This window comes from Deltaproteobacteria bacterium (genome assembly GCA_015233135.1).
Lineage (GTDB): Bacteria > UBA10199 > UBA10199 > JADFYH01 > JADFYH01 > JADFYH01.
Genome location: JADFYH010000001.1, coordinates 1 through 115343, shown reverse-complemented (window position 1 = coordinate 115343; position 115343 = coordinate 1). Strand labels below are relative to the sequence as shown.

The following is a 115343-nucleotide window of genomic DNA, read 5'->3' as shown; positions in this document are numbered from 1 at the left end:
CTTCAATGACCTGGTGGATTTGAATGTCTATGTGGTCAATAATTTAGCCGATTCCGTGGCCTTTGGTAATCCTATTGCGGGAGGAACCACCGTGAATCCTGGGGGCTTGGCAAGTTACAGCGCCATTCCTTCTTATGGGATGAGACTAGGATTCAACTGGGGCAAGGACAACACCAAAAGCACCGTCGGCTTTTCTTATGCCGGTGGGCCGGAACGCTTCGGTTGCAACGGAGGCGGATCCTCTTGTAACAAGCACCTCACCAATCTGGCCGATCTGGATTTCGCGGTTAAATTTACGCCGGAGTTTTTATTGGCAGGCGAATTGGTTTACCGTCAGGACAACTCCAACATCTTGGGTATCAAGAACGACAAGGTCTGGGGTGGATTTGTTGTGGCCAATTACGATTTGAATGAGGCCTGGAGAGTTTTCTTCCGTTATGGTTTTTTACAGGATCGAAGTGGCTATTACACGGCAACAAACCAGAACATGCATGATTTCGCGCTGGGCCTGGGTTACCAAATCACGGATGGAGCAAAACTGAAGTTGGAATACAGTCCGACTATTTTTGATCCTCGTGGCACGGGTGCCAAGACTTCATGGAGTCATGGATTTGCCGCAGAACTGGCTTATAACTTTTAGTTTTCTTCCCCTCCTAATAAGTGCAGCCTCGCTTTTGTTATAAGCGGGGCTGCTTTTTTTTTTGCATTCTTGACAAGTTTGTCCTCCTTATCCATAGCTGCTACATGGCCCTATTTATTACTTTTGAGGGGATCGAAGGCTGCGGAAAATCGACTCAAATCGATTTGCTGGCGGGGCATTTTTTAAAAAATAAAATCCCCTTTATTAAAACCCGAGAACCCGGCGGAACCCTGCTGGGAGAAAAAATCCGGCCTCTTCTATTAGATCGTCATTCCAATCCTGTCCCTATGGCAGAATTACTTTTATATTCGGCAGATCGTGCCCAGCACTGTGCTGAAAAAATTCTTCCTGCCCTAAAAGAAGGTAAAATGGTTCTCTGCGATCGCTTCATCGATTCTACCCTGGCCTACCAGCATGGAGGTCGAAAAATCGATTTGGATCTTATTGAACAACTGATCCATATTTCGACGAATGGCCTAAGGCCTCACTTAACCCTGCTGTTTGACTGTCCGGTAGAACTGGGGCTGGGCCGAGCCAAGGGAAGAAATCAAAAAGAGAATGATGTTCAGGATCGTTTTGAAAATCTGGATTTGTCTTTTCATCAAGCGGTGAGAGACGAATATTTGAGGCTGGCCAAAAAGGATACAAAACGATTTTGTGTGCTGGATGCCAGTTTGTCGATTGCAGAAATTTTTGAGCGAGTATTAAAAGCTGTGAACTCCCTCTCCCTAACCCTCCCCCGTCAAAGGGGGAGGGAGGAATAAAATGAATATCCTAGGCCACGAAAAAACTTTAAAGCATCTCCTTCAGCTTGCAGCTTCCAATAAGCTTCCTCACGCCTTACTCTTCTGCGGTCCGGAAGGCATTGGGAAATCTTTGGTGGCTTTGCACTTTGTGCAAAAAATGTTCTGTGCTGGTTCAGAACCTTGTCAAAAATGCCCCACCTGTTTGCGAGTGCAGGAAAAAAATCATCCCGATTTGCTTTGGATCGAACCCGAAAAAGAGGTGATTAAAATCGAGAAGGTTCGGCAGATGAAGCAATGGCTCTCTCTAAAACCGTTGGAAGCTTGCAGAAAAATTATTATTTTAAGGGATGCGCATGCCTTGCCTCCTGCGGCGGCCAATGCTCTGTTGAAGATCTTGGAGGAGCCACCCTCCGATGTTTTGATTATTCTGATTACAGCTTTTCCCAATGCCTTGCTTAAGACTATCTTGTCCCGTGCGCAAAAGATCTATTTTCAACCCTTAAGCCCAAATCAAACCGCGCAGGTTTTGGCGCTCAAAAACCATGTCCCCAATTCGGAGCTGCTGCGTACGCACGCTCTTTCTCCCGGGCAGTGGCTGTCCCTAAAAAGCGAAGCGCTCGAATTGATAGAAAAACAAATTTTACCGGCGCTCAATTCCAAACCGAGGCAATTGTTGCAGCTTTTGAATGTGGCGCAGGAAATTTCAGGAGATGCGGAAACGGAAAAGTCGGTCTTAACTCTTTTATTATGGGAATGGCGCAAAAGGATCTTGCAAAATCCCTGTGCAGAAAACCTGGAGAAATTTCAATGCATCGGCCTTTCATTAAAACGCCTCGACCGTTACGCAAATGCCTTGTTGACCTTCGAAAATCTCTTCCTTAAATTGTGCCTCTAATTATGCCTAAATTTTACCTCACGACTGCCATCGATTATGTCAATTCCATCCCTCACATTGGCACGGCCTATGAAAAAATTGGAGCCGATGTGCTCGTACGTTACCGGCGCCTCAAAGGAGACGAGGTTCGTTTTCAGATGGGCAACGATGAACATTCGGCCAATGTGCAAAAGGCGGCCATTGCCCAGGGTCTGAGCCCCAAAGTTTACTGCGATGGGATGCGTGAGAAGTTTACCCAAATTTGGAGCAAACTTCGCATCAGCTATGACGATTTTATTCAAACCTCAGAGCCGCGTCATCACGCGGCTTCCAAAAAATTTTTCCAAGTTGTTTTTGAAAAAGGGGATATCTACGAAGGGGAATATGAAGGATGGTATTGTGAATCCTGTGAGGCTTATCAAACCGAAAAAGATTTAGTGGAAGGTCTTTGTCCTAACCATAAAACAAAACCCCGCTGGTTGGTGGAAAAAAATTATTTTTTTAAACTCTCCAAATATCGCGAGGCCTTAATTGCTCATATCGAAAAAAATCCAAAATTTATTTTACCGGATATTCGCCGAAACGAAATTTTGAGTCTGCTGCAAAAAGAAGGGCTGCAGGATATTTCCATCTCCCGCTCGACCTTCGATTGGGGCATTCCGGTGCCCGCAAATCCCAAGCATGTTTTGTATGTCTGGTTTGACGCACTCCTCAATTACATCACGGCCGTCGGCTATGGCCAAGACGAGGCAAAATTCAGGCAGTGGTGGCCCGCGCAACTTCATATTGTGGGAAAAGATATCACCCGTTTTCACTGTGTCATTTGGCCAGCGATGTTGATGAGTGCCGGCTTGGAACTGCCCCAACATGTTTTTGGGCATGGATTTGTCTACTTAAAAGGCGAGAAGATGAGCAAGAGCCTGGGCAATGTGGTGACTCCCCTGGACATCGTCGAAAAGTTCGATGCCGATGTCCTGCGCTATTATCTGATGCGTTCCTCCAGTTTTGGGTCGGACGGAAATTTTAGCTGGGAGGATTTCATTACCCGCTATAACAGCGATCTTGCTAACGATATAGGAAACTTGCTCAGCCGTACCTTGGGGATGGCCAAGAAATATTTTGAAGGAAAAATTGAAGCGGGTCAAAGAGCGGAAGAAGAAAATTGGCTGCTACAAACCTTTGAAAATTCTAAAAAGAAATATCATGAGTCTCTGGATTATTTGAATGGAGATCTGGAATTTCATCAGGCCTTGAGTGCGATTTGGGAACTCATGAGCGCCTGTGATAAATACATCGATGTCTCGGCCCCCTGGACCTTAAAGAAAAATAATCAGGACGATCGACTGAAAGAGGTGCTCTTCAATTTGGTAAATGCCCTGCGAATTATTGGTCTCTGGATTTCTCCCTTCATGCCCGAAACGAGTAGAAAGATCTATCAGCAATTGAACCTGCCCCTTCCTCAGGTCTTCCAGCAAAATGAGGATTGGTCTGCTTTTCGGGGCCCTCATCAACTGGGTGAATCTTTTCAGCTCTTTCCCCGCTTTGAAAACAAATAAAAATCCGCATACAGAAAAGACGGTGTGTGAAATGAAGTATCAAAGTAACCCCGTGGGGACCAAAGTGATTTCTGAAATGGAACAAAAGCTTGCGCGCTCAAAATTTCCTAAAAACTACAGCATCGAAAAAATTCTCATCTCAAACTAAAAGGCTACGATTGCTTTGGAAGAAAGCGATTATTTTCATCAAATTTTTTCTATTCAGAAATTGTGGGAGAAATAATTTCTAATTCCATCTTGGATTTAACTTGAGTAGCAGCCCGGTGACAGACGTCCGCAAACCAACCCAGCCTATTTGAAAGCGTTTGAATTTTGGACTTTTATTTTGAAGATACTTTTACACATTTTAGTATTAATAAGAGCTTATGCTTCTCTTTAGCTTGGCCTCAACCTTGCTGTCTCTTTAGAGATGCGTATTCCTCGACTTCTCCTTTCTTCATCCATTTCTTACTTTTTCCCGCCGCTCTGTGTGCTTTGTAAAAGTTTGGAGCTTGATTCAAAGTTTGCTCTTTGCGAATCCTGTCAGAGCAAGCTTGAAGAAGTGAGTGGGCCGATTTGTCCCCGTTGCGGAGATCCCAATTCCACAAATCAGCTGAAGGCTCACAGCTGTCAGGATTGTTTGAAGGCCAAGCTTCCTTTTGAAATTTGTCGTTCGATTTTTAGTCTCAAAAAACCTTTTTCAGATCTTTTGTATCTTTTTAAATTTAAAAATTCCGAGCTCTGTTTAGATTTTTTTACACAAAAATTAGCGGATAAAATCCCTGGCTTTTTGCAATCTGCCGATTATCTGCTTCCCGTGCCTTCGCACTGGTTTACCTTGATTCGTCGCGGCTACAATCCTTCATTAATTTTGGCAAAGGCGCTTTCCCGCAAAATAAAAGTTCCAGTGGAGTTTTCGGCTTTAAAACGAGTCAAGTTGGGTTCGGCACAAAAAACGTTGAATCGACAGCAGCGCTTGAAAAATATTCGTAATGTCTTTAGGCTGGCAAAAAAGCATCCCTTTAAAAATAAAAAGGTGCTGCTGATTGATGATGTGTATACAACAGGCGCAACCCTGATCGAGTGTGCCAAGCTTTTAAAGAACGCCGGCGCAGAGGTTTATGGTTTGACCCTGGCCAGAACCCCATTGGAGTTTTCATGAAATCATTTTTTGAAGTAGCCAAACAAGCCGCCCTGGCTTCTGGTCAGCTACAGTTAGATAATCTGCTGAAAGAAAAGCAGATTGAATTCAAGGGGGAGATCAATCTGGTGACCCACGTGGATAAACTTTGCGAAAAAGAAATTATCGCGATTATCCAGGGGGCCTTTCCCAGTCATGATATTCTGGCTGAAGAAGGTGGAGGAAACCGGCAGCATTCCGATTATCGCTGGGTGATTGACCCTATTGATGGAACCACCAATTATGCGCATGCCTATCCCTTGTTTTCCACGTCGATCGGTTTGGAATATAAAGGAGAGATTATTTTGGGTGTGGTTTACGAGCCTAATTTGAAAGAAATGTTTATCGCTGAAAAGGGTTCCGGGGCCTTTTGTAATGGGCAAAAAATAGCGGTATCTTCCACAAAAATATTAAAACAGTCGCTTCTGGTGACCGGTTTTGCTTATAATCTTTCGGAGACGGGTGAAAACAACATCGTCCAGTTTGAAAAATTTTTGATGAACGCCCAGGCGGTGCGTCGAGACGGCGTGGCCTCTACCGATTTGTGTGATGTGGCCATGGGACGCTACGATGGTTTTTGGGAACTGGCCCTTCAGCCCTGGGACGTGGCCGCGGGATTATTGATCGTCGAAGAGGCCGGTGGGCGGGTGAGCAATTATCAGGGAAAGCGTTTTAGTATTTATGAAAAACAAATGTTGGCGTCGAATAGTTTACTGCACGACGCCATGTTAAAAATTTTGAATTCTTAAGTCAGCGAGGACCGGATGCAAAGTTTAACTCACGAAAATCTCCAAAAGGCCCTGATCGATTTGCAAAAGAAAAACTGGGAAAGTGCGGCGGAAAACCTGAACAAGCTGCTGGAAGACGCCCATCAGAAAAAAAACCTGCTTCTCCAAACTACCGCTTATTCCTGTTTAGGTCTGCTCGCCCAACTCAAAAAAGAATGGAAAGAATCGTGGCGTTACTATGAAAAAGCCGAAAGGTTGGATCCTCAAAATGGCTATTACAAACTTTTAGTGGCACGCCTTCTTTTGCGTTTGTTTGGCCAAAACGATACCGCCATCAAAAAATGCGAGAAGATCATTATGCAAGAGGACATTACGCCGGCCTTGCGCCATCAGGCCTTCATCACCATTGGATCTGCCTATCTCAAAAAGAGCGACCGCAAGCGCGCGGCAAAGTCTTTGTTGCAATCGATCGGGGAGCATTTCTCGGGGATTCAAAAGCTATCGGATTTGGACATGACCTTGCTCGAGGGCCTGATCCGAAGAAACACGGGGACTGAAGAATGTAAATATTTTTTGGAGGAAGCAAAGATGCTGGCCCTGTCGCTGAAAGATTTGACCGCGGCCGATCAGTTGACGAAACTTTTGATTAGTTTTCCGAATTAAAGAATCCCCTCATCCTTCGGAGGCGCCTCTAACTCGGGAGATTCCTGTTCTATCTCCTGTTCCTGTTTTTTCAAAAAACGCCAAAAGGCCATAATTAAAAGGCCAATGCCCATTCCTACCACTAAGATCAGCACACGCTCCACGCGTTTCATCCAGAATAAAAGTTGATCCAGTTGATTGCCAAAAAAATAACCCAGGCAAGTGACAAAACTAACCGATATAGAAGCCGCCATACCGTTCATCAAAAGTACTTTTTTAAAGTGAACTTTGAAGGCCCCCGAGCTCAGGAAGATAGTGGAACGCAGACCCACTAAAAATCGGGCAAAAAAGAAGGTCCGGTTTCCGTAACGATGAAAATAATAATTGATGGCCTTGATTCGTTTCGCGCTGAAAAATCTTTTCAGTTTTTTGTGGCTGATAATATCCTGTCCAAAGCGACGCCCAATCCAGTACAGACAAAAATCACCGCAGATGGCTCCCACATATAATGTAAGCAGGGTGGGAATAAACTCGGTGTCTCCCCGATGAGCCAGATAACCCCCAATCACAATCACGACATCTTCGGGAATAGGCAGACCCATGCCGCAGAGGAGCAAGAGGATAAAAAAGGCAATGTATTTGAAGTGGCTGAGGTAAGGTAAGTAGTGTTCCATAAGTGAGTTAGATAATCTTTTAGAAGTCTTGAGGTAGAAAAACAATAAAAGATTGATAGTGCTGCAATTTCTCTCTATCAGGGATAATAAATGCTTTTGAAAGATTTTTCCTTCTCCTATCCTCCTGAGCTGGTAGCTCAAGAACCTGCGAACCCTCGCGATAGTTCGCGTCTTTTGGTTTTGGATAGAAGCACACAAGGTATTTCGCACTCTCTATTTCGAGATCTTCCCTCGTTTTTCAAAAAAGGAGATCTGCTCATTCTGAACAACACCAAGGTCTTGCCCGCTCGACTTTGGGCCCAAAAAGAGACAGGCGGAAAATTAGAGGTCTTGATCGTGGCTGAAAATCAAAGGGGCCTTTGCTCGGCGATGATCTTCCCTTCCAAAAATATAAAAGCCGGGCAGAAGATTTTTTTTGAATCGAAATTGGGAAAGATCGAAGCCGAAATTATCCAACCCGAAGGAAAAGTAAAACAGCTTCTTTTTTCTTCTTCCGTTTCGGTGCGTGAGTTAATGCTCGAACAAGGGGCCGCACCTTTGCCCCCTTACATCAAGCGCGCGCATCCGAAAGCCGAAGATCTGCATCGCTATCAAACGATCTTTGCCCAAAAAGAAGGCGCCATCGCCGCACCCACTGCCAGTCTGCATTTTACAGAAGCGGTATTGAAGGAGTTAAGAGAAAAAGGAGTAGAAATCCATTTCATTACCCTGCATGTGGGGATGGGAACCTTTGAGCCGGTTCGGGTAGAAAAGATTGAAGAGCATCAAATGCAGACGGAATATTACGAAGTACCAGATTCGGTTGCTGCAGCCATCCAGAACGCTAAACAGGAAGGTCGGCCCATCACGGCGGTGGGCACGACGGTGGTGAGGAGTCTGGAATCCTATTATAGAAATCCCTCGCCCCTTGAGGGAGAGGGGTCAATGCAAGCTACCTCTCTCTACATCACCCCCGGCTACAAATTCCAAGTCATCGATCGTTTCCTGACAAACTTTCATCAACCCGAATCCACTCCCTTACTACTCACCTCTGCTTTTGCGGGAGCTGAGTTTTTGAAAAAGGCCTATGCCGAAGCGATAGCCCAAAAATACCGTCTTTTTAGTTATGGGGATTGCATGTGGATTGGCTAATTTTCGAGGAAACATACCTTGACCCCTCCTCGGACTTGTAGTCTTAAGTGGGCCAATTTTTTTTTGGTTTACTTATGTCCTTTTCTTTCAAACTTCTCAAAAGTTCCGCAAACACTAAAGCCCGTTTGGGTGAAATTCAGACGCCTCGGGGACTCATCCCTACACCCGTATTTATGCCCGTCGGTACTTACGCGACGGTGAAGGCGATTCGTCCGGATCAATTGGCGAACGAACTGAAACCTCCTATCATTTTGGGAAATACCTATCACCTCTATCTCCGGCCCGGGCATAAGCTTGTTCAAAAACTGGGTGGTCTTCATCATTTCATGCAATGGCCGGGGCCTATTTTGACGGACAGCGGGGGCTTTCAGGTGTTTTCTTTAGCAAAGTTCCGGAAACTCAAAAAAGAGGGGGTGGAGTTTCAGTCGCATCTGGATGGATCGACGCATCTCTTAAGTCCGGAGTTAGCCATCGAAATTCAAGAATCCTTGGGCTCCAACATCATGATGGTATTGGATGAATGCCTGGGCTTTCCGGTCACCGAGGAACAGGCCCAGAAATCTTTGGATCTTACGGTGGATTGGGCTGCGCGTTGCTTGATGGCGAGAAAATCGGATTCTGCGTTGTTCGCAATCCTTCAAGGAGGGATGTATCCGCATCTCAGAAGACAATGTTTTGATCGGCTGCAGGAGCTGTCAGAAAACGCCTCACACCTCACACCTCACACCTCACGCCCTTTCGACGGCTACGCCATTGGCGGCGTTTCGGTGGGCGAACCCATGGAACTTGCTTACAAAATTGCAGAGAGCTGCACTGAATATCTTCCTCCCGATAAACCTCGTTACCTGATGGGAGTAGGGATGCCCGAAGATATCGTGGAATGCATCGACCGTGGCATCGACATGTTTGACTGCATCATCCCCACGCGCAATGCTCGAAATGGGATGTTGTTTACGCCCGAAGGATCACTCTATATCAGCAATGCCGAGCATAAGGAAGATCCTCGTCCCATCGACGAAAATTGCAAGTGCTATACCTGCCAGAATTTCAGTCGGGCTTACTTGAGACATTTAATGATGGGGAAGGAAATTCTCTCCTCCATACTAAATTCAATTCACAATTTACATTACTATCTCAATCTGTTAGTCGAAATCCGCCTCGCGATAGCCGAGGAGAGATTTCCAGAATTTAAGAAAGATTTTTTTAGAAAAATGATCCCCTCTCCCCTTGAGGGAGAGGGTTAGGGAGGGGGGTCCAATCATAAATCCAATTTATGATCACCCTCTCTCTGACTCTCTCCCCTCAAGGGAGAGAGGGCTAGACATGATACAAGAGTGACTTATGAATCCATTTATTTCTACCGCCTGGGCCCAAGGTGCAGGCGCATCACCCACCGCCAGCCTTAGTTTTTTTGCCCCGCTAGGCATAGTGTTTTTGATTTTTTATTTTCTGGTGATTCGTCCCCAGCAAAAACAGCAGAAAGACAGGCAGGCAATGATTACTGCCTTACAAAAAGGGGATTCTGTGGTGACCACCTCCGGAATTTACGCAAAAATTGTGGAGACCAGCGACAAAATAATCACTTTGGAAATTGCCCCCAATGTGAAAATTAAATGTGATCGTGACGCGGTATCTAAAAAAACTGAGTAAAAATAATTTCGAGTTCAATTATGACTTCTTCCTGGCGTAATAAAATTTATCTGGTTTTAGCCCTTATCCTTCTTTCTCTCTATGCCCTCATGCCCAGTATTTTAGGCCTGCAATCCCGCCTTGAAGAGGCAGAGGCCAAAGGTCGTGTCCTTAAAACCTGGGAAAAAACCTTGGCCTGGATCTTACCTCAAAAAGAACTCAACCTGGGTCTGGATCTTCGGGGAGGAATCTATCTGGAACTCGAGGTCTCGGTTCAAGAGGCCGTTTCTAATCGACTGGACCTGATAGCCAGTCAGACTCAGCGTTACCTGAGCTCCGAAAAAATCCCCAATGTCATTATAGAGCGCGTTCCCAAGACCGATCGTATTCGTGCCCTGCTTCCGAACGAAGTGGCGCTTAAAAAATTATCCGAATACCTTTCTAAAAATTATTCGAACTCTTTAGTTCTACAAAAGGAAAGTAACGAACTTACTTATCAAAGCGAACAAAAAGACGAAGCCAGTCTGCAGGCTCTAGTGGGCAGCTTAAATGAAAAATTAGCCCCCCTGGGAGCGCTCGAGATTGAAAGAAGCACAGGTTCCGATACTTTTCGGGTGGTCTTACCCAATGAGGCCAAACGAGAAGAAATAAAACAAAAAATTGCCAGCGATTTTAAAGATCTGAAAGAAAAGAATGAGCCTGGCAAAGTGGTTTATAAACCCAGTGACGCCTATTTGAATACGCTGCACCAAGATTCCGTGAAGCAGGCCGTGGAAACCATTCGAAACCGTATCGATCGTTATGGAGTTGCAGAGCCTTCTATCCGAAAGCTGGGGACCAATCGCATTGCCGTAGAATTGCCGGGGGTGAGCGATCCCGCTCGAGCCATTAGTATTGTCAAACAATCGGGTAAACTTGAATTTAAACTGGTGGATGATTCCAAAATGACTTCCCCTCAACATCCACGCGCAAACAATGAAATACAAGATCTGATTGCCAAGGCAAGGGTAGAGAAAAAAATTCCTGAAGGTTTTAGCGCTGAAAGTGTTAACCAGATTAATGAGGCCCTCAAAGGAAAAATTTCCTCCGATTCCGAGATTGCCTTTGAACTTCAAACCGATCCCATCAAAAAGAAGGTGGTTGCTGGAACCCCGTATGTCTTGAAACGAAAAGCCGAGGTGACAGGAGACATGCTACGCGGAGCACAAGTCAGTGTGGGAAACGAAGGGCCTTATGTCTCGCTGTCTTTTAATCCCATCGGTGCAAAACTGTTTGGGGAACTCACTGCAGCCAATGCCCAGAAAGGTTTTTTGGCGATTATCCTCGATGGGAATGTCATGTCCGCTCCCTTCATCAAGGTAGCTATTCCCAATGGAGAAGCACAAATTACCCTGGGGGCTGGCGATTATAATACCCAATTGCAGGAGGCCGAAAACCTTTCGCTGGTTTTAAGAGAAGGCGCCCTTCCGGCCTCGCTCAAAGAAATCACCAAAACGATTATCGGACCGAGTTTGGGTAAAAACGCGATTCACGAAGGTTTAAGGGCTGCGCTCATTGCGGCTTTGGTGGTCGTCGCCTTTATGATCCTCTATTATAAGGCCTCCGGACTCATTGCCGATGTCGTGCTGGGAGTGAACGTCCTGCTCATTATGGGAGTGCTCGCCATGTTCCAGGCCACGCTTACTCTGCCTGGTATTGCAGGAATTGCCCTTACGATGGCGATGGCCCTGGATGCGAACATTATTATTTTTGAACGTATTCGAGAGGAAATCAAATCGGGCAAACCTATTAAAATAGCCGTGAATGCAGGTTTTTCGAATGCCTTAACCGCCGTCATCGATACCCATCTGACCACCTTTCTATCAGGAATTGTACTCTATCAGTTCGGAACCGGCCCTATTCGTGGCTTTGCGGTGACCCTGATGATTGGAGTGGTGACGACTTTACTCACTGCTTATTGGGTGACGCATCTTATTTATGAATATTGGATTCAAAAAAAGAATCCTGAGACTTTGAGCATATAAATCCCAGTCCACTCCCCCTTGAGGGGGGAGGGTCAGGGAGAGGGTGACAGTGGATGTAAATGGAATCCAACCCCTCACCCTAACCCTCTCCCCCAAGGGGAGAGGGGATGCCAGTATGGAAATTTTTTCTTATGAAAATCGTCGAAAAAGAAATTCCCTTTATTCAAAACCAGTCTTTTCTTTTGATCTTATCCTTAATTCTGACCATGGGTTCTCTCTTGTTGATGGTTTATCATGGCTTTAATTTAGGTATCGATTTCAAAGGGGGTATCAAACTTCAATACAAATTAAGTCAAAGTATTGAATCGGGCAAAATTCAGGAGGCCTTAACAAAAGGCACGGGCGAAAAAATATTGGTGCAGCAGGTGGGTCAGCCGAGTGAAAATTTATACGCCTTTGAACTGCAAACCCCCAAAGAAAATATCGATACTTTTTCCACCAAAGTGACAGAGGTGTTGAAAAAGGAATTCCAGTTGGAAACGGTTACCTTGATTAAAGAAGAAGCCGTCGGAGCCAAGGCAGGATCCGAGATCTTTAAAAAAGGACAGGTGTCGGTAATCGTCGCCTGGATTTTGATCTTGATTTATATCGGGTTCCGTTTCGATTTTTATTTTTCTCCCGGAGCCATTGTGGCCTTGCTGCATGACCTGCTGATCGTTTTGGGCGGCTTTGCCATTACAGGCAGAGAGATCAACCTCACTGTGCTTGCAGCATTTCTGACCATCCTCGGTTATTCGGTCAACGACACCATCATCGTCTATGACCGTGTTCGAGAAAATGCCAAAAAGTTTAAATCTCTTCCCATCGAAGACCTGGTGAATCAAAGCATCAACGAAACCCTTTCTCGTACCATTGTGACTTCGCTGACCATGTTCTTCGTGGTGCTGGTCCTTTTCATCATGGGTAGCGGAGATATTAAAGATTTCGCTTTTGCGATGATCATCGGCGTCGTCACCGGGACTTATTCCTCCATCTTTATTGCCTCACCCATTTATATTTTCCTAAAGAAGCATGGACACCGTTTTGGGATGAGTGCGTGAATCCACGAAAACGTTGGATCTTTACTCCACAAGATCCAAAACTCATCCAACAACTTTCTTTGGATTTAAAGCTTTCTCCTTTACTCATTCAGATTCTGCTCAATCGCGGCTTGTCTACGGCAGAAGACATCCAGAATTATTTGAATCCAGAACTCTCAAAACTCGCGGATCCTTTTTTGATGAAAGACATGGCCAAGGCCGTGCAGCACATCGAAGATGCCCTGGAGCAGAAATTAAAAATAACGGTTTATGGCGATTACGATGTGGATGGAACCACCGGCGCCACTTTGCTCTATCTTTTACTCAAAGATTTAGGAGCAAACGTAGATGTTTATATTCCCCACCGGGTGCAAGAAGGTTATGGCCTCAATTTTAAGGCCCTTGAAAATTTGAGAGATCAAAAAACAGATCTGGTGATCACCGTCGACAACGGCATCAGCTCGGTAGAAGAGGCCAAAAGGGCTCAGGAGCTGGGATTAAAACTCATCATCATCGATCATCATCAGGTTCCCCCGCAAATCCCCATGGCCATGGCGGTGCTGAATCCCAAGCAAAGCGATTGCCAGTATCCTTACAAAGAGCTGTCGGGCGTGGGTGTGGCTTTTCAGTTGGCAATAGCGCTGCGGGCCCATCTGAGAAAAAAATCTTTTTTTGCATTCAGAACCGAACCGAATCTTAAAAAATTTCTGGCCTTGGTCGCGCTGGGAACCATTGCCGATGTGGTCCCTCTGACAGGACAGAATAGAATTTTGGTGAAGGCAGGACTTGAAGTGCTGAGCCGAAGCGAGGAGCCCGGCATTGTCGCCCTCAAAGAAGTGTCTCAGGTAAAAGGCAAGGTGAGCCCCGTCCACGTGGGCTACCGCTTGGGACCCAGACTGAATGCGGTGGGGCGTTTAGAATCCGCAAAATTGGGTTTCGATTTGTTGGTGTGTCAAGACAGGGATGAAGCACAAAAACTTGCTCAAGCTCTGGATGCTGCCAACCGCGAACGCCAACAAATCGAAGAACAAATACTGGAAGAAGCCATCCTAAAAGTGCAGAAAGAGCTTCTTCCGCAAAAACGAAAAGCGATTTTGGTTTTTGAACCCCATTGGCATATTGGAGTGGTGGGCATTGTGGCGAGTCGACTGGCGGAAAAATTCTGCTTACCTGCGCTTGTCGGCTGCATCGAGGGAGATACGGTACGTTGCTCGGCACGTTCTATCGCAAGCCTGAATTTGTTTGAGGCACTCGGCGCCTGTAAAGATCAGCTACTCAAGTTTGGCGGACATCATCATGCAGCAGGCCTCACTTTTAAAGTGCAACAGGCGACGGCCTTACAAGATAATCTGGATCTCTTCATTAATGAAAAATTAGGTGAAGAAGATTTTATCCCACGGCTTAAAATGGATGCAAAATTACAGCTGAGTGATATTGATGAAGCGTTGATGGAGCAACTCAGTTTATTGGAACCCTTTGGGGCGGGAAATCCAGAACCTCTTTTTCAATTGGACGAAGCCTGCGTGAGTTCTGCTCAAATCCTGCAAGAGAAACACCTTAAAATTTTACTGAAAGATGGGCTTCGTCTGGTTGAGAGCATTGGTTTTGGAATGTTCCAGGCTTATGCCGACCTCCCACAAAAAATCAGTTTGGCCTTTCAAGCCCAGTGGAATGAATGGAATGGAAGCCGTCGGATTCAGCTAAAATTAGGGGATTTTCCGCGTTGAATGAACGCCCTTCAAGTTTGAATACTAAAAAGACAAAAAAAATGTTTTGAGATTGACAGCGCTTGACGCGTTGTGTTACCAAAATCGTCTGTCGAACTTCGATTAATTTTTAGGGGGAACTTATGGCGAGTAAGAAACAGAAAAAAAATCAGTCCAAATCAAAAGATTTCCTTAATTTTCGAATCAAGGAAATTAATTCCATTATGAGTCGACTTGAACAGGAAGTGGAGGACATCTTCAAAAAGCTTGTTCAAAAAGGAGAGAAGTCCAGCAAGGGTCTCCGTAAGAATTTTGATGATATTTTAGGTAAGGTAAAGAAGCTTGGAATTTATACAAAGGCCCAAGAAAAAACTGAGGACTTTGAAAAAGAGATTCGCCGTTTGGCAGATGACATCGTGGAGAAGGTGAAAGGCCTGGAAATTAAGCCGGGTAACTTCAATGCAAAGCGTATTATTAAAGACGCCAGAAAAGGGATAGAAGGATTTGTTCAAGTGGTTGAAAAAAGTGACTTGGTTTCCGTGGCCCGTCATAAAGCCCAGGATACCAAAAATGGGATCCTTTCCGTGTTAAAAATTCCTTCTCAAAAAGAAGTGGAAAAATTAGAAGGCCGAATTAAAAATTTGGAGAGAAGAATTCAGAACCTTTCTCAAAAAGCAGCGTAGAACAGGCTTACCTCCCTCGAAAAGGGCTAGCTCCTTCAATGGAGCGGCCCTTTTTGTTTTTTAAAATCTTCCATAAATTGTTTTATGCTTGCTTTACTACTTACTCTTATGAAGACACTCACTGCTATCAGCATTCTTTCCGGAGGACTCGATTCTTCGGTCGCCACACTTCTTGCTCTGCAACAATGCGATATTGCCTTGGCCCTCACCTTTAATTATGGTCAGAGGGCTTTTTTGTCGGAAAAAAAGGCCTCTGCTTTACTCTGTAGACATTACAAAATCCCTCATCAAATTGTAGATCTCACTTGGCTGGCCTCCATCTCTCAAAGTGCACTGAATCAAAAAGAGAAAAGCCTGGAACTCCTTTCCTTTGAAAATTTAGACCATCTGCAAAAAGCACAGGATTCCGCAAAAGCAGTTTGGGTACCCAATCGCAACGGCCTTTTTATCAATGCTGCGGCCTGTTTTGCCGAGGCGATGGATGCAAAATATTTAATCACGGGTTTTAATTTGGAAGAAGCCGCAACATTTCCGGACAACTCCATGGCATTTGTAGAAGGCATCAATGTTTCGCTATCCTTTTCTACACTCAAGCAAATTCAAGTACGGGCCCCTTTAGCCCATTTGACCAAGAAAGAAATTGTACAAAAGGCCATCGAATTGGAACTTTCTTTAGACTCTGTGTGGAGCTGTTATGAATCGGGGGAGAAGATGTGTGGAATCTGCGAGTCTTGTTTGCGTTCAAAAAGAGCTTATCTTGAAAGTGGGTTAAAAGATAAAGTGGGGGAATTTTTTAAATAATATGCAAAGTCTTCAAACAAGATATGTGAAAAAAGAAATCAAATACGATGGATCTCAACTGTGTTCCCATTATATTTATGATCAGTATAATCTCATGGGCGATGCCATGCTTGTCTTCGTAGGCCCCTGTGATGTGGCTTTGCAGGATATGGTCGATTTGCAGGATGTGAAGTTGGACAGTCCCATTTACTCAAAAAGCATGTTGCATTTTATCATCGAGCATTTTGGAGTAAGCCTTGAGAATCTTGTTTTAAGACAACGCTTGCTGATGGCGATTATTCAGCAGGAGCTTTTGAAGAAAGTGCCTCAAAAGAAAATCCTGCGTTGGGGAGATGACCTCTACGAAAATGATTCCAAGCTTTCGGTGTCTATTGCCACCCTCAGCCCCATTTCAGGCCTTATTCATGCGGGGGTGAATGTGATCAGCAAGGGGACACCGGTTAAAACAAAAGGCTTGGGAGATTATGAGGTGAATCCCGAAGAGTTGGGCAGACGAGTAATGGAGGAATACAAAGAAGAACTGAAATCCATTTATTTGGCGACTTGCAAGGTGAGGGCAGTGTCTTGAGTGAAGCTCAACTGATAGAAATATTTTCTTCCATTCAAGGCGAAGGTCTACGTCTGGGAGAAATGCAGACCTTCGTTCGCTTTCAAGGTTGTTCTTTGCGTTGTCGCTGGTGTGACACCCCAGAAAATTTCAATCCAAAGAAAAATTATCGTGTGGAAGACCTTCCTTTTTCTGGAACTTGGAGTGAACATCCCAATTCCATTTCTGCAGAAAAACTGCTTCAATTCTTAAGTCATTTCAAAAATACTTGGGTCAGTTTCACCGGCGGAGAGCCTCTGGAACAGGCCGATTTTTTAGAAGAGTGTTTAAAAATTGCTCCGAAGCATTTCCGGTTTTTGCTGGAAACCGGCGGATTTTTACCTGGTGAGCTCGAAAGAATAATTTCTTACCTTCACTGCGTAAGCATGGATATTAAATTGCCCAGCTCCACCCAAACGGGAGAGTATTGGATTCAACACGGCGAGTTTTTAAAGGTTGCCCAGAGGGCCCCACAGTTTTACGTTAAAATGGTGCTGACTGAAAAGACAGTGGAAGAAGAGCTGCAGCGGGCTTTACACTTGATTGCCTCGATCAATGAAAAGACCCCCGTGATCTTGCAGCCTGTATCGGCGATAAAGGGTTTTTCAGAATGGGTGAGCATAAAAAAAATTGCTCATTTTTATCAGTTAAGTTCTCAGTTTAAAATGCCTCTCAAGATTATTCCCCAGGTACATAAGGGGATGGGGGTAAATTAATAACTTGAGTTCCGCAGATTTTAGTAAGAAGCCACTCTGAAAAGTCCTCTCTCCCTTGAGGGGAGAGAGATTTTTTTGACGAGCATGACTTGGAAGAATTTTCTAGTGTGAAAGAAGTGAAGGAAAAATTTAAATTACCCAAAAAAAATATATTGGCTTAGAAGAGGGATTGTTTCATAAAATAGAAAAGCTGGCCCAAAAGGCACACTTAACTACAGAAGAGTGGATTAAGAGAAGTTTGAAGAAGAATATTGTAACTAACTAGTGTGTTTTTTTGTACTTTTCTATCTCATTGATTTTCATTGGAAGTTCCCTCTCCCTTGAGGGGAGAGGGTTGGGGAGAGGGTGATTTTTGATTCAAATTGAAACCGATATCACCCAAAACTGCTTGAAAAATTGGCTACTCAAGTTGGAGAGTCGTTCTGATGCGTGGAATTACTGGGCTTTGGCAGGTGAGCGGGAGAAATGATACGGAGTATGACAATCGGGTGCAATTGGATAAAGAGTATTCTGCTAGGCAATCTATTGGGTTTGATGCTTGGATTATTTTGAAAACTATTCCCGTAATTTTGTTTAGAAAGGGTGCTTATTAGAATTTGTCGAAAAACTTCCATACTTTTTATCTACAATCGAAAAGGCGGAAATCAGTAGCTTGAAAGAAAGGTTGAAATTAACATGAATAGCCAAATATCCATAGATGTTCCTCAGGAAATTTTATTAGGGGTGCATGTCAATGCAGAGGAGTTTGCAAAAATTATGAAATGGAAAGTTGCAATTTCCTTGTTTGACGAAGGTAAAATTGCATCGGGTATGGCGGCACAGTGGTTGAATGTTTCGAGGTTACATTTTTTATCAAAAGCAATGGAAAGCGGAGCTTGTTTGCTAGAAGATAGTCAGGATGATTTTAGGAGAGAAACCTCATTGTTATGAAAGTATTTACCAATACAACACCACTCATTGCTCTTTCGTCAGTTTCTCAATTGAATTTGTTGCAGTTACTTTTTACAAAAATTTATACCGTCGAATCTGTTCGGGAAGAGTGTGAAGAGGGTGGTAAAGTAGTAGTGCCACCTTTTGCAAACTTGGAGTGGTTGGAGGTGTTGCCCAGAAGATCCGAAATTTCTCAAAATATTCCACCCTTGTTAGCAGAATTAGGCAAGGGTGAGCGGGATACAATATGGATGTCGCTGCAAGAAAAGGCAGATCTGGTGATTATTGATGATCTCCCGCTCCCATTTAATCAGTAAACGTATTTTTGATGTTACCTTTGCCGTCTTCCTACTTCCGTTATTTAACATTTTACAAGGGGCAATGAGTTTTGTAGGGTTTAGGCCCAGTGGTTTGAGAGGTGGTAGACGTATTGAAAAGATGCTATTTGTCTTCTAAGGAGTCTTATGAGCCATAAAATTTTAGAAGCAGTTCTAGAAAACGGACAAATTAAACAAGTGCTTGGTAAGTTTCCACAAGGTACTTTTAAAGTTCATATCGTTTATGACGTACCGGAATCAAATTTCACTCAAGATGTTTTGAATGTACTTCAAAAAACGTCGGGGCTGTATTCGGAGATTGATGCTGAGGGGGAGTCCAGAAAAATAAGAAAGGAATGGGATCGCAATGAACCCCGCTAATTTCACTAAAAGTAGAAAAAAATATGGGAATTGCCGATGCAGTCATTGCTGCAACTGCCGTGGTAAATGACCTCACTTTAGTGACCCGTAACGTAAGTGATTTTTCATTTGTTCAAGGTCTTGATATTATTAACCCGATTGATGATTGATTCAAAGTAAATGCTGATTACCATATTCTGAATTCTGAATCTTATTTCTGAATCCTGACTTCTAATACTATTTATGGAACTAGCCAAAAAAATGAGTATATCTTCACCTCTAACTCCTCACGCCTCACGCCTGACGCCTGACGCTCCTCTTCCTGCGTCTAACATCTCACATCTTACATCTCCCAAGATCTCCCGCTCCTATTTGATCAGTAAACGTGTTTTTGATGTTACGTTTGCCGTTTTACTTCTCCCGTTTCTTTCAATAAATTCGAAGGGGCCGGTGTTTTTTGGGCATGAAAGAATTGGCTACCAGGGCGAAGATTTTAAGCTAAAAAATGATCCGCGTATTACAAAAATAGGAAAGTTTTTGAGAAAGACTAGCTTGGATGAATTGCCTCAAATTTTAATGGAAAGGGTTTATTTATCATGGCTTCATTGAAACAAATATTAATTGAAGAAATTCAAGCCACACCTCCGGACTTGATTCCGAAAATTTACAAAATTTTTCATTTCCTTAAAGATGAATTTTCAGAAGAACTTCCTTCTTCTGAAAAGAGAGGGTCTGTGAAAGGAATTTGGAAAGACAGTTTGATAGACGATTCACTTTACGAAGAGGCAAAAAAATCCCTGTTTCCTTATGAAAAAAATTAATACTTTCATGAATTATGTAACAGACACTCATTCGCTGGTTTGGTATTTGACAGAAGATGATCGTTTGAGCAAGCAGGCTCTACGTGCCTTTGAAGCTACAGTCCAAGCTGGAACTATTTATATTCCAGCTCTTGTTTTGGCAGAAATTCAGTTCATTTCGAAGAAGGGTAAGATTGTGCTGTCTTTTGAAGAAACGCTTGAAAGAGTTTTGAATTTAAAAAATTTTAAATTTGTTCCTCTTGAGCTTTCCATTCTTAGAATTGCAAATCAAATTAAACCCAATCTTGAAATGCATGATAAGCTTATTGTTGCTACCGCCATTCAATTAGAGGCCACATTGATTACAAAGGATGAAGATATCACTCTATCAAATGCAGTAAGTGTTGTATGGTAACATTTGGTGTGAAGCGTAAAAAGTGATGAAAGTGATGGGTGAGGCGAAAGGGGTTAAGGATGTGAGGAGAAAACATCATGAATTGGAAACTCAAATGATTATTTCGAAAGAAGTGGGATATATTCAGGAGAAGGATATACCCAAAGAAAAAATAGATAAAATTTTTGCCCTTCTTGGTGGCTTGATTAACTCCATTAAAAGTAGGAGCAAGAAATGAGCTCCTCCTCACGTCTAACTCCTCACTCCTCACCCCTTACCCCTAACGCCTCCCCCCTAACTTCCCCCACCCCCAGCCGCGCTTATTTGCTGAGTAAACGTGTTTTTGATATCCTGTTCGCTGTTTTCCTACTCCCGTTTCTTTCAATAAATTCGAAGGGGTCGGTGTTTTATAATCATGCAGATGTTGTAAAAAAGGAGTTTTGTTATGTATAAAACTGTAGAGGCAGTCCTTAGCCCCGGTGGAGTGGTAAAATTCAAAGAGCCTATACACTTTGAGGTTACACAGAGAATCCTTATTACCTTATTGGATGATGACTCTGTGTCGAAGACTAAAGAAAATGCTATTTCATTGAAGTTCGATTGGAGGGGTGGTCTGAAAGATTTAAACAATCAGTTTGATTCTGTAAAACTACAACATGAAATTTTTAAAGAATGGAAATAAAATGTATCTTGCTGACACCAATATTTTTCTTGAAGTTTTACTCAACCAGCAAAGGTCGGATGATGTGGTTGAACTTTTTTCAAAGACACCCCTAGAAAAAATATTTATCTCAGAGTTTTCTTTTTATTCAATAGGTTTGTTTCTACTCAATCGAAAAAAATCAGACTTGTTTCTCAAATTCATAGACGATTTGTTTCTAAATGGGCAATTACAGGTTCTTAAACTGGAGCCTCTTCACATGAAACAACTGATTGAGAATTCTAAACAGTTTAGCTTAGACTTTGATGATGCTTATCAATATACCATTATCCAAGTATACAGCCTTGTTTTGATAAGCTTTGATAAAGACTTTGATCGCACTATGGCAGGAAGAAAAACTCCGAAGGAAATATGTGGTTAAAAAGAATTCAAAATTCAGTAGGTCAGCAATTCTTCATTCTGTGTTCTCACATTCTGACACCTGACTTCTAATACTATTTATGGAACTAGCCAAAAAAATGAGTATATCCTCACCTCTAACTCCTCACGCCTCACGCCTGACGCCTGACGCTCCTCTTCCTGCGTCTAACATCTCACGTCTTACATCTCCCAAGATCTCCCGCTCCTATTTAATCAGCAAGCGTGTTTTTGATATTACGTTTGCCATTTTACTGCTTCCCTTCCTCCTACCCCTCATGGCAGTGATTGGGGTTTTGATAAAGCTAGATTCGAAGGGGCCGGTGTTTTTTAGGCATGAAAGAATTGGCTATCAGGGCGAAGCCTTTAAATGCTTTAAATTTCGCACAATGATGCAAGGTGCTCAAAAGATTCTAAAGGATGTCTTAAAACAAGACCCTCAATCTTTAGAAGAATGGAATAAAGATTTTAAGCTAAAAAATGATCCGCGTATTACAAAAATAGGAAAGTTTTTGAGAAAGACTAGCTTGGACGAATTGCCTCAAATCTTAAATGTTATCAAAGGTGAGATGAGTTTCGTGGGGCCTAGGCCCATCATAAAAGATGAAATTAAAATGTATGGGGTTGATTTTGAGTTTTATAAAAATTTAAAACCTGGAATTACTGGGCTTTGGCAGGTTAGTGGGAGAAATAATGTGGAATACCAGAGTCGTGTTTCTTTGGATAAACAATACTTTTTTGAGCAATCTCTTGGCTTAGATATTCTGATTCTTATCAAAACAATACCTGAGGTTTTGAAGAGTCGTGGGGCTTACTAATTTTGTCGTTTGGTTCGATATAATGGTAAAGTTTAGGTATGGTAGAATTTTATAGTATTTCGCCAAAACGTAAAAGATCTAGTTCTCTCCAAAGGAAGCTTGATTTCTATTTGGGTATTCCAATTCTCATTATTTTGGGGTTTGTTAAGAGATTGCTCAAGTCCAAAAAAAATAAAAGTATTAATAAAATAGGAATATATAAAGAAGTTGGGATTGGAGATTTGATTCTTGCAACAGCCGCCATAAAAGCGCTAAGAAGTTTTTATCCTAATGCTGAAATAGTATTGTTTTGCAACCCGTCTAACTTTGTGGTTTCAGGGTTTATTCCTTGGGTAAGTAAGGTCGTTGTTGTTCAACCTAGTAATCCAGTTGGAATTATCGGGGCGTTTAGAAAAGAAAAATTGGATGTTTTGTTTGATATGGGTGCTTGGCCTCGAATAAATGCTATATGCTCTGTGTTGTCGGGTGCTAAACGAGTAGTGGGTTTTAAAACTCCTGGGCAGTATAGGCATTATGCTTATGACTTGAAAGTTCCTCACAGCACTAACATTCATGAATATGAAAATTATTTAAGTTTAGTTTCTTGTTTTGTGGAAAGATTAAATGATTTTAAACCTAGTTTAGAAGTTAAAATAAATACAAATATTCCAGAAAGAATTACTAGTAAGAAATACATTGTTTTTCATATTAAGTCAGGGGGATTCGTGGGGCATTTTAGAGAATGGCCCATTGATTACTGGAAGTCACTAGCAAAATATTTTGTTTCTCTCGGTCTAAGTATAATTTTGACAGGCTCGGAACAGGATAAATATCATAACGAATTGGTCATCGAAAAAATAGATGGTGTTATCAATCAAAATATAATTAATGCAGCTGGTGTCTTTAGTTTTGAGGAATTAGCTTCTGTGCTTTATTATTCACAAGTTGTGATTACTGTTGATACAGGGATATTGCATTATGCTGCAGTAATTGGTGCAAAGGTAATTTCTTTGCATGGTCCATCAAATCCTAAAAGATGGGGAGGAGTTGGACCAAATGTTTATCCTTTAGTGCCAAGCAAAGAAGGTTGTTGTTTTTTAAATTATGGGTTTGAATTTAAAAATAGAGCAACAGATTGTATGAATTATATTACTGTTGAAAATGTTGTTTCTGAATTCAATAAGATAAATGTAAGCGGTTGAGGCAGCTCTACTTCTTGTTAGAATTTAATTTTGCAAGTGGCTCATGAAGTAATTATATTTTTGAGACGTCTATTATTAAAATCTGTAGTTGAAAGGAGTTCTAATGCCCAGTGTCAAGAAAGAAAAGGTATCAAAAACTAAGGTACGCCATCACTACTCATCCGAAGATAAACAAAAAATTCTTGCTGAAGCAGAAAAAGACGGTGAGACCATTTCTTCCATTGCCCGCAAACACGATATATCAGCAAGTCAGTTGTTTTTATGGAAAAAGCAGTTGAATGGAAAGTCTAAAAAGACTTCTGTCCTACCCCCGGAATCCTCCCCCCTAACTCAAAACAATTATCAAGAATACATTGCCGAACTAGAAAGAGTGTTGGGTAAAAAAACGGTAGAGGTTGAGCAGTTGAAGGAAAAGCTTGGGAGTTTTGCGTGAAAGTAGTAATTTTAGCGGGGGGGTTGGGTACTCGTATATCAGAGGAGACGCACTTAAAGCCCAAGCCTATGATAGAAGTTGGTGCTAAGCCAATATTATGGCATATACTTAAGTTATATTCTGCATATGGGGCTAATGATTTTATAATTTGTTGTGGTTATAAAGGTTATGTAATTAAAGAATATTTTGCCAACTATTTTTTGTATAACTCAGATGTTACTTTCGATATGAGTAGTAACAAAATGGAAGTACATCAAAATAGCTCTGAACCATGGAAGATAACATTAGTAGATACAGGTGAAAACACAATGACGGGTGGGCGTTTGAAGAGAGTTCAAAATTATCTGGGGGACGAAGATTTTTGTTTCACTTACGGGGATGGCTTATCAAGTGTGAATATATCTAGTTTGATTGATTTTCACAAAAAACAAAAAACTCTTGCAACCCTGACTGCCACTCAGCCTCCAGGTAGATTTGGTTCCATTAAGATTTTAGAAAATAAGATTGAAAGTTTTGAAGAAAAACCCCAAGGCGACGGGGCTTGGATTAATGGAGGTTTTTTTGTGCTTTCTCCGAAGGTTTTTGGATATATAAAAGGGGATGAGTCAATTTGGGAAAGGGAACCTTTAGAAAAGTTAGTTGAAGAAGGCCAGCTTTCAGCTTTCAAGCACCAAGGTTTTTGGCAGCCTATGGATACATTGAGAGATAAAAACCACTTAGAAGAGCTCTGGGCCTCGGGTAAGGCACCATGGAAAGTTTGGTAAATGGATTTAGATTTTTGGAAAAATAAAAAAGTTTTAATTACCGGAAATACCGGTTTTAAAGGAAGTTGGCTTTGTTTGTTTTTGCAAAATTTGAATGTTAATATTGTGGGATATTCTCTACCCCCTCCAACAGAGCCTTCTCTTTTTAAATTAGCTGCTTTAGATAAAAGCGTAAAAACATTCTACGAAGATGTTCGCGATTTTGAAAAGCTTAAGAAAGTTTTGTTAGAAGAAAAACCTGAAATTGTCATTCATATGGCAGCTCAGCCATTGGTACGATATTCTTATAAAAATCCTATTGAAACTTATTCGACTAATGTGATGGGCACAGTCAATGTACTTGAAGCAGCCCGTTATTGTGATTCACTTAGGGCTATTGTAGTTGTGACAAGTGACAAGTGCTACGAAAACAAAGAATGGATTTGGTCTTATCGAGAAAATGAACCCATGGGAGGATATGATCCCTACAGCAATAGTAAAGGTTGTGCGGAGTTAGTTGTTTCTGCTTATCGGAACTCTTTTTTTAATTTAAATGATTATCAAAAACATGGCGTCGCTTTAGCCTCGGCTCGCGCAGGTAATGTAATTGGTGGTGGTGATTGGTCCGAAGATCGTTTAATCCCAGATATAATGAAGTCTTTATTGCAAAATGAAAAACCCATCATACGCAACCCTGAGGCTATTCGACCTTGGCAGCATGTTCTGGAACCCTTATGTGGATACCTCTTGCTTGCTCAAAAACTTTATGAAAGTAAGGGAAAGTTTGCAGAAGCTTTTAATTTTGGTCCAGTGGATGAAGATGCAAAGCCAGTATCTTGGATAGTGGATAAGTTATGTAAAATGTGGGGGGCAAATATTGAGTGGGTGGTGGATGGTGCTGATCAAGCGCATGAGGCAGCTTATTTAAAGTTAGATTCATCCAAATCCCGATCTGTTTTGGGTTGGAAGTCAAGGTTGAATTTAGAGATTACATTAAACTGGATAGTGGCTTGGTATAAAAAATTGGCTATAGGTGAAGATATAAGGTTTTTTTCTCTAGAACAAGTCAAAATATATCAGGAGTTCAAATATGTCACAGAAAAAAACTAAGGGAAGACATGGGTTTTAACATGAAAATTAATATTCAAAAGAACGAACGTTGTCGAATTTGTAATTCTTCATCCCTCAAGAATTTTTTAACTTTTGATGATATGCCTTTTACCGATCAAATCATAACACCTGCTAAAGTTGGAACGGAATTTTCATATCCAATTGACCTGTTTTTTTGTGAAGAGTGCAAAGTTACACAAACATTACATGATGTGGAAGTACAAGAATACTATCGGGACTATAAATACACTTCTTCAAGCTCGGAGTTTACAAGAAGTTTTATGAAAATGTTGTCTGATAATACTTTTAATAAATTTGAATTGCGCGAAGGCGATCATGTTATTGAAATTGGATCAGGCGATGGCGAGCAATTAAAATATTTTAAGCAAAAAAAAATGAAAGTGTTGGGTATTGAACCTTCTGCAGAACTTACAAATTTGTCCAAAGAACGAGATGTGCCTACAATTCAAACTTTGTTTAATGCAGAAACAATTGATCAAATTCCAAAAGAGTTTTTACCTGCTCAAGTGGTGTTACTCACCTATACCTTCGATCATTTACCTCAACCTAAACAATTCCTTGAATCAGTAAAAAGAATTTTGGATCCAAATAAAGGGGTTCTCATTATAGAGATACATGACTTATCTAAAATTATTGCTCGATGTGAAACTTGTCTGTTTGAACATGAGCATTCTATTTACATGACTCCCTTAACAATTAAAGAAACCTTAGAACGATTTGGATTTAAACTTCTTAGCACAGATCTGGTTCCTGAAAAACTTAGAAGAGGAAATTCTCTTCTAGTGGCTGCAGCCCTCAATAATTCTTCTCACAAATCCGATGAAAGTGTTTCTTTCTGCGCTGATTTTACTTATCTTAAGCAATATAAAATCTATGAAGAATTTGCTCAAAAAGTTGCAAAATCTTATTCCAAGATGAGATCTTATGTACAAAGTAAAATATCTGACGGATTTAAATTTGCTGGCTATGGTGGGGGGGGGCGGGGTGTTATGACTTTAGCCATGTCGGGCCTCACTCATAAAGAGATTAATTTTTTATGTGATAAAAATGCTAGCTTTCATGGTTTTCTTACGCCAAATACTCATGTTCCCATAGTTTCACCTGAATATTTATTACAAAATTTTGTGGATGAGGTGATTGTATTTTCGTTTGGATATTTAGATGAAATAAAAAGAGAGCTTAAAGACTATCTGCAAAAGGGTGGTAAGCTTGTATCTATGTTGGAGCTTTTGGCATGAGAATGTTGATCACTGGCGGAACAGGATTCATTGGTTCATATTTGGTAAAATTACTCTGCAAAAATAAACATGAGTTATTATTAGTAGCTGGTCCGAATTCTGATTTTTGGAGAATTGGTGCGTGTTTAGATAAAATTAAAGTACTCACTTGTGATTACTTCTCTATAGAAAATCTTGAACAAGAAATTTTTAAATTTAAACCAGAAGTGTTATTTCATCTAGGTTGGTCAGGTGTTGCCAATAATTCAAGAAATGACTTTGCTCAAGTAACTTCAAATCTAAAGAGTACTTTCGACTTACTCTCTATTTGTCATAAAGCAGATTGTAAAAGATGGGTTATTTTAGGTTCTCAAGCAGAATATGGTCCTTTAAATAGAATAGCAAAAGAAGAGGATTTGACCTCCCCTACAACTCTGTATGGTACAGTTAAATTATCTGTTCAGTTAATTGCTTCTCAATTATCTAAATTGTGTAATTCAAAACTAGTATGGGTCAGAGTGTTTTCAACTTATGGTCCTATGGATCATGAGTATTGGATGTTGCCTTCAGTTATAAATCAGCTTTTAAATAAAAAAATTCCTAAGCTTACTTTGGGTGAACAGCTGTGGGATTATTTGTATGTTGAAGATGCTGTTGAGGCAATTTATCAATTAGGTATTAATCAAAAAGCTGAAGGTGTTTTTAATTTGGGTTCAGGTAAAGTGCAGAGTATAAAAAATATTGTCGAAATGATTTCGGTATATATTGATAAAAATATAAAGCTTAAATTTGGAGAAGTTCCCTATCGTGAAGATCAAGTAATGCATCTGCAAGCAGATATTACAAAAATAAAATCAACCATTAATTGGTATCCAAAAACAAAATTAGAATATGGTATAAAAAAGACGGTGGATTGGTATAGAGGAAAGCTTAATGCTAACTAATAATTCGTTAATCTTATCTAAAAAAATAAGAAAAAAAACTCTTGAAATGGTTCATAAATCAAAGGCTTCTCATGTGGGAAGTTGTTTCTCTATGGCTGATATTATTTCAGTGTTGTACACTACAGTTCTTAGAATCTCGCCTGCTGATATAAAAAATAAAAATCGTGATAGATTTATTTTAAGTAAAGGACATGCTGCAGCAATTATGTATGCCTTGCTTGGTGAGTTAGATTTCTTTCCAAAAGAGGAGCTTGATACTTACTGTGAAGATGGCTCTAGGTTAATGGGTCATATCAGCCACTATGTGCCTGGAGTAGAGGTCTCAACTGGCTCATTAGGTCATGGATTACCTATTGCGTGTGGTATGGCTCTAGCTGGAAAGGCAGATTCTTTAGATTATCGTGTTTTCACTTTAGTCAGTGATGGAGAGTTGGACGAAGGATCAAATTGGGAAGCTATTCTTTTTGCTCCTCATCAAAAGTTGGATAACCTCATTTTAATTGTTGATTATAATAAGATACAAAGCTTTGGTACTGTGAAAGACGTCTTAGACTTAGAGCCATTAAAATCCAAGTTTGAGTCTTTTGGTTGGGTAGTGAAAGAAATTGATGGTCATTCTCATAAAGAAATTGAAGATGTTTTTAAGTTAATTCCCTTTAATAAAGGTAAGCCCAGCGTAGTAATTGCTCATACAGTTAAAGGTAAAGGAGTTAGTTTCATGGAGGATAAGCTGGAGTGGCATTATAAATCACCTAATATTGAGCAATTAGAAAAAGCATTAAAGGAGCTAGATTTGCAGTGAGAAACACTTTTGTAAAAACATTGTGTGAGTTGGCCGAGCATGATGAAAACATATTCTTGTTATGCGGTGATTTAGGTTTTTCTGTTTTGGAACCATTTATAGAGAAGTTTCCAAGTCGTTTTATTAACGTAGGGGTTGCGGAACAGAATATGACTGGAGTCGCGGCAGGCTTGGCATTGTCTGGTAAAACTGTATTTACTTATTCGATTGCAAATTTTCCTGTAGTTAGATGTTTAGAGCAAATTAGAAATGATGTTTGCTATCATAATGCTAACGTAAAAATAGTCTCGGTAGGAGGTGGTTTTACATATAGCACACAAGGGTATACGCACCATGGAATAGAAGATTTAGCGTTAATGCGTGTATTACCAAATATGACAGTGATTGCTCCGGGTGATCCTGTTGAAACTCAGCTTGCTACTGAAGCAATGGTAAAATGGAATGGCCCGTGTTACTTGCGTTTAGGTAAAGCTGGCGAGCCAATTGTTTATCAAGATATTCCAGACTTTCAAATTGGTAAAATTATAAGAGTAAAAAAAGGAACGGATGTTACATTTATTACTACAGGCGGAGTTCTTGATCTAGCCATGCAAGCTGTACAACACCTTGAAAGTAGAAAAATTTCAGTTGAGGTGCTTAGTGCCCATACTATTTCCCCTCTAGATGTTGATAGTATTTTGCAGTCAATTATTAAAACAAAAAAAATTATAACTATCGAAGAACATGGGGAAGGTGGGTTAGCTTCAGTGGTATCTGAAGTTTTGATGCAGGAGAGCTTTTACGTGCGTTTTATGCCCATTAAATTGGATAGGAAAGTTCAAACAATAGCAGCATCGCAGATGGCCCTTCGATCTTTGTATGGTTTATCAATAGAAAATATCATTAAAGTGGCTACTTCTATTTTGTGATTTTTTTCATAAGAAAAATTTTAAAGTTTTTCGAAGTTGATTATACTCTTGTAATTTATCTTTCCTCCAGAATTTGGTCTGTTTTTTCTGGTCCTCTTACCATATTTTTCATATACAAGTATTTAGAGCCTAAATTGCAGGGCTTTTACTATACTTTTAGTAGCTTGGTAGGGCTTCAAATTTTTTTTGAACTCGCATTCAGTACTGTCATCATTCAATTTGCTAGTCATGAATGGTCTAACCTTAACTTTGATGATCAAGGATATATTATTGGAGAAAAAACAAACTTATCGAGGTTGAAAAGTTTATTTCAGTTAACTGTAAGATGGTATCTCGTGGTCTCTATTTTATTCTTAGCAATAGTAAGCATTATAGGAGTTTTATTTTTTTCTAAATCGCATTACGAGGGATTAAATATTTGGTTATTTCCGTGGTTGGTTTTAGTCGCTCTCTCTGCCCTGCAGTTATTTTTGCTACCAATAATTTCTATTCTCGAAGGTTGTAATCAACTAAAAACTTTATATAAATATAGGTTTATCCAGGGAGTTTTAGGCAGTATTGCCTTTTGTATATTACTAGGATTAAAGGCAAAATTATGGGCATCCTTAGCACAACCAGTTTTTTTACTTTTATGTAATCTAGCTTTATTAATTAAGTATAAAAATTTTATTAAATCTATATATAGAACTAAGCAAACCGATGTAATAAATTGGAAAGAAGAAGTTCTACCAATGCAATCAAGGCTTGCGTTGGCGGGCTTAGTAAATTACTTTTCATTTTCATTATTCAATCCAGTAATGTTTCATTATTATGGGCCTGTTGTAGCTGGGCAAATGGGTTTAACTTGGCAAATAGTTGGTGCTATTCAAAATATTGGAATAGCTTGGATTCAAATAAAAATACCAAGCTTTGGAATTTTGATAGCAAAGAAAGAATATAAATCTTTGGATAAAATTTGGTTTAGAAATTCTATAAAATCATTTTTTGTGCTTATGTTTGTGGTGTCCTTATTTAGTTCATTACTAATAATTTTAAAACTAAATCACATAAAAATTTTAGATAGATTGTTGCCTATCAAAGAGGTTGTCGTGTTTTCACTAGCGACTATATTTTTTCATATCACTCTTTGTGAAGCAGCATATTTAAGAGCCCATAAAAAAGAGGTTCTAACCGGAATGTCTGTTGTTGGTAGCTTATTGATTGGATTGTGTGTGTGGTTTTATGGAAGTAAGTTTGGTCCTATTGGAGCTGTAAGTTCGTATTTAATTATCAATGCAATAGTAATTATGCCGTGGACAACAAGTATCTTTTATGAATATAGGAGAGAATGGCATGCTGAAGCTTAGGAGGGGTTATGGGGTTGTTATATCCTAGTTTAAGAATGATATTACGAGAGTATAAAAAGAGACCTTTTGAGAGTGTGCTTACATTAGGTAGGCAAAATATATATGTTTCAACTTCTGAAGTGTTGAAAGCTTTTCAAAAAGAGTCTTTAAGTCCTATTTTTGGTGATAATTCAATTTTATTCAGAAAGCCTATAGGCTGTGAAACTGCTCAGCTTGATGAGAGGTATTTTTTTGATTTATTAGGGGTAAAAAACGTAATGTCTATGGATGTGAGTGATATGGAAGGTGCAGAGTTGATTCAAGATTTGAATTTTCCTGTTCCGCCTAACTTATATAATAAGTTTGATTTAATAATTGATGGAGGTACTTCGGAGCATGTTTTTAATATTAGAGAAGTATTTAAAAGTATAAGTTTGATGTTAAAGAATGGTGGTAGAGTGTTACATTTTTCACCTACTAACAACATGGTTCAGCATGGTTTTTATCAATTTAGCCCAACTTTGTTTTATGATTTTTATGGCGAAAATAAGTTTATAAATATGCAGGCATTATTATTTGAGCATAGTAAATACGATCCAGATACAAAATGGACTTTTTATGAAATGCCCTGGGAATACTATACAGTAATAGCTTCTAATAACTCTCTGGGGACTTTTTTTGTTGCCGAGAAAATTACAGACTCCTCTTCTGATAAAATACCTACACAAAAATTCTACACAACAGCATTTACAGGAGAGATTCAAAGTTCAGCAAAAGGGCGTATATTAAAAAAAATGAAGAGTAGCACTCCTAAATTTTTAAAATTAGCATTGAAAAATGTATTTCCATTTCTATCACCTAAAATAAACAAGCCTTGGGGTTTGAAAAAACGCGAGGTTATGTAATTTTATTTAAAATAAATGAACTCTAATCCAGAAATTTTGTTGTCTATATGTATCCCTACCTACAATAGAGCATTTATGTTAAGGGAATGTTTAGATAGTGTAATAGAATCTATAAAAGACTTTGAATCGGAAATAGAAATCATTATTTCCGATAATGCTAGTATGGATGGAACAGATAAAATGGTAAGGGCTTATTTAATTTCATTTCCTTTCATTACTTACTACAGGAATGAAGAAAATATAGGTGCCGAAAGAAATGTACGCTCTCTAACAAAAAGAGTTGCAGGTAAATATATTTGGATTTTAGGGGATGATGATAAAGTTACCAAAAACGCCATTGGCATAATTATGCAATATATAAAACTCAATTATGATCTAGTGATAAATAACTATTCTGTTTGGTCAAAAGATTTTTCGAAATTAATAAAGAATTTTTTTTTTAGGATACAATCTGAGGAAACGTTCAGCAATCCTAACGATATTTTATCAAAATTTGGTATACATTTAGGTTATGTGTCTTCACTTGTTTTTAAAAAGTCTTGTTTTATTAAGCGCCCAGATAAAGAGTACGATTTTTTTCTGGACTATGGATATCCACAGGTTTATGCGGCTTACTATGGTCTCTTTCCAAAATGTAATGTGATTTATAATCCTATTCCTGTGGTTTGCAATAGAGGGAACAACTCAGGGGGGTACGATTGGTATAAATACAATGTAATAGGAATGTCGCTGATTCTAAATAAGCTTAAATATATAGGATATACCTTAAAAGCAGTTAATAAAGCTCAATGTAGAATTATTAAAGAGTTTGTTGTTCACGATATTCTCGTAAAAATAAGAGATAACAAGAGCACTAATGGATTATTTGTACTTATGTTTCCTTATTATAAAAAATATTTTATTTTTTGGGGAGTTTGCGTGCCTTTATTATTAATCCCAAAGGCTCCAATAAGCTTTATTTATAAGTTTATTAAATCTCGTGTTGTGAAGATTAAATAATATGATCCAAAATACATCTAAAATAATTGATAATGAGAGATTTTTCAAAAAGTATACTTCGACTGCAATGTTGGTTGATACTAATGAAGAGTCGTTAACTGAGTGGAGTCGGGGATATTTTGAAAAGTTTCTTCTACCTCATTTGCCTCATGATAAGAAATCCAAAATTATAGAGATAGGCTGTGGATACGGGAGGTATTTAAAGGCATTAAAGGAAAATGGGTTTACCGAATTGTTAGGTATAGATATAAGTGAAGAGCAAGTTGTATATGCTAAGGAGAAGTTAGGATTGGACGATATTTTTTTAGCGGATGCTTTTTCATTTTTAGAAGATAAAACGTCTGTTTACGATACAATTATTGCTTGTGATATTCTCGAACATATAGATCTGGAGGATTCAATAAATCTATTACGTGCTTGTTTTGTAGCGTTGAAAACCGGAGGAGTGCTGCTGATACAGGTTCCGAATGCTATATGTCCTATATCAGTACATACCTATGGTGATATTACCCATAAGCGTGCGTATACACTGTCTAGTTTAAGACAAAGTTTGTTGTTATCAGGATTTAGTCCCAATTTTTCATTTTTTGAGTTGCCCCCATATGTTCATGGACCAATCAGTATGATAAGAAGACTGTTGTGGAATTTTTTGGTTAAGCCGTGCATTAAAGCCTATATGTTGATTGCCAACGGAGATAGTATGGGGGGGATATACTCAGCTAATTTACTTTGTGTGGTAAAGAAATGATAGGTAGTCGAAAAACATCTCCTTTAAGTGGGAAGTTTTTAGTAAGAAACCGTATTCTTTATTTCCTCCTTATTTTTACTAATTATCTTTTTAAAATTAAAATCCTAAAAAAGTCAAAGCAAAGCCCAAGGTTAAATTATTTTAACGCTGCTCTTATCTGTAATATTTCTCATCTTGGTGATGTTGTTATTGCCACTTCTATTATTCCAATAATTAAAAAAAACTATCCTAATGCAAAGATAGGTTTTCTAGTAGGAAGCTGGGCTAAACAAATAATCGAGCATAATCCTCAAGTCGATTGGATTCATACTTTTGATCATTGGAAGCTAAATCGATCCTCAAAGAATTTATTTGAAAAAATAAAACAATATTATTTTAGTCGTAAAAAAGCTCTGAGTGAAATTCGGTCAATTCATTATGATGTCGCAATTGATCTGTATTATTATTTCCCAAATTCAATCCCTCTAATTTGGAAAGCAAATATTCCTATTCGCACAGGATACTCGAGTGGAGGATTTAAAAACCTTCTTACTCACTCCCTCGACTGGAAAGAAAAAAATCAGCCTGTCGCACAATATCATATTGATTTATTAGAATTCACTTTTTCAAAAAAACTGGATGTTGAAAAATTAAGGCCTTCTCTAAAAGTAAGCTATGAAGATTTAAATTATTTGTTAAAAAAACTAAAGGTATGTGGATTTGAGGCAAATGCCTATATAGTTTTTCATATTGGTTCTGGTGCAAGTATTAAAGAGTGGCCACTGACAAAATGGAGTCAGTTGATAAATCTTTTTAAAGATCAGAAATATACCATTCTTTTTACAGGGGCTGGAGCGAGAGAAAATATCAATATTCAGAAAGCAATTGAGGGTTTTTCTAATTGTTTAAACCTGTGCAATCAATTCAATTGGCAAGAGTTTGTTTCAGCGGTTTATCTTGCAGACCTTGTGATTTGTGCTGATTCTGTAATAGCCCATATAGCTTCGGCTTTTGATAAGCCATGTGTGATTATTGGTCATGGTATTACTAATGTTTTTCAATGGAGACCCCCTTCCGATAAAAATATGTTCATTTCTTATCCTACACCTTGCAGCCCTTGCTATCTAAGTAAAGGATGTCTTGAGATGGAATGTGTTCAAAATATTGATGTTTATAAGGTCTATGAAGCTTCTTTAAATCTGCTTTAATGGGCAATTTTTATGCTTGATCCTAGTTGGTAAACTAGGTACAGGCCCTAAAAGATTTTATACCTGAAAAAGCCTTCTCAATTGTCGGAGTTTTTGATGAGCAATGAAGAAAAAAATATTGTTATCGCCTCAGACCATAATGGTATTGAGCTAAAAAAAATAATCCATTCTTATCTTAAAGAAAAATCATACAATTGCATCGATTTAGGTCCTTACGACATTAATAAAAAAGTAGATTATACGGATTACGCCAGTCAACTTGGTCAAATTGTCAATAAAAGGGATGTGAGTAAAGGGATACTTGTTTGTGGTACCGGGGTTGGGATGAGTATAATGGCAAATCGTTTCCCTAATGTAAGAGCTGCTCTCATCCATAATTTGGAAAGTGCTCCCAAGTGTAGAGAACATAATGATTCGAATGTGTTGTGTCTAGGTGCTTGGATTACTTCGCTGGAAGTTACAACTCAGATTGTGGATATGTGGTTAGATACACCCTTTGGTGAAGGTCGCCATGTAAAAAGGGTAGAGAGAATAAGTTATCACAGACCTGGTAAAATTGTATTTACCAATGGTGTGTTTGACGTTCTTCATACGGGACATATAGAGCTAATAAAATTTGCAAAAAGCTTAGGGTCAAAATTAATTGTGGGTATAAATTCCGATAGAGCAGTGAAGGAGTTGAAGGGACCAAGTCGACCTATTAATTCTGAAGGAGATAGAAAAAAGCTTCTGGAGTCTATTCAAGAAGTAGATGAGGTTATTATTTTTGATGATGTTAAAACAAAAAATATTATCGAACAAATATTGCCTGATGTAGTGGTAAAAGGTGGAGAGTGGACTGCTCAGGAAGTGAAAATAAGAGATGCGATTCCCGAACAGGTTGAAGTAAAAATTTTCCCTTTTATTGAGGGATATTCTACTACTCAGACTCTGAAAAAAATTAAAGAAAAAGAGACATGGGAAAAGTTATAAATAAAAATATTTTGTCTCAAATAGTCAAAGAATTTGGTAATAAAAAAGTTTTAGTAATAGGCGATTCTATACTAGATATATATGTATATGGTCATGCTATCGGTAAATCTGCTGAAACGCCTACTATTGTTGCTCGAGAAGAAAAAACTGAGTGTTCCTTTGGTGGCGCTAGTTGTGTGGTGACAAATCTTCTGGAGCTGGGTGCTCAGGTAACGTTTGTGTCTGTTATAGGTGAAGATCTTGCTGGTAAATATTATGACGAGTGGTCTCATCCTAAATTAAATTTCCATAAAATTAAAATTGCAAATAAATGTACGACAGTTAAAAAAAGATTTTGGGTAGATGGTTATAAGCTTTTGCAGTTTGATCAAATTGATAATACTGAAATTGAATCTCAAGTTGAAAAAGAAATTATAGCTTATATAGAAAAAAACATTTCAAGTTTCGATTTGTTGCTTCTGGTGGATTATCGTCATGGAATGATAAGTAATTTTCTTGCAAAGAGTATTAATGATTTGTCTTTTAAGTTTAAAGTACCTGTATTCGCAAGCTCTCAAGTGTCTCAACGGGAATCTAACCACTTGAACTATGCCGGTTCGGATTATATTTGTTTAAATTTAAAAGAGGCTAATCAAGTTTTGCAGAATTTTAATCCACAACAAGATTTAACTAAGCTGAGTGCGTTACTAAACTCTAGTATTTGTCTTACGTTGGGTAATCAAGGTGCGTTCTTAAAAGAAAAAAATCGAGAAACATTCTTTGTCTCTTCCATAAAGGTTGAAGAGGTTGATCCTTGTAGCGCTGGAGATTCATTCCTTGCATCGTTTTCTTTGAGTAATCCTTTATCGTATCCTGAAGAGTCGCTTTTTTTAGCTAATTGTTGGGCGGGTTTGTCAGTAACTAAAAAAGGAACTAAGCCTCCTTTAAAATCTGAATTAAACGAGTATATTTCAAATCTTAAATAATGATTTTTCTATGTCTATTATAAATGAAGTTGTAAGAATTAACCAAGAGCTTATTCAATCCGGTTTAGTTGTTTTAACTTGGGGAAATGCAAGCGCAATTGAACCAGATAGAAAACATATCTACATTAAGCCCTCTGGTGTATCTTTTAAAGATCTTACTCCAGAAAAAATTGTAAAAGTAAATTTGGAAGGTGGTTTTGTTGGTCAGTATAAGCCTTCTGTGGATACACCCACTCATTTGGAGTTGTATAAAGGTTCCAATGAAATTGGAGCCGTTATTCATACTCATTCGCCTTATGCTACTGCATTTGCTCAGGCGAAAATGCCTATTCCAATTTTAGGTACAACTCATGCGGATTATTTTAAAAGTGATGTTCCAGTGATTGGAAATTTTACTGATAATGAGATTAATGAAAATTATGAGGTAAGTATTGGTCAGAGAATTATAGCTTATTTTCAGGAAAAAAAAGTAAATATGCTTGAAATCCCTGCTGCCCTCATTGAAAGTCATGGGGTATTTGCTTGGGGAAAGAATATACAACAAGCTTATGAAAACTCGTATATAGTAGAGCAAGTAGCTCGTTTGGCATTTAAGACGCTGTTACTAAGTAAGGGCGAAAGTAAGCCCAATTCTCAACTGTTTATAAAACACTTTGAAAGAAAGCATGGAAAATCAAAATATTATGGCCAATCCAATGTCTGAATATGGATTAAGTTTTGATTCAATTAATAGAGTGTTGACAGCCTCTAAGCAATTAACGCCCTCTGGTTATGAATTGGATATTGTGTCTGAGTCAGAGTTTTGCTTGAGACAATTAAACTTAATTCCACATAAATCTACTCAATTAAAATTATACAGAAGTGTAAACGGGGCTATTTTTGTAGAAGAAGGTTTGGTAGTTTTAAAAATTATAGAAAAAGATGGAAATACCAAGTGGCATCTTCTCAAGAAAGGAGATGTATTTCAGATACCAAAGATGATTGCCCATAGTCTTTATTCTTTTGAAAAAAGTGTAGTTTATTTTTTTGGAGATTCAGCAAGTAAAGAAGATGTTTATTGTCTTGAACCAGCGCCTTCTTCTGTAAAACTTCAAGTAGAAGATTTTTCTGAAAAAAAAACCGAAGTTAATATTAAACATACTTTTGATTATAGAGAAAAGTATTGGGGCTCTATAGAGAGTATTTTAAGCGATGATTATGCAGCTAAACGAATAGTTCTAAAGGCGGGCAGTCGGGGCAGTATGGAATTTCATTGTAAGAAAAAAGAGGCTTATTTTTTACAGTCTGGTTTGGTGAAGGTGGGTGTCAGAGTAGGAAGGGCTGAGAATAAATCTCTTATCTTGAATCCTGGTGATGCCTTTGTGATACCTGTCGGTTTAATGCATTGTAGAATGGGTTTAGAAGATTCAGTCATTATAGAAGTTTCTACAAAAGATGACGACAAAGATTCTCATCTTGTAGAAGATGGTAATACTTATCAACATGTAGATTCTTAAGAAAGGTAACCTATGAAATTATTTATCGATACAGCAAATCTTAGTGAAATTGAGGATTCTTTAAAAAAAGGGATCGTGTCGGGTATTACAACTAATCCATCTATTATTTCAAAAGAACCTAAGTCTGATTTTTTAGGGCATATTAAAAAAATAATCTCTCTCACAAAAAAATATAATGATGGTTTACCTATTAGTGTTGAAGTGTTTGCTACCAAGCCTTCTGAAATGATATCACAAGGGTTAGAATTTTATGAAAAGCTGGACTACAAAAATATTGCTATCAAAGTTCCTATTGGCTGGGATGAACTTGAAGTAATATCAGAGCTATCAAAAAAAGGGATTCCAGTAAATTGCACTTGTTGCTTCTCGGAATCTCAAATGATGCTGGCTGCATTGGCGGGAGCAAAATATGTATCTTTGTTTTATAATCGTCTGCTCGATGTAAGTGGGTACCCTTTGAATGTGATAGAAAAGGTGGCAACTTTTTTAAATCAATCTAAATTAAATTGTGAAATCATTGTGGGAAGTATACGAAGGGAAGAAGATATCGTAAGTTCTTGGAATAAAGGCGCGCACATAGTTACGGCCGGTTACAAAATTGTTTCTAAAATGTGTGCACATCCCCAAACAACCGCCTCGGTAAACCAATTTATTTCTGATTTTCAATCATGGCTCAGTTAAAGACATTCCTATTTGATATTGATGGCACAATATGTTCTCAATGTGAGGGGGATTACGAAAATTTGACTCCTTTTAAAGACGCTATTGAGTTAATCAATAAACTTTATGAGAAAGGTCATAAAATAAATTTCTATACATCGCGATTTATGGGTAGAAATAATAATGATATTATAAAGGTGTATAAAGAGGGGTATAGTTTAACTTTAAATCAATTAAAAGCTTGGGGTGTTAAATTTCATGAATTATATATGGGAAAACCTCGATGCGATATTATGATTGATGATAAGGCTTTGTTTTTTTCTAAAAATTGGAAGGCCCAATTAGAGTAATCCTATTAATAATTCAAACATCTTAATGATATGTCCTCCAAAACTAGAAATATAAATTATTATATATTTATCTTTTTATGTGTTCTAACTTCTATTGCAGTGAGTCGTGGAAAATGTGGAGGAGATGAAGGTGCTGTCTGTCTTTCAGTTCAACAATTTAAAATATATAATTATTCTTGGTCAAATTTCACTCTCAATTCTTCACTAGATGGATGGTTTACACATCGTTTATTTTGGTTTTTTATGCAGAGTGGTTATTCGTATATACTAGATGTGATTAGCAAGGCTATCCCTTTCTTGAAGAACGATATGGTTCGAGAGTGGGCTATGAGTTATTTGCAGGTGGGGGTTATTTTTTTTGCTTTAGTGATTTCTTTTAATTATCTTTTTCAAAGAAGTAAAAGTATTTCTGTATCACTGTCGGTTCTATTATTAATTTGGGTAGGGAGCTATGGTATAAGTTTTTTGACAGGTGGTTTTATAGAAAATACTCTCTGTTTGTTGCTAGTAATTCGATTATTTTATACCGATAGTTCATTTAATCTTTTGTCTAAATTTGATCCATTTAGCATTGCTGTCCTAGATTTTTTAATGGTTTCTATCAAGACATACTCCATTATTTTTTGTTTAATTACTCTAACAGAACTCATAATTAAAATGCCCCCATCTGTTCGAAAAAGTTTTATATCTAAGTATTTTACAGTTTTTCTTTCTCTATTAAGTATGTGGTTTTATTTTAAACATTCTGTCAATTTTGGACATTTGGAATTTTACACAGATCAGATGGAAAACTCTGGAAATATAATGTTTGTTACTGCGATAAGTAATTTATTTAAAGCCTTATTTAGTTTTTCTTATGGAATTCTGTGGACTTTTCCTTTGATAGCTCTCCCAATTATGTTTAGATCCATATTTAAAAAAGCTATTTATAAATATACCGCTATTATTTTTCTTTTTATGTTTTTTGGTTTTTTCCCATTTTGGCATGGGGCAAATGGGATAGCGGGTAACAGGCTTATTTTTCCATTCCTACTATCATTGATTCCAGAAATTTCAGATTGTTTGTTTATTCTGTATCAAAAAAATAAAAAAAGATTTATTTGTGCAATGTTGTTTTTAATCATATTATTTTTTCCTACAATAAATTATAGGCACAATCTTATTGTATCAAACTATCTTTTACCTCCCTCTCAAGTAACTCCATCTACCGTTAATTATAATACCTTGCCATACTGGCAGCCTCAATTTTATCCTCCATTCTTTGCGTGGGGAGTATTATTAACTAAAATTAATGGTAATCAGATTTTTAGAATAAGATTAAATAATGAACAGATAAATGTTCTTTCAAAACAAATTTTTCCGATGACCGGTTTGTCTAGGATGATTTTTTTATCTACTGAATCTTCAGGTGAGTTAAATGATAAATATTCAAAGAAATTACCAAATCCAGAAAAAATAAAGTTTTTGTGTGTATCGCTTATCTCTATATGGATTTTATGGATTTCTGCAGTTTATTTTAAAGATACCAAACTTAAAATCGGAGACACCTGATGCAGACATCAAATGAATCAAATTTAGAATTATCGATTGTGTTGCCTTGTTTGAACGAGGTCATGACTCTGGCTCCTTGTATAGAAAAGGCCAAAATTGCTTTACAAAAAAATAAAATTCAAGGTGAAATTATCATTGCAGACAATGGTAGTACTGATGGGTCTCAAAAACTCGCCAGACAATTAGGTGCAAAAGTTGTTGATGTTAAACAAAAAGGGTATGGCGCAGCACTTATGGGTGGTATCGCTGTTGCCAATGGATCTTTAATTATCATGGGAGATGCGGATGACAGTTATGATTTTAGTTCTATCTACCCTATCGTGGAAGAGTTAAGAAAAGGGAATCAGTTGGTAATGGGGTGTCGTATGCCAAGAGGCGGTGGAAAAATAATGCCGGGTGCTATGCCTTGGAAACACAGATGGATTGGAAATCCTATTTTGAGTACAATTGGTAGAATTTTTTTCAAATCTAATGTTGTCGATTTTCATTGTGGGCTTAGAGGTTTTCATAAATCTGCATTTGATGAAATGAATTTAAAAACAACAGGTATGGAATTTGCTTCTGAAATGGTTATTAAAGCTACTCTTTTAAAAATGAAAATCTCTCAAACTCCAATTACTTTGTATAAGGATGGTAGAGATAGACCCCCTCATCTTAGAAGTTGGAGAGATGGGTGGAGGCATTTAAGATTTATGTTACTTTTCAGTCCGAAGTGGCTTTTTTTAACTCCAGGAATTTTACTTGTTATTATAGGGCTGTTTTTAACATTATTGTTATTAAAGAGCCCAATACATTTAGGTGAAGTTGTTTTGGATACTAATACTCTTCTCTTTTCATCTATCTCTATGATTATCGGTTTTCAACTTATCTATTTTTCATTTTTTACAAAAATTTTTACTAAATCTGTCGGCCTACTGCCTAATGAAGTTAATACTAAATATATCGATATTTTTTCAAATCTTGAAATAGGAATTTTAACTGGATTGTCTTTTGTGGTAATTGGATTTGCACTGTTAGTTAAAAGTATACTTTATTGGAAGCATTATAAGTTTGGGATTATTTCATATCCAGACAGTCTTCGAATGGTAATTCCTGCGGCAATGATGTTGGCACTCGGTTTTCAAATTATATTTGGTAGTTTCTTTATTAATGTATTAAAATTGCCGCATAAATAAGTTTGACTCGTGATATTATTATAAATTTGATGATTCTATAGCAATTCGGTGTGCATTTGCCATTACCGAAAAGGTGATTGTAGTTGCTGGAATAGAAGGGAGTACCGATGAATCAACGATGTGCGTTCTTTTATACTCGTGCGGTCTGCCATAAATGTCACTTTCGTTAAGATTGAGAGTTATTTCTTTCATTGGGAAAGTGGAGCCAGTGTGCCAACCTTGCCCAGGAAGACCAATGCTTAACAGTGTTTGGATTGGATTAAAGCCTAACATAACTTTATTTTGTTTAACTTTGTAAATAAGTTTCTTAATAACTTTTTTAGGGTTAGGTGAAATGAAACCATTTATATACAAATTTGTTAATTTATGATGTTTTTTTAAAGATACCTCAATATGAGACGAGTCATCTGAGTGTAAATAACCTTGTATAATCCCAATTCTGGAGATTAATATTTCTTTAATAGATTTTAGCCACCTAGAAAAAGGAACTTTCTTTTCAAAAAAATCAGATATTAAATCGTTATAAGAATAAAGTTGTAGGTGTATGTTATGTGGGCTAATTTTCGAATCGTATAATTCAATGAATAATTGAGCTAGAGTATACAATTCTTCATTATGAACATTTCTTATAATTTTTGAAAATGTAATAGGTAATAGAAAATATTGTGAATCTTTCATTATTATTGGTTCATTAACTCTCCCTTGTGATGTAAGGATAACTTTAGCCGTTGCTAAAGGGCCGCAGGCTAAATAAACTCGTTCTGCGGATAATTCTTTTATCTTTCCTTCTTCTGTTAAAGCCGAAATTACGACTTGATTATTATTCTCTATTATTGATTGGACGCATAGTCCTTTTAAAAATTTAAAGTTTTTATTTTTCTTTAAAATCTCAATAGTTGAAAAGGAATTATAAATATATCCGTAGGGACATCCATGTAGGCATAAACCACAATAAATGCATCCATTTTTAGAATCACTACTTACTTTAGTAGCTAATGTAGCTTTAGAGAATATAATCCCCGTATCTAAAAGTTGTTTTTTATATTTATTTAAACAATCTACGCAACACTGCGCTTGTTGACTTAGTTTTAGGCTGGATTCAGATTTTTGAAATTTAAAATCAAACATATCCAGAAAATTATCACCTTCATGAGAGTAATCTATATAAGATAGTAATGAATTATAGTGTGGGTTTAATCTAGAGATATGAAATGGCCAACTCTGAGTGTCTCGAGAAGTGTATGGTAATATTGCCCCTCCCCAAACATTACTTAAGCCCCCCTCAGCATTAGAAATATAACCAGTGGCGTTTTTAAATATTGTGTTATTTAAAGAAGAGTTTAATCGGTAAGGAAAATCTGACCCATATACATTTTTTTTATTTATTCCTTTAATACTGGTTTTTTGTTTTTCTTTAAAAGAATCTAACCATTCAGGTTGCCATGCATTTTTATTTAAAGATGACATTTTCTTAACCAATGTTTTTTTTTCATTTTCTAAAGAAATACCCACGTCAATCATTAGTACATTTTTATTCATTTCTAATAAGCCTAAGGCGCAAGCAACTCCAGACGGACCAGAGCCCACAATTATAAACATAAGTTTCCCCTGTTAATTAATTTTTAAAAATAATTTTTAAGCCTTTTTCGAAAGACAAAGGTTTTACGTTTAAATCTGTTAAAATAGGCTGTATGTCAAATGATCGAATATTTTTAGAACATAAACCAAGTGTGTTACTTACGGTAACGGCAGGAGAAGGTGAAAATATATTCATTAAACGGGCGGCATAATAGCCTAAAAACCAAGGGATATGAACTTTTATCTTAGATAAGCAAAGATGTGCTTGTAGCTTATCAATAATTTCATCATAGGTGAAAGGTGTGGCGCTACCAACCTCATAGTAATTTTTTAAGGGCCCATGAATCATACAAGATAAAATTACTTTTGATATATCTTCAACATATATGGGTTGGAAAATAGTCTTCCCATTCCCAAGAATAGGAATAAAAGGTAGACTTGATATTTGTTTAATGAGTTTTAAGAATACTCCAGTTTTATCTGAGCCATAAACAAGACTTGGATATAGAGTAACAACATTTAAACCAGATGCTTCGAATAACTTATCAGCTTGTAACTTTGTTTCACCATAAATGCCTCTCTTTTTAAAAAGAGCAGATTGAGTGCTAACATTAATAATTTTTTGAACACCATTTATTTTACAAGCTTTTATTAAGTTTTTAGCACCCTCAACATTTACGTTATAACTTTCTTTTTCATCTGCCTTACAAGCTGCTAAATGAATAACTATATCTACGCCGTTAAGAGAGTTCTGTAATTCATCAAAATTACGAATATCACCATACGTATATTCAATATTATTATGTAATAATTTTATATTTGAAGATTTTCTTACTAATGCTTTTACATTATAGCACTGTTGTTCTTTTAAAAGTTGTAGAAGTGACAATCCAATAAAGCCTGAAGCACCAGTTATAAAAATATTTTTTTCTATGTTGGTTTGAGGAATGGTACCCATTTATTGTTAAATTCTTTCTAACAGAACTTTAAATTATTGCAATAATCTGTCAATCACTTGGCACGTTTCTTTTAAGGTTTGTTCCCAAGTGAACTTTTTTGCTTGTTCCAAACCTTTTGCACGCATTACTTCCTGAAGCTTTTTGTCATTTAATAAATTAATGATTAGATCTGCCAACTCTTTAAAGTTATAAGGGTTAAAGTATAAAGCTGCATCAGAGCAAATTTCAGGTAATGAAGCAACTTTAGAAACTATAACAGGACAAGAAGTAGCCATAGCTTCAAGTGGTGTAAAGCCAAACCCTTCATACAGTGATGGATGAACCATTATGCTTGCATGAGCATAATATTGTTTTAACAAATTGTCATCAATTTGACCTGTAAAAAAAATTCTGTCTCCCAATAGCCTTGTTTCTTGAATTATATTTTTATCATTAGTAATAAAGCCATCTTTTTTACCAACAATGACTAAATCATGGGGGATTGAATCCATTATTAAGGTAAATGCTTTTATGAGGCATGCTAAATTTTTATGTGGCTTAACATTACCTACATATAATAAGAAAGGATTATTGTGCGGGTTGTTTTTTTTATAAACTGATAAAAATGGTTTCGAAATACCTAAATAAGTAATGCAAGTTTTTCCTCTGTTTTTTTTCATTAAACGCGACCATTCATTAGAAGTAAAATTGGAATTGAAAATTATAGTGTCTGCTTTTTTACTTACGGCATTTAACATGAATTTTGCGTATAATTTTTTATCCAGTCCAGAAACAAATTGAGGCATTGCTAAATGAAAAACATCATGTACCGTTACCATTAATTTACCTTTAAAAAATAGTGGTATATTGTAGTGCGGTGACCAAAAGAGAGATGCTTTTTCCGGAGTTTTTTTAAAAAACTCAAATTGTTCGATAATAGAGTATATAGGCGATTTGAAATTAACTACATTGACGTTTTTTAATTTTTGATATTTTTCTAATTTTTCTTTGTTGCCAAGGAGATAAAAAATTATCTTTGGATAATTGGAAATGACTAATGGGATTAGGTTTTGTAAATAAGTGCCAATACCGGATGAATTGATCATCCGAACGTCAATAGCGATAGATTGCATAACATGTCTCTTGGTGTATAATAAGGCAAAAGTGAAATAATTCAACAATAATAAAAAATGAGATATATCGTATTTATAACCATATTTATTTATCTGAGCATTGGAAATTTGCCAAGAATAGTTAACCTTTCGTTGACTAATTTGCATAGTAATAATCTGTTATTCACAGAAGTCCTATTATATGCAGTATTATTTTTCTATTCGTTTTATACAAGACTAATTATTAAGATAGTGAAAAGCTGGTTATTAATATTATTTATTTTGTCCATTTCTTATTTGTATGGGACTTCTGCTTATGGTTTTTCCATTACATCCTTATTATATTATCTAAGGGTTGTATCTATTCTTCTATCGGGTACAATTGCAGGGTATTTCTTTTTTAAAACTTACAAATGTAACTCGGTCGAGTTTTGTAACTTAATTATATGTGCGTATATCGTATTGTTTTTTGTCAGTCTTGTTATATATATATATTTTCCGGATTCTGCAGAGTTTTGGTTGTTTTTAAATGCCCATGGAATTGCCTTTGAAGGCGATCCCCATAGTGCAAGATTTATTTCTGCTTATTTTGATCCAAATTATTACGCTTCAATAGCATGTATTCCTGTTTTGATAGGTAAATATTTATATAAATTAACAAATAAAATTATTTATCTATTAATTGTATATATATTCTTAATTACTATCCTATTGACTGGATCGAGAAGTGGCATTGGAACTCTCTTTTTAATTTTAATTCCTTTTTTTCTAAAAAAAATATCCCCTTATAGTTTATTTAAATTTAAAAAAGGTAACATTATTATTGCGGGAACAGCTCTATTGGTTTTAATTTTTTCTGCATTGGTATTTCCTGAGAAATTGGTTTATTTTTCAGGAAAGCTAGAGAATATGGATAGTGATGGTTCGGCTTTGGCTAGGCTGAATTCCGCTCAATTTGGGTTTAATCTGTTTTTTGAACACCCAGTGCTTGGAATTGGTTTTGATGCTTTCTCATTACCAATCGACTCATCTGTATTACTTACATTTGTAAGTTTTGGGTTAATTTTTTCTTTAGTTTTTTTTACATTTTTCAGTTTTTTTTATTTTAAAATTAAAAGGCAATTATCGAGTAAAGGTATTATTTTAAGAGAAATAATAACTGACTTTTTAAATTATATTATTATAATAGTTTTATTTTCTAGCTTGTTTAATAACATTATATATTATCAATTTTGGTTGTTCCCAATCACAGCTATTATTACTTATTTTAAACTAAATATTTATGGTAAATTAACAGATTCAAGATTATTAATTGCTTCACTCCCAATAAGCGATTTAGAATATAATAATACTTCATCAATGCTCCCGGTGAAAGAACTAGGAGAAGTTCCAGTGAATGAACGTTCTCCAATGACTATAGGCCCGGTGGACGGGGATGTTCTCACGAATGGTGCATCCACTATGTGATTTCCTGTCAGAGAATTGTTTTTATATAAAGAAATTGTTCTTGTGACATGGTTATATGTGCCAATGAGAGTGTAAAGTTCAGATCGTATTATACCACCAGATATTTCAGCATCTTCCGATGGACCATCTGATTTTATTCTAAACTCCACTTGCATTGGAAAAGAACTTCCAGAAAATCTTAAATTGTATCCATACCCCCCAAACCTTTTATCAATTACTCCTTCTTCGCCCATTGTAGGCAATATAACCCTAGTATTAGATTGTATGGAAAATGAGATAGGGTTTAACTGTGTAGAATTATCCACCGTCACTTTATCATCCACCCCATCAAACTGCAAAGCCCCACCCAAAACCCCCGCCATACCTCCCGTCACGGGAGGCAACCACACCGGGCTTCCATGAGGAACCCCATGATTTCCCTTCCCTGAATAATCACATACCGTTTCACCCACATCACCGCCGAGCGCAGTAACTCCGCCTAGGCCGGCTGGGCAAACAGGTCCTGTCGGGCTTTCATCAAATCTCCACCAACCCACCACGCTATCATCTGTGTTAAATTGTCTTACTTCACTGCAGCTTCTCAAATTATGGTTATTTACTGAACAGATTTTCCAGGCGTACGCGCGACTCGTCATGCCTGTGTCTGGCGCTTGTAAATAAATCGGGCGTGTACCACCTGAGGTCATGCTGCAGGTTAAACCAGCAGGTGCAGTCATATCGGGCACATACGTGGCTCTTCCATCGGTGCTGGCTTGGATGATGAAGTTGGTGGTGCTTGTGCTGACGCGTTTGTAGGGGCAGGCATCGCTGGGTACGGTTGTGCCTTCGACGAAGTACACGTCGTAGCCTGTAATGCTATCACCCGGGTCTATATCGGTGGAAGCGGTCCAGCTTAAGTAGAGTCTTGTGGGTGCCCAGGTGACGCCGTTTGCGGGTTGGGCGGCGAGTCCGGGGGCACTCGGTGGGTTCAAATCGTTCACATGAAAATCTCTTCTCATGTCCGATTCGATTCTCATCGCTGTCGAATCTCTTGCCACTACCCACCAGCGATAATCGTGACTGCCGAGTAATCCTGTGATTGCGGCGCTGTTTCCGCTGAGGCCTGTTTGTCGGGCGAAGGGGGTGCTGCTGCCGCTTGTTGTGATGTCATCTACAAACACATCGTAGACCAGGCCGGGTCTGGGTGTCATGGCGGCCCATTGCAGGGTGACGGAGTTTGTGCTGAGAGTTGCGGCGTTATCAGGGGAGACCAGCATAGGGGCCGCTAAAATACCGATGAGGGTAAAGGTTCTCATCTCCGCAGAAACGGAAGTGCGCAAGGGCATGGTGCTGTCTCGAGCGGTGACTCGCCATTGATAGGTCTGTCCCCACATCAGCCCGCTGACGTGACAGGTGAGGGCAGTGATGTTTTGACAAGTGGGGACATCCACCAGATCCATTCCCGTGGGAGAAAGCTGCAAGGTGTATTGAATTCCTGCGCCACCGGGATGAGTCCAACTGAAGTCCATGGCGTTGGAAGTGAGAGGGCTGCCCACGGGTGTAGTGACAGGGCTGATTAAAACAGGGGGGGCCAGAACTTCTACCGCTAAATTAAAGCTTCGGGTTTCGGCAGAAACGGAAGTGCGCAAAGGCATGGTGCTGTCGCGAGCGGTCACTCGCCATTGGTAGCTCTGTCCAAAAGTCAGTCCACTCACACGGCAAGTGAGGGCAGTGATGTTTTGGCAAGTAGGGACATCGGTTGCGGGCATGCCCCCCTGTCCCAGTTGCAAGGTGTATTGAATGCCAGCTCCGCCGGGATGCGACCATGAGAAATCAACGCTGTTCGAGGTGAGGGAGGCATCGGCTGCTGGAGAAATTAGTACGGGTGCGGGTAAGGCATCCACAGAGAGTCTGAAGGTTCTGGTTTCCGTCGAAAAAATTTCACGTCCTCTATATCGACTGTCTACTGCTTTGACACGCCATTGATAGCTTTGGCCGAAGCTTAGACCTGTAGAGACTCGACACATCGTCGTGGAGACATTTTGACAACTGGCAACATCTGCCAAGGTCGATCCCATGGGGGCCAGTTGTAAGGTATATTGAATCCCAGTTCCACCGGGATGCGACCAGGAAAAATCTACCGTGGTGCTGGGTAAATTGGCATCCACATTGGGTGTGACTAAAGTGGGAGCAACGAGAGCTGCCAAGGTGGGGCTGGCGCTCGTGAAGATATTGGTGCGATGAGCGGCAACACCCGTCCAGGCGCCAAAGAAATCCACGCCGTTGCTGGCGAGTGCCCCAGGCACATTAGTCGTAGATCCGGAAGATAAAGTGACGGGGGGACGAGCGGGGCTGAAATTGCTGTCCGCATCCAGGAAGGCTAATTTCACATTGTCCGCTTCCAGATAACTCAGGCCCAGGGTGTCGGGTCTGCAGGCCGTCTCCATCCCTGCAGGGGCCATGGGGCAGGCCGATCCATTTAAATTGCTTCCGAGTACAGGTTTGGTTTTCGCGGCATCGCCTTCCATCCCCAGACGAACAGGGCTGCAAGTCGGCATCCCCATGGGGCAAGTGGCCGATAAAGCAGGACTGGTATTAAATTTTTGAAGATAGATGGAGCTTGCGTCATCATAGGCCAACACGACTTGATTGCGATAAGTAAGGAGATCCGGATTTTGCTGATTTTCTGTGCCTGTCGAAGGAAAGATAATTCCAAAATCGCTGCTGCTATTCTCGTGGCTCATCCCTTGTATATTGGAGAAACTTAATTTTTTGAGACCAATGCGAGTGGGTGTGCGCGTCGGCGTGCCGGTTGCGTTGGGGAAACTGGCCGTTGTGCTTTCGTAAGTCAGCACGACATCATTCGAAGCTGCCACGGCCAATTTGGGTTTTTTGGCTTCTTGCACATCTCCGCTGCAACGGTGATCGGGTGTGGTTGTGGGATCTCCCGAAACGTCGCGACTGATGGGGATGACCGGTTTGTTGGGATTAGCGCTGCCTCTGGGAATTTGCCCCAGGAAATTTTCATCGATATAACGGGCAAAAACTCCCGTGGAAGCGCGGCGTATAGGTTCGCGGCAATCGGTGAATTCCCGGTTGGAATCCCAAGTCACCACAAAGCCCGTAGGATCGCTGGCTCCCGCATGAGTTAAAGCGGCAACCTTTGGATTTTTGGAGACCCACCAGGCCTGCACATCCATATCGGTAGCTGTTGCAGGGTTAAAGGCATCCCAATGGCGAGTGGTTGCGTTATAGACATAATCCTGATTGACCGAGACGTTGAACTGGGAGATTAAAATGCCTTCATCCCAATTATTATCATGCCCCATGGGGTTTGCAGGGCTTAGGCTGTCGTCGGCATTTACCATTTTTGCGATGATGTTAGAAAATACCTTTCCTTCCTCATTCACCGTGGGGGCTTCGTCGGTACGGACGAGTACAGAATGTCCATCGCGCATTTCAGTTATATAGTGAGCGTTATAGGCATAAGGCGCGGTTCCGCCCAGTTCCCAGAGGATTAAAAATTTCCCATTGCTATAAGCCACAGAAGGATTGCGTGCCTCTTTGCAATTGTCTTCGCTGAGCGGGGTTAGATTAGGGCGATCGCTATGAAAGCCTGAGTACAAACAACCCTGAGTAGGTCGGGCAGTACTGACGAGCAGGTCCGTGCCCTGAGCCACTCCTTCCCGACTGTAATACTGGGCATGAATTTCACTGCTATCCAGGGCAGGTTTCTGTTCCCAAACCACCAAATACCGCTGGTGGACAGGATCATAAGCCGTAGCGGGATTCAAACGAAAGGGTTCCATGGGAGTAGGGCCATCTCTCAACAGGCTTGGATCGAAAATAACGTTGGGATTTAATCGTATTCTGGGATCGAAAGAGGTGTTTTGGACAGGATTGAGATTTTGTGTCGAGTTAGGTTTTATATTGAAATCCACAGAACCAATTTGTTGTTTGAAAAAATCTTTCAGGGAGTCAAACCAGTTCTGTCTTGCCTGGGCGAGGGGAGAAAAGAGCGAAGAGTGAAGAGTGAAGAGTAAGAGTAGGAAGAAAGTTTTTTTGGAAGAACGAAACATAATACCTCCCCAGGTATTTGAGTTGGAAGAAGGTCTCAATTGAGATCAAATTGCATCCAATTAAGACCTCACCCTAACCCTCTCCTTCGTAAGGAGAGGGGATTTTGAAATAGCCCTATCCAACAAGGCTAAATTGTCAACTTCTCCATTTTCGTCACTTCTTCAGAAATGTTGCTAAGTTTTTTAAAATTTTTTGTGATTTTCTGATTTTTGAAGGATTTCGTACTTTTTCTCAATCACTTCCCGAAATTCGGGGCTAATGGCGTTCCAATCCAGAACATCCACACGAATGGGTATATTGGATTCTTGAAAGGCCTCTTTTAGTGTAGCCAGGGTGTTCAGGCCTAATTTTTGGGAGTCTAGAATGACTAAATCGAGATCGGAGTAGGGTTTAGCTGTTCCCATCACCCGCGAACCAAAGGCGCGCACTTCCGCTTGGGGAAGCCGGGTTTTGAGAATATTTTGGATGGTTTTAAGGGTAGTTTGGGGCAAATCAATCATTGTGTTTTTCCAGATAGGAATAAAGATTTTTGACTTCCAGCAAAAAGCGAGAAGCTATTTCCAACACTTCTTCGACAATCTCACCGTCATAAGTGTGTGAAGTTTCATTTCTTGCCTGATGAAAACTCATCCACAAATCGACATCCTGAATCAATTGGGATTCAGCCGCTAAACGAAAAAGTTCTCTGCGACTGACGCCATCCACCACAGTGCTCCCGACATTGTTTTCAATCCAGCGTTTCATCATCTTCCAGGCTTGTTCATAAGCGACTTCAAAGTTTTGAATGACACCCGATTGGATGGTCTCTCGTGCTTCAGGAGTCAGCGCTTCCATCTGTTTTGGAGAGGAAATAACTTGAACAGATTTTGCCAGCGATTCAATTGCTTTTGTAAGACTTGTCAGTTTTAAGGTCATTTAGATGCCCTGCCTTTATCCATAAATTCTCGCAAGAAATTTAAAATTTTCTTGTCCGGGGCGGGGAGGGGGAGTTTTAGGGCCTGGGGGAGGGGGAGGGACGTGAGGGGAGATGCGTGAGATGTGAGATGTGAGATGTGAGACGGAAGAGGAAATGTTTTTCCCGTTTCACGTCTCACTTCTTTCGTCTTCCGTCTTACGTCTTTCGTTTCACGACTTACTTCTAACTTTCTTACCAAATACGGCAAAACCTTTATTTTATGATGGGTTATGTGGTGGGTGAAGGAGGGGAGGGGTAAGACGTGAGGTGTGAGACGTAAGAGGTGAGACGGAAGATGGGAGCTTTTTCCCATTTCACTTTTTACGTCTTTCGTTTCACGTCTCCCTTCTCCCTTCTCCCCTCTTCCCTCTTTCCTTTTTCCTCTTCCCTCCTCCCATTCCCCAGGCAACTGCCACAAGCCCTTGTGCCAACGGGTATTGGGGTCTTGAATCAGTTGGATTTTGCAGTGGGGGTCCAGTTGATTTATCACCCTCACCCCGGCCCTCTCCCCTCGAGGGAGAGGGGATTCTGCTTCCTTCTTGAGGAAAGGGTCAGGGTGAGGTAAAATGCATCTGCACCCTTTCTCATGCTCCAGCATCACCCACACTACGCGCGTCATTTCCTTCGTTTTCGTCCTCTTTTTCTTCTCCGGGAAATTTTCAGGGCCCAGTAATTTTCCTTCACAACATTTTTGAAGTGGGCAAATCAGACAGCTGGGATTTTTTGGGCTGCAAATCGTGGCGCCCAGTTCCATGAGGGCCTGGTTGAAGTCGCCAGGGGAATGGGGAGGGGAAGACGTGAGACGTGAGAGGTGAGACGAAAGACCTGGGTTTTTTTCAGTTTTACTTTTTACTTCTTTCGTCTCACGTCTCACGTCTAACTTCTCAATCACCCCCTCCGCCACTCTCCAAATTTCCTTCACAAATTTTGCGTCCGAAGGCGATCCCGCAAGTGCGAGTAATCTGGAATACACGCGAATCACATTTCCATCCACCAAAGCCACCGGCAAATCAAAGGCAATACTGGCAATGGCACCTCGAGTGTAGAGGCCTATGCCCGGGAGTTTGAGCATTTCAGCCGGATCGTTTGGAAAAATTCCATGATAGTTTTGAACAATTTTTTGGGCGGCTTTTTGCAGATTTTTGGCTCGGCTGTAGTAGCCCAGCCCTGACCACAGGGTGAGCACGTCTTGTTCTTTAGCCTTAGCCAAACTCTCCAAGGTAGGGAATTTTTTTAGAAAACGCTGATAGTAATCAATCACGGTGGTGACTTGCGTTTGCTGTAACATGATTTCGGAAAGCCAGATTTTGTATGGGTCTTTCGTCTGGCGCCAAGGTAGACTGCGCTTGTGCTGCTGGTACCAAGGGAGGAGGGTAGAGCGGAGTTGGGAGAGGGAAGAGGGTAGGGTGAGGGTGTAAATCTTTTGTTTTGTTTTCATACTCGTGTCTGAAAATCGGATGCCGCTCATTTTTTTCATTTTTGTAAGTGCTTCAATTTCAAGTTTTAATTTTTTGGCACAGCTCCTGCTTTTTCCACAAGCTATGACACAAGCACTCCTCCGATCCAATTTAAAAGAAATCAAGCCCTCGACCTTCTCTGCAAAAGTAGAGACTGAAATTGATGATTCTCAGGCTCAGGAAATAAAAGAAAGGCAACAAGGCTCTCCTTTTTTTAGTCAGGACATGCAAAAGGGTTTTTCTGCTCTCGAAAAACGAAAAAGCGCTTGGGATGCAAATACTTCCGAGTTAAGAAAACGAGCCACCCATTTTTTAAAAGGATTTTTTATCGATGGCCCTGGAGAAATGATTAAGGGGGTGGTCTCACTTTCTCCTTTAGAAAATATTTACGATTCTTTCAAAAAAGAATGGGAACATTTTGGTTATCACGCGGAACAGAACAAAACCTGGGAAGGGGCAAAGGAAAATTTCAAAGAAAATCTCCGAATGATGCCAGGCATGAAGCCTCTGGAAGGCTTGGGCAACATGGCCTTGCATCCCTTGCAGACTTGGGAAGGGGTTAAACAGCAGTATCAGGAAAAATGGAATAGTGATGAAGGGAAAGGCTCGATTGCTTTTGAAGTTGCGACTTTGATTGCTCCTGTTGCAAAAGTGGGGAAGATTGGGGAGTTGGGTGAGATTGGGGCGATAGGGGATATTTCCAAATTTAAGGCACTTTCAAAGTTACCCCATGGATTTAAAGATGTTGCGGAATTTGAGGTGGTGGGGAATAAGATCCATCAAGCCCTTGCAGAAGCAGGGTTTCCGGAAGCCAAAGCTCACCTGTTTGGGAGTGCGGTGACAGGGAAGAATTTTAGACTGGGTCATGCTTTTGATGCAGTGAAACGAAGCGATTTTGATTTTTCTATTTCGGGGAAGGAGATTTTTGAGAGGGCGAAGGAAGTGAGAGCGCCTCTTGCAAGCAGAAGACGAACATGGCCTTTAGAGCCCAATTATTCAGAAAAGCTAGGGCTACATCAATTGACTCTAGAATTAAAAAATTATTTTCAGAGAGAAGTTACTTTTGTGATTTATGATTCTGAAGCAACTCTTTCGCAGAGAGGGTACTATATCAATTTTCTTAAGAAATAGGTGGAAGTATGATCTACGATTTGTATGGGTTAAAAAAAGGTGATGTTGAGGTATTGTATCTTGAATTAAACAAGATCGTTCCAGTAAGTCCTGTTGGAAGAATTAGCGATCATTATGGGGAGTATTATTCTTACGATCTCAATACAGGAGAAAAAATTTGTATATTACTCAATTGGTTTATCGACGATGAAAACCATCGAGTCCTTTATAAAGAATTTCAAGTTTTAATTAAAATCGAGGAAACCCAGCGCCCTCAATACTGGGAAGCTTTGCTGAAAGAAATTTTTCCTGAGATTGAGCTTTTGGAACGGGAAGAATATTAGTATCCTCATGGATAAGGGAGTATTTTATGGGCGCCACACATGTCACAGTTACCATTCGCAATCCAGCAAATCCAAAAAAATCTTGGGAAGGGCTTTTCCTTGTGGATAGTGGAGCGATCGATTCTCTGGTCCCGCGAGATCATTTAGAAGCTATAGGACTCAAGCCTAAATCTCAGCGCACTTATGAACTGGGGGATGGAAGTGAAATAAAAATGGACATTACAACGGGTGATATAGAGTTTATGGGAGAAATTGTTGGAGGTACCATTATCTTTGGAGATCCTGGCACTGAACCCATTTTGGGGGTGACTGCTTTAGAATCGGTGGGGATTGATATTGACCCCAAAAATCAAAAACTGAAAAGAATGCCCTCGGTGAGGTTGAAGAAGTTGAAGCCCAAGCGAAGAAAATAATTTTATGCCTATCATCGCTGCATTTCTTGAATTGAGGAGAGCATGGCAACTCGCGCAAGAAAACAAGACGTCAAAAAGAATACAAGGGCTGGAAAAGTAAGAATCACCCCGGTCTCTTTAGGAAATAGTGTTCAAAAGATTTTGAAGGTAAGCTTGGAAAATTTTCAAGTGAGCTTATTATTTCAAGATGGATGTAAAGCTGCTGTTTCGCTTCAACACCTTTTTTTACATCCAAAGGGTCTGGCTGCAGAGGTCCTCAGAGGAGGGATTTTTGAGAAATGTTTTGTTGAATCGGGTGCCTTGGCCTGGCCTAATGGTTTTGAACTTTGTCCGGACTCCCTTCGCTTTTGGATGGAACACCCATGAAAAAAATACTCGTCCTCCAACACGAAGCCCACGAAGGCATTGGCGCCTTTGAGCCCTTGTTCCACAAACCGGGCCAGCAGGTCATCACTAAAAAACTTTTTTTGGGCGATCCAGTTCCTCTCGATGAAGAGCTTTGCGATTATTCGGGCATTGTCCTGATGGGTGGTTCTATGAGTGCGAACGATGGAGCTAAGCTTCAATTTATTGCCGATGAGTTGAAGATGATTCTCCAGGCCATTCAGTTACGGCTTCCCCTTTTAGGGGTGTGTTTGGGGGCCCAGCTGATTGCGAAGGCTTTGGGGGCGAAGGTGTATTCTATTTCTACCCCTCTCCCTGGTCCTCCTGCCCCTCTCCCGTCCGCCTCTGGCGGACACCCTCCCCCTCAGGGGGGGAGGGGAATATTGAAGGGAAACATTCTGAGGGAAATCGGCTGGTATCCGCTGACTCTGGCGCCGGCTTCTAATAAAGATCCTATTTTTGGGATGCTTCCCTCTCCTTCCGTTTTATTTCAATGGCATGGGGAAACGTTTGATATTCCCAGCGGGGCCATGCGCCTGGCGGGTTCTGCGCTTTTTATCAACCAGGCGTTTCGCTATATGGATCGGGTGTATGGTTTGCAATTTCACCCGGAGATGACCGATAGCATGCTGAGAAACTGGGTAGAAATTGGGGAACAGGAAATTATCACGGCCGGTTTAAATCCCAGGCAAATTTTGACGGACATGCTTAAATACCTTCCCGGACTGCGTCGCTGGGCGCATCAGATTGCTACGGGCTGGGTGGCTTTGTTGAAGTGAAATCCAATAAATTCTTGACCCCATCGTACTATTTATGAAAACCGTTTCTCATTTCCTTCGCCTCTTCATTGCCACCCTACTCAGACCTCTGTATTTTCATTTTCAAAAAAAATATCCCGACCGCTTCAATCTCTGGATTGCAGAATCAGGACCGCTCTTTGTTTCGGCCATGCTTCAGAAATTTAATTTATTTCACCGTTTGATGTTTCGAGGATCTTTAAATCGTATTCAAATTCATCCCCAGGATGTGGAAAAAATCAGACAAGCCAGTCAAAAGGGTCCTGTGGTTTATATGATGCGCAATTGGGGTCAGGTGGAATACAATTTTTTCAATCATCTTTTTTTAAAAGAAAACCTGCCCCTCGCCACACGCGCCAACCTGCTGCGCATGTATTGGTGGATGCCGCTCAAAAAATTCTTTGTTCACAAAATTGCCCGTCTCCATTTTGCCTACAGCCATGGCGGGTTTCCCGAAGATTATCTTCAGAACATCCAGGAAAAATCGTCGGCCCCCCTAGCGATGGATTTAAAGCAGGAAGTTTCCTTTTTATTTTTAAATCTGCCCGAATATCTGGACGCGAAGGATTTGCAATCGAAAGATGTGCTGTTGCCTTTGCTCGAAAGCGTCCAAAAGTTTGAACTGGAGAAAGAGGAGGCGAATCAGGAAGTATGCCTCATTCCCCTCACCTTTGCTTATGATCACCGGCCCGGCAGCGAAGAGCGTTCTTTGGTGGATATTTTATTTGGCGAAAGAGAAAATCCAGGCACCTTACGAAAACTCGCCATCTTTTTCAGGCATTATAAAAAACATGCCCTGGCACAAACCGGAAATCCCATCTCCCTGAGCGCCTGGATCAAGGGGCATCAGTCGTTAGATATTTTTGACCAGGCGAAGGTATTGCAAAAAGAATTGCATCAAATCTTTCACAAAGAGCAAAAGGCCATCACCGGTCCTCGTTTGAAAGATAGAAAACGAATGATCGATCTGGTGCTCCAGGACAAAACTCTGAGGCAGGATTTAATGGCCCTGGCCCAGGAAAAAAGGCTTCCGACGGACTCTCTCTATTTGGAGGCCGAAAAGGTTTTGGAAAAAATTGTCGCCGACCCCAATTACACCTACATCGATTTATGGGCCTTTTTTCTGCGCTGGGTTTTTAATCATGTCTACGAAGGGCTTTCGGTGGATGAAGCGGTGCTGCAAAAAATCAAGGACCTGTCCAAAAAATCATCCATCGTGCTCATCCCCTCTCATCGCTCTCATGTCGATTACCTGCTGCTTTCCTATGTCTTTTATTCGCACAGCCTGTCGGTGCCCATGGTGGCGGCGGGAGAAAATCTTTCTTTCTGGCCCATGGGTTATGTCTTTCGAAAATCAGGCGCCTATTTCATCAAACGCAGTTTTGGAGACGATAAACTTTATCCCCTTTTATTTAAGGCCTACGTCAAGGCCCTGACGGCAGAAGGTTATTTTCATGAGTTTTTTATCGAAGGAACCCGCTCGCGCAGTGGAAAGCTGGAACAGCCCAAGACGGGTCTGCTTTCCATTCTGATGGATAATTTTCTGGAACAGCAACACGAAGATTTAATCTTTGTGCCCATTTCCATCACCTATGAAAAGGTGTTGGAGGAGCAAAGCTATTTTAGTGAAAGCAAGGGGGCCCAAAAGAAAGGCGAAAGCTTTTTGGATCTCTTCAAAATCAGAAAACATCTCAAACACCGCTCGGGGCAAATTTATGTTCGCTTTGGCGAGCCCATCTCAGCAAAAGACTTTAGTGATAAAAAAGGATTCAGTTCTCTTTCCGAAAAAGAAGAGATTCGCAAGGGGGTAAGGCAACTCGCCTTGGAAATTTCTAAGGAGATCAACCAAAGTGCTATTGTCACCGCACCTGCACTGATTTCGGCGGCCCTCCTGGCTTCGCGGCTCAAAGGGCATTCCCTTGAGGAGATTTGTGCCCGTCTAGAAGATTTGCAAGCTGCCTTGCGTCTTCGAAACGTAAATCTTTCAGAAGCCCTTCAAAATCAATATCTACCTGCCATCCATCAAGGTCTGAAACGCTATACGAAGCAGGGTTTAGTGAGCGAACATCATGACGGGAAGGAGAACTTCTACGTGGTGGAGGCCCAGCATCGCAGTCACCTGAATTTCTACAAAAACTCCCTCATGACGCATGTGATACACCTCAGCTTGCTGAGCTTTCTCCTTCTTCAAAATCCGAAGGTCCTCGAAACTCCCTCGGAGACTTTTTTAGATCAATTGCATCTACAATACAGCCGATTGAGTGAGTTATTTGCCTTTGAATTTGTAGGGCAGCTTCCTTTTCAAGAAGCCTGGGCCGACTTAAAGAGCTTAAATTGGATGCCTCAAAACAGGATCACCTTAGAATTTATGGCAGAACTTTCTGCTGATCTTCGTGAGGCCTATAGTCTGGCCTTGGAATTTCTGGCCTTGAACTCCTTTGTAAAATGGGAAGAAAAGAATCTGATTGGCAAGATCTTACAGTGGGGAAATATCCTTTATTTAAAGGGTGAAATTACGAAACCCGAAAGCCTGAGCCAATTTATTCTTCAAAATACGATGGCCTCTTTTAAGGCCTTGGGTTTACTCAAAAGCCATGAAAAGGAATTGGGCAAGCGAGGCCTGAAAATTTATTCGAACTTTGCCACCCCTCAAAAAATAAATGAGCTGCTGCACTGTTTCAACAGGTTGTCGTCTTATCTTCCCCTTGAAAAAGAGGCTCCAGAAGCCAGCGGTGCTTAATCTTGCAAGAACTGCCGCCGAATATTTTCTATCTGCAAACGGTGGGTTCGTAGAAAGCGGGCATCTATATAAGTAGCAGCTCCTTGGATGAGCGCGATGGCCGCACGCGTCTCTCTAAAAAGATTGGTGTCCGAGAGACAGCCCGACGGCCTCCAAATAGGAGAAAAGGTTCTCCAATTATCGTTTCTGCAGAGACTCCCCATTAAGATTTCAGCCCGCTCTCGCGTGATTAATAAAGCGCAGTCACAATTTTGTGAACCTGCTCCGAAGGCGGGACTGAAAAGGAGTCCCTCGGGAACTACCTCCAAATTGAAAGTCTTGTTTTCTGGAAGTTGAAGGCCCAGGTTGGTCAGCAAAAACAGTTTCTGGTTGGGTGTAAGAAGCACAGCAAGTCTAGGAGCTCTCTATTTTAATTTTTCTAAAAATCGACTATAGCGTTTTGGATTTTCCGCATCCACTTTTACAAAATCGTAGGAAATAAATCTTCCGTTTTTCTCTTTCAGGATTTCCACTTCATAGCGCATGTCTTCACTGCGAGGATATTTGGTAAACTGGTACTTGATTTTGGCCTCTTTTTTAAGACTCCTCACATCTGAAAAGGCCTCGATCTGATTCAAGATCTCTTGCTCGGAGGCAAAGCGTTTTTCTCCCAGACGCTCGGCTTCCGGGAAATAAGGAAGGGCCTGGGCATTTTGTGAAATCTGGGTTTTCTTCACGTAAGGGCGGGGAAGTTTCGCATTGCGGTCCGAAAAACTCAGCCACCACTTTGCCTTTTTTTCATCATCAAAAGCCGAAGCGACCACCCACTTGCCTTTAGGAAAATCCTTGAGGTCGTCCGATGCGATGATCCCATCCGCCGGGGTGCGCACAAGAAGCTGTTGAATAAATTTTTTGGTTTCCGCGGCCTGAGACTGGCTGGCAAAAACACCTTTGACGACTAAGTAAATGTTTTGATTGAGGGGAGCTTGACCTTGGAAACCAGCCTGCAGATTGGATTTCGCGTAGAGAGAAGAAGAAAAAAAGACTAAAATCGAAATTTGGTAAATAATTTTTCTCATATAAATTTGACGCCTCATTAACGAAGTATAAACATTGTAATCACGCGGTTTTCCCCTCCCCTCAAGGGCATAGGTATCTACACATCTTTTGGTATTGCCCCCTCTTAAGCTAAGAGGGGGTTGGGGGAGTTATGGAAAACCGTGCAAATTACAGTATTTTTGAGTTCAGCAAGATCTTCCATAACCCCTCCTAACCTCCCCTTAGCTTAAGGGGAGGAACAGCAGAGTCAATAAAACCAATAGTTTGCTGAGATGTGTAGATACCTATGCCTCAAGGGAGAGGGAACTTTGCTCAAATACTTTTTTAGAAAACTCACTCCTCCGTCTCTCCCCCACCCTGCATCAAAGCCTCTTCAATCATACCCAGGGGAATGGCACCGAATTTTAAAAACCAATCGTGAAACTTCTTGAGACTGTATTTTTTCTCCCATTTCTTTTGGGCTTTTTCGCGCAGGCTTTTTATTTTCAGCATCCCGCTGAGATACGATTGTGGCACGGTGGGACGCTGCGTGTACCAGCGCACATCGGCCTTGGCGGACTCCAGGCTCATCTGGGTCTCCTTGGCAATAAAACGGGCTGCTTCGTCGATGCTCATCTTTTTGGTATGCAGGCCGATATCCACCAGAATGCGGCAGGCACGCCAGATTTTATCTTTCAGCTGAAAAATTTTCACTTCATCGTTGTAATAACCCTGCTCGCCCAGCATTTCTTCGCAGTAAAGGGCCCAACCCTCGTAATAGCTGGAACAATTGAAGAGTTTGCGGATAGGACTTTTCAAATTGGCCTGATAGACAAATTGCAAATGGTGTCCCGGATAGGCCTCGTGCAAGGCGGTAATTAAGAGTGACGCGTAGCAGTGCTCCTGCAAGGCCTCACTGTCTTTGGCGCTTTTGGGAGGAGTGACAAAAAAAGTTCCTGTGCGATCTTTTGAAAATAAGGGAGGATCAATATAAGCCGCGATAGGAACCGTGGCCCTTGAGAAAAGCGGTGTATCCATCACCCGTAGAGATTCATATTTGGGAATGGTGACGATTTTATTTTGCACCAGAAAGCCTTTCAGTTTTTCCACCTCGGCTTCATAAGTGCGCAACAAATCGACATAGGCAGGATGCTTTTTCTTCAGCTTGCCCACAAAAGATTTCCAGGCGACATTGCCACTCACTTTTTTCGAAAGCTCTGTAATCTCTTTTTGGGTTTCTTTTAGGGCTTTTTGACCCATTTTTTCGATATCCGCAATACTTTCAGAATAACCATGATAAAGCTTTAGCAATTCTTCAAAACTTTTTTTACCAATCGCATAATCGCCTTTGGCCTTGGCAAACTTGAGAGTAAGAAATTTTTTGAAACTTTTAATTTCTTTGGCTGCTTCCTCTCCCAACTCTTGCAACTTTGCCTTGGCAGGACTGACACGGGAGAGGTTCTTCAAGGTTTCCGCTAAAAAATTTTCCAGGCCACTGATTTCATCCAGGGCCAAATCTACCCAAACCTTGGCGGGTTCCTTTAAAAATTCTTTGGCCTGTGCAAACAAGGCAGGGATTTTGCCAATACGATCGGTAAGGGATTGAATGCGATCTCCTTCATCTAAGGGACGCATCCATAAGTACCAGAGACCGTACAAGGCCTCACTCACATACAAGCTGGGATCACGTTCAAAATAAACGAATTCAAGAAGCTCTTTGCGTTCCAGTTTGATCTTTCGTGCCAAAAGTTCTGCATCCATCGATTCGTCTAAGGACAACTCTTTATCGTTTTTAAAATCATTGAGTTCTTTTTCAAGCCCCTTCAGTTCGGCCAAATAATTCTTAAGCGCGCCTCCGCTGAAATCTCTGAAATTAGAGTTGTATTCATAAACTCCAAGAGAGGTGGCAGTGACGGGATAGTACCCTGCGTATATTTTTAAAAACCTTTCTTGATAGGCCTTTAATTGCATCAAAATAGGATTTTTCATTTTTATTCCGAGTTAGCATTTTGGATGAATATGGATTCAGCGTGAAGTCGTCCCTAGCATAAAGTATCTTCAGGGGGAAGTCTGTATCTTTTACTTCATCTCAGTTTATTCAACTGCTCTTCATTGAGGGGTTTTTGTAAAATTTCTTCAAATATAAGGGGCTTAGGCATGATATGCGCCAATCCAGCGCTCAAATAACTAGAAAGAGCCATTATTTTTGTCCTCGGGCTTTTCTGACGGAGCAATTTAAGGGCCTTTAAACCCTGACTTCCGATGGAAGACAAATCAACCAAAAAATAAGGCATGGGTTTTTTTGACAAATGCCTCACCACATTTTCCCAATTGGAAAAGGTTTTTAGTGAAAAACGATCTTTCAGAGACTGTTTCAGTATTGAAAAAGTGGCAGGATCCGAATTAAAATAACCGAAAAGAGGAAATTTTTTTTTAGGGGATGGAACCCTCTCAAGCGGTGGTTTTATCTGCAACTGCTGCTCCATCGATTCTAATTGTTGCTGTAATTTTTTAAACAAAACAGGGTCAGCAATTCCAAAAAAGTGAATGACAGGTTTTGAAACATTATTCATCCAGCTTTGAATTTTCATAGCCCCCCCTCTGTTAACTAGAGCCTAGAAAATATTGGTCCCTAATCTCAATAAAAAACTACGAGTTGTGAGAAAAAAACTCTCGAAAACGAGAAACAGGAGAATGTCGTTCATCAAAATAACCGGTGGCATACCCCAAAATAGACGTTGCAGCCAAGGCAACACCAATCCCTAAACCAATTTTTCCAGCCGAATAACTGTGTAGCTGGATCCAGTTAGAAACTCCCCAAGGCAAGGGCCTGCCGCGTTCCATCAAATCTAAAATAAATAGGACGATGGGCAAAGCGGTCGGAATCGCCATCAGCTTCCCCGTTGAACTGCTTTCGGGGGCCCCTCCGAAAAATGCATTCCAATTTAAGGCCAATTCGTACAGACCATAAGCGGCAAGTCCCGCAAGCAGAAATTGGGAAGGCCCGCGACGGATATAGGCCAGACTTGAACTTGACTGGATGGAAAAATATTCTTTTATAGGTCCGAGTCTGGGCATTCTCCAGGGGGCAGGCCAGATCTTTCTAAAATTGGAATCTGCAAAACCACCCACAAACAACGCAAAAGGCCAGGTGATTCCCCAATAGGCATGATCTTCGGCCAGGCTAGAACGGGCCAATCCCATTTGAATATTGCCACGCACGCGTTCTGCCCGATTGCTCGATTGAGGATTTTGGTGTTCGAGAATCCTAAGCTGTTCCCTCAAGACAGATCCCTCATGCATACTCCCTATATTCATGTTCAGGTAATTACTCATATACATCTGCCACATGAAAAGCGGATGGATGGCCCGTGAACCCAACATAAAAATTCCCACAAAAAGAGTGGTTCGAACGAGAAGTCGATGTGTAATCATGTTTGCGTTTAGAGCATTCCATATACCGGATAATCCCGAAACAAGCCCACTAAAGGCCAAATTTTCTTGTGGACCAAAGCTTTGTTCTCCGCTCAGGAAACGATAATTCACCGCGCCGGAGGGAGACCAAAAATAAGCCTCTCTTCTGAAGAACCCCAAATCTCTTTCGTAGGGATTTAAGTCTCGTATCTGACTGAAGCTATTGAGCCTCGCCCATCGCTCAGAAGAAGCGGGGCTAAAGCCTTGGTGAGCAATTTTTAAAGTTTCATGATGATTGAAAAGATTTCTAGGATCCGTAAAAACATTGAGTAATCTCAGGCCCTGCTCGGCACTGAGAGACCACCCCCCTCCCTGACTTCCCTGAAAAAAATAGGAATCCCTCTCGTCAAAAATCTGATTTCCGTCGTTGTCTACCACTCGAAGTTGTGTGTTTGTCTCCGGAAGGCCACCTGCCACCTGTATAGGCGCCTGGCCGCTCAAAGACCTTTGCCTACTGAACAAATAAACTTGCGTCATAAGTATCTTTCGCTATAGCCCGGCCTTATTGCATTCAGATTCCATCTATTATGTCCACCAATTTCAGAATCCGAAAGATCAAGATGACTGAAAAAAATTCAAAAATCATCTCCCTTATCTCCCTTGGTTGCCCCAAGAATTTGGTGGATGCCGAAATGATGCTGGGCTTTCTGAAGCAAGAGGGCTTTTCCTTTTCGGCCAATCCCCAAGAAGCCGATGTGGTGATTGTGAATACCTGCGGTTTTGTGGAAGATTCCAAAACCGAATCGATTAATAAAATTTTAGAGATGGCCGAGCTTAAGAAAACGGCGCGCTGCAAGGTGCTTGTGGCGACAGGTTGTCTGACTCAGCGTTATGCAAGGCAGTTGGAGGCAGAGCTGCCGGAAATAGACGCCTTTGTGGGTTTGGGGGAGTTTGATCGGATTGGGAGGATACTGAGGGAGGGGGAGGGTCATCAGGGAGAGGGGGATCGCCTGTTCATCAACCAACACCCCGAATCCAAAACCCCTTCCGATCTCAGCTCCTTCACCACCCGCCGCCAAATCTTGCCTGATCCGGATTTGCCACGGGTGCTTTCTACGCCGGGGCACTTTAGTTATGTGAAAATTTCCGAAGGTTGTTCTCACCGCTGTTCTTTTTGCATTATTCCCCACATTCGCGGGGATTTGAAAAGCAGGCGCATTGCCTCCATCGTTCGCGAAGTACAGCAGGGGCTTGGTAAAGGGGTGAGGGAATTTAATCTCATTGCCCAGGACTTAAACGAATATGGAAAAGATCTTCGGGACGGAACAAATCTCACTGGGCTGTTGAAAGAGCTTGATCAGATCAAAGGCGATTTCTGGATTCGACCGCTTTACATGTACCCGTTGGAGTTTACGGACGGCTTGGTTGCTGTCCTACGCAATTCGGGGCATCTGGTGAAATATGTCGACATGCCTTTGCAGCATATCAATGCCCGCGTCATGCGTTCCATGAAGCGAGGTTCTCCTGCCCGATATGTACGTCAAATTTTAGGAAAATTAAAAAAGGCTATACCGGAGATTGCCATCCGTACCACATTTATCGTGGGTTATCCCGGGGAGACCAAGGCGGAATTTGACGAGCTGTATCAGTTTGTGAAAGAGTACGAATTTCATCATGTGGGTGTTTTTAGATATTCTCCAGAAGAAGATACTCTGGCCGCAGCCTTGCCGGGTCAAATCGCCCCAGAAGAAAAAGATGAACGATTTCACCGCTTGATGAGTTTGCAGCAAGGGATCTCGCTCAAAAAAAATAAAAGACTGGTTGGTAAAGCCTTGCCTGCCCTGCTGGAGTGCATCAGCGAAGAAAAACCAGGCTACCTCGAGGCCCGTCTTGGTATTCAAGCCCCTGAAATTGATGGCATCACCTACGTGAAAGCTTCTCAAGGAATGAGAGTGGGGGACTTTTGCGAGGTGAAAATTGTAGAAGCGGCGGAATACGATTTGGTGGGGGAGTAACCGTAGAGGCGCCCTAAAAAAAATACTTTTCTGCTTTTCACATTTCATATCTATGGCATAATTACCCCTGTGTCCTTTTTTAACTTTTACAGTGGGGGGGGGTGGCCATGTTTTACTTCAAAAGATACATTCTTGCTCTGATCTTGTCGTTTAGCCTTGCAGCCTGTGGAGGTTCCGGTTCCAATTCGACTACGGATACAGCAGCTCCAGGAGGAGGCAATACCAATACAGGGGGAAATACGGGAGGAAATACTGGGGGAAATACTGGGGGAAATACCGGAGGGAGTGCTGCTAGCTGTACCAGTGTGAGTAGCCTTTGTACAAGTTCGGGAGACACTTCTGTTATTGCGGGTGCAACCACCGATACCACCCATTTTTCTGGTCGTACGGTTACCTTTTATGCTCCTTCCAATCGTGGCACTAGCCCGGCGCTTTTGATTTTAATGCATGGCACGGGTTCTACCGGAGCGAATGTCATTTGTGAATCTTCTGCAGATTTATTGGCGCAGGCTCAAGGCATAGTGTTGGCAGCGCCCAATGCACGAGATTCTATTGGGATGGCCAATTTTGATCACTACGATGGCGATGGACCTGGTTGGGATCTGACGGATAATACTTCTACCAATGCCGATTTGCAGCTGGTGGACTCTATCATCACTTATGCCCGCTCTACTTACAATATCGATGCAAATCGTATCCATGTGTTGGGCCATTCGAATGGAGCCTTTTTTGCGGAGCTCGTGGCCTTTACCAATTCCAATGTTGCTTCTTTTGCGGAGAATTCGGGCGGAAACATTCCCTGTGCCAACCGTGGATCTTGCACCTTTACCGGTTCGGGGACCAGTTGCTCTGCTCTGTCTACTTCCACTCCGGGTGGATCCATGACCTGGGCTCAGTGCAATGCGGCTTGTACTTCTGCCGATCAACCCGCCACGCCTCCCAGCTCTCGCAAGCCTGCGGCCTACATCGCCCATGGGGCCCAAGATGACATTGTTTCTCCTTACTATTCCTGCAGTTTGTCTACGGCGTTAACGGCAGCGGGATATACGGTTTCAGAAAACATTCGAAGTGGTAGTGGTGGCAGTCCTGAGGGGCATTCCCTTCCCTCTGCTTTTGCTTGTGATACCTGGAGTTTTCTCAATGCCCATCAAAAAGGGCAATGATCATCTCCCGATTTTTTTCAGCCCATGCAGACCACATTCCTTGTTTGCATTTGGATCCAGCGCATTAAACCAGCGCCAACGCCCTGCACGGCGGGCTTCGTTGGGTCCGATGGGGGTGGTGCATAAAATGCAGCCTAACGATTCGTAATACCAGCCTTCGTGATTCCAGTTGAGTAATGGATGAACGGGCACTTGATGTTGCGTGGCATAGTTGCGGAGTTGCTTCTCCGTCCAATCTACCAAAGGGGCCACTTTCAGAAGGGGAGGCTTGTTTTCTCCACGCGATTGAATTTCAAATTTTGCGGTGCTCGCTCGGGCTCTGGATTGATCGGCTCTTAAACCGGTAATCCATACGTCCAAGGTCTCTAGCATTTTTTCGTTGGGTTCCACTTTGCGGATGTTACAGCAGAGTTCCTGTTTTTCTTTACTGTCAAAAAAGAGATACTCCCCATGCTCACGAATCATTTCTGATAGTTTTGTGGGATCGGGGTGGACTTTTTCGATTTGAATCCCGTATTTTTTTTCGACCTCGGAAAAAAGTTCGTAGGTCTCCGGAAAAAGCCGGAGGGTATCGAGGGTGAAGATGCGAGGTTTGAGCCCAGTCTGGCAGGCCATGTCAATCAGGACCGATCCGGTGAGCTGTCCGCTGGTTCCGATGGCGGCTCGATTTCCAAAGCGGCTGAAGATCTCCTTCAGTAGATCTTTGGGATCGGAGATTTTTTCGAGGGTGGTGAGGAGTTGTGGAGTGATGTCCATTTTTTTTCAATCGATTAAATAATCCCCTTCTCCTGCAGCAAAGCCAGCACTTTTTTGGTACTTTCTTCCAGAGTTTCCTTGCCGGTGTATAAAATCAATTCAGGTTTTTCGGGGGCTTCGTAAGGGGCAGAGACTCCAGTAAATTCTTTAATCTCTCCGGCTCTAGCCTTTTTATACAGGCCTTTGGGGTCGCGGTCTTCACATTCTTCCACACTGGCTGCGCAATAAATTTCAAAAAATTGTCCGGCAGGCACCAGTTTTCGGGCCAGGTCTCGGTCGGCCTGATAAGGGGAAATGAAGGCGGTAAGGGTAATGACATTGGCCTCGGAAAAAAGCTTGGCCACTTCGCCAATTCGACGGATGTTTTCCTTGCGGTCTTCGGGAGAAAATCCCAAATTTGAGTTTAATCCCTGACGAATATTGTCTCCATCCAGCACATAGGCATTTTTACTGTTTTCGACCAGGGCCAGCTCCACTTCGCGAGCGACAGTGGATTTTCCAGAGGCGGAAAGGCCCGTCAACCAAAGGACAGCGCCTTTCTGTCCAAGTTTTTCAATTCGTTGACCACTGCTGAGTTTGCCTGGGTGCCAGGTGAGATTTTTTGCTTTGGGTTCTGAAAACGAAGACATCGAAAACTCCTTAATGTTAAAGATGAGCGAATAAGTATAGCGCCTATAACAGTTTTTTAAGAATGATCAAGGGTGCTTAAAAAAATGGGTGCAAAATTATCGATTTTATGGCGATAAATGGGCCATGCAGCGCCAAGAACCTCTCAATCTGATTAAAAACAGGTTTCTCGAGGCGGGTTACAACCTGTCGGATCGAGAGATTGTGTTGCGTTTTTTGTCCCAGGTGCAGAAGAAGTCCGGTCCCAGCGAGGGAGATTTGGTGCAACAAATAAAATCCAAAGTAGATGTCATCCAGAATTTTTCTCAGCGTCTCTCCAAGGCCTTGTCTCACAGGGCTTAAGAACTCATCTTTACCATCCATAAATCCTTAAAACTCAAAAGTGCCCTCTTGACAAGTGCTTCGCGCATCGAATACACGTGAAAGACTTGAGCGTCTTATCCAGAGCAGGTGAGGGAAATGGCCCGATGATCCTGCAGCAACCCGGAATTTGAAAATTCGACGGGTGCTAATTCCATCCCGAAGAATCGGGGTAGATAAGGAGAGAGCGGTATAAAACCTCTTCTTGAATGATTCTGGAACAGATCACCCAAGAAGGGGTTTTTTTTCGTGAAAATGGGGGAATGAATTAATTTTCCCTTCTCTTGAAGCTAAGAAGGGGGTTAGGAGGGTTTATGGTCACTTTGAATCCAATTGCCATAACGCCCCCTGACCCCCTCTTAGCCTAAGAGGGGGAGTATGAACTGAAGGTGTTTAATAATGTCCTACGTCAAAGGCCTAAAATGTCGCGAATGCGGCCAGCTTTATCCCGTCACTCCCACGCATGTGTGTGAATACTGTTTTGGTCCGCTCGAAGTGGACTACAACTACGAGGAAATCAAAAAAGATATCTCTCGCAAAAAAATTGAAAGTCGCGCCAAAAACATGTGGCGTTATCGCGAGCTGCTTCCGATTGATGGCGAGCCCACGGTGGGTCGTGATGTCGGTTTTACACCTCTCGTAAAAGCCGATCGCCTGGCTAAGATATTGGGTGTGAAAGAACTTTATATAAAAAATGACGCGGTTTCTTATCCTACGCTTTCTTTCAAAGATCGCGTCGTTTCGGTGGCTTTGTCCAAGGCCAAGGAATTTGGATTTGAAACCGTTGCCTGCGCTTCCACGGGGAATCTCGCCAATTCGGTCGCCGCCAATGCCGCCGGGGCAGGGCTTAAAAGCTACGTGTTTATTCCCCACGATCTGGAAGCTGGCAAGATTTTGGGAACCCTGGTGTTTGGCGGAAATGTGGTCGGTATCCGCGGCACCTACGATGAAGTGAATCGTCTGTGCAGCGAGATTGCCGCGAAATACAAATGGGCCTTTGTGAATATTAATATCCGTCCTTTTTATGCCGAAGGTTCCAAGAGTTTGTTTTACGAAACCATGGAACAATTGGGTTGGAAGGCCCCCCAAAATGTGGTGGTGCCGATGGCCTCGGGTTCTCTGCTCACCAAAATCCACAAGGCCATGAAAGAGTTTCATAAGATGGGCTTGATTGAAGCGCCAAACTGTAAGGTGTTTGGGGGGCAGGCCACGGGTTGTTCACCCATTTCGACCGCACTCAAAAATGATTGGGAATTGTTCAAACCCGTGAAACCCAACACCATTGCGAAGTCTCTGGCCATTGGTAACCCTGCCGATGGGTTTTACGCCATGGGTTCAATGAAAGAAACGGGGGGCTGGGCCGAAGATGTGAGTGATCCCGAAATTGTGGAAGCCATCAAACTGCTAGCAGAAACCACTGGGATTTTTACTGAGACTGCGGGCGGTGTTACCCTGGGGGCCGCCAAGAAATTGATTGAGCAAGGCAAAATTCCCAAAGACGAATCGGTAGTGGTGTGTGTGACTGGAAATGGTTTGAAGACCCAGGAAGCGGTGGCCGATTTTGTAGGTGCCCCTACCGTGATTAATGCCAAGCTGGCCGATTTTGATGCAGTGGTGGGACAGATGAAGAAATAAACGGAGTTGACCCTTCGAGAGCCTCAGGGTGTCCCACGTGGGGACATGGTGAGCCTGTCGAACCATCAAATATTTATGTCCAACAATATTAAGAAAAAAATCTATCTTACTTTCCCGAAAGCAAAAACCACTGAGGCCGTCATCTGCGACATGTACGATAAATATAAAGTTCGCTTCAATGTTCGCACGGCATCCGTCACGCAAGAAATTGGTTTGATTGGTCTGGAATTAGAAGGGACAGCTGAAAGAATTGAAGAAGCGATTAAATATTTTGAATCGCGTGGAGTAGGTGTTGAGCCTGTAGATATGGATGTGATGGCGGGATAGTGCTTCATTGCATAAAGAGAATTTCTGCAACGAAGTTTAAAATATTATGAACAAAGTTGGTATGTTAGACTTAATCGGCAACACCCCCCTCTACCGTGTACGATTCTTTGAAAAAGAACTTCCCAAAGTGGAAATTTACGCGAAGCTGGAGTTTTATAATCCCGGAGGTTCCATCAAAGACAGGCCTGCGGCGCGTATGGTGATGGAAGGAATAAAATCTGGCCAACTCAGACCAGGGAAAATCATTATGGATCCCACCAGTGGAAACACCGGGATTGCCTTGGCGATGATTGGTGCAGCCTTGGGTTATCCGGTGGAGTTGGTGGTTCCTGGAAATGTAAGCCCGCGGCGAAAAGCCGTGGCCCTCAGTTACGGGGCCAAGCTGACTTTTTCGTCAGAGATGGAAGGCTCGGATGGGGCCATTCGCCTGGCGCAGAAATTAAAAAAAGAAAATCCGGATAAATATTTTTGTCCCGATCAATACAACAACCCCTTTAATCCTCAGGCGCATTACGATACGACAGGGCTAGAAATCTGGAATCAAACGCAAGGTCGTGTCACTCATTTTGTGGCAGGGATAGGAACCAGTGGCACCTTGATGGGAACGGGTCGTCGGCTCAAGGCCTACAATCCAAAGATTCAAGTGATTGCGGTAGAACCCGAAGATGCACTCCATGGCTTGGAAGGTTTGAAGCATATGCCTACTTCGATTGTGCCGGGAATATACAAAGAAGCAGAGCACGACCAAAAACTGTCCATCGCCACTGAACCTGCTTGGGACTTATGCGAAGCGCTGGCGAAAAAAGAAGGGATGCTGGTGGGACACTCGGCAGGAGCCAATTTGCTGGGGGCCTATCAGATTGCAAAACAAATAAAAGAAGGAGTGATTGTGACGATTTTTTGTGATTCAGGGGAGAGGTATTTGTAATGACCTTTCCTCCCCTTAAGCTAAGGGGAGGTAGGAGGGGTTATGGTTCAATCGCATTCAATTGGTCATAACGCCCCCTAACCCCCTCTTAGCTTAAGAGGGGGAAGTAAAGAAGCTATCTATATCTATGCCCTTTATTTCCGAATACGTTTTAAAACAAATCTGTCTTCAAACCGAAAAGGCCTATCCCAGTGAGGCCTGCGGGATTCTCATTGGCCCTAAAGAACATCACAATGCCATTGGGCTTTTTCCCATTAAAAATATTCAGGATGAACTGCATGCCCAGGATCCTGAAAAGTATTCGCGCACCAGCAAAAATGCTTACTACATGGATCCTAAGGATGTGAGCATTGTCGAAAGAGAAGCTGCGGACAAAGACTTTGAGTTTAAAGTCATCTACCATTCGCACCCTGATCATGAGGTATATTTTTCTGAAGAAGACAAATTGATGGCAGGTCCTTGGGGCGAACCTAATAATCCCAATTTACATTGGGTGGTAGTTTCCGTCCGCGAAGGCAAGGCGGTCGCGGCTAGCTTGTTTAGTTGGGAGGATGAGAAGAAGGATTATAGCGAGAAAAAATTTCGTTTACGCACTCTTTAAGAAGGAGAAAACCATGTCAGTCAAAGTACGCATCCCCACTCCCCTACAAAAGCTCACCCAAAACCAGGGTGAAGTTCAAATACAGGCAGGCACCGTCAAAGAAGCCCTCCAAAACCTGGAGAAAGCCTATCCCGGAATTTATAATCGTCTCTGCGACGAAAAAGGAAGTCTCCGTCGCTTCGTCAATTTTTATGTGAATGAAGAAGACATCCGCTTTCTGCAAAGTGATGCTACTCCTCTTAAAGCGGGCGATGAGTTGTCAATTGTGCCTGCCATTGCGGGTGGAAAGTGAATTGGCAGTCTTTTTCTGAAGTAAAAGAGTTTCTCAAAAAGCAGATTCTCAATTTCTTTAAAGAGAAAGATGCCGATATTTTTTTGTTTGGTTCACGGGCTCATGCCGACTCGGTAAAAAAATTCTCCGATTATGATATTGGATTTTTTACTGAGGAAATTTTGTCCAATTTGGAAATTTCAAATTTGCGTGAACAATTAGAGGCCTTTCCCATCGCCCAAAAAATTGATTTGGTCGATTTTTCAAAAGTGGATGAGAATTTTAAAGCCTATGCTCTTAAGGAAGTACAGATATGGAAGAAAAAGAAGAACAATTCGCTCTTCGATTAAGTCAGTTGAAGCAAGCTTTATGCACTTTAGAGGAAGCCTTAGCTCAACCTTACTCTTCTTTTGTTCGTGATTCAGTGATCAAACGTTTTGAGTATTGTTTAGAATTGACTTGGAAGATTTTAAAGCGTGCCTTGGAGTTGGAAGCAGTCTTGTCTCCTAGCCCTAAACAAGTGTTTAGAGATTCCGTTCAAGTGGGTTGGATTGATGAAACCGAATTAGAGCAATGGTTTGAGTATCTTTCTTATCGAAATAATACAGCGCACACCTATAATGTGATGGTGGCGGATGAGGTGTATGAGACGGCGAAAAAATTTGTCCATTCATTAAGTATTCTGATTCAAAAAATAGAACCCTAACCCATGCTCAACATCGGCCTCCTCAAACTTGATCTCTTTGCCCAAGGCATACAACCTTTGCCCGGTTGGGATGACGATATTATTCTCATCCTTCCTGAAAATACCTGGGTGACGGTTTCACAAAAAGAAAAATCTTCTTATCAGGTTGTCGAAACAAATAATGAGTTTGAGCTGAAATTTCGAGATCAATCCCTCAAAGTCAAATTATTGATGCGTCCTCCCGTCTTTGATGAGCGCGTCCAGTCGGGGCATCTCATCCATGACATCCTTCACTCCCACGGGGCCTTTCTGGTAGCGGCTCCGCGGGGGCCTTGCCGTTTTGCAAAATCCGGTTTTGATTGTAAATATTGCGGCAGCAAGGCGGTTCCGGAAGGAACGCCTTACACGGATGAGGATTTCCTGGAAGCTCTGGAAAAGGTGATGGAGCATGCCACTGCCGAGATGATTCATATTTCTTCCGGTTTTTCCACTTCCGAAGATGGGGGAATGAAGACGCTGGAACCCCTTATTAAAAAAATTCGTGAACGCTTCAATTTGCTGATTTCAGCAGACGTTATGCCGCCGGCTAAAAATTCCTGGATAGACCGTACTTATGCGGCGGGTACCGATATGGTGTATTACGACCTGGACGTGTTTGATCCCGAACTCTTTGCCAAAACCTACCCCGAAAAAGAAAAAAGAATTCGTCAAAAAAGATACCTTGAGGCCCTGGAATATGCGGTGAAGGTGTTTCCCGGTGGTGCAGTGACCTCGCATTTGGTAATCGGCCTGGAACCCTATGCCTCTACCCAAAAAGGCATAGACGTGCTTACCGATTTGGGTGTGCTCCCCTTACTTACTTATTTTCCCCCTCAAGAGAACAGCGAACTTGCTGCGCGTTGGAATTTGGAGCTCAAAGAAATTGTTTCTCTCTATGCCTACCTCTACGAAAAAGTAAGTGCCAAAAAACTCTCTACCAACTGGATCCGTCAAATTGATGTGGTACTTACCCCTCTGGAAGGTCGCCATTTTGTGGGCGGAAAGTCCCGCCTGCAAGTTGCCATGAAGAATTTTTACCATACCGCCTTGGGACGAACGGCTGCTTTGGGGATTTCGAATTTGAGGAGGAAGTTGAAGGGATAGGAAGGTATACACTGGAAATCCTCCAAGCGCTTGACTCCTCCTCGTAAAAAATGCTTTAGACTCTTCGCGTCAATTTTCAAACCTCGATTTATGGAGTTTTTATGCCAGCGATAGCCCCACACGGTGGAAAATTAATTTCTCGTATCCTGACTGGAAGCGAAAGAGAAAAAGCCCTCACTCAAGTTTCTGCACTTCCCAAAATCGTCCTCAATTCCCGCGAAAGGAGTGATCTGGATATGATTGCCTGTGGGGCGCTTTCTCCTCTGGAAGGCTTCATGGGCCAAAAGGAATATGAGAATGTCGTGGAAAAGATGCGGCTCTTGAATGGTTTGGCGTGGACCATTCCTATTACCCTGGCGGTGAAAAAAGAAGATTCGGCAAAATATGAGATTGGGAAGGATATTGCGTTGTTTTCACCCTCACCCCAACCCTCTCCCCTCAAGGGAGAGGGGGCTTTTTCGGCAGAGGGAGAAATTCTTGCTATTCTTCATCTCCAAGAAAAATTTGAACCCAATAAAAAAAACGAGGCCTTAAAGGTTTATAAAACTGAAGAGGGCGCCCATCCGGGTGTTGCCGCGGTTTATGCTCAAGGCGAAGTGTATTTGGCGGGGAAAGTCTCTGTTCTCAACCGAGTTCAATACGATCATTTTTTACAATACCGTTTGGATCCCGCACAACTTCGCGCTTTATTTGCAGAAAAGAAATGGAAGCGCGTGGTGGGTTTTCAAACGCGTAATCCCATCCATCGCGCCCACGAATATCTCACCAAATGTGCCTTGGAGATTGTGGATGGACTCCTCATCCATCCTCTCGTGGGGGACACCAAGAGCGACGACATTCCGGCCGAGGTGCGGATGAAATGCTACGAAAAACTCATTGAAAATTATTATCCTGCCAACCGTACTCAACTTGCCGTTAATCCCGCAGCGATGCGCTATGCGGGGCCTCGCGAGGCAATCTTCCATGCCTTAATCCGTCAAAATTATGGCTGCTCGCATTTCATCGTCGGTCGCGATCATGCCGGTGTGGGAAATTACTACGGCACTTTTGACGCGCATTTCATTTTTGAGAATTTTAACAAAGAAGAATTGGCAATTACTCCCCTGTTTTTTGACCATACTTTCTACTGCAAGAAATGCGAAGGCATGGCCTCGACCAAGACTTGTCCTCATGACAAAGAAAATCATGTGGCGCTTTCGGGAACCAAGGTGCGAGAGCTACTCTCCAAAGGGGAATTGCCACCGCCTGAGTTTTCACGGCCTGAAGTGGCGAGGATTTTGATTGAGTCGATGAGGAAATAGGTGTTAGCTTTTGCGACACATGAAAAAAATATTTTTTCTCATCCTCTTTTTATTTCCTCTTTCTCTTTTTGCCCAAGCCCCCAGCTTTGAAGACCTTCTGCGTTCTCCCTACATTGTTTCTGCCCAAGTGGAGGCTGTGACGGCTCATGAAAAAAATCCTCAGGGAAATGTAGTCCAATTGAAAACCCTGCAATTTTTTCGTGGAAATATTGCAGGCGGAAAGATTCTTCTCTTTGAAGAAACGCTTTTTCCCCAATCGGTTTCGGTGTTTTCGCCCAACACGCCCATCCTGATTTTTTTGAAGGATCTCCCCAAATATTCGGCCTATCAAACCCTCATTCAAAAGGGCGTTGTTTATAGCCCTGCCTTTAAACAGGGATCTGTCTTGCTTCAGAGCGCTGATCAACAGGCTTATCAGGAGTTCCTCAAATCTTATTTGCCTTATCTCGATCAAGATTCATCCGAGGCAAAAAATAAGAAAAAAGAAATTTTACTTTCGACCTTGCTTCAAACTGCTTCCGCAAGGCTTCAGGAAGATCTGGCGCGTTTTTTTGAACGTTCGCCTGGCTTTGATTTGAACTCAGAAGAGATGGAAAAACTCTCCCTCCTGGTTTTAAAACAGGGTTTTTCAGAGGGGGCCAAGTTGAGCTTGGTCAAATATTTTACGGCCCATCCCTCGGCTACACAGTTTCAGATTTTAAAAAAGTTTGTCTGCGTGAGCCCGGATGCCGTGTGTCTGCAAAGCGCGGAGCGTTTGGAAGCTGCGCAACAAGGGCTCAGTTATACCGAATATTCAAAGTTGCTTTCACAGCTTAGCCCCAATTTACAAGCAGCTCTGCTCTCCATTTTAGCTCGGCATAGACGTCTGGATACCCTTCCTCTTTTTGAAACGCGCTTGAATAGCTGGTCGGACGACAAAGAGACCGCTTCGATTTTGGAGGCCTTGGGGGATTTGGGGGGAGCAAAGGCCGAAGAACTTTGTTTAAAATACAGCCAGGACAAACGCTATTATGTGCGGATGTATTCCTTCTCTTGCCTGGGGCAACTCAAGAGTGAAAAGGCCATTCCCCTGATGGAACGAGTGCTGAACCAGCATGATCCTGCCATGGTGAGTGTGATTGCCGGGGCCTTGGAAAATATTGGAACCCCTCTCGCCCGTGACACCCTAGCTAAATATTACGAAAAAGGCCATCACGGAGGATGGGAGCCTGCAGAGCCGAAACATTTTTTTCCGAGTGGAAAGTGACAAAAGCGAGTTGGGGCGTTACTGGTCTCTCAACTTCTGCATCGCTCGAAGGACTCGGGTATGAAATTGGGTGACTTTTTTTCGAGTTACTTTTCCTGAAGGAGGAAAGAGGGCTTTTCCAATCCGATGAGTGATGGGTGTGGGAAGGGGCAATAATCCCAATCCAAAAAAGAGAGGGATGGAAAATCGTGTCTTTTCCAAAATCTTGATCCGCATCCTCAAAAGAAAATTGGAATTCCAATAGACCCGATCAATTCCCCGGGCATAGCTGGGAATGACGGGCACCCCAAGCTCACAGGCAAGTTTGGCAAATCCGAAATGCCGCTCCCAGGGAATTCTTTTCATCCCGGGCTGGGTGACCAAAGATTCGTAAATTCCGCCTGGAGCAAGGGTTACCAGATGGCCTTCCTTCAAGAGCCTCCTGGCATTTTCGGGGCTTGCAGGAAGAGCGCCCCCCGCCATGAAAAGCTCTCGAAGACAAGGGATCTCAAAAATGAAATCCGCTCCCAGGCTGCGCTGGGCAATATGGGCGTCCCGATACAATCGCCGGGCCAGTAAAAAACCATGGTAGGGAATGATTCCATGATTCATGACGAGCAGGGCCGCTTTATTTTTAGAGATATTTTGAAGCCCCTTCACCTCATAACTGAAATAGCCGTCCAGCAAATCAAAGACCGGGGCCAAAAGTTGATAGAAAGAGGAAATACTTTTTTTTGTTATTTTTTTTGGATTCATATTCGTTGCCTTGAAATTGGCCTAAAAAAATAATCTGAGCAATATGATGCGGATCATAGATCCTGTTTGAGGTTATGTTAGTCACTCGCGCGACCGCAGTTACAGGGTCTCTCAGCTGCAACGCTGAAAAATAAAAAAGGGATGTCCATGTTGAGTCGTCATCGAAAACTCTTTCGGGTGCTGCTTGTTTCAGTTCTTATTTTTAGTCCGCTGTCGAAAAGCTGGGGGGCTAAGTCGGTGAATAAAAAGTCAGCTCCTCCTGCTCCGGCATCACAGGTCCCAGAATCAAAGCCCGCAGAATCACAGCCCTCAGGACCAAAACTCTCGGAATTACAGCTCTCAGAATTGGCTCTCACAGAGCTGAAGATTTCGGACCTCGACGAGGTAGTTAAGAGGACTCCCTCGATAGAGATGTATCCTTGTTCCGAGTGTCATTCTGCTCCTACAGACTTCAACACGGAAAAAAGGCAGCTGACGAAGGAGCATCTCAACATCACATCCATTCATCCGAAACAAAGGGTACGGGAAGATCCAAATTACTGGTGTCATAATTGCCATAACCCAGGGCAATACAATCAGCTCAGGCTTTACTCGGGTGAATTGGTTAGCTTCAACGAATCCTACAGAATATGCGGACAATGTCACGGCATTCAGCTGGATGACTGGAAGGCTCACATGCATGGTCACCGCACAGGGCTGTGGAATGGGGCAGGCAAGATTGATCTTTGTACCCAGTGTCATAACCCCCATGGTCCCTACAACGTTGAAGCGATGAAGCCTCTGCCTCCACCTCCGAAACCTGCCTGGATGCTCCATGATCAGAAACAAAAAGAAGGAGAAGTTCGATGAGTGCTCCGATGGATTCCGAACGATCAAAACTCCGTGCCTGGATGGGGCGTTTTTTTAAGAATTTCTCAAGCGCTGAGAAAAGTTCTGAAAACGCAAATCCGAAGAGAGCGACGAAGAGAATTCAGGCTTTGACAGATCGGTTTTTTGGAAAAATGTTTTCCCGACGATCCTTTATCCAGGGAGCTGGCGCAGCAGCTGGAGCGGCAGTTTTGGCAGGCTCAAAACCGGCCGAGGCCTTTACCTTCGCAGAGTTTTTTCAGAAGCATTACAAAGAGCTGACCCCGAAGGACAAGGAAGCAATTTTTAAACGGATCGAGCATGAAACGAAGGCTGCCTATGGGGTGGATGTGACCATCACGGATCCTCCTCCGATTCCAGAGGTTGAATTTGCGTATTTTCTAAGTCTGACCCGATGCAATGGAAATCGAAAATGTGTCGAGGCCTGTGTAAAGGAGAACAATCAGTCACGGGATCCAGCGATCCAGTACATCACGGTTTTAGAAATGGAGGCGGGTAGTTTTGATTTGGTAGAAGGAGACCGTTACTACAACCCTCCCGAGGTTCCCCGGAAAGATAAGTTTTATCTCCCTGTTCAATGTCAGCATTGTCGTAATCCACCTTGCGTAAGGGCCTGTCCGGTGGAGGCTACCTGGAAGGAAGCAGATGGAATCGTGGTGGTTGACTACAATTGGTGCATTGGTTGTCGTTACTGTATGGCAGCTTGTCCTTACGAAGCCCGCCACTTCAACTTCACCAAGCCGAGTATTCCTGCCGATCAAATTAATCCGAATCAATCCTATTTGAGTAATCGTATCCGGATGAAGGGCGTGGTGGAGAAATGTACTTTCTGCTTGCATAGAACGCGTAATGGAAAATACCCGGCCTGTCTTGAGGCCTGCCCAACCGGGGCGCGGAAGTTTGGAAATTTGCGTGATCCGAACAGTGAAGTGTCTCAGATTTTGAAGCATAAGCGAGTTTATGTTTTGAAGGAAGAACTGAATACAAGGCCCCAATTCTATTACTTTTTTGATTGAGGAGAAAGAGAACTATGCGGAACTATTTAAATTATTGGTTATCGATGTTCCGGTTTGCCATTAAGGGGGGAAAGCTCTATTACCTCTGGGTGGGTTTTCTTGTGGCTTTGATTGGGTGGGGAGGGCTGCTTTACTACCATCAATTGGTTGAGGGGCTGATCGTCACTCATATGTCGGATCAAGTCAGCTGGGGCTTGGGGATTGCCAATTTTGTCTATTTTGTGGGCGTGGCGGCCTCGGCGGTCATTTTGGTTTTTCCTGCCTATATTAATCGTAATCAAGATATTAAAGAGGTGGTCCTTCTTGCGCAACAGCTTGCATTTACAGCCATTGTCATGTGTCTTCTTTTCATTATCACCGATATTGGACGTCCCGAGCGTTTCTTGCACATGATCCCATTCATGGGAGGGCATTTAAATCTTCCCAGCTCTATTTTAGCTTGGGATGTGGTGGTCATTAACATTTATTTTGTCCTGAACCTGTATGTCCCCGCCTACCTTCTGTATATGAGATACATGGGTCGGCAGACAAAATGGTACTTATACTATCCCCTTATTTTTGTTTTGATGTTCTTTGCGATTGGCATCCAGGTTTCTGAGGCCTTTCTCCTTTCCGGTTTAGGATCACGTTATTTTTGGAATACAGCCATCCTGGCCCCCCGTTTTATAATCAGCGCCTTTTCAGTGGGCCCTGCAATTTTTTATTTAGTTTTTCTTGCCGTCAATTACCACACGAAGCTAGCGGTGAAGAGCACGGTCTTTGATTATTTGAAAAGTGTGATGCGAGTGACCCTGCCCATTAATCTTTTTCTCCTCTTGTGTGAAATTTTTAAGGAGCTCTATCCTGGAACTCTGCATGCAGCCTCGGCCCAATATCTCTATTTTGGTTTAAAAGGGCATCACCTGTTGATCTGGTTTATCTGGCCGGCAACGATCATGAATGTTATTGCTGCGTTGCTGGTGAGTTTTAAGCAGTTCCGAAACAATCAAGTTCTTTTCCTGATTGCTTGTCATCTGTGTATTTTAGGCCTGTGGATAGAGAAGGGGATGGGCCTTGTGATTCCCGGATTTATTCCCACGCCTTTGGGTGAGATTTCCGAGTATTATCCAAATTTAGACGAAGTCGTTTTGTGCTTAGGTATTGCCGCGATAGGGGCTTTGATGTTTACTGTGATTGCAAAAGTAACTACTGGGGTCCTAACAGGAGAACTTCGTTATGAGAAGAAGTCATCACTAAAAGAGAGGGATTGATGTCTTCTGCAAAGCCGAATGCCATCGAGATGCTGGAGGCTGGAAAGCGCTATGGCCGGAGTTGGGTTTTAAGTCGCCTCAATGTGAGCATTCCTCAAGGTGAGACCGTTGCCCTTTTTGGTAAAAACGGGTCCGGTAAATCCACTTTTATCAAACTCATTGCGACCTTGCTCTCGCATTCGACAGGGAGCATCAAGGTGTTGGGTCTGGATGCGCAGGAGGACCGTGCTCAGATCCGACCTCGAATTCGTTTTTTGGGTCACGAAAAACAACTCTACGATATCCTGACCGTTCGCGAAAATTTAAGACTGGTGGCCACCCTTTTGGGAATTCCTTCCTCTACAGTGGATATGGAAATTCAAAAGTTGTTGGAAAAATTGAAAATTCAGCCTTACGAACACCGTCGTATCAGCCAATTGTCCGAAGGAAATAAAAAACGCGTGGTGCTCGCAAGACTCCTGCTGCAACAATCTAAAACCGATCTCTACCTTTTGGATGAGCCCCACCCCACCCTGGACGATGAAGGCCGACAAATCTTGGATGGCCTGATTCAGGATTGGCAAAAGCAGGGGAAGACCATTCTCCTCTCGAGCCATGACCCTCGTCATGCGAAGCAGCATGCACATCGATTGTTGGTGATTTCAGACGGAACAATCAGCTATGACGGGGTGCCTGTATGAGCCTTTTTTTACAACAGGTAGGCGCCATTTTTCGAAAAGACTTAAAGACCGAACTTCGACAGGGGCACAACCTGCTTTCTATTATTCTCTTTGGTGTCTTGTTGCTGCTTTTATTCAGTTTCGCCTTAAGCGTCGATCCAGACCTCATGCGCCGAATGGCCCCGGGGCTTTTCTGGCTTTCGATTTTCTTTACCTCCATTTTGTCGCTTTCGCACTCGTTTCGCCAGGAAACCGAAGAGGGGCAGTGGGAAGGTCTGCTTCTTTTGGGAACAGACCCTCGTGCCCTATACATGGGGAAATTTCTCACGAATCTCAGCTATACTCTTTGTCTCCAGCTCGTGATGCTTCCCTTGATGGCTGTTTTGTTTGATCAAAACCTTTCATTTTCGCTGGGCCTTTGCCTCTTCTTGGGCAGTGTGGGAATTGCAAGTATCGGCACACTTTACGCGGGGCTTACCGCGAGTTTTCGGGAGGCACAGATGCTTTTGCCATTGCTGCTTTTTCCCATGCTGGTTCCGGTTCTTTTGTGCGCCGTGAATGCGACGAGTTTATCTTTAGCCCATGATCTCTTTGGGCAACAGCGTGCCTGGCTTAAACTTTTGATTTTATTTGACACCATATTTTTTCTGGGATCTACACTTTTCGCCGAAACCTTATTTGATCGAGTTTAGCAACAAGGGACTGCAATTGCCCCAGCTTTTCGTTGGGAGCCATTCCCCCGTCAGTCAACGTAGCTTGGGCTACGTCTCCTTTCGGGTGAATGGACTTCCGCCTCAATCTGGAACAATTTCAGTCCCTTGCCCTGGGAAAAATGCATTTGAACCTGTTTTTCTAGGTTTAGGGAGTCTTCGCATGAACATCCTTATTGCCCTTTTTGTGGTCGCCTTCCTGGGTTTTGCTGAGTATCGGGGATTGTTTATCGCTCCGGCGGATGGGATGATGGGCGACGTCTATCGTATTCTTTTCGTCCATGTCCCTGCAGCCTGGATGGCCTTATTATTTTTTACCCTTAGCTTCGTAGGATCAGTGGCTTATCTGATCCGCAAAAAAGAAAAATGGGACCGTTTTGCTTATTGCGCGGCCGAAATCGGTTTGCTTATGAATGGCCTGGCCCTGCTTCTGGGTTCCCTTTGGGGGAGACCGACCTGGGGAGTTTGGTGGACCTGGGACCCACGACTGACGACCACGGCATTACTTTTTGTGATGTACTCGGGCTATCTGGTTTTAAGACAACTCATTTCAGATCCAGAACGCCGGGCCAAGGTGGCGGCCAGTGTGGGTTTCCTCATTTTTCTCAATGTCCCCCTAGTTTACCTGTCGGTGAAATGGTGGCGTTCGCTTCATCAGGTTCAATCCAGTCCAAACACGATGGCCCCTTCTATGGTAGTTTCTCTCCGGCTCTCTGCCTTTGCATTTTTGGCCATGTGTTTAGCCCTCTTGTTTTTCCGTCTGAGACTCGCTAAGAGAGAGGCGCTTTTAGAGGAGAGGCTTGCGCTACCTCCCGAAAGAAAGAAGGAGCTTCTATGATTCAAGGTGGTTGGGAATACATTCGAGCGGCCTATGCGGCGCCCTGGGTTGCTTTCGGTCTTTACGGCTTAACTCTCTGGATACGCTGGAGAGCTGTGAAGAAGAACGAGGCGACGTCCCTATGAAATTTTCACGACGACAGATTTTTAGTCTTCTGGCGGTGGCCATCATCGCAGGGGCCATTGCCTATATCATGTGGGGAGGGCTGGAGCAAAATATGGTTTATTTTGTGACGCCTACCGAAGTTCTGGCTAAGGGGCAGGCAGCCGTTGGAAACCCTGTGCGCCTGGGAGGAGTGGTGCTGGAGGGTTCGGTAAAACAGGAAGGCAATATCCTCAATTTTTCGGTAAAAGATGATAAAAATTCAGTACGGGTGACCAGCAGCAAGACCCCGCCGCAAATGTTTCATGAAGGCATGGGGGTGGTGGTGGAGGGTTCCATGCAGGCGGATGGGCACTTCAATGCAGAACGTCTGATGGTCAAACACGGCAATGAGTATCGTCCTCCCAAAGAAGGAATGATTCCCCAGGAGATCTATCGCTCACTTAAAAAAGAGAAAGGTCTTGAGGGAAATACAAAATGAACTACATTGTCTACATTGGAAATATTTCCATTGCCCTGGCGATTGGTTTCTGCGTTTTCGGCATGCTGCTCTATTTTTTGGGACGCAAACTGGAAAATGACACGGCCTTGGCTTACGCCCGGGCGTCGGTTTACGCCAATTTTGTTCTCATGACCCTTGCCAATCTGGCGATGGTGCATGCCTTGCTCAACGACGATTTCAGCGTCAGCTACGTTGCGCAGGTCGGAAGTCTGGAGACCCCGCGTTGGATTAGCGCCATTTCTCTCTGGAGTTCGCTGGCAGGTTCCATTCTCTTTTGGGGATGGATCTTGTCGGCGTATTCGGCGGTTTGCATCTACTTTTATCGTGAGCGCGAGCAAAAAATAATGTGTTGGGTTGGCATCACGCTGCTTTTTGTGGAGCTCTTCTTTTTTGTTTTGCTGGCCCTTCCTTCCAATCCTTTTATTGCTGTTTCCCCGGTTCCACAAAATGGACCTGGCCCCAATCCCTTGCTGCAAAATCACTGGTTGATGTCCATCCATCCGCCTTTCCTTTATATGGGGTATATCGGCTTTACCATTCCCTTCGCCTTTGCCATTGCGGCGATGATCGAGCAAGACCTACCGGGTCAGTGGATAGAAATGACTCGTCGCTGGGCCTTGTTTGCCTGGTCTTTTCTCTCGATGGCCATTGTTTTGGGGGGCTGGTGGTCCTACGCTGTGTTGGGTTGGGGAGGTTACTGGGCCTGGGATCCCGTAGAAAATGCGAGTTTTATGCCCTGGCTTGCAGGAACGGCGCTGGTGCACTCGATGATTGTGCAGGAAAAACGAAAGATGTTGCCGGTCTGGAATCTTATTCTTGCGGTGCTCACCTTTCTTCTCACCCTGCTTGGAACCTTTCTTACCCGAAGTGGAGTCTTGGACAGTGTCCATTCTTTTACCGAATCGCATGTAGGTCCCTACTTTTTAATTTTCATGACAGTTATCCTGGCGACCTCGTTGTCTCTCCTTTTGTGGCAGGCACCGAAATTTCGTAATCCCGGACGCGTGGAAAATATCTTCAGTCTCGAAGTGCTTTTTCTCTTCAACAATCTACTTTTTGTCAGCTTCTGCTTTGTTGTGTTTTTAGGAACCATCTACCCGCTGGTGGTGGAAGCCGTTCAAGGCAAAAGAATCTCGATTGGTCAGCCTTATTTTAATCAAATGACGATTCCCATTGTGGGGATGATGCTCCTGCTGATGGGGATAGGGCTCATTACGCCGTGGAGAAAAACAGAGGCCAAGGCCTTTGTAAAGGCCGCCCAATGGCCGGCCCTCCTAGCTCTGCTTCCGCTGGCTCTTTGCTTCGTGTGGGGGAAAACTCATCCCCTTGTCGTTGGAATGATCACGCTGGCGAGTTTTGCATTTTTTGTGATGTGTATTGAAATGATTCAGACGGCCAGGCTGCGGGCCCAGAACAGAAAAAGTTCTTGCCTTGCAGAATTCTTCAGGCTTTTTCCCGATAACCCGCGCCGTTATGGCGGCTTTGTTGCACACTTTGGGGCCTTGATGATTATTGTGGCGGTGGCGATTTCCAGCAGCTACGCGCAAGACCGAATGATTATTCTCGAGAAGGGACAGTCGGCGAGCATTGGGGATTATAGCCTGACCTTCCGAGAGATTTTCGGCGAAGACACCCCTAGGCGTTATGAAGTAAAGGCCGATGTGGACGTTACGAGCAAAGGCAAGTCCTTGGGCTCGCTTTTTCCTCAGTCGAACTACTATTCGGGTAGAGATGAGCCCATTGGTAGCCCCGCTGTGCGTTCTACTGGGGTGGAAGATCTCTATCTTACTCTTTTGAGTTTCGAAAAAAATGGCTCCAAGATTACCCTCCACGCCATCCTGACTCCTGCGGTGGTATGGATTTGGATAGGGGGTATCGTGGTGATGACGGGAGGCTTTATGGCCTTGGCCCTGGGTCGGAAAAAGAAAGAGTAGATTTTATGAAAAAACTCCTCATTTTTTTGGCTATTTTTGTTCCCACCATTGCCCTGCTTTATTTCAGTCTCCAGCGAGATCCTCGCGACTTGCCATCTGTCATTTTGGAAAAAAAGGCGTCGGCCTTTGAGTTGACCAGCTTAGATGGGAAAAAAATTTCTTTGGAGATGGCCCGGGGCAAACCCCTGATTCTTAATTTTTGGTCGACCTGGTGTGGCCCCTGCGCCGCGGAATATAATCTTTTGAAGCAGGCCTATGAGCGTCTCTCTCCTCAAGGGGTAGCTTTTTATTCGATCCTTTATGAAGATACCCCAGAGAATGCGAAGAAATTCATAACCCAATATGGGCCAGGTGTTCCTATTCTTCTGGATCCAGGACTTAAAACAGCGATTGATTACGGTGTTTCAGGGGTTCCCGAGACTTTCTTTATAGATGCTCAAGGCAGGGTTCGCTACAAGCACGCGGGGATACTCAGCTCAGAAATTATCATGGGCCAGCTCGATCAGCTGTTTTCCAAAAACGCAGGGGGAACACCATGAAATCTTTCTGGAAGCTCATAATGATGGTCGTTTTTGGTCTTGTCGTTGCCTGTGCCAAGCCCTCCACCGATCCTAATGAGCGCATCAAAAGCCTGGGTTCTCAAATTCGTTGTCCGGTCTGTCGAGGAGTTCCCGTTTCGGAATCCCCCTCCACCCTAGCCAATGAGATGATGGATGTGATCAGGCAACAGGTGGCTGCGGGGAAAAGTGATGAAGAAATTACCAAATATTTTGAAGAGCGCTACGGTGAATGGATCTTGCTCAAACCCAAGGCCCAGGGAATGAATCTGACGATCTGGGTTTTGCCCGTTCTGGTATTGCTTGGGGGAGGGGCTGTGATTGTGATCCAGTTGCGTAGACGGAGAGAAAATTCTATATGACGCTTTCAGGAACATTAGTCGGTTTTATCTGTGCCTTGGCCTTGCTGATGGCTGCTATTTTTGCCGCCATTTTGGAACGAAAAGAAAAGGCGCAGGGGAATACCCAGAAATCGCGCTTTTTATCTCGGACCGCCCTCGTGCTTTTTCTTGCAGCCTTCGTTGCTGGAGTGGCTGTGAGTCTGGTGGGTGGAGTTCGTCCGCGTGAAGGGGATGAAGGCATGATGAAAAAGCCTATGTCTGGGTCTGGGCCTGGCGGATCCACCAAGGCCTCTATTGGAAAAGTAGACGAAAAAGAGATGGAAGCCCTCAAAAAACGCATTGATAAAAATCCAAAAGATATCGCTGCCCTCAATCGTCTGGGGCATCTGGCCTTACAGAACCAGGATTACGAAATGGTTTTTAACCTGGCTGAACAGGCCCTGCAAATCGATCCCAAAAATTCCGAGGCCCTCACGCATATGGGCATGTCTGATTCCGCCATGCAGGAAAAAGAAAAAGCCCTCCAAGAATTCGATGCCGCCCTGAAATCTAATCCAAAATTTCCAGAAGCCCTGCTCTTTAAGGGGATTGTGCAGTTTCAGAATCAAGATTGGAAGGGCGCCAAAGAGACTTGGGATCAGTTTATGAAATTTTCCAATCTGAATGATCCCGGACGTCCACGGGTGGAGATGTTTCTTCAAAAAGTGAATGAAGCCCTTGCGGCAACCAGCACTCCACCCAAATAACTAATCCTAGATTCGGCAGTAGCCGAATCCAGCAAGCTTTCGTAATTGTCCCAGCTCTTCGTTGGGAGCCATTCCCCCGTCAGTCAACGTAGCGTCTGCTACGCCTCCTTCCGGGTGAATGGACTCCCGCCTCAATCTGGAACAATTTCAAAACCTTGACCCAAAAACTGATACAACTGTTTTAGAAGCTGAAAAAAAGGTTCCGTTACGACGGGGCCTTTTTTTTGACCTTTCTCCTTGGGTTTTTTGCTTATCGTGTTAAAATAATTGCTCACGGCCTATGAAACTATTTCAAAATCAAAAATTGAAATTAACTTTGGTAACCCTTGTTCCATTACTGTTGGTCCTTTTTGCCTGGGGACGTCTTCAGAATCCTGGAAGTCTTCCAGATGCGATTGCACCTCAAAGCATTGAAGCCAAAACTGAAATTGGGGAAATTATTAAAAACGCTGTGCTTGCTCTCAATAATGGGCAGGGAGATCGTGCGATTGTCCTTCTGGAAGATGCCGTTGTGAAATATCCTGAACAGATGGATTTACAGCTTCACCTGGGGATGGCCTATCGGAAAACCAAAAAGTTTCTTCAGGCAGACAAGGTGTATAAAAAGTTGTTGTTAAAATACCCTGAATGTCTACCTTGCAAAAACAATGATGCCGTGAATCTGATTCAGATGACGAAAACACAAGAGGCACTGGATTTACTGACTGAGGTTCTAAAACAGGATTCCACGTATTTAGATGCCCAACTCAATTTAGGAATTGCCTACGAAAAAAATGGGCAAATTCTTCAAGCTATTTCGGCTTATCAACAATATTTAAAAATGATTTCCACCAATGACAGTCGGCCAGAGCCTGCCATGGCTCGCGAGCGTATTCGGCACCTGGAGGAAGGTCTCTAATGGATTTCGATTTAAAGGATTTAGAAAAATTGTTTAAACCCAAAGGTATTTTGGGAAGGGGCATAGGCTTTAAGGACAAAAAGCTTCGCGTGGTGAATTGCATGCCCCAAAATGAGAAGATTCGGGTGATGAGTATGAAGGAGCTTGAACTCCCTGAAAAGCCCGAAGCACAGTTAGAGTTTCTTATTCAAGCGGCCCTTAAGTCCGAAACGGAAGTGGGTTTGAGTTTTGTCCATCCCCAAATGAAAATTAAAAAAGCAACCATTCCTGCTGCCACCAAAAAGGATATTGCCCAGGCCTTGCGTTGGCAGTTGTATACCGAATCGAAAGAAGCCGCGGCCAACGCCCAAATTTGTTTTCATGCCAATGGAATTGCCTCCGCAAAAACCGCTGAATTTTGGGTGTATGGCTTGGCCAAGAGTGCGGTGTTTGAGTTAAAACAGAAAGTCGAATCCCTTAAACTGAAGGCCGCCGCTGCGGAGCCTCTTCCACTCACTTTGGTGGCTTGGGCTCACACTTTGGATCCTGCGCTCAAAAAAAATGTGGGGATTTTATATTTTACGGGGAAAAGGGGTGATTTTGTCGGGCTTAAGGAAGGACAGTTTTTTCATTGGGGGTTTTTTGAAGAGGAAGTGGAAGAGGGAACTTCTTTTACACCCAGCCCAAGCGATTTAGGCTCACGTTTTCAAAGTTTGATGGATGAATTTTTGTTGAAATCCGATCTGCCTCAATTGGATGAAATTTGGATTGCAGGAGACTGGGAAGAAGAAAGTCCGTCTGCTTTAAGTAGCCTGTTTGCAGTAAAGTGTATGAAAATGGGGGAGGGAACTACTCAGGTTCTCTTTTTGGAAGAAGAACAAAAAATCGCATATCGCTTTGCTGCGGAGCTGGGGATGGCCGTGTTTCCAAGGAGTGAGTTATGAGCGCGCGCGTTAATTTTTTCAAGGAAGACAATTCGGCACTCAGTTACGAAAAGATGGTTTGGGTGAGTGTTTTGTTTCTTGTTATTTTTGTACTTTTTTATGTCGTTCAATCTCAACGCGCCCAAAATTTTTCTCAGGAATTGAGCGACTTGAGTCTGCAGATTGAGGGGATAAAAAAAACCCAGGGGATTAATGTAGGAGGAAACAGTTTGAGCCCGGTGGAGACAGTGACCCTTATTATGTTGAATGAACCCGATTGGTCCGATGCCATGAGGGCAATTTCGGGCTCTCTTTCGGAGAGTATCTGGTTGGAAAATATTCAAGCCTCTACTTCGGCTTCAGCTTCGGCGAAGACAGCTGTTGATAATAAAAATGGGGCAAAGCCGGCAGTGACTGCAGTTGTAGCCAGTGCTGCACCCGAAATTCTGATAGAAGGAACCACCTACCAGTCACGGTTGTTGCCTGGCTTTGCAGACCGGCTTCGAAGTTTTAACGCCTTTTCACAGGTGAATTTAAAATCGGGTGGAGCGACTTCAAAAGAGCTTAATGCCCCACAAAAGTTCAAAATTACAGGTCAGCTGAAGACGCCTTAAACCCTATGAAGAAAATAAATTGGAAAAAACTGGCAACACCAAAAGAGATGGGGATTTGGGGCGCTGTAATGGCCTTGGTGTTGATCTTGGCTTTAAAAAATTATATTTTTCCTCTCAATGCCAATCTTCACGATACAGTTTCTCAGCTGGAGGCCAAACGTTTGGAGTTTGCTGCCTATCAGAAAATTTTGAAGTCTAAATCAAGTCCTGGAAAAACAGGTGAGAAAGTAGAAATGGGGAAACAGGCGGTTGCCCGTAAGGTAAAGGATATTTTTGAACGATCCAACACTGCTGATGTGGTTTCTTCGGAACTTGTGGCCGAGTTGACAAAGGCTGAATACGAAAAGCTGGCCCATTTGGAAGATTATAATTTTGGTGTCAAAGTTCAGAAGGCCGGGTTCAGTCAGATGGATCTGGATTTGAAGCTTACGGGAAGTTACGATGGAATTGCAGAATATTTGGCTACCATCCGTAGTTTTCCCCAGATAGTAAAAATTGAGTCTATAGAAGTAAAACCTTTAGACCAAAATAATAGGAGTCAGGTTCGCTTGATTGCCAAGGGGACTCTCTACGTGGGTGACCCAAAAACGCCTCCTATCGCCCAATCCACTACCTCTCGTTCGGATACAGCCACTGATATTCTGATTGAGCTCAATAGTTCAAAAAATTCAAAATCTCCTTTTGCTGCCAAACCCAGAGAAATAGGGGCCTGGTCGGTTCGTGATTTGATGTTGACCTCGACGATGGCAGGGTCTGCACATCCGAGCGCTCTCATTAACGGAAAATTATTTGAGGTAGGAGATGAGGTGGCTGAATTTAAACTGGCGGAAGTTCGTCCTCAAGAAGTGGTGTTGCAGCGTGGGGAGGTGCAAGTCGTTCTGAAAATTTCTGATAAGCCTGGGACAGTGTCAGACGATAGAGAAAATAGTATTTTGAGGCGTGTAGAATCGCGGTCTTTAAGACCAGAATCTCAGGGAGAAGCAGCTCCGGATTCAAAGCAAGATTCGCCTCCTGTTGATGAAGAGAGACAAGATTCTGAAAAGGGAAGGGGCGGAGAAAAAAATACTGAATCGGAAGAGAAATCAAAAGATATCCTGAAACCTCAGGGCGGCGGTGGGGGTGGCATTCCTGGAGCCGGAAGTACTTCAAATGAAGGAGGTCAGGATATGCGTGTTGCTTCCTCCGGGTCAGGAGCTAATTCGGACGGTGAATCTGAAAATAGCAATAATAGTAACAATAACGATAATGGGTCGGATGCGGGGCCCCCCAGTGAACTGGCCAGCCCTGCTGGAACTCAACAGGAAGCCAACGGAAACAACGGCAATAGTGGGAATACCTATATTTCGGGGGAAACCCCTCAGCAAAATAATCCCGATACCCCTCCCCAGGGAACTACGGGAGGAGGAAAGAGTTCAGGAAAAAGAAAACTTAAACCTTCCGAGGTGGAAGACATAGCGGGTGTTCCCTTTGAAGACCTGGAAGATCCTCTGGAACAATTATGGGGATCCTCTCTCCATATCGACCCTAAATGTCCTTCAACTTGAATCCATCCGGTCGAACAGTAATGGTAGAGCAAGAGACATCTCGAACCACATGTGCGGCTACGGAACCCAGGAGTTTGCAAGCAATGAACGATTTTCCCTGAGTGGAAAGTAAGATCAAATCGCAATTCTGTAATTTTTGAATTTCCTCAATTTTGAAACGCGGGTCTCCTTCTAAAAATTCGCCGGTCACTGGAATCGCCGAGCCGGAGAGTTCCTGAACCAACTTTGAAAATTCTTCCTTCTTGTTCTCTTTCATCTTCAATTCAAATTCCGTGTAATCCACCTGCATATAATCTGGAAGAATAATGGGCTCAAAAACGCAGAGTAAATGTAGGGCGGCACCATAAGCCTTAGCGAGCAACAAGGCCCAGGGAAGGGATGCGCGGGAGGGCTCCGACAAATCGATGGGGACCAAGATCTTTTTAGGAGGACTAAAAGGCGCTTTTAAAATCCAAACCGGACATTCCGCCCGACGAATCAGGGTTTCGGCCACTGACCCGAGAAAAAGATTTTTCCAACCCTTTCGACCGTGAGATCCCGCAATGATCAGACTGATTTTGTTTTTTTTGGCGAGTTTCAAAATTTCTACATAAGGAGCTCCCAACTTCACTTCTTTATGCACTTCTAGGCCCTCATCGTTGAAGGAGGATAAAGTTTCCTGTATTTTTTTTTGTGCCTGGGCTTCCATTTGAGCCAGGGCCTGTTCACTGAGCGGGCTAAAAAAAGTTCCATCAAAGGGCGATTGAGGCACAACATTTAACACCCAAAGTTTGGATTTAAATTTTTTGGCCAGGCTATAGGAGGCCTTTAAAATTTCTTCCGAAACAGCGGAATGATCAATGGTGGCCAAGACACGTTCAATGGGTCTCATAATTTCTTCCTTATTTAAAACTCGAAATAGAAGGGGGTACTAAAATTTGTTTCAGTTCTTTTAATTTTTCCAGATATAAATTTCGAATTTGCAGTAGATCTTCTTCATAGGAATGATTTTTTACTTCCGTAAAACTCCAGGGCAAAACCTGGAGTTTTTCTTTTAGAAACAAGAGTTGCAAATCCTGGTGAATACCATTGGAATGATACAATCGATGGGGCAAGGATTTTCGTGCATAGTAGACCCATTTAGAATCGTCTAAAGACCAGACATCTAAATTTATTTTTCTTAGTCCTCGCTCGCAAAATTTTTCCTCTAGGGTAATGCAGGCATTCTTGATTAAGACAAATTCGCTGGGCTCTATTAATTTTGGAAAAGAGAATACATTTTTCGAGAGCGGGGAACCCATTTCTTGCTGAAAGGCAGAGGGAGTTTGAACTATTTGGGTCTCACTTTCAAAGTGGGGCAAGCCCCAACGACGCAGCAAAATTTCACGCAACTGAGGCAGCAGTTCCACTTCGCGGTAAAAAAGGACAATCATCAAATTACTACGATAGGCTAAGATTTCCACCCGTCTTCACTACCTAAGAACGGGGAAGGAAGACAACCTAATCTTAAGGGCAGCTCTAAAAGGTTCCAAAAAGAAAAAAAGCCGCATCTCATACGAGATGCGGCTCTTCTCTCCTAACATCGTCAGAAAAACTACTTCTTAGGTTCTTCTTTTTTGACTTCTTTCTTGGGTTCTTCCTTCTTTACTTCTTCAGTTGCGGCCGCTTTCTTCTTGGACTTTTTTACTTTTTTCTTGGCTTTGGGGGCTTCGGTTTTTTCTTCGGCTTTGGGTTCAGCAGCTTTCTCTGTCTTTGCAGCTGCTTTATCGGTCTTTGCTTCCGCTACTTTTTCTGTTTTTGCTTCGGTCTTTGTGGCAGCTGCTTTTTCTACTGCTTTACCGGCTTCTTCCTTTGCATGTATGCTTCCCGCTAAACTTAATGCCATTACTGCAGTGAGAGCATAAGAAAGTAATTTCTTATTCATATTTTTTCTCCTTTATAAAGTTAACAAACAAATTCACAATGCTTGTGATACGCAGCAAGCATGCCAAAAAACTGTTTGAGTTAATCCCCTAATATCCTTTGATTTTTTTAAAAGTGTAGGTTAATTGCGGAAAAGAAGCTGTAGAGTTTTTCTACAAACTCAGGATTTTTTCTACAAAAACTTTTATATGACTTTAGGAAACCGTGTTCTCATCTACTTTTTGATTCTAGGTGCGCTTGCCTCGGCAATCTACGGTTATTTTTTGCTGCATCAGGAAAAAAGTTATGCAGAAGACCAAATTATCAATCGTACCGAAGCCTTTGGTGAATCAATGCGGGAAATCCTGGAGGCCAACCTTCCGGGAGAAAATTTTGCGACCCTTAAAAAATTTCTCAATCGTATCGCCGTATTTGAACAACCTTTAGGGATGCGTGTCTTTATGAAAAGTGGAGAGCTTTTCTACGAGACCAAAAGTCTTACCCACATCCCCGTTGGAAATGTGCTTCCTCTGATTAAACAAATTGAAACCGAAGATCCGGATGAAGCGATTGTGACTCGTCTCAGTCATTCTGGGAAACCCCTGGTTGTCTGTAGTTTTGCTTTAAAAAATCCAGAGGGCGATTTACTAGGCGTGTTGCAAATTTATGATGCCTTTAATTCTTCGGGTATCGAATACCGGGGCTATCAACGCAAGGTCTTTAGTTCGCTCATTTTGTTTTATGTCTTCATCCTTTCCACCATTTTTTTTCTTATCCAGCGTAATATCAATAAACCTATCGCTGGTTTGATTAAAGAACTCCAGAGTCGCTCAAAAAAAAGCAACAAGCTATCTCAAGGGCATGAGATCTCGATTTTAAAGCAGGAGTTTGAAGAACGCGAAAGTCACCTTCAGGAATTGGAAAATGTTCTCTCAAAATCGTCTCAGGAAAAAGAAGCACTCATCCGACAACTAAAGCAGTCTGAAAATTTGGCTGTGCTCGGTAAATTTGCTGCGGGCCTAGCGCACGAAATGGGTAGTCCTCTCTCGGTGATAGAAGGTCGTGCCTCACAAAGTTTGAGAAAGCTTGATGAAAAAGAAGTTTTAGAAAAAAACTTAACTCTCATCGTAGGACAAAGCAAGTTGGTCAGCAATATGATTGAAGACGTGCTCACCTTTGCAAGGCGTCGTCCTTTGAGGAGAACGCCGGTTGATATCAATAAATTGATTCATCAAACCTTAGAACTTTTTGAGGGACTTTCTGAAAAACAAGTGAGTAGAGTAGAGGTGATCAAAGATTTTCAAGACAATCTGCCTCTCCTACAAGCAGATCCAGACCAACTGGTACAGGTATTTAGCAATCTCATTCGGAATGCGCTCCAGGCGATGCCCTCCGGGGGAGTGCTCAGCCTTCACAGTTCTCAAGTTCTCGAAGACCAACAATTATTGCCTTGGATCAAGGTAAGCGTCCAGGATAGCGGCTTAGGGATGAGTAGCGAAGTACAAGCAAAGCTTTTTGAACCCTTTTTCTCAGCCAAGCAAAATGGGCAAGGCACAGGCCTTGGGCTTTCTATCGTGTTTGGCATTGTGGAAGAACATCAAGGGAAAATCACCGTACATAGTCAGGAGAGTAAGGGCAGCCGGTTTGATGTATACTTGCCGGTTGGGCTTTGAATATTTATGCTAGACTTCCTTCCCAACCTACTGCGCAAATGCCCTTCGGTGTTGTGGTCCCCCCCTTTTTTTTTGAGTTAATACACTTCCGAATAGGTCACTGCGCGACCATGACGGAGAGAATCCATATCGTTTGGCAAACCAAAACGACGAACCATTTCATCTATAACAACGGGGGCCACTCCCATTCTTTCCGCAAACCAAGCAATAGCATCAAAAGATTGGCACTGGCTGAAACCCGCATTGCCTTGCAAAACGGGTAAGAGTTCTCTAAACTGCGATGGGTTGAGCGATTCAAGTTCACTGAAAAAGCAAGCGCCTGCTTCGTAAGGTCTTGAACCAGACGGTAAGTAGGGCTCAGGAGAGCTGTGCCAATAAGTATTTTGAAACACTCCTCCATCACTCAAATGTAAAGTCGCTCTGCCTGCAGTATTGAAACTATTTTGTCCACATTCCAAACCCACTCCACTTGTGTGAATATTGTCTTCATCGAAAATTAGAAGTCGTCTTTGAGATCCTGAACTCGGCGGGACAAGGCAGGCATCTCCTATTCCAAAATGGCGATCCCAATTCAAACGACCACCGGAAGGTGCCGTGAAACGGTGACTACAGCTAAACTGATTTCCTTCGGAAAGATCGCTGATGACAACCAGTTCTTGCCCTGTTTCGCCGTCACGACGGATCCGCAATTCGAATTCATTCGGAAGCATTTGATAGAGACTGAAAGATAAATTTTGAAACTCTGTAGGAGCAGAAGGTTCTAGGAAAAGTCGTAAGCCTTCGTATTGCGCCGCACAGCAAGATTGCCTATCTGCAGGATCAAGCATGTGACAAGGATCCCGAAGTCTAGCAAAACAATCTAAAGCTTCTGTGCTGTTTTCTCGCACTTGATCAGGGTTCACTGAGAATTCCAACACGGGCCGATAAGAACGCAAAGCTCGGCCGGCATCCTGTTCTATATCTTTGGCAATGCCTTCCACGAAATATCTTTCCAAACCGTCACTATCAACTTCTATTCCAGGAAAATTATTAAAAAGAGGTCCAAAGCCCGTATAATGATGGGTCATTTCGTGAAGGATGATAGGATTTGAACAAGTTGTTTCAGAAAAAGCATGACTGGAGTTTGTATAAAAATACCGCAAAATGTTTATCGCACTTAACCCAATGTAGTCGGGCTCATAAAATCCACCGGGATGCGTACTGCTTAATTCTGCATCAGTCTCCGCAAAAACTCGATAAAGACCACGGCTAAACGGCAAAGCTTGAAAGCCTCTTTCCCGAATAAGATGTGTATCACAACGCTGAACTTGGTTGGCAACATAGTTTGCAATGCTGTGGGCTCTTTCTTCAGTGATGTCAGGAATGTTTCTACTTATTTGAACTCCAATGGTTTGGAGAAGGCCTCCAAGTAAAACGTTCTCAAATTGAAAAGTGTAGAAACGCGAATTACTCACATCAGCCAAGATGGGTGACAAACGCGGACCTGTGAAGCATACCTGACTATAAGAACCATTTATCCTCTGAGCATAAGTCCCAGAATTATTAGGATCGTAAGTGCCACTTCGTTGCACTCCGACAACCAAAGCTTCTGGCGAAGCACAATAGGTATTATTTGCTGAACGTAGTTGAGGACGAAGACTGTATCGGTAATATAATCCTGCTTGCAGTGGCATTTCCGCAGTTCCTTCATCGCTGATCAGAACTCTATTATTTTCTACCAATAAGGAATGCCCGACCTGATTCGCTAGCAACCCACGACGAAGTAAACGATTACCAAGCCAATCCTCACGGTAAATTTCATAATTAGGATCATAGGAATAAACTCCAGGAGGTAAAGATAAAGTATTCGGAACTTCTATTTCTATGGAGTTATCATATGAATGAATAATTCCATGAGGAATATTGGATGGTGAAGACGATGAACATAGACTGGGATTTGCATCTGAAGGAATTGAACCATCCCCAATTCCTCCATCCTGATTTGAAGGGAGTGTTATCCGCTCAGGCGTACAACCCACAAAAGGAATCAAATCAAAAATGGAAAAATTCTCCCAACCCCGGGTCCAAAAATTTCTTGAAGGAGCTTGGGGAGCTTGAGCATATCGATTCGCAGAAGCTTGAGAAACATAGGCAGAAGCGTCCCTGGGTGCCGCGACGGGTTCTAACCTACCCAAGTTGCGTGAGTACCTTGGATTCCGAGACACTAAAGAATCAGGAGATGAATTGAAACTTGAAACTGTAGTTGGTTTTACACCACCTTCTGAAGACATAACGACCTCCTTAAAAAAATACTCAGCCCTGCTTTGGTTCAAGTATCGGGCTACAATGAGAAAAAGTTGCTGGGACGCTGCGTCAAGCCTTACGAAGATTCAATCATAAGTTTCCATAAATCACCCAAGAAACTTTATTCATATTTAAACTGTTTGCCAAAGCTTTTGCGTCTTCTAAAGAATCCAAATATTTTGATTTAGCCGAATGTAGTGCCCCTTAAAATTTATAACCCATCGTTTTATATCAGATTTTTAATCTGTACTGCGGAAGTCGGGAAGAAGTCTACTGAAGTTTTTTCTTGCCAAAAAAACTCCCAACTTCTCAATCAAGTCCTTAAGGCCCTCCCCCGTCACCGAGGAAATCAAAAAAACTTTTTTCTTTTTCTTTTCAAAGAATTTTTGATGCCTTTGCAAAATTTTTTTATCCGTATTCACTTCCATTTTGGTGAACACGACCCATTCGGGCTTTTTGGATAATGCCTTATCGTAAGTGAGGAGTTCCTTTCGAATTTCTTCATAAGCTTCCCAAGGGTCTTCTTCGGGATTGGAGACATCAATCAGATGAAGCAGCACCCGATTACGCTCGATGTGCCGCAAAAACTCATGCCCCAAACCGGCTCCTTCATGGGCCCCTTCAATTAAACCGGGGATATCGGCTACGGTAAAATGCGGTAAATCCTTCGGTTCCACGACGCCCAGCACTGGGCTTAAAGTGGTAAAAGGATAATCGGCAATTTTTGGTTTGGCGTTGGAAATTCTGGAAAGGAAAGTGGACTTTCCGGCATTGGGCCTTCCCACCAGCCCTACGTCGGCCAATAATTTGAGTTCGAAGAAGATTGTTTTTTCTTCACCAGGCTCACCCGGGTCCGATCGGCGAGGCGCGCGATTGGTAGGGGTAGTGAAGTGGATATTCCCCCGTCCACCGCGCCCCCCTTTTGCAATCTCAAAACGCTGACCTGCTTGAGACATGTCGACGATTAAAAAGCCCTCTTCATCTTTCACCAAAGTTCCCAAGGGGACCTTAATTTCTACGTCTTCCCCCGATCTTCCATATTGATCTTTTCCTCGGCCATGTTCGCCCCGAGGGGCCTTAAATTCTCGTCGATAACGAAAATCGGCTAAGGTAGAGGCCTGAGGATCTGCCACTAAATAAACAGACCCGCCACGTCCTCCATCGCCTCCACTCGGGCCTCCGCGAGGTTCATGGGCCTCTCGCCTAAAGGCATGAGAACCATTGCCTCCGTCACCCGCTTTCACAAATATTTTGGCTTCATCAATAAAGCGCATAAAAAAACCCTCCTAGAACTTTAAGAGGGTATTCTAAAACGAAATGAATCTAAAGAAAAAATTAAGCGCTCGCCACAACAGGATACACACTTACTTTCTTACGGTCTTTTCCCAAACGCTCATATTTTACTTGGCCATCGATTTTAGCAAACAAGGTCCAATCTTTACCCACACCCACATTGACCCCAGGATGAATCTTGGTGCCAACCTGTCTTACCAGAATAGTGCCTGCATGAATTTTTTCAGAACCGTAAGTCTTTACCCCACGGCGTTGACCATTAGAATCACGACCATTGCGGGACGATCCGCCAGCTTTCTTGTGTGCCATATAATAAACCTTTTTCCTGTGCCCCTCCTCTTAAGCTAAGAGGAGGTTGGGAGGAGTTATGTCCAATTTGATCCAATTGTCATAACGCCCCCTGCCCCCTCTTAGCTTAAGAGGGGGTGTTGGTTGCTACGCATTTATCTTTAGAACTTTTACTTCCGTAAAATCTTGTCGATGCCCCTGCTTTTTTGAATAGCCTTTACGACGTTTCTTTTTGAAGACCAGGACCTTTTTATCACGCCCGTTGCGGGTGATCTCTGCTTCCACTGAAGCACTATCGACCAAAGGAGCACCCATTTGAATTTTTTCTCCATCGCTGGTGAAAAGCACATGATTGAAAGTAATGGCCTGACCTTCTACGCCAGGAAGTTTTTCAACACGAACGATTTCACCTTCTTGAATTCGATACTGCTTACCGCCGGTTTTAATGACTGCGTACATAAAAATACCTTATCTACTTGAGTTCCGCAGATTTTAAGAATCATTTTTTGCTCATTCTTGGCAAGTCCCCACCTATAAAGCATTTCCCCTCTCCCCTTGAGGGAGAGGGTCAGGGTGAGGGGTATTTCTAGTGCACTCAGGATCACCCTCTCTCTGACTCTCTCCCCTCAAGGGAGAGAGGACTTTTCAGAGTGGCTTCTTACTAAAATCTGCGGAACTCAAGTTATCTATATAGATTTGTTTCTAATAAAGAGTGTGGGCTCCTATCCCGAACTTTAAAACCTTGTCAAGTTCTCCTTAATTGACGTCACCCTCCCGCCACCACAAACTCAAATTGCTCGACATGAAAGCTCTCACAGGCCTTAAACTCCAGTTTTTTTCCCGATTTCCGTTCAAACTCTTCAATCCCCTGTCGTTCGAGTTGATTCATTAAATTCAGCACCTTGGGATGCATTTTAACGACCATTTTCTTGGCTTCCCAATGGTCCAGTTCGCGGCGGGCCTGTCTGAAGATGTCGTAGACCACCGTCGATTCACTTTTGATATAACCTTTTCCGTCGCAGTAAGGGCACTCCGAACCCAGCACGCCTTTCAGACTTTCACGGGAGCGTTTTCGCGTCATTTCGATGAGGCCGATCTCGCTGATTTTCGTAATACTCGTTTTGGCGCGGTCTTTTTTGAGGGCCTCGGACAAATCGGCATAGACCTTTTCACGATTCCCTCTTTTTTCCATATCAATGAGGTCCAAGATAATAATACCGCCGATGTTGCGGATCTTGACCTGGTAAGCAATCTCCTGCACGGCTTCCAGGTTGATCTTGAGGATAGTCTCTTCCAGGTTTTTCTTCCCCGTGAATTTTCCCGTGTTCACGTCAATGGTGGTAAGGGCTTCGGTTTGTTCGATGATGAGATAGCCCCCGCTTTTCAACCAGACTTTTTTTCCCAGGGCACGATTAATTTCGGGTTCGATTCCAAAATGATCGAAAATAGGTTTTTCTTCCTGATAAAGTTGAAGACCAGACAAGTTTTCGGGCATGAAGCGTTCGACGAATTGCTTCAGTTTGGAATGTTCTTCGACATTGTCGACGCAGATACGGTCCACCCCCACGGCATAGAGATCACGCAGGGCCCTGAAACTGATGTCCAGCTCCGACTGAATGAGGCAAGGGGCCTTACTTTTCTCTTTTTTTCCTAAAATTTCCTGCCACAGCTTGCACAAGAACTGAACATCCTGCTCAATCATTTCTTCGCTCACGCCTTCGGCCGCCGTCCGCACGATAAAGCCCCCTTCTGCGGGACGATTTTTTCTGAGGATATCCCTCAAGCGTCGACGTTCGTCATAAGAGGCAATTTTTTTGGACACTCCCAATCTGCCCCAGGTGGGCATATAAACCAGAAAGCGCCCTGGCAGCGAGATGTGCGAGGTAATGCGCGCACCCTTGGTACTGATGGGTTCGCGGGTGATCTGAACCAGAATATCCTGACCCGCTTTGAGCAGATTTTGAATGGGTTCCCGCCCCCCCCAACGATAACTCCGTTTTTGTTTTTTCTGAGGAGAAGCTTCACCCGTGACTTCCCTCTCCTGGAGCAGGAGAGGGTCAGGGTGAGGTAGTAGCTCCTCATCCTCATCCTCCGTATCCAGATTCTTCATCTCTTCGCTAAAATCGGAGGCATAGAGAAAGCCTGCCTTATCCTGACCAATTTCAACAAAGGCGGCATTCATCCCCGGCAACACGCGCTGTACCTTGCCCTTGTAGATATTGCCCGCAGAGCCTTTTTCAGATTCCCGCTCAATAAAAAGTTCAGATAAAACCCCATTTTCTAAAAAAGCCGCCCGGGTTTCGTGGGAGGTGACGTTGACTAATAATTCATTAGGCATTTTGTGTCAGGAGGGAATCTACCTTTAAGATACGAACACCTTTCAACATCTCTTCCGGTTTCTCAAACAAATGAGAGAGCACTTCGTAAGGTCGCGCACCGCTGCCATTGACGATTTTTGTAGTCACTCCAATTTCACTGCTATTGTGGATGACAAAATCACCAATTAAGGGGCGGATATTCACGCGCCTGCTTACTTTCCCTGCCGAGGCTCGAATCGCAATCAGCTCTGCCTGAGACTGAAGCCATTCAATGCGCTCTTGAAGCCGCTTTTCGCCGCCTGGATAATCCTGCAAGAACGAAATCCTCCAGACCGAGGCGTAAGTAGCGCTAGACAGCGATGGAGTCCCTTGACGAATTTCCTCACAACTCAGCACTTCAAAACCACGGGGGAGTAAAGGATTCAGATTCTGCTTAAAGACCGCGCAATCCATTTTCCCTTCCACCTCCACATCAAAATATTCGGAGGTGCTCTCGAGACCTACGGACAAGGCCTGTCCCAGGGAGAGCCGTGCTTGAGGATGATAGCCTTCGCTAAAACGCATTTGGATTTGTGCGCGTTGCAAGGCCCGCTTTAGAACTCCCATCACTTCAAGATGGGAAAGATAGGCCGCTTCACCTATTTTGGTAAAACGGCAACGATACGAAGTGTAGAAAACCTTTGGAAGAGAGGTGGGTAGTTCCTCTCCTGTTCCTTGTTTAAAATTTTTAAAATCTTTTTCTAAATCGGTATTCACTAAAAGTTTTTGAGCATTTCCCTCTCTCCCTTGAGGGGAGAGAGTTGGAGAGAGGGTGATATTGGACTGTACTGGTGATTTTCCACCCTCACCCTGACCCTCTCCCCTCAAGGGAGAGGGGATAAGAAATTGCCTCTTCAAAGTATTAGGTTTAATCTTTTCTAAGGTCCTGCCCCGTGTGGAAAACTTCAGCACAACTGTTTCCTGCCCAGCATCAATGGCCGCTGGAGAATGCGGCGATTTTTGCTGCAGATGTGTCTTTCCTTGTGCGTCCACACCGGCCAGACCAAAATTAATATTTTTTAATTCTTTAAAATCGCAGACCCCACAATTGTTGCAAACACTGGTGGAGCAATCGGGAAGGTAGGCCTCTTGTCTTGCGGCGTCGCGTTGTGCCCACAAAAAATCTTTGTTCAGGTTGGTAAACAAGTGATCCCAAGGCAGTATTTCTTCCCGCGTTCTTTCACGAGACACATAAAAATCAGGATCGATGTCGCACTCGGCAAAGGCCTTCATCCACTGACCCAAATCAAACTGTTCTTCCCAACCATCAAAACGACAGCCTAATTCCCAGGCCTTGATGATCGTTTGGGCCAAACGACGGTCCCCCCGGGCAAATACCCCTTCCAGGTAAGTCTCCTCGGGATCGTGATATTTAAATTCCAGCGCCTTGTCTCGAATCTGATCTTTCATGAAAAATATTTTTTTGCGTATCTCCGCCAGACTGTCTTGTCTTTCCCACTGAAAAGGGGTGTGAGGTTTGGGAACAAAAGGAGAAACGCTCAGATGAATTCGAGTGCGACCCGAATATTTTTTGCCAATCTGTAAAGCCGCCCGACCTTCATCGATAATACCTTGCAGGTCTTCGGACGTTTCAAAAGGCAGTCCACACATGTAATAAAATTTAATCAGCTGCCAGCCTTCTTTGGAAACATTTTCAACCGTCTGCATCAGATCTTCGCGCGAATTTCCCTTGTTGATCACCCGTCTCATGCGCGGAGTTCCCGCCTCGGGTGCCACGGTGAAGCCCGTCATGCGCACGCGTTTGATTTCCTGAATAATTTCTGGCGAGAAGGTATCGGTACGTGTGGCCGGCAGGGAGATGGATACCTTATTTTTTTCGTAACGATCAAACAACTCGCGCACCAAAGGCACCAGGCAACCATAATCGCCGACCGATAAAGAAAGCAGGGAAATTTCTTCAGAGCCCATCTTGGGCATAGATTCTTCGATAATTTTTAAAACATTTTCGGGAGAACGCTGACGTTCGGGCCGCGAGATATAACCCGCCTGGCAAAAACGACAACCGCGCACACAACCGCGCTGCACTTCGACGGCGAGTCGATCGTGGACAATTTTTAGCGAAGGAACTACAGGCGCCACCGGAAAAGGCGTTTTATCCAAATCTTTAACGATGGATTTTTTGACACCACTATAATCCGGATATTTGGCTTTTATTTCGGAGATTCGACCGTCATCCAAATAAGAAACATCAAAAAAAGAAGGGATGTAGACGCCTTCGATTTTGGAGAGTTCGCGGAGGAGACAGGAGGGGTTTGTCAATCTCCTCATCACCTCAATCATCCGCGGCAAGGCCTCTTCCCCATCCCCCACCACAAAGGCATCAAAAAAATCCGCTACGGGTTCGGGGTTAAAGGCCTGATTGCCTCCGCCGATGATCAAGGGATAAGACTCATCACGATCTTTGGCGTAAAAAGGAATTTTGGCCAGATCGAGCAAGGTCAAAATATTGGTGTAGCTGAGTTCGTAGGGAAGGCTAAAACCAATCAGATCAAATTGATTTAAAGGGATTTTATTTTCGAGCGAAAAGGGCAGCAGCCCTGCTTTTCGCAACTCCTGTTCAAAATCCACCCAAGGCGCATAAACGCGTTCTGCAGCTACGCCGGGGATTTTATTAACCACTTCATATAAAATTTTTAAACCCAGGTTGGACTGCCCAATTTCATAGGTCTCGGGCATGACGAGCGCCATTTTAAAATCTACTTCTGCAGGATTTTTGACGATGGCATTGATCTCACCCCCCATATAGCGGGCGGGCTTTTTAACGCGTTTCAGGATGTCGTAAAGTTGAGCTTGCATAATCGATCAAGGATTAGAAATCCTAACCCAGAACCTGCATCTTTACGCGCGAATCCGGCTCCAAGTCAACCCACTCATAAGAAAGCGCCCGAGATTCCAACTTATGGGCCGTCTGCCATTTTCCATTTTTCAACACCAAATGCTCCAAATCCATGGAGGCCCAAGGATTATGATGGCAGTAACGGTGACTCGTATCAGGGTCGGTATAACGCACCCCCAGGCATTGTTGGGGGGGATTATAGATGGATCCTGTAAATCGATCTTTTCCATCGTTGACATCAAAAACCCAGCCTTCGAGCGAGCGCCTGGTATTGCTTTTAAGCCAAAGCCTAGCGGAGTTCATGAAATAATCTTTTCCATCGATATGAAGATAAAACACCGCCAAAGGAGGCGCCTTGAAAGGGCCCACAGCCGCTTGGGCAATCAGGCCTTCGGCCACAGCAGTTTCGTCTCCTTTGAAGGTATTCCCATGAAACCAGCTCCAACCCAGGGCATGTTGCTTCCCCCAAATATGGGCCAGTTCTCCGGGCGCATTTTGAAATTCGTATTTTTTTCCGTTCAGTTCGATTTCACCCGAAACCTGCAGGAAAGGTTTTTCAATCAGATATTTTGTCTTGGGAATAGGCCCCGAATACATCCACCCATAAGGATAGAGAGGCTTGGGGCCCAGCAGCGAATGAAATTGGATTTTCCATTTGAGCTGAAGATGAGGCTCCGTCACCTCTCCCTCGCTGGCTTCTTCTTCCAATAAGGCCGACCCAATTTTAAAGTAAAACGCAGAATCTTTTTTGGAAGAAAGACTCGCTTGGCTCAGAGGCAGCGAAATCCGATGCCCCAAATTTAAAAGGGGATCACCCGCATCGGCCACCATGGTCCACAAATCGGCATGGGCAGGAAATTGGGTGGATTGATGCAAGGTAAAGCGCAACCAGATGGCTTTTTCTTCTTCGAGCAAATGAAATTTGAGGAAGAAGACTTCGTAGAAATTGGGGCCTTTGGGGAATTGGATTTGCATAGTTAATCCCTAAAATTTCGAAACTGCAGGGGGATTTTAAAATCTTTCCCCTTCACCAGGGCCATGACCGCCTGCAAATCATCCTTATTTTTTCCGCTCACTCTTAATTGCTCATCTTGAATTTGCGCATTCACTTTGAGTTTGGATTCTTTAATGGCCTTGTTAATCTCTTTGGCTTTCTCCGTCTCGATGCCTGAAATCAGTTTCACCTCACTCCGCAACATGCTGCCTCCTGCAGGTTCTACTTTTCCAAATTCCAAGGCCTGAATATCTACGCCTCGCTTGGTCATCTTGCTCATCAAGATTTCTTTGATGGCATTCATTTTATAATCATCGTCGGCCAGGAGTTTGATGACTTCTTTCTCGAGTTTGATTTCCGATTTTGAATTTTTAAAATCGTAGCGGCTGGTGATTTCCTTGATGGCATTATTCACCGCGTTGTCGACTTCTTGTGGATTCAGTTCTGAAACAATATCGAAAGAGGGCATGGGAGACAGTTCTCAGTGGCCTGTACTCAGTTGTCAGTTTATGCTGAAAACCTAAAGACGGGTGCTGAGGACTGATAGGTAAATCAAGTTTCAATTTTTTATCTCTTTTGGACAACGGGCCGAGCTTACCCAAAATCAAATGATGATTCAAAGTAAATAACTTTATCTGAATGGCGGAAGTAAAAGAGAGTCTGGCAGAAACAGCATCGGAGATGGATATGCCGAGAGGCCAGGGGGAGTTTTTGCGTTGGCAATTATCGTGAACATACCTTCGATTGGTTGGCAGCAGTTCAAAATTCAATTTTCCATTCACTTTCCTCCAAGGTTTGCCAACGGCTTTGTTGCCAATCCTCTTCATCCTCACCTTCGAATTCTTCTAGATGGCTGCGAATGGCATGGGAGAGGGCTTCAAAACAATTGAGCGTTTGAGGGTTTTTGTAGGATGGCCCGCAACAATTCAAACCGGAGAGTTGTGCTAGAATCTCTTCAGTGACTACTCCTGCCTGAAAGAGTAGGGAAATAAAACGATTGATCAAGGTGTGTTGAGCCGCAGAACAGTTGGGATGGCTGGCTTCCAGATGAGTCAGTGCCTCGAAGATGCCTTCTTCGTCGTGATTGAGCGTGATCCAAAGCTTTCCACAACAGGTAGTGTAGGTATAGGTTTTTCCTGTGAGTTGGTTGGGCCTTGTTCGAGGTCTCCATTCCTCATTACTTTCATACTCCTCTTCTTCCCTTCCTTCTTCCTCCTCGCTGGAGGCATGGTCTTCGGGGAGATTATGGAGCGCAATTACTTCCGTCAGCTCCTCCTCTCCTCCTTCCTCCTCCTTTTTTTCTTCTTCTCCTGAAAGCCCGGTCATTACTTCCAAAGGGGGGGTGAGTGCCGATGGCATTTCTTTTTCAAACCTCAAACCGGTCATGACGTCTGAGGGAATCTCGAAGATTGAGAGGATAGGTGGCTCTTCTTCGGGATTCACTTTTTCTGTTTTCAACATCTCAGTTTCTACCCGCGAGAGGGGCGGCAAGGGAGGAAGTAGTTGGAGCACTTCTGCCAAGGGAATCTGGGTCTCACAAACAGTGTCTTTTACCTCATCATCTGGTTCTGAAGTTTCTTCTACCAAAGGGAAAGCAGCTTCTAGGGGTGGCTCTAGTACTGTTGTGTCTGTGGTAAGATCGGGTTCTGTGATGAACTCAGGTTCAGTTTTCTCGGCGAAAGATTCAATCAAACAGAGTTCTTCCGTTTCGGGTTTTTCTTCGGGTTCTTCAATTTTTAAAGGAGTTGTCCTTTCCAATTTTAAACTTTGAAGGCCTTGTTCTTCACAATAGGTAATTACTTCTTGGAGTTCAGCTGGAGAAAGTTCGTCAGCATTGATCGTCTGAATAACGCCTCCCGCAAAATGACGTTCAAACTCTTTTGCCATCAAAATCTGATTTTTCCAGCTGATATCTTTTTGGCTCACAAATACTTTTTGAATATCTTCCGGAATTTCTTCCAAGTGCAGCAAACTTTTTTGCTGGCCGATTTTTGTCAGAAGAGAGTCTTGAGCTATTCCTCTAAATTTTGCCACCTGGGCAAGGAAGGGGTGTATCCAATTAATAATTAGATTTTCGTCAAAAGATTGGAGCGTTACCAACGTTGGATAAAGATTGATTCCCAAAGTTAATTCACTCAATCGGGTGATGAAATCATCTTCAATCAGCTGGGTGAGCCCGGCATTTCTTACTGGAAAGGATTTTGCTTCCCAGTTTGATCCTTCGTAATTTGGGTAAACCCCGCGGTCTTTGGCCAATTGAACCGAGGCTAAAATGGATTCTTCCTCAATGAGCCGTGCAATTTGTGAAGCCAGGCAAAAGGCCTCATCACTTTCATAGGGAATTCTCAGGGTGTAGAGCAAGTCCATCCAGCCCATAAAGCCCAAGGCCAATTTTCGCTCGATCTTGGTTGCTCTTTCGATTTCACTGTTTGGATAAATCCAAAAATCCAGGAGGTTGTCGAGGAAATGAATTGCAAGTCGGGTGTTTTTTCTCAACCTGTCCCAATCGACTTCTTCTTCCTTAATCATTTGACTAAGGTTGATATAGCCATAGGGCAGCACTCGCCCTTGCAACACGTTCTTCTCGCTCGAGCCTCCTTGAGTTTTTGGATAAGCAGGCGAAGAACTTGCACTACACTGAGAGAGGTTGACCACCGGTTTTTGCTCTAGAAAAAAGAGCTTTAAAGAAGAATGCACTGAAAGTGTTTGGTGCAGCATCGAAATATCCCCATATTCCGAATGCTCCGGTGAGGAGAGGGTGATCAGGCTTCCTGACATCCCAAAAGAGGGATTCATTTTTATCTTACCGCTTAACAAACTTTGTAATCGATCTTTTGCCTTCTCAGAAGTTTCACCCAGCAGAACAAAAAAATCCTGGGGATCAAAAGAGGACTTTTCTTCTTTTTCTTGTTCTTGTCGAATTTCGAGGAGTTTCAGAAACAAGTCCCAGTTAAAATTCCCCGCATCCAAGGGAAAACAAAGCTGTGAATTGAAACTTTGTTTTTTGAGCGCATAAATGGATTCTAATACTTCAAAGGGATTAAGACCTTCTGGAGAAGAAAGTTCGAGTCTTCCGGTGGCCTTGCGATGCTTGAGAAAATCGGGATGAAAGAAGAAAGACCCGGGAATAAAATCTTCTGAAGCAATCAGGTTATGAAAGTCGTGGCCTAATTTTTCAGCAGGATGAGAGTGAGGCTCTGAGGAGTAATCCGAATCAATTAAGGCCAAGGCCTGGCAGACTGAAAACAGCCCCTCTTTTGTAAGTAACTCGGAGAAGTCTTTTTCCTTTTCCCATTCCTTTTCTTCGTAGAGCTGCTTTAGTTTTTCTTTGTTCCAAGGGGTATCTTTCAGAGGGGGCAGCTTGGGAACTAGTCGGGCGACTTCTCTCCCTGGCTCCGCGGCCTCAGGACTAAAAGGAGCGATCATCTTTTGTGCTTTTTCGGTTTGTATCTTCTGGACAGAGGCCTTAGGGGCTTCTTGCTCAAAAAACTGTAAATGAGCCAGTTCCTCCCCCACGAGCTCGGAGATAGTTTCAGGACTTGTTGGGAGCCCTTTCATCTGGAGTTTTTTCCCCACTTCCAGGGCAATTCGTTTGGCGACGCCTGCCGTAATCTTTGGAGACCCCAAACTGACCAACTCTTTGATGAGATGTTCGGGATCAAATCTGAGCTTGTGGCAATCCTCAAGGCCCTCTCCTAGAGCCAATTTTTTTTTAACGCTACTTCGATGAACCATTCCCTCTCCTCCCTCAGTTAAAGGCTTGGTTATTCTCAGCACAGCTAATTTTAATAATTTTTTACATTTTATTCCCAACTCGTGCACAGCTTTTCACAGGCTATCCACAGAGATATCCACAATATGATGTATTTATATTTGTAATACATACCATATATTGTGTCTGGTCAATTTATTGTTCTCAAAGACAAGAAACTTATTCCCTTTAAAAAGAGCATTCATCGAGCTTGGAGGGTCTTTATTTTTTTTCTGTATTTATTAAGGAACAGGAGATGGAAAATGGATGAGAAGTCTAATTATCTAAAATAATTAATCTTTTTATGCTTAAGGAGAAAAAGCATTTTTCAAAAAATAAGAGTGAAAATAGAAATAAAAAATAAGACAAACAATTCTATGCAGTTAACAACAGGTCCTGACTTAGGGGTTTGACAGCTTCCAGCAAATTCCCTATATTTTGCTGACACATCGCTTTATAGCTCTTTATTTTTGGCGCTAACTGGATGATGGAATTAACAAATTTTGCCTTGAGGTTTAAGTGATTAAAAAAACGGTTATCATGTTGTCTTTAGCGCTTGTTTTTTCCTCTTGCGCATCTTCCTCCAAACAGTCCGTCAAATCTTCGGCCAAAAAACGCTACCAATATTCAGAAAAACATTCCAATAGGGGCTTTGAAGAAGAAGGGAGTCAAGACTCCCAGGATTCTCTCGAAGACCTTATCTATTCGGAACTTTCTAAACGTCAGCAAGCCATCCTGAAAAAATACCGTGTGCCTACAAGCCATTCTCTTGGTGGCACCAAGTTTGATATTCCCATTGTGGTGAATGATCGGGTTCAAAACTGGATTGATTATTTTGTGAATGGTTCCGGGCGCAAGCATTATGCGCGCTATCTTGCTCGTTCAACACGTTTTGTTCCCACTGAGCTTCGCGTCCTCAAGGAAAATGGAGCACCAAAGGATTTAATTTTTCTATCCATGATGGAAAGTGGTTTTAACACCCATGCCTTTTCTTCTGCCTCGGCGGCCGGCCTTTGGCAATTTATACGGTCTACGGGTAAGCTCTACGGTTTGGAATCGGATTTTTGGTTGGATGAGAGGCGTGATCCTGAAAAAGCTTCGTCCGCTGCTGCAAGACACCTAAAAGATTTATATGTGGAATTTGGAGACTGGTATTTAGCCTTTGCGGGCTACAATGCAGGGGCGGGCAAGGTAAGGCGGGCGATAGAGGCGACGGGTTCCAGAAATTTTTGGGATTTGGCGGCTTCGAGCTATCTAAGGCAAGAAACCAAGGACTATGTCCCCAAAATTTTAGCAGCCGCCATTATTGGAAAATCTCCTGAAAAATATGGTTTTACCGATGTGGTTTTTCAGGATCCCATTGCCATTGAGAAGGTGACTATTTCTACACCGGCGGATATCTACGTCTTGGCAGAGTGCGTGGGAGTAGATGTAGATTTTATCCGGCTGATTAACCCAGAACTCACCCGCAACATGACTCCTCCCAACCGACCCAATTTTCAAGTGAATATCCCCAAGGGAACCAAACGCAGTTTCGAACAAAAATTTGCCAGGCTTTCGCCTTCGGAGCGTTTGGAAAATGTTCGATACGTTGCCCATCGCAAAGACACCTTCAAGACGATTGCCCGAGCCAATGGGATATCCATCGAAACGATTGAACGAGCAAACCCGGGTGTGACGCGAATTTCTGAGGGGGTGGCCTTATTGATTCCAAAAACTTTTGATTCTGCCCCTGTGGTTCCCCCTTCTCTTTCTTATCCCTCCGATTCCAGGGGGATTACCTTGGCGGGCTTGATGAACGAGAAGCCTGAGAAGGAGAAATTGGACAAGAATCGCAAGAAGGCCCGTGGGCTTGCTCGAAACGAGAAGGTGAAGGAGAAGCAGGCAAATGAGAATGATGGAGAAATGAAAATTGCCTGGAAAGAAAACAAGCCAGAAGAAAGAGCGGAAGACAAAACAGACAATAGAAAAACTTCTTTCAAAACGGACGAATTGGCTTCTTCTGAAAAAATCGAGGGCAAGCCCGATCAAAGCCTAGAGCCTTCGGCCTCCGCAAATGTTGAACCCCAGGCTCAGGAGAGCAATAACAATAGCAATGAGGATCAAATTGCTCAGGCCCTGGCAAAGGTTCAAAGTCAGGAAACAGCTTCCAATGAGCCCCTAACCGTTGCTGCAAGCGAAGAATCTGTGACCGATGCAGAAGAGGTGAAGGTGGTGAAGGTAAAAAAGACGGGCGAAGAGGCGGGAACCAAAAACAGCAAAAAGAGAGAAGAAAAGTCCGTTTATTATCAGGTGAAAAAGGGAGAGAACCTTACCCAAATTGCAGAACGATATAAGATAAGCGTGAGTGATCTCAAAGAGTGGAACAATTTGGAACGGCGTAAGAATTTGTGGGTGAATGAAAAACTATTAGTGAAAAATCCATCCAAAAATTCATCTCCTGTGGCAAGGTCGGTTGCCTCTAAGCCCAAGGTGATTGCCTACAAGGTGCAACGTGGAGACACGATTATAAAAATTGCGAAGCGTTACGATCTAAAACCCCAGGAAATCTTGAGCTACAATAAAATGAATCATAAAAATACAATCCGTCCCGGTTTAGTCCTGAAGATTCCCTCCAAATCTTCCAGGGCCTAGAATGAGTTTTCACCTCCATGTCCGACGATTTTAAAATCATTGCCTCGCATCGCAAGGCCACTTTTCTCTACGAAATTTCGGAGCGTTTTGAGGCAGGGATTGTGTTGCAGGGTTCCGAAGTCAAATCGCTGCGTGAGGCCAAGGTCAGCTTGAGTGATGCCTATGCCGGGTTTCACCGCGAAGAACTCTACTTGTTCAATTGCCACATCAACCCCTACTTTAATGCGGCACAATTTAATCATGAGCCACTCCGCATGCGGAAGTTACTGATGCATCAAAAGGAGCTGTTCAAGCTGCATGAAAAAATTGAGACGAAGGGCTTTACTTTAATTCCAACAAAACTTTATTTTAAAAAGGGAAAGGTGAAGGTGGAGCTTGGTTTGGGCAAAGGAAAAAAAATGTTTGATAAACGAGAAAGTACCAAAAAACGTGAGCAGAATCGCGAGATGGATAGGGCGATGAAAAGTAAAAATAAATTCTGATTTTAAATTCGAGTTGCAACCTCATGCAAATGACAAAACTTTTTTTGTTCCTTTTTTTATTCACTTCTTCCACGACTTGGGCCCAAGAAAGCAAACCTACAGAAGATCAATTAAAGCGGGGGTTTCTTTTTGAAACCAGTGCCACCGAGCTTGTCTTAAAACCCGCACAAAAAATGAATCTAGATTTATGGATAAAACCCCTTCGAGCTACCCACGCCGCTTACGTCGTGCGCAGCACGGGAGACCTCACGGGGGTAAAACCCTCTCTTGAAACAGATCCTCTCAATAAAAATCACCTCATTTTAGGCCTTGAGGCCTTAAAATCCACCAAGGCGGAAACGCGCAAGATAGAGATTCAGCTGGGTTTAGAAGGCGCTTTCGAGAAAAAAGACCTCTTTTTAAAAATAAATCCGTAAAAACTTAGCACCTTTCTTGGAGGGCTGCCGATAATATACTTGGAACTAAACCTGAGAAGGAGCCTCTTTATGAACAAAATTATTCAATCGCTGACAATTCTAAGTATTTTCGTCTTATCCACCTTTAGCACAAATTTTGTGAGGGCGGATGCCGGGGCTCATGCTCCAGATGCAGCCGTTTTTACAGTGCCCTCTGTTCCAATGGGTATTGAACATCTTCCTATTCCAGCGGGGACGGGGCCTTTGGGGGATACCAATTATTATGTAAGTTCTAGCGGTGTGGATACCAATCCCTGCACAACGCCTACCAGGCCTTGTCTCACGATCAATGGAGCAGTTTCAAAAATTCCTGACGCAAACACTGATCCGCTTATCATTCGCTTGGCGGCCGGTAATTATGCTCCTGTAACTATTTCTAATAAGAATGTGATTCTCCAGGGTAGTAGTGCTTTGGATACGCGCATTGACGGAGGGTATTCGCAGGCCTCCTTGTCAGTATCCTCCTCCGCTACGGTGGTATTGCAAGATTTGGCCGTTGTGAATGGGGGAGGTGCCTTGTTTTGTGGGGGGGCTATTAACAATCATGCCTCTCTTACCTTGAAACGTGTCGCTGTTATGAATAGCACAGCTCTTGGTGGGGGAGGAATTTGCAACTATCCTGGGGCTTCTTTGGTGGTGGAGGATTCCAGTATTACGGGGAACGTTGCTACGGGAAGCGGAGCTGGAATCTATAATGTAGGGACCATGTCTTTGCTTAACACGACGGTTTCAATGAACTGGACGAATGGATCGGGAGGAGGTTTGTATCTGGGCACGGGTTCCCATAATGAAATTTCTTTCTCCAGTATCACCTCCAATGTATCGAATGCAGATAGGCACTTGTCTAGTAGCACGGGGGCAGGCTTGTTTCTTGTCGATAGATCCACTTCCAGTATAAAAAATTCGATCGTAGCTAATAATGTTGGAGGGACAGGGGCAGTGGGCGGAACAGAGTTAGCGTCTTCGGATTGTGCCACGGATGCTGGTGGAACAATTTCTTTTTCCCGTTCTGGTACTAATTTATTTTCTTCGACGGTCTCTGATACGTGTAATATTACCGCAACTCCTAATCTGAATTTAGGCTTAGTCTTTTACAATGGTGGCTCAACCCTCTCCCAGCTGATTCAGGCAGGAAGCCCTGCAACTGATGCGGCCACAGATTGTAGCGATGTGGATAGTAATCTAGTAGATCACGATCAACGTGGTATCCCCCGTTCTGCCACTCTTTATGGCACTTGCGATGTGGGGGCCTTTGAGGCAACGCCGATTTTAGCGCCTGTCTATTTGGGCGCGGCTCCTGCATCTGGTCCTGCACCCGAATTGTGGTTGAACTTCATCAATTTTGGAGATGTCCCTCAAGGTTCTACCGCTACTTATTATCTGCGCCTTCGAAATATGGGTCAGACTCCCCTGAATGTAGGAACCTCTCATTTTGATCCTGCACCCGGTTTTTCGACGACAGCCTTTAATTGGCACGCGGGACATCCGGTTGCTGCCGGAGCCACAGATCCCTGCAGCGTTGTCGCGGTGGGTGACTTTTGCGTAGTGGCTGTTAATTTTACACCGGATCATGTGGGTGCTATTAGTTCACACTTGAGTTTTACGGGGAACAATCCTGCGATCTTTGCAGCGCTCGCGCCTATCACCTTGTCTGGCAATGGAGTTGTCCGGCCTGCTTCCTTTAGCCTAAGTTCCACTCCAGGACCCAATGTTTCAATCAATCTGGGAGGTACTTTGCCGATACAGGTTACGTTGACCCCAGGCAGTGGTTTTAGCGGAGGAAGCCCTACCTTTAGCTTACATGAAACTTCGCCAGGAACCTTGCCCCATGGGCTTGTGGCCAGATTTTCAGATTACAATGCCAGCACCCATCAGACGACCTTAACTCTTTCTATAGGAACTGATGGTGCGGTTACAACTACACCGGCTGCCCTACAAATTCAGGCAACGGTGGGATCGGAAACGATACAGATCCCCTTGAATCTTACGGTGAATCCAGTGGGTGGTCCCTCTGGACCTACGGCGCCTATTAGCTTGGCTCTGTCTTCGAACACTGCCTCGCTGATTCAGGGACAAACTTCTGCAGCGATTAATGTAACTCTTACTCGTTCCAGTTTCCCCGGAGTGGTGGTGTTGAGCTTGGAAGGGGATAATGTGGATGGGGTGACGGCGAATTTCACCCCCAACAATTTAACCGCAAATGATAGCGTGTTAACCTTTACAGCCTCTCCCACCGCTGCTGCTGGAGTACGAAATCTGCAGGTGGTAGCTACGGGTGGCGGGACGGTCCAAAGGGCGGCATTTACTCTTACTATTGTGTCGAGCTCAGCCGCTGCACCCGGCGCAGCCCCAGCCCCGGGTGATGGGAGTGTGGATGCCCCCCTGCCTGGGAGTGGAGGAGGTAGCGGAGGATGCAGCTTGGATGCGTCTTCTGTGTCAGCGAGTTCGTATTGGATACTGTTATCACTGCCTGCTTTGTTAATGCTTCGATTGCGTAGGCGGGATTAAGCTTAAGCAAGAGTAAAAAAGGCCTCCAAGTTTGGAGGCCTTTTTTACTGGAGAAGTTGTTTGGAAAAATTCCCGTACACTGAAGAACGGTGACCAATATAGTGAATAGTCATCTGTTGATTTTGAATAGTGTAGAGAATGCGGTATTGTTTAAACCTTGAGTTCCGCAGATTTTAAAAATGAAAACTGATTCAAAGTCCTCTCTCCCTTGAGGGGAGAGAGTCAGAGAGAGGGTGATCCTGAGTGCACTCGAGGTACCCCTCACCCTAACCCTCTCCCTCAAGGGGAGAGGGGAAATGCTTTTCAGATAAGCATTTGCCAAGAATTAGCAAAAAAATGATTCTTAAAATCTGCGGAACTCAAGTTAAACTTTAAGCTGTAGCAGCCTATTTTTTTTAAAACTGCTCATGGGGAGTATGTTTTTGAGAGGTATCATAAAAGCTCCTTTAACGTATCGTTTCAAGCTACTTTAAAGGCCAGAAAGGGTCAAAATAGGCAAGATCATAGGCAATCTCAGCCCCCCAAATACGCTTTTTGAACTTCTGAATTTTTCAATAAATCGGAGGCGTTTCCTTGCAGTTTGATTTCTCCGGTTTCTAGCACGTAGGCACGGTGTACATTTTCTAGCGCCAGGTAAGCATCTTGTTCTACCAGAAGAATGCTCACCCCCTGTTCGTTGATCTGTCGCAGCGTGGCGAAAATTTGTTCCCGACTTCCGCGCTAAATTTTGAAATATTCAGATAAGTGGATGAAAAGTAAGGATGAGGATTTTAGGGTCAAAATGTAGTGGCCCCTTTTTCTTTTAATTATTTTCCCCTGGCTCACTTTTTTTGTGATATTTCCCTGCGATGTTTGTTCGCGAAGTCCTAAAACCTAATGGCTCTGTCTCCATCCGTATCGTTGAATCACTTCGCTTGGGGAATAAAGTCGTACAGAAAATGGTTCGTTCACTGGGCCAATACAAAGACCCCAAAGAAATCGAAGTCATTAAAAAAACTGCTGAACAACTCATCGTTGAAATCGAAAACAATCGTAATCCTGTTCTCTCTATTTTTGATCCCAGCGATTTTCATGCCGTTAAAAAAAGAAAACAAAAACTCAGTGAAACCGAAACTCCAGAAGCTGG

118 protein-coding genes and 1 riboswitch (1 of these 119 running past the window's edge) are annotated in these 115343 nt (G+C 42.8%); of the genes, 89 read left to right on the top strand and 29 right to left on the bottom strand.

All coding sequences use genetic code 11. The annotated features are described in order from the left end of the window. From HQM15_00590 to HQM15_00560, 7 genes are all read left to right on the top strand, one after another. On the top strand, positions 1-640 hold the 3' portion of the coding sequence (locus HQM15_00590; GenBank protein ID MBF0491263.1) for an outer membrane beta-barrel protein. 518 nt of this gene lie to the left of the window's left edge; the window shows 640 of its 1158 coding nt (coding positions 519-1158); its start codon lies beyond the left edge, outside the window; it ends in the stop codon at positions 638-640. 104 nt (positions 641-744) lie between these two features. Then, complete coding sequence (gene tmk, locus HQM15_00585) at positions 745-1404, top strand: dTMP kinase (GenBank protein ID MBF0491262.1); 660 nt, start codon at positions 745-747, stop codon at positions 1402-1404. 1 nt (position 1405) lies between these two features. Further along, on the top strand, positions 1406-2281 hold the full coding sequence (gene holB / locus HQM15_00580; GenBank protein MBF0491261.1) for a DNA polymerase III subunit delta': 876 nt from the start codon (positions 1406-1408) through the stop codon (positions 2279-2281). Between the two features lie 2 nt (positions 2282-2283). Then, on the top strand, positions 2284-3816 hold the full coding sequence (gene metG, locus HQM15_00575) for a methionine--tRNA ligase (GenBank protein MBF0491260.1): 1533 nt from the start codon (positions 2284-2286) through the stop codon (positions 3814-3816). A 409-nt stretch (positions 3817-4225) separates the two neighbouring features. Then, positions 4226-4957 carry a ComF family protein gene (locus HQM15_00570; protein ID MBF0491259.1) on the top strand — a complete coding sequence of 244 codons (732 nt, stop codon included), beginning with the start codon at positions 4226-4228 and terminating at the stop codon, positions 4955-4957. Further along, positions 4954-5724 carry an inositol monophosphatase gene (locus HQM15_00565; GenBank protein ID MBF0491258.1) on the top strand — a complete coding sequence of 257 codons (771 nt, stop codon included), beginning with the start codon at positions 4954-4956 and terminating at the stop codon, positions 5722-5724. Before HQM15_00570 ends, HQM15_00565 begins: the two co-directional genes overlap by 4 nt. A gap of 15 nt (positions 5725-5739) precedes the next feature. Next, entirely contained in the window at positions 5740-6366 is a 627-nt protein-coding gene (locus tag HQM15_00560; GenBank protein ID MBF0491257.1) for a hypothetical protein, read from the top strand. Here HQM15_00560 and HQM15_00555 read toward each other — a convergent pair. Further along, entirely contained in the window at positions 6363-7019 is a 657-nt protein-coding gene (locus tag HQM15_00555) for a DedA family protein (protein ID MBF0491256.1), read from the bottom strand. The genes HQM15_00560 and HQM15_00555 overlap by 4 nt on opposite strands. 90 nt (positions 7020-7109) lie before the next feature. On the opposite strand from HQM15_00555, the gene queA reads away from it, so the two are divergent. The 42 genes from queA (at position 7110) to HQM15_00345 (ending at position 41703) form a co-directional block, all read left to right on the top strand. Beyond that, the gene (queA, locus tag HQM15_00550) at positions 7110-8150 is read left to right on the top strand and encodes a tRNA preQ1(34) S-adenosylmethionine ribosyltransferase-isomerase QueA (protein MBF0491255.1); all 1041 of its coding nucleotides are present in this window, start codon (positions 7110-7112) and stop codon (positions 8148-8150) included. Positions 8151-8224: 74 nt separating this feature from the next. Next, positions 8225-9394, top strand: coding sequence for a tRNA guanosine(34) transglycosylase Tgt (tgt, locus tag HQM15_00545; protein ID MBF0491254.1), 1170 nt, complete (start codon positions 8225-8227; stop codon positions 9392-9394). Positions 9395-9491: 97 nt separating this feature from the next. Next, positions 9492-9800, top strand: coding sequence for a preprotein translocase subunit YajC (gene yajC / locus HQM15_00540; protein ID MBF0491253.1), 309 nt, complete (start codon positions 9492-9494; stop codon positions 9798-9800). Positions 9801-9820: 20 nt separating this feature from the next. Then, positions 9821-11803, top strand: coding sequence for a protein translocase subunit SecD (secD, locus tag HQM15_00535; protein ID MBF0491252.1), 1983 nt, complete (start codon positions 9821-9823; stop codon positions 11801-11803). A gap of 131 nt (positions 11804-11934) precedes the next feature. After that, entirely contained in the window at positions 11935-12843 is a 909-nt protein-coding gene (gene secF / locus HQM15_00530; GenBank protein MBF0491251.1) for a protein translocase subunit SecF, read from the top strand. Beyond that, a complete protein-coding gene (recJ, locus tag HQM15_00525) occupies positions 12840-14549 on the top strand; it encodes a single-stranded-DNA-specific exonuclease RecJ (protein ID MBF0491250.1) in 1710 nt (569 codons plus the stop codon). The genes secF and recJ overlap by 4 nt, the downstream gene beginning before the upstream one ends. 122 nt (positions 14550-14671) lie before the next feature. Next, complete coding sequence (locus tag HQM15_00520; GenBank protein ID MBF0491249.1) at positions 14672-15211, top strand: YtxH domain-containing protein; 540 nt, start codon at positions 14672-14674, stop codon at positions 15209-15211. 108 nt (positions 15212-15319) lie between these two features. After that, entirely contained in the window at positions 15320-16012 is a 693-nt protein-coding gene (gene queC, locus HQM15_00515) for a 7-cyano-7-deazaguanine synthase QueC (GenBank protein ID MBF0491248.1), read from the top strand. Between the two features lies 1 nt (position 16013). After that, positions 16014-16580, top strand: coding sequence for a DUF366 family protein (locus HQM15_00510; GenBank protein MBF0491247.1), 567 nt, complete (start codon positions 16014-16016; stop codon positions 16578-16580). After that, entirely contained in the window at positions 16577-17314 is a 738-nt protein-coding gene (locus HQM15_00505) for a 7-carboxy-7-deazaguanine synthase QueE (GenBank protein ID MBF0491246.1), read from the top strand. The genes HQM15_00510 and HQM15_00505 overlap by 4 nt, the downstream gene beginning before the upstream one ends. Before the next feature lie 425 nt (positions 17315-17739). Next, positions 17740-17907 (top strand): sugar transferase, encoded by a 168-nt coding sequence (locus HQM15_00500; GenBank protein MBF0491245.1) that lies wholly within the window; start codon positions 17740-17742, stop codon positions 17905-17907. Between the two features lie 82 nt (positions 17908-17989). After that, positions 17990-18244: a UPF0175 family protein gene (locus tag HQM15_00495; protein ID MBF0491244.1), complete on the top strand. Its 255-nt coding sequence runs from the start codon at positions 17990-17992 to the stop codon at positions 18242-18244. Beyond that, positions 18241-18561 (top strand): hypothetical protein, encoded by a 321-nt coding sequence (locus HQM15_00490; GenBank protein MBF0491243.1) that lies wholly within the window; start codon positions 18241-18243, stop codon positions 18559-18561. Before HQM15_00495 ends, HQM15_00490 begins: the two co-directional genes overlap by 4 nt. A 147-nt stretch (positions 18562-18708) precedes the next feature. After that, positions 18709-18942, top strand: a complete 234-nt coding sequence (locus tag HQM15_00485) for a hypothetical protein (GenBank protein MBF0491242.1) — start codon at positions 18709-18711, stop codon at positions 18940-18942. Positions 18943-19164: 222 nt separating this feature from the next. Continuing rightward, positions 19165-19530: a sugar transferase gene (locus HQM15_00480; protein MBF0491241.1), complete on the top strand. Its 366-nt coding sequence runs from the start codon at positions 19165-19167 to the stop codon at positions 19528-19530. Continuing rightward, on the top strand, positions 19518-19742 hold the full coding sequence (locus HQM15_00475; GenBank protein ID MBF0491240.1) for a hypothetical protein: 225 nt from the start codon (positions 19518-19520) through the stop codon (positions 19740-19742). Before HQM15_00480 ends, HQM15_00475 begins: the two co-directional genes overlap by 13 nt. Further along, positions 19729-20136, top strand: coding sequence for a type II toxin-antitoxin system VapC family toxin (locus HQM15_00470; GenBank protein MBF0491239.1), 408 nt, complete (start codon positions 19729-19731; stop codon positions 20134-20136). The genes HQM15_00475 and HQM15_00470 overlap by 14 nt, the downstream gene beginning before the upstream one ends. A 25-nt stretch (positions 20137-20161) precedes the next feature. Continuing rightward, positions 20162-20353 (top strand): hypothetical protein, encoded by a 192-nt coding sequence (locus HQM15_00465; GenBank protein ID MBF0491238.1) that lies wholly within the window; start codon positions 20162-20164, stop codon positions 20351-20353. A 207-nt stretch (positions 20354-20560) separates the two neighbouring features. Next, positions 20561-20797 (top strand): hypothetical protein, encoded by a 237-nt coding sequence (locus HQM15_00460; GenBank protein MBF0491237.1) that lies wholly within the window; start codon positions 20561-20563, stop codon positions 20795-20797. A gap of 1 nt (position 20798) precedes the next feature. After that, positions 20799-21197, top strand: a complete 399-nt coding sequence (locus tag HQM15_00455; protein ID MBF0491236.1) for a type II toxin-antitoxin system VapC family toxin — start codon at positions 20799-20801, stop codon at positions 21195-21197. 79 nt (positions 21198-21276) lie between these two features. Further along, complete coding sequence (locus HQM15_00450; protein MBF0491235.1) at positions 21277-22011, top strand: sugar transferase; 735 nt, start codon at positions 21277-21279, stop codon at positions 22009-22011. Between the two features lie 110 nt (positions 22012-22121). Further along, a complete protein-coding gene (locus tag HQM15_00445) occupies positions 22122-23192 on the top strand; it encodes a glycosyltransferase family 9 protein (GenBank protein ID MBF0491234.1) in 1071 nt (356 codons plus the stop codon). Positions 23193-23295: 103 nt separating this feature from the next. After that, complete coding sequence (locus HQM15_00440; GenBank protein ID MBF0491233.1) at positions 23296-23625, top strand: transposase; 330 nt, start codon at positions 23296-23298, stop codon at positions 23623-23625. Beyond that, positions 23622-24389, top strand: coding sequence for a glucose-1-phosphate cytidylyltransferase (gene rfbF, locus HQM15_00435; protein MBF0491232.1), 768 nt, complete (start codon positions 23622-23624; stop codon positions 24387-24389). The genes HQM15_00440 and rfbF overlap by 4 nt, the downstream gene beginning before the upstream one ends. After that, complete coding sequence (rfbG, locus tag HQM15_00430; protein ID MBF0491231.1) at positions 24390-25478, top strand: CDP-glucose 4,6-dehydratase; 1089 nt, start codon at positions 24390-24392, stop codon at positions 25476-25478. It begins immediately after the preceding gene. Between the two features lie 20 nt (positions 25479-25498). Continuing rightward, a complete protein-coding gene (locus tag HQM15_00425) occupies positions 25499-26737 on the top strand; it encodes a methyltransferase domain-containing protein (protein MBF0491230.1) in 1239 nt (412 codons plus the stop codon). Beyond that, positions 26734-27660, top strand: coding sequence for an NAD(P)-dependent oxidoreductase (locus HQM15_00420; protein ID MBF0491229.1), 927 nt, complete (start codon positions 26734-26736; stop codon positions 27658-27660). Before HQM15_00425 ends, HQM15_00420 begins: the two co-directional genes overlap by 4 nt. Continuing rightward, positions 27650-28462: a transketolase gene (locus tag HQM15_00415; GenBank protein MBF0491228.1), complete on the top strand. Its 813-nt coding sequence runs from the start codon at positions 27650-27652 to the stop codon at positions 28460-28462. Before HQM15_00420 ends, HQM15_00415 begins: the two co-directional genes overlap by 11 nt. Next, positions 28459-29370 (top strand): transketolase, encoded by a 912-nt coding sequence (locus HQM15_00410; GenBank protein ID MBF0491227.1) that lies wholly within the window; start codon positions 28459-28461, stop codon positions 29368-29370. The genes HQM15_00415 and HQM15_00410 overlap by 4 nt, the downstream gene beginning before the upstream one ends. Next, positions 29367-30716, top strand: coding sequence for a hypothetical protein (locus HQM15_00405; GenBank protein MBF0491226.1), 1350 nt, complete (start codon positions 29367-29369; stop codon positions 30714-30716). Before HQM15_00410 ends, HQM15_00405 begins: the two co-directional genes overlap by 4 nt. Positions 30717-30724: 8 nt before the next feature. Further along, the gene (locus HQM15_00400) at positions 30725-31600 is read left to right on the top strand and encodes a class I SAM-dependent methyltransferase (GenBank protein ID MBF0491225.1); all 876 of its coding nucleotides are present in this window, start codon (positions 30725-30727) and stop codon (positions 31598-31600) included. Between the two features lie 15 nt (positions 31601-31615). Then, entirely contained in the window at positions 31616-32599 is a 984-nt protein-coding gene (locus HQM15_00395) for a glycosyltransferase family 2 protein (GenBank protein ID MBF0491224.1), read from the top strand. Between the two features lies 1 nt (position 32600). Further along, positions 32601-33347 (top strand): class I SAM-dependent methyltransferase, encoded by a 747-nt coding sequence (locus tag HQM15_00390; GenBank protein MBF0491223.1) that lies wholly within the window; start codon positions 32601-32603, stop codon positions 33345-33347. Beyond that, complete coding sequence (locus tag HQM15_00385) at positions 33344-34534, top strand: glycosyltransferase family 9 protein (GenBank protein ID MBF0491222.1); 1191 nt, start codon at positions 33344-33346, stop codon at positions 34532-34534. The genes HQM15_00390 and HQM15_00385 overlap by 4 nt, the downstream gene beginning before the upstream one ends. A 96-nt stretch (positions 34535-34630) precedes the next feature. Then, positions 34631-35506: a ribose 5-phosphate isomerase B gene (gene rpiB / locus HQM15_00380; GenBank protein MBF0491221.1), complete on the top strand. Its 876-nt coding sequence runs from the start codon at positions 34631-34633 to the stop codon at positions 35504-35506. Further along, entirely contained in the window at positions 35491-36471 is a 981-nt protein-coding gene (locus HQM15_00375; protein MBF0491220.1) for a hypothetical protein, read from the top strand. Before rpiB ends, HQM15_00375 begins: the two co-directional genes overlap by 16 nt. Before the next feature lie 10 nt (positions 36472-36481). Next, a complete protein-coding gene (gene araD, locus HQM15_00370; protein MBF0491219.1) occupies positions 36482-37174 on the top strand; it encodes an L-ribulose-5-phosphate 4-epimerase AraD in 693 nt (230 codons plus the stop codon). After that, entirely contained in the window at positions 37137-37967 is an 831-nt protein-coding gene (locus HQM15_00365; GenBank protein MBF0491218.1) for a hypothetical protein, read from the top strand. Before araD ends, HQM15_00365 begins: the two co-directional genes overlap by 38 nt. 12 nt (positions 37968-37979) lie before the next feature. After that, entirely contained in the window at positions 37980-38648 is a 669-nt protein-coding gene (locus HQM15_00360) for a fructose-6-phosphate aldolase (protein ID MBF0491217.1), read from the top strand. After that, positions 38636-38977: a phosphoheptose isomerase gene (locus HQM15_00355; GenBank protein ID MBF0491216.1), complete on the top strand. Its 342-nt coding sequence runs from the start codon at positions 38636-38638 to the stop codon at positions 38975-38977. Before HQM15_00360 ends, HQM15_00355 begins: the two co-directional genes overlap by 13 nt. Before the next feature lie 30 nt (positions 38978-39007). Further along, positions 39008-40528: a hypothetical protein gene (locus HQM15_00350; GenBank protein ID MBF0491215.1), complete on the top strand. Its 1521-nt coding sequence runs from the start codon at positions 39008-39010 to the stop codon at positions 40526-40528. Further along, positions 40528-41703: a glycosyltransferase family 2 protein gene (locus HQM15_00345; GenBank protein ID MBF0491214.1), complete on the top strand. Its 1176-nt coding sequence runs from the start codon at positions 40528-40530 to the stop codon at positions 41701-41703. The genes HQM15_00350 and HQM15_00345 overlap by 1 nt, the downstream gene beginning before the upstream one ends. Positions 41704-41721: 18 nt before the next feature. Here HQM15_00345 and HQM15_00340 read toward each other — a convergent pair whose 3' ends face one another. From HQM15_00340 to HQM15_00310, 7 genes are all read right to left on the bottom strand, one after another. Next, positions 41722-43302, bottom strand: coding sequence for a hypothetical protein (locus HQM15_00340; protein ID MBF0491213.1), 1581 nt, complete (start codon positions 43300-43302; stop codon positions 41722-41724). A gap of 16 nt (positions 43303-43318) precedes the next feature. Then, positions 43319-44239 carry an NAD-dependent epimerase/dehydratase family protein gene (locus HQM15_00335; protein MBF0491212.1) on the bottom strand — a complete coding sequence of 307 codons (921 nt, stop codon included), beginning with the start codon at positions 44237-44239 and terminating at the stop codon, positions 43319-43321. A gap of 33 nt (positions 44240-44272) precedes the next feature. Further along, complete coding sequence (locus HQM15_00330) at positions 44273-45499, bottom strand: glycosyltransferase family 4 protein (protein ID MBF0491211.1); 1227 nt, start codon at positions 45497-45499, stop codon at positions 44273-44275. 1112 nt (positions 45500-46611) lie between these two features. Then, positions 46612-50856, bottom strand: a complete 4245-nt coding sequence (locus HQM15_00325) for a fibronectin type III domain-containing protein (GenBank protein MBF0491210.1) — start codon at positions 50854-50856, stop codon at positions 46612-46614. Positions 50857-51039: 183 nt separating this feature from the next. Beyond that, complete coding sequence (locus HQM15_00320) at positions 51040-51357, bottom strand: nucleotidyltransferase domain-containing protein (protein ID MBF0491209.1); 318 nt, start codon at positions 51355-51357, stop codon at positions 51040-51042. After that, positions 51350-51772, bottom strand: a complete 423-nt coding sequence (locus HQM15_00315; GenBank protein ID MBF0491208.1) for a nucleotidyltransferase substrate binding protein — start codon at positions 51770-51772, stop codon at positions 51350-51352. Before HQM15_00315 ends, HQM15_00320 begins: the two co-directional genes overlap by 8 nt. Beyond that, positions 51769-53250, bottom strand: coding sequence for a hypothetical protein (locus HQM15_00310; protein ID MBF0491207.1), 1482 nt, complete (start codon positions 53248-53250; stop codon positions 51769-51771). The genes HQM15_00315 and HQM15_00310 overlap by 4 nt, the downstream gene beginning before the upstream one ends. A gap of 103 nt (positions 53251-53353) precedes the next feature. On the opposite strand from HQM15_00310, the gene HQM15_00305 reads away from it, so the two are divergent. From HQM15_00305 to HQM15_00280, 6 genes are read left to right on the top strand one after another with little or no spacing between them, the layout of a single operon-like run. Then, the gene (locus HQM15_00305; protein ID MBF0491206.1) at positions 53354-54400 is read left to right on the top strand and encodes a hypothetical protein; all 1047 of its coding nucleotides are present in this window, start codon (positions 53354-53356) and stop codon (positions 54398-54400) included. An 8-nt stretch (positions 54401-54408) separates the two neighbouring features. After that, complete coding sequence (locus HQM15_00300) at positions 54409-54723, top strand: hypothetical protein (protein MBF0491205.1); 315 nt, start codon at positions 54409-54411, stop codon at positions 54721-54723. Between the two features lie 26 nt (positions 54724-54749). Beyond that, positions 54750-55136 (top strand): clan AA aspartic protease, encoded by a 387-nt coding sequence (locus HQM15_00295; protein ID MBF0491204.1) that lies wholly within the window; start codon positions 54750-54752, stop codon positions 55134-55136. A 42-nt stretch (positions 55137-55178) separates the two neighbouring features. Further along, on the top strand, positions 55179-55502 hold the full coding sequence (locus HQM15_00290) for a DUF2442 domain-containing protein (protein MBF0491203.1): 324 nt from the start codon (positions 55179-55181) through the stop codon (positions 55500-55502). Then, positions 55499-56299: a gamma-glutamyl-gamma-aminobutyrate hydrolase family protein gene (locus HQM15_00285; GenBank protein MBF0491202.1), complete on the top strand. Its 801-nt coding sequence runs from the start codon at positions 55499-55501 to the stop codon at positions 56297-56299. The genes HQM15_00290 and HQM15_00285 overlap by 4 nt, the downstream gene beginning before the upstream one ends. A gap of 34 nt (positions 56300-56333) precedes the next feature. After that, positions 56334-59057 (top strand): 1-acyl-sn-glycerol-3-phosphate acyltransferase, encoded by a 2724-nt coding sequence (locus HQM15_00280; protein MBF0491201.1) that lies wholly within the window; start codon positions 56334-56336, stop codon positions 59055-59057. Here the strand turns inward: HQM15_00280 and HQM15_00275 are convergent. The 5 genes from HQM15_00275 to HQM15_00255 form a co-directional block, all read right to left on the bottom strand. Then, the gene (locus HQM15_00275; protein MBF0491200.1) at positions 59054-59443 is read right to left on the bottom strand and encodes a hypothetical protein; all 390 of its coding nucleotides are present in this window, start codon (positions 59441-59443) and stop codon (positions 59054-59056) included. The two genes, HQM15_00280 and HQM15_00275, sit on opposite strands and share 4 nt — an antisense overlap. 18 nt (positions 59444-59461) lie before the next feature. Then, complete coding sequence (locus tag HQM15_00270) at positions 59462-60115, bottom strand: hypothetical protein (GenBank protein ID MBF0491199.1); 654 nt, start codon at positions 60113-60115, stop codon at positions 59462-59464. Positions 60116-60428: 313 nt separating this feature from the next. Further along, positions 60429-62063 carry a DUF885 domain-containing protein gene (locus HQM15_00265; GenBank protein MBF0491198.1) on the bottom strand — a complete coding sequence of 545 codons (1635 nt, stop codon included), beginning with the start codon at positions 62061-62063 and terminating at the stop codon, positions 60429-60431. Between the two features lie 95 nt (positions 62064-62158). Continuing rightward, a complete protein-coding gene (locus HQM15_00260) occupies positions 62159-62665 on the bottom strand; it encodes a response regulator transcription factor (GenBank protein MBF0491197.1) in 507 nt (168 codons plus the stop codon). 58 nt (positions 62666-62723) lie between these two features. Then, positions 62724-64025 (bottom strand): hypothetical protein, encoded by a 1302-nt coding sequence (locus HQM15_00255; GenBank protein MBF0491196.1) that lies wholly within the window; start codon positions 64023-64025, stop codon positions 62724-62726. 50 nt (positions 64026-64075) lie between these two features. Between HQM15_00255 and rimO the strand changes: the two genes are divergently transcribed. Together rimO and HQM15_00245 are read left to right on the top strand one after the other, a co-directional pair. After that, positions 64076-65503 carry a 30S ribosomal protein S12 methylthiotransferase RimO gene (rimO, locus tag HQM15_00250; GenBank protein MBF0491195.1) on the top strand — a complete coding sequence of 476 codons (1428 nt, stop codon included), beginning with the start codon at positions 64076-64078 and terminating at the stop codon, positions 65501-65503. Positions 65504-65610: 107 nt separating this feature from the next. Next, complete coding sequence (locus HQM15_00245) at positions 65611-66666, top strand: hypothetical protein (protein ID MBF0491194.1); 1056 nt, start codon at positions 65611-65613, stop codon at positions 66664-66666. Here HQM15_00245 and HQM15_00240 read toward each other — a convergent pair whose 3' ends face one another. Both HQM15_00240 and cysC read right to left on the bottom strand, forming a co-directional pair. Further along, positions 66667-67422, bottom strand: coding sequence for a phosphoadenylyl-sulfate reductase (locus tag HQM15_00240; protein MBF0491193.1), 756 nt, complete (start codon positions 67420-67422; stop codon positions 66667-66669). A gap of 14 nt (positions 67423-67436) precedes the next feature. After that, positions 67437-68051, bottom strand: coding sequence for an adenylyl-sulfate kinase (gene cysC / locus HQM15_00235; GenBank protein MBF0491192.1), 615 nt, complete (start codon positions 68049-68051; stop codon positions 67437-67439). An 88-nt stretch (positions 68052-68139) separates the two neighbouring features. On the opposite strand from cysC, the gene HQM15_00230 reads away from it, so the two are divergent. The 11 genes from HQM15_00230 to HQM15_00180 all read left to right on the top strand — a co-directional run bounded on the left by HQM15_00230 (position 68140) and on the right by HQM15_00180 (position 76546). Beyond that, positions 68140-68391, top strand: coding sequence for a hypothetical protein (locus HQM15_00230; protein ID MBF0491191.1), 252 nt, complete (start codon positions 68140-68142; stop codon positions 68389-68391). A 92-nt stretch (positions 68392-68483) separates the two neighbouring features. Next, positions 68484-68592, top strand: a riboswitch (SAM riboswitch). A gap of 216 nt (positions 68593-68808) precedes the next feature. Further along, positions 68809-70044: a threonine synthase gene (locus tag HQM15_00225; protein ID MBF0491190.1), complete on the top strand. Its 1236-nt coding sequence runs from the start codon at positions 68809-68811 to the stop codon at positions 70042-70044. A 75-nt stretch (positions 70045-70119) separates the two neighbouring features. Further along, positions 70120-70371 carry an NIL domain-containing protein gene (locus tag HQM15_00220; protein ID MBF0491189.1) on the top strand — a complete coding sequence of 84 codons (252 nt, stop codon included), beginning with the start codon at positions 70120-70122 and terminating at the stop codon, positions 70369-70371. Between the two features lie 46 nt (positions 70372-70417). Continuing rightward, positions 70418-71299 carry a cysteine synthase family protein gene (locus HQM15_00215; GenBank protein ID MBF0491188.1) on the top strand — a complete coding sequence of 294 codons (882 nt, stop codon included), beginning with the start codon at positions 70418-70420 and terminating at the stop codon, positions 71297-71299. Positions 71300-71426: 127 nt separating this feature from the next. Continuing rightward, the gene (locus HQM15_00210) at positions 71427-71900 is read left to right on the top strand and encodes a M67 family metallopeptidase (GenBank protein MBF0491187.1); all 474 of its coding nucleotides are present in this window, start codon (positions 71427-71429) and stop codon (positions 71898-71900) included. 13 nt (positions 71901-71913) lie between these two features. Further along, positions 71914-72192, top strand: a complete 279-nt coding sequence (locus HQM15_00205; protein MBF0491186.1) for a MoaD/ThiS family protein — start codon at positions 71914-71916, stop codon at positions 72190-72192. Next, positions 72189-72521, top strand: coding sequence for a nucleotidyltransferase domain-containing protein (locus tag HQM15_00200; GenBank protein ID MBF0491185.1), 333 nt, complete (start codon positions 72189-72191; stop codon positions 72519-72521). Before HQM15_00205 ends, HQM15_00200 begins: the two co-directional genes overlap by 4 nt. Then, the gene (locus HQM15_00195; protein ID MBF0491184.1) at positions 72485-72877 is read left to right on the top strand and encodes a nucleotidyltransferase substrate binding protein; all 393 of its coding nucleotides are present in this window, start codon (positions 72485-72487) and stop codon (positions 72875-72877) included. Before HQM15_00200 ends, HQM15_00195 begins: the two co-directional genes overlap by 37 nt. Positions 72878-72880: 3 nt before the next feature. Further along, positions 72881-73999 carry a hypothetical protein gene (locus HQM15_00190; GenBank protein ID MBF0491183.1) on the top strand — a complete coding sequence of 373 codons (1119 nt, stop codon included), beginning with the start codon at positions 72881-72883 and terminating at the stop codon, positions 73997-73999. Between the two features lie 101 nt (positions 74000-74100). Further along, positions 74101-75300, top strand: coding sequence for a sulfate adenylyltransferase (sat, locus tag HQM15_00185; protein MBF0491182.1), 1200 nt, complete (start codon positions 74101-74103; stop codon positions 75298-75300). 19 nt (positions 75301-75319) lie between these two features. Further along, positions 75320-76546 (top strand): HEAT repeat domain-containing protein, encoded by a 1227-nt coding sequence (locus HQM15_00180; protein ID MBF0491181.1) that lies wholly within the window; start codon positions 75320-75322, stop codon positions 76544-76546. A gap of 18 nt (positions 76547-76564) precedes the next feature. Here the strand turns inward: HQM15_00180 and HQM15_00175 are convergent, their stop codons facing one another. Beyond that, positions 76565-77281, bottom strand: coding sequence for an acyltransferase family protein (locus tag HQM15_00175; protein MBF0491180.1), 717 nt, complete (start codon positions 77279-77281; stop codon positions 76565-76567). A 141-nt stretch (positions 77282-77422) separates the two neighbouring features. Here HQM15_00175 and HQM15_00170 point away from each other — a divergent pair, with 141 nt between their 5' ends. The 15 genes from HQM15_00170 (at position 77423) to pilO (ending at position 90761) form a co-directional block, all read left to right on the top strand. Next, positions 77423-78130 (top strand): hypothetical protein, encoded by a 708-nt coding sequence (locus tag HQM15_00170; protein ID MBF0491179.1) that lies wholly within the window; start codon positions 77423-77425, stop codon positions 78128-78130. A 152-nt stretch (positions 78131-78282) separates the two neighbouring features. Next, on the top strand, positions 78283-79164 hold the full coding sequence (locus tag HQM15_00165) for a 4Fe-4S dicluster domain-containing protein (protein MBF0491178.1): 882 nt from the start codon (positions 78283-78285) through the stop codon (positions 79162-79164). A 14-nt stretch (positions 79165-79178) separates the two neighbouring features. Next, positions 79179-80414: a polysulfide reductase NrfD gene (nrfD, locus tag HQM15_00160; GenBank protein ID MBF0491177.1), complete on the top strand. Its 1236-nt coding sequence runs from the start codon at positions 79179-79181 to the stop codon at positions 80412-80414. Beyond that, the gene (locus HQM15_00155) at positions 80414-81094 is read left to right on the top strand and encodes an ABC transporter ATP-binding protein (GenBank protein ID MBF0491176.1); all 681 of its coding nucleotides are present in this window, start codon (positions 80414-80416) and stop codon (positions 81092-81094) included. Before nrfD ends, HQM15_00155 begins: the two co-directional genes overlap by 1 nt. Further along, positions 81091-81765, top strand: a complete 675-nt coding sequence (locus HQM15_00150; protein MBF0491175.1) for a heme exporter protein CcmB — start codon at positions 81091-81093, stop codon at positions 81763-81765. The genes HQM15_00155 and HQM15_00150 overlap by 4 nt, the downstream gene beginning before the upstream one ends. Before the next feature lie 181 nt (positions 81766-81946). Continuing rightward, positions 81947-82621, top strand: coding sequence for a cytochrome c biogenesis protein CcsA (gene ccsA / locus HQM15_00145; protein MBF0491174.1), 675 nt, complete (start codon positions 81947-81949; stop codon positions 82619-82621). A 121-nt stretch (positions 82622-82742) separates the two neighbouring features. Further along, positions 82743-83204 (top strand): cytochrome c maturation protein CcmE, encoded by a 462-nt coding sequence (locus tag HQM15_00140; GenBank protein MBF0491173.1) that lies wholly within the window; start codon positions 82743-82745, stop codon positions 83202-83204. Continuing rightward, the gene (locus HQM15_00135) at positions 83201-85159 is read left to right on the top strand and encodes a heme lyase CcmF/NrfE family subunit (GenBank protein MBF0491172.1); all 1959 of its coding nucleotides are present in this window, start codon (positions 83201-83203) and stop codon (positions 85157-85159) included. The genes HQM15_00140 and HQM15_00135 overlap by 4 nt, the downstream gene beginning before the upstream one ends. A gap of 5 nt (positions 85160-85164) precedes the next feature. Beyond that, complete coding sequence (locus tag HQM15_00130) at positions 85165-85698, top strand: TlpA family protein disulfide reductase (GenBank protein ID MBF0491171.1); 534 nt, start codon at positions 85165-85167, stop codon at positions 85696-85698. Continuing rightward, positions 85695-86078, top strand: a complete 384-nt coding sequence (locus HQM15_00125) for a cytochrome c-type biogenesis protein CcmH (GenBank protein ID MBF0491170.1) — start codon at positions 85695-85697, stop codon at positions 86076-86078. The genes HQM15_00130 and HQM15_00125 overlap by 4 nt, the downstream gene beginning before the upstream one ends. Continuing rightward, positions 86075-86803, top strand: coding sequence for a hypothetical protein (locus HQM15_00120; GenBank protein ID MBF0491169.1), 729 nt, complete (start codon positions 86075-86077; stop codon positions 86801-86803). Before HQM15_00125 ends, HQM15_00120 begins: the two co-directional genes overlap by 4 nt. 280 nt (positions 86804-87083) lie before the next feature. After that, positions 87084-87701 carry a tetratricopeptide repeat protein gene (locus HQM15_00115; protein ID MBF0491168.1) on the top strand — a complete coding sequence of 206 codons (618 nt, stop codon included), beginning with the start codon at positions 87084-87086 and terminating at the stop codon, positions 87699-87701. Further along, positions 87701-88624 (top strand): hypothetical protein, encoded by a 924-nt coding sequence (locus HQM15_00110; protein MBF0491167.1) that lies wholly within the window; start codon positions 87701-87703, stop codon positions 88622-88624. Before HQM15_00115 ends, HQM15_00110 begins: the two co-directional genes overlap by 1 nt. After that, positions 88621-89217 (top strand): hypothetical protein, encoded by a 597-nt coding sequence (locus HQM15_00105; protein MBF0491166.1) that lies wholly within the window; start codon positions 88621-88623, stop codon positions 89215-89217. The genes HQM15_00110 and HQM15_00105 overlap by 4 nt, the downstream gene beginning before the upstream one ends. Positions 89218-89222: 5 nt before the next feature. Beyond that, on the top strand, positions 89223-90761 hold the full coding sequence (gene pilO / locus HQM15_00100; protein MBF0491165.1) for a type 4a pilus biogenesis protein PilO: 1539 nt from the start codon (positions 89223-89225) through the stop codon (positions 90759-90761). Here the strand turns inward: pilO and HQM15_00095 are convergent. From HQM15_00095 to HQM15_00085, 3 genes are all read right to left on the bottom strand, one after another. Beyond that, positions 90742-91632, bottom strand: a complete 891-nt coding sequence (locus tag HQM15_00095; GenBank protein MBF0491164.1) for a universal stress protein — start codon at positions 91630-91632, stop codon at positions 90742-90744. The two genes, pilO and HQM15_00095, sit on opposite strands and share 20 nt — an antisense overlap. Before the next feature lie 10 nt (positions 91633-91642). After that, the gene (locus tag HQM15_00090) at positions 91643-92203 is read right to left on the bottom strand and encodes a DUF4416 family protein (GenBank protein ID MBF0491163.1); all 561 of its coding nucleotides are present in this window, start codon (positions 92201-92203) and stop codon (positions 91643-91645) included. A 131-nt stretch (positions 92204-92334) separates the two neighbouring features. Then, positions 92335-92664 carry a hypothetical protein gene (locus HQM15_00085; GenBank protein ID MBF0491162.1) on the bottom strand — a complete coding sequence of 110 codons (330 nt, stop codon included), beginning with the start codon at positions 92662-92664 and terminating at the stop codon, positions 92335-92337. Positions 92665-92851: 187 nt separating this feature from the next. Here HQM15_00085 and HQM15_00080 point away from each other — a divergent pair, with 187 nt between their 5' ends. Beyond that, entirely contained in the window at positions 92852-94315 is a 1464-nt protein-coding gene (locus tag HQM15_00080; protein ID MBF0491161.1) for a hypothetical protein, read from the top strand. Between the two features lie 77 nt (positions 94316-94392). On the opposite strand, the gene HQM15_00075 is transcribed toward HQM15_00080, so the two are convergent. The 9 genes from HQM15_00075 to HQM15_00035 all read right to left on the bottom strand — a co-directional run bounded on the left by HQM15_00075 (position 94393) and on the right by HQM15_00035 (position 108122). Beyond that, a complete protein-coding gene (locus HQM15_00075; protein ID MBF0491160.1) occupies positions 94393-96585 on the bottom strand; it encodes a hypothetical protein in 2193 nt (730 codons plus the stop codon). A gap of 252 nt (positions 96586-96837) precedes the next feature. Beyond that, positions 96838-97872, bottom strand: a complete 1035-nt coding sequence (gene obgE, locus HQM15_00070) for a GTPase ObgE (protein MBF0491159.1) — start codon at positions 97870-97872, stop codon at positions 96838-96840. Between the two features lie 61 nt (positions 97873-97933). Further along, positions 97934-98200 carry a 50S ribosomal protein L27 gene (gene rpmA / locus HQM15_00065; GenBank protein ID MBF0491158.1) on the bottom strand — a complete coding sequence of 89 codons (267 nt, stop codon included), beginning with the start codon at positions 98198-98200 and terminating at the stop codon, positions 97934-97936. A gap of 126 nt (positions 98201-98326) precedes the next feature. Further along, positions 98327-98638, bottom strand: coding sequence for a 50S ribosomal protein L21 (gene rplU / locus HQM15_00060; protein ID MBF0491157.1), 312 nt, complete (start codon positions 98636-98638; stop codon positions 98327-98329). Between the two features lie 307 nt (positions 98639-98945). Beyond that, complete coding sequence (locus HQM15_00055) at positions 98946-100517, bottom strand: Rne/Rng family ribonuclease (protein ID MBF0491156.1); 1572 nt, start codon at positions 100515-100517, stop codon at positions 98946-98948. Next, on the bottom strand, positions 100510-103353 hold the full coding sequence (locus HQM15_00050) for a TIGR03960 family B12-binding radical SAM protein (GenBank protein ID MBF0491155.1): 2844 nt from the start codon (positions 103351-103353) through the stop codon (positions 100510-100512). The genes HQM15_00055 and HQM15_00050 overlap by 8 nt, the downstream gene beginning before the upstream one ends. Before the next feature lie 22 nt (positions 103354-103375). Next, positions 103376-104368: a hypothetical protein gene (locus HQM15_00045; GenBank protein ID MBF0491154.1), complete on the bottom strand. Its 993-nt coding sequence runs from the start codon at positions 104366-104368 to the stop codon at positions 103376-103378. A 2-nt stretch (positions 104369-104370) separates the two neighbouring features. Next, positions 104371-104856: a YajQ family cyclic di-GMP-binding protein gene (locus tag HQM15_00040; GenBank protein MBF0491153.1), complete on the bottom strand. Its 486-nt coding sequence runs from the start codon at positions 104854-104856 to the stop codon at positions 104371-104373. Between the two features lie 290 nt (positions 104857-105146). Continuing rightward, positions 105147-108122 carry a hypothetical protein gene (locus tag HQM15_00035; GenBank protein MBF0491152.1) on the bottom strand — a complete coding sequence of 992 codons (2976 nt, stop codon included), beginning with the start codon at positions 108120-108122 and terminating at the stop codon, positions 105147-105149. 535 nt (positions 108123-108657) lie between these two features. Between HQM15_00035 and HQM15_00030 the strand changes: the two genes are divergently transcribed. The 4 genes from HQM15_00030 to HQM15_00015 all read left to right on the top strand — a co-directional run bounded on the left by HQM15_00030 (position 108658) and on the right by HQM15_00015 (position 114217). After that, positions 108658-110772 carry a LysM peptidoglycan-binding domain-containing protein gene (locus HQM15_00030; GenBank protein MBF0491151.1) on the top strand — a complete coding sequence of 705 codons (2115 nt, stop codon included), beginning with the start codon at positions 108658-108660 and terminating at the stop codon, positions 110770-110772. Between the two features lie 17 nt (positions 110773-110789). Further along, the gene (gene smpB / locus HQM15_00025) at positions 110790-111254 is read left to right on the top strand and encodes an SsrA-binding protein SmpB (protein MBF0491150.1); all 465 of its coding nucleotides are present in this window, start codon (positions 110790-110792) and stop codon (positions 111252-111254) included. Positions 111255-111283: 29 nt separating this feature from the next. Continuing rightward, a complete protein-coding gene (locus tag HQM15_00020) occupies positions 111284-111670 on the top strand; it encodes a hypothetical protein (GenBank protein ID MBF0491149.1) in 387 nt (128 codons plus the stop codon). 69 nt (positions 111671-111739) lie between these two features. Further along, positions 111740-114217 carry a hypothetical protein gene (locus HQM15_00015; protein ID MBF0491148.1) on the top strand — a complete coding sequence of 826 codons (2478 nt, stop codon included), beginning with the start codon at positions 111740-111742 and terminating at the stop codon, positions 114215-114217. A 513-nt stretch (positions 114218-114730) separates the two neighbouring features. Here HQM15_00015 and HQM15_00010 read toward each other — a convergent pair. Beyond that, positions 114731-114883 carry a hypothetical protein gene (locus HQM15_00010; protein MBF0491147.1) on the bottom strand — a complete coding sequence of 51 codons (153 nt, stop codon included), beginning with the start codon at positions 114881-114883 and terminating at the stop codon, positions 114731-114733. Between the two features lie 182 nt (positions 114884-115065). On the opposite strand from HQM15_00010, the gene HQM15_00005 reads away from it, so the two are divergent. Beyond that, positions 115066-115343, top strand: a 278-nt coding sequence (locus HQM15_00005) for a hypothetical protein (GenBank protein MBF0491146.1), incomplete at its 3' end; no start/stop codon positions are given.

What these genes read in the sequence shown, in the direction of transcription:
- HQM15_00360 (MBF0491217.1), top strand. Translation starts at nt 37,980, where the DNA reads ATGAAATTATTTATCGATACAGCAAATCTTAGTGAAATTGAGGATTCT.
- HQM15_00130 (MBF0491171.1), top strand. Translation starts at nt 85,165, where the DNA reads ATGAAAAAACTCCTCATTTTTTTGGCTATTTTTGTTCCCACCATTGCC.
- HQM15_00365 (MBF0491218.1), top strand. Translation starts at nt 37,137, where the DNA reads ATGGAAAATCAAAATATTATGGCCAATCCAATGTCTGAATATGGATTA.
- HQM15_00310 (MBF0491207.1), bottom strand. Translation starts at nt 53,250, where the DNA reads ATGAAAACAAAACAAAAGATTTACACCCTCACCCTACCCTCTTCCCTC.
- HQM15_00215 (MBF0491188.1), top strand. Translation starts at nt 70,418, where the DNA reads ATGAACAAAGTTGGTATGTTAGACTTAATCGGCAACACCCCCCTCTAC.
- HQM15_00165 (MBF0491178.1), top strand. Translation starts at nt 78,283, where the DNA reads ATGTTTTCCCGACGATCCTTTATCCAGGGAGCTGGCGCAGCAGCTGGA.
- HQM15_00375 (MBF0491220.1), top strand. Translation starts at nt 35,491, where the DNA reads ATGGGAAAAGTTATAAATAAAAATATTTTGTCTCAAATAGTCAAAGAA.
- HQM15_00155 (MBF0491176.1), top strand. Translation starts at nt 80,414, where the DNA reads ATGTCTTCTGCAAAGCCGAATGCCATCGAGATGCTGGAGGCTGGAAAG.
- HQM15_00305 (MBF0491206.1), top strand. Translation starts at nt 53,354, where the DNA reads ATGACACAAGCACTCCTCCGATCCAATTTAAAAGAAATCAAGCCCTCG.
- HQM15_00225 (MBF0491190.1), top strand. Translation starts at nt 68,809, where the DNA reads ATGTCCTACGTCAAAGGCCTAAAATGTCGCGAATGCGGCCAGCTTTAT.
- rpmA (MBF0491158.1), bottom strand. Translation starts at nt 98,200, where the DNA reads ATGGCACACAAGAAAGCTGGCGGATCGTCCCGCAATGGTCGTGATTCT.
- HQM15_00245 (MBF0491194.1), top strand. Translation starts at nt 65,611, where the DNA reads ATGTTTTACTTCAAAAGATACATTCTTGCTCTGATCTTGTCGTTTAGC.
- rplU (MBF0491157.1), bottom strand. Translation starts at nt 98,638, where the DNA reads ATGTACGCAGTCATTAAAACCGGCGGTAAGCAGTATCGAATTCAAGAA.
- HQM15_00460 (MBF0491237.1), top strand. Translation starts at nt 20,561, where the DNA reads ATGTATAAAACTGTAGAGGCAGTCCTTAGCCCCGGTGGAGTGGTAAAA.
- HQM15_00415 (MBF0491228.1), top strand. Translation starts at nt 27,650, where the DNA reads ATGCTAACTAATAATTCGTTAATCTTATCTAAAAAAATAAGAAAAAAA.
- HQM15_00440 (MBF0491233.1), top strand. Translation starts at nt 23,296, where the DNA reads ATGCCCAGTGTCAAGAAAGAAAAGGTATCAAAAACTAAGGTACGCCAT.
- HQM15_00480 (MBF0491241.1), top strand. Translation starts at nt 19,165, where the DNA reads ATGGAACTAGCCAAAAAAATGAGTATATCTTCACCTCTAACTCCTCAC.
- HQM15_00085 (MBF0491162.1), bottom strand. Translation starts at nt 92,664, where the DNA reads ATGAATAAGAAATTACTTTCTTATGCTCTCACTGCAGTAATGGCATTA.
- HQM15_00150 (MBF0491175.1), top strand. Translation starts at nt 81,091, where the DNA reads ATGAGCCTTTTTTTACAACAGGTAGGCGCCATTTTTCGAAAAGACTTA.
- HQM15_00040 (MBF0491153.1), bottom strand. Translation starts at nt 104,856, where the DNA reads ATGCCCTCTTTCGATATTGTTTCAGAACTGAATCCACAAGAAGTCGAC.
- HQM15_00335 (MBF0491212.1), bottom strand. Translation starts at nt 44,239, where the DNA reads ATGGGTACCATTCCTCAAACCAACATAGAAAAAAATATTTTTATAACT.
- obgE (MBF0491159.1), bottom strand. Translation starts at nt 97,872, where the DNA reads ATGCGCTTTATTGATGAAGCCAAAATATTTGTGAAAGCGGGTGACGGA.
- HQM15_00420 (MBF0491229.1), top strand. Translation starts at nt 26,734, where the DNA reads ATGAGAATGTTGATCACTGGCGGAACAGGATTCATTGGTTCATATTTG.
- ccsA (MBF0491174.1), top strand. Translation starts at nt 81,947, where the DNA reads ATGAACATCCTTATTGCCCTTTTTGTGGTCGCCTTCCTGGGTTTTGCT.
- tgt (MBF0491254.1), top strand. Translation starts at nt 8,225, where the DNA reads ATGTCCTTTTCTTTCAAACTTCTCAAAAGTTCCGCAAACACTAAAGCC.
- rimO (MBF0491195.1), top strand. Translation starts at nt 64,076, where the DNA reads ATGTCCACCAATTTCAGAATCCGAAAGATCAAGATGACTGAAAAAAAT.
- queC (MBF0491248.1), top strand. Translation starts at nt 15,320, where the DNA reads ATGAAGACACTCACTGCTATCAGCATTCTTTCCGGAGGACTCGATTCT.
- HQM15_00510 (MBF0491247.1), top strand. Translation starts at nt 16,014, where the DNA reads ATGCAAAGTCTTCAAACAAGATATGTGAAAAAAGAAATCAAATACGAT.
- rfbG (MBF0491231.1), top strand. Translation starts at nt 24,390, where the DNA reads ATGGATTTAGATTTTTGGAAAAATAAAAAAGTTTTAATTACCGGAAAT.
- smpB (MBF0491150.1), top strand. Translation starts at nt 110,790, where the DNA reads ATGTCCGACGATTTTAAAATCATTGCCTCGCATCGCAAGGCCACTTTT.
- HQM15_00135 (MBF0491172.1), top strand. Translation starts at nt 83,201, where the DNA reads ATGAACTACATTGTCTACATTGGAAATATTTCCATTGCCCTGGCGATT.
- metG (MBF0491260.1), top strand. Translation starts at nt 2,284, where the DNA reads ATGCCTAAATTTTACCTCACGACTGCCATCGATTATGTCAATTCCATC.
- HQM15_00095 (MBF0491164.1), bottom strand. Translation starts at nt 91,632, where the DNA reads ATGAGACCCATTGAACGTGTCTTGGCCACCATTGATCATTCCGCTGTT.
- HQM15_00285 (MBF0491202.1), top strand. Translation starts at nt 55,499, where the DNA reads ATGAAAAAAATACTCGTCCTCCAACACGAAGCCCACGAAGGCATTGGC.
- HQM15_00325 (MBF0491210.1), bottom strand. Translation starts at nt 50,856, where the DNA reads ATGTTTCGTTCTTCCAAAAAAACTTTCTTCCTACTCTTACTCTTCACT.
- HQM15_00555 (MBF0491256.1), bottom strand. Translation starts at nt 7,019, where the DNA reads ATGGAACACTACTTACCTTACCTCAGCCACTTCAAATACATTGCCTTT.
- HQM15_00125 (MBF0491170.1), top strand. Translation starts at nt 85,695, where the DNA reads ATGAAATCTTTCTGGAAGCTCATAATGATGGTCGTTTTTGGTCTTGTC.
- HQM15_00560 (MBF0491257.1), top strand. Translation starts at nt 5,740, where the DNA reads ATGCAAAGTTTAACTCACGAAAATCTCCAAAAGGCCCTGATCGATTTG.
- HQM15_00425 (MBF0491230.1), top strand. Translation starts at nt 25,499, where the DNA reads ATGAAAATTAATATTCAAAAGAACGAACGTTGTCGAATTTGTAATTCT.
- HQM15_00500 (MBF0491245.1), top strand. Translation starts at nt 17,740, where the DNA reads ATGCGTGGAATTACTGGGCTTTGGCAGGTGAGCGGGAGAAATGATACG.
- HQM15_00180 (MBF0491181.1), top strand. Translation starts at nt 75,320, where the DNA reads ATGAAAAAAATATTTTTTCTCATCCTCTTTTTATTTCCTCTTTCTCTT.
- HQM15_00265 (MBF0491198.1), bottom strand. Translation starts at nt 62,063, where the DNA reads ATGAAAAATCCTATTTTGATGCAATTAAAGGCCTATCAAGAAAGGTTT.
- cysC (MBF0491192.1), bottom strand. Translation starts at nt 68,051, where the DNA reads ATGTCTTCGTTTTCAGAACCCAAAGCAAAAAATCTCACCTGGCACCCA.
- pilO (MBF0491165.1), top strand. Translation starts at nt 89,223, where the DNA reads ATGAAGAAAATAAATTGGAAAAAACTGGCAACACCAAAAGAGATGGGG.
- HQM15_00205 (MBF0491186.1), top strand. Translation starts at nt 71,914, where the DNA reads ATGTCAGTCAAAGTACGCATCCCCACTCCCCTACAAAAGCTCACCCAA.
- HQM15_00330 (MBF0491211.1), bottom strand. Translation starts at nt 45,499, where the DNA reads ATGCAAATTAGTCAACGAAAGGTTAACTATTCTTGGCAAATTTCCAAT.
- secD (MBF0491252.1), top strand. Translation starts at nt 9,821, where the DNA reads ATGACTTCTTCCTGGCGTAATAAAATTTATCTGGTTTTAGCCCTTATC.
- HQM15_00105 (MBF0491166.1), top strand. Translation starts at nt 88,621, where the DNA reads ATGAGCGCGCGCGTTAATTTTTTCAAGGAAGACAATTCGGCACTCAGT.
- HQM15_00075 (MBF0491160.1), bottom strand. Translation starts at nt 96,585, where the DNA reads ATGTCTTCAGAAGGTGGTGTAAAACCAACTACAGTTTCAAGTTTCAAT.
- queA (MBF0491255.1), top strand. Translation starts at nt 7,110, where the DNA reads ATGCTTTTGAAAGATTTTTCCTTCTCCTATCCTCCTGAGCTGGTAGCT.
- HQM15_00015 (MBF0491148.1), top strand. Translation starts at nt 111,740, where the DNA reads ATGAACAAAATTATTCAATCGCTGACAATTCTAAGTATTTTCGTCTTA.
- HQM15_00400 (MBF0491225.1), top strand. Translation starts at nt 30,725, where the DNA reads ATGGGGTTGTTATATCCTAGTTTAAGAATGATATTACGAGAGTATAAA.
- HQM15_00190 (MBF0491183.1), top strand. Translation starts at nt 72,881, where the DNA reads ATGCTCAACATCGGCCTCCTCAAACTTGATCTCTTTGCCCAAGGCATA.
- HQM15_00115 (MBF0491168.1), top strand. Translation starts at nt 87,084, where the DNA reads ATGAAACTATTTCAAAATCAAAAATTGAAATTAACTTTGGTAACCCTT.
- HQM15_00255 (MBF0491196.1), bottom strand. Translation starts at nt 64,025, where the DNA reads ATGACGCAAGTTTATTTGTTCAGTAGGCAAAGGTCTTTGAGCGGCCAG.
- HQM15_00465 (MBF0491238.1), top strand. Translation starts at nt 20,162, where the DNA reads ATGAAAGTGATGGGTGAGGCGAAAGGGGTTAAGGATGTGAGGAGAAAA.
- HQM15_00495 (MBF0491244.1), top strand. Translation starts at nt 17,990, where the DNA reads ATGAATAGCCAAATATCCATAGATGTTCCTCAGGAAATTTTATTAGGG.
- HQM15_00035 (MBF0491152.1), bottom strand. Translation starts at nt 108,122, where the DNA reads ATGGTTCATCGAAGTAGCGTTAAAAAAAAATTGGCTCTAGGAGAGGGC.
- HQM15_00110 (MBF0491167.1), top strand. Translation starts at nt 87,701, where the DNA reads ATGGATTTCGATTTAAAGGATTTAGAAAAATTGTTTAAACCCAAAGGT.
- tmk (MBF0491262.1), top strand. Translation starts at nt 745, where the DNA reads ATGGCCCTATTTATTACTTTTGAGGGGATCGAAGGCTGCGGAAAATCG.
- HQM15_00300 (MBF0491205.1), top strand. Translation starts at nt 54,409, where the DNA reads ATGATCTACGATTTGTATGGGTTAAAAAAAGGTGATGTTGAGGTATTG.
- HQM15_00520 (MBF0491249.1), top strand. Translation starts at nt 14,672, where the DNA reads ATGGCGAGTAAGAAACAGAAAAAAAATCAGTCCAAATCAAAAGATTTC.
- HQM15_00260 (MBF0491197.1), bottom strand. Translation starts at nt 62,665, where the DNA reads ATGAAAATTCAAAGCTGGATGAATAATGTTTCAAAACCTGTCATTCAC.
- HQM15_00390 (MBF0491223.1), top strand. Translation starts at nt 32,601, where the DNA reads ATGATCCAAAATACATCTAAAATAATTGATAATGAGAGATTTTTCAAA.
- HQM15_00120 (MBF0491169.1), top strand. Translation starts at nt 86,075, where the DNA reads ATGACGCTTTCAGGAACATTAGTCGGTTTTATCTGTGCCTTGGCCTTG.
- HQM15_00280 (MBF0491201.1), top strand. Translation starts at nt 56,334, where the DNA reads ATGAAAACCGTTTCTCATTTCCTTCGCCTCTTCATTGCCACCCTACTC.
- HQM15_00050 (MBF0491155.1), bottom strand. Translation starts at nt 103,353, where the DNA reads ATGCAAGCTCAACTTTACGACATCCTGAAACGCGTTAAAAAGCCCGCC.
- HQM15_00220 (MBF0491189.1), top strand. Translation starts at nt 70,120, where the DNA reads ATGTCCAACAATATTAAGAAAAAAATCTATCTTACTTTCCCGAAAGCA.
- HQM15_00175 (MBF0491180.1), bottom strand. Translation starts at nt 77,281, where the DNA reads ATGAATCCAAAAAAAATAACAAAAAAAAGTATTTCCTCTTTCTATCAA.
- secF (MBF0491251.1), top strand. Translation starts at nt 11,935, where the DNA reads ATGAAAATCGTCGAAAAAGAAATTCCCTTTATTCAAAACCAGTCTTTT.
- HQM15_00240 (MBF0491193.1), bottom strand. Translation starts at nt 67,422, where the DNA reads ATGGACATCACTCCACAACTCCTCACCACCCTCGAAAAAATCTCCGAT.
- HQM15_00475 (MBF0491240.1), top strand. Translation starts at nt 19,518, where the DNA reads ATGGCTTCATTGAAACAAATATTAATTGAAGAAATTCAAGCCACACCT.
- HQM15_00080 (MBF0491161.1), top strand. Translation starts at nt 92,852, where the DNA reads ATGACTTTAGGAAACCGTGTTCTCATCTACTTTTTGATTCTAGGTGCG.
- araD (MBF0491219.1), top strand. Translation starts at nt 36,482, where the DNA reads ATGTCTATTATAAATGAAGTTGTAAGAATTAACCAAGAGCTTATTCAA.
- HQM15_00490 (MBF0491243.1), top strand. Translation starts at nt 18,241, where the DNA reads ATGAAAGTATTTACCAATACAACACCACTCATTGCTCTTTCGTCAGTT.
- HQM15_00055 (MBF0491156.1), bottom strand. Translation starts at nt 100,517, where the DNA reads ATGCCTAATGAATTATTAGTCAACGTCACCTCCCACGAAACCCGGGCG.
- HQM15_00270 (MBF0491199.1), bottom strand. Translation starts at nt 60,115, where the DNA reads ATGAGAAAAATTATTTACCAAATTTCGATTTTAGTCTTTTTTTCTTCT.
- HQM15_00450 (MBF0491235.1), top strand. Translation starts at nt 21,277, where the DNA reads ATGGAACTAGCCAAAAAAATGAGTATATCCTCACCTCTAACTCCTCAC.
- HQM15_00565 (MBF0491258.1), top strand. Translation starts at nt 4,954, where the DNA reads ATGAAATCATTTTTTGAAGTAGCCAAACAAGCCGCCCTGGCTTCTGGT.
- HQM15_00195 (MBF0491184.1), top strand. Translation starts at nt 72,485, where the DNA reads ATGGAAGAAAAAGAAGAACAATTCGCTCTTCGATTAAGTCAGTTGAAG.
- nrfD (MBF0491177.1), top strand. Translation starts at nt 79,179, where the DNA reads ATGCGGAACTATTTAAATTATTGGTTATCGATGTTCCGGTTTGCCATT.
- sat (MBF0491182.1), top strand. Translation starts at nt 74,101, where the DNA reads ATGCCAGCGATAGCCCCACACGGTGGAAAATTAATTTCTCGTATCCTG.
- HQM15_00355 (MBF0491216.1), top strand. Translation starts at nt 38,636, where the DNA reads ATGGCTCAGTTAAAGACATTCCTATTTGATATTGATGGCACAATATGT.
- HQM15_00210 (MBF0491187.1), top strand. Translation starts at nt 71,427, where the DNA reads ATGCCCTTTATTTCCGAATACGTTTTAAAACAAATCTGTCTTCAAACC.
- HQM15_00320 (MBF0491209.1), bottom strand. Translation starts at nt 51,357, where the DNA reads ATGATTGATTTGCCCCAAACTACCCTTAAAACCATCCAAAATATTCTC.
- HQM15_00395 (MBF0491224.1), top strand. Translation starts at nt 31,616, where the DNA reads ATGAACTCTAATCCAGAAATTTTGTTGTCTATATGTATCCCTACCTAC.
- HQM15_00140 (MBF0491173.1), top strand. Translation starts at nt 82,743, where the DNA reads ATGAAATTTTCACGACGACAGATTTTTAGTCTTCTGGCGGTGGCCATC.
- HQM15_00315 (MBF0491208.1), bottom strand. Translation starts at nt 51,772, where the DNA reads ATGACCTTAAAACTGACAAGTCTTACAAAAGCAATTGAATCGCTGGCA.
- holB (MBF0491261.1), top strand. Translation starts at nt 1,406, where the DNA reads ATGAATATCCTAGGCCACGAAAAAACTTTAAAGCATCTCCTTCAGCTT.
- rpiB (MBF0491221.1), top strand. Translation starts at nt 34,631, where the DNA reads ATGAGCAATGAAGAAAAAAATATTGTTATCGCCTCAGACCATAATGGT.
- HQM15_00045 (MBF0491154.1), bottom strand. Translation starts at nt 104,368, where the DNA reads ATGCAAATCCAATTCCCCAAAGGCCCCAATTTCTACGAAGTCTTCTTC.
- HQM15_00340 (MBF0491213.1), bottom strand. Translation starts at nt 43,302, where the DNA reads ATGTTTATAATTGTGGGCTCTGGTCCGTCTGGAGTTGCTTGCGCCTTA.
- HQM15_00455 (MBF0491236.1), top strand. Translation starts at nt 20,799, where the DNA reads ATGTATCTTGCTGACACCAATATTTTTCTTGAAGTTTTACTCAACCAG.
- HQM15_00170 (MBF0491179.1), top strand. Translation starts at nt 77,423, where the DNA reads ATGTCCATGTTGAGTCGTCATCGAAAACTCTTTCGGGTGCTGCTTGTT.
- HQM15_00485 (MBF0491242.1), top strand. Translation starts at nt 18,709, where the DNA reads ATGAGCCATAAAATTTTAGAAGCAGTTCTAGAAAACGGACAAATTAAA.
- HQM15_00570 (MBF0491259.1), top strand. Translation starts at nt 4,226, where the DNA reads ATGCGTATTCCTCGACTTCTCCTTTCTTCATCCATTTCTTACTTTTTC.
- HQM15_00350 (MBF0491215.1), top strand. Translation starts at nt 39,008, where the DNA reads ATGTCCTCCAAAACTAGAAATATAAATTATTATATATTTATCTTTTTA.
- HQM15_00345 (MBF0491214.1), top strand. Translation starts at nt 40,528, where the DNA reads ATGCAGACATCAAATGAATCAAATTTAGAATTATCGATTGTGTTGCCT.
- yajC (MBF0491253.1), top strand. Translation starts at nt 9,492, where the DNA reads ATGAATCCATTTATTTCTACCGCCTGGGCCCAAGGTGCAGGCGCATCA.
- HQM15_00290 (MBF0491203.1), top strand. Translation starts at nt 55,179, where the DNA reads ATGGCAACTCGCGCAAGAAAACAAGACGTCAAAAAGAATACAAGGGCT.
- HQM15_00020 (MBF0491149.1), top strand. Translation starts at nt 111,284, where the DNA reads ATGACAAAACTTTTTTTGTTCCTTTTTTTATTCACTTCTTCCACGACT.
- HQM15_00295 (MBF0491204.1), top strand. Translation starts at nt 54,750, where the DNA reads ATGGGCGCCACACATGTCACAGTTACCATTCGCAATCCAGCAAATCCA.
- HQM15_00385 (MBF0491222.1), top strand. Translation starts at nt 33,344, where the DNA reads ATGATAGGTAGTCGAAAAACATCTCCTTTAAGTGGGAAGTTTTTAGTA.
- HQM15_00470 (MBF0491239.1), top strand. Translation starts at nt 19,729, where the DNA reads ATGAAAAAAATTAATACTTTCATGAATTATGTAACAGACACTCATTCG.